This window comes from Rhizobium sp. NLR22b, assembly GCF_019685295.1.
Taxonomy (GTDB): domain Bacteria; phylum Pseudomonadota; class Alphaproteobacteria; order Rhizobiales; family Rhizobiaceae; genus Rhizobium.
The window spans coordinates 113,501-225,438 of record NZ_JABDWM010000006.1 but is presented as its reverse complement, the minus strand read 5'-3'; the positions used below and the strand labels follow the sequence as shown (position 1 = coordinate 225,438).

The 111,938-nt window shown below is 61.3% G+C and carries 114 protein-coding genes, 1 tRNA gene and 4 pseudogenes (2 of these 119 running past the window's edge); 64 read left to right on the top strand and 55 right to left on the bottom strand.

The genetic code is table 11. The features are described from left to right. The 5 genes from HJC00_RS12480 to HJC00_RS12460 all read left to right on the top strand — a co-directional run. A protein-coding gene (locus HJC00_RS12480; protein WP_210632113.1) for an ABC transporter substrate-binding protein crosses the window boundary here: on the top strand, positions 1–580 show its 3' portion. The gene continues 437 nt to the left of window position 1, outside the view; only the last 580 of its 1,017 coding nucleotides appear in the window; its start codon lies beyond the left edge, outside the window; the stop codon is at positions 578–580. Between the two features lie 69 nt (positions 581–649). After that, complete coding sequence (locus tag HJC00_RS12475) at positions 650–2,101, top strand: sugar ABC transporter ATP-binding protein (protein ID WP_210632112.1); 1,452 nt, start codon at positions 650–652, stop codon at positions 2,099–2,101. Next, entirely contained in the window at positions 2,098–3,048 is a 951-nt protein-coding gene (locus HJC00_RS12470) for an ABC transporter permease (RefSeq protein ID WP_210632111.1), read from the top strand. Before HJC00_RS12475 ends, HJC00_RS12470 begins: the two co-directional genes overlap by 4 nt. Beyond that, entirely contained in the window at positions 3,045–3,995 is a 951-nt protein-coding gene (locus HJC00_RS12465; protein WP_210632110.1) for an ABC transporter permease, read from the top strand. Before HJC00_RS12470 ends, HJC00_RS12465 begins: the two co-directional genes overlap by 4 nt. Positions 3,996–4,009: 14 nt before the next feature. Beyond that, positions 4,010–4,924 carry an SMP-30/gluconolactonase/LRE family protein gene (locus HJC00_RS12460; RefSeq protein WP_210632109.1) on the top strand — a complete coding sequence of 305 codons (915 nt, stop codon included), beginning with the start codon at positions 4,010–4,012 and terminating at the stop codon, positions 4,922–4,924. On the opposite strand, the gene HJC00_RS12455 is transcribed toward HJC00_RS12460, so the two are convergent. The 11 genes from HJC00_RS12455 to HJC00_RS12405 form a co-directional block, all read right to left on the bottom strand. Continuing rightward, positions 4,877–5,095: a HAMP domain-containing protein gene (locus tag HJC00_RS12455; RefSeq protein WP_210632108.1), complete on the bottom strand. Its 219-nt coding sequence runs from the start codon at positions 5,093–5,095 to the stop codon at positions 4,877–4,879. The genes HJC00_RS12460 and HJC00_RS12455 overlap by 48 nt on opposite strands. Positions 5,096–5,422: 327 nt before the next feature. Next, positions 5,423–8,449 carry a glycoside hydrolase family 38 C-terminal domain-containing protein gene (locus HJC00_RS12450; RefSeq protein WP_221164097.1) on the bottom strand — a complete coding sequence of 1,009 codons (3,027 nt, stop codon included), beginning with the start codon at positions 8,447–8,449 and terminating at the stop codon, positions 5,423–5,425. Between the two features lie 460 nt (positions 8,450–8,909). Next, the gene (locus tag HJC00_RS12445) at positions 8,910–9,293 is read right to left on the bottom strand and encodes a DUF3307 domain-containing protein (protein ID WP_247241778.1); all 384 of its coding nucleotides are present in this window, start codon (positions 9,291–9,293) and stop codon (positions 8,910–8,912) included. Between the two features lie 12 nt (positions 9,294–9,305). Further along, positions 9,306–11,168, bottom strand: a complete 1,863-nt coding sequence (locus HJC00_RS12440) for an adenylate/guanylate cyclase domain-containing protein (RefSeq protein ID WP_221147106.1) — start codon at positions 11,166–11,168, stop codon at positions 9,306–9,308. Then, entirely contained in the window at positions 11,158–12,435 is a 1,278-nt protein-coding gene (locus tag HJC00_RS12435; RefSeq protein WP_210632188.1) for an NAD(P)/FAD-dependent oxidoreductase, read from the bottom strand. The genes HJC00_RS12440 and HJC00_RS12435 overlap by 11 nt, the downstream gene beginning before the upstream one ends. Before the next feature lie 45 nt (positions 12,436–12,480). After that, positions 12,481–12,954 (bottom strand): DoxX family protein, encoded by a 474-nt coding sequence (locus HJC00_RS12430; protein ID WP_221123546.1) that lies wholly within the window; start codon positions 12,952–12,954, stop codon positions 12,481–12,483. A 14-nt stretch (positions 12,955–12,968) separates the two neighbouring features. Beyond that, positions 12,969–13,751, bottom strand: a complete 783-nt coding sequence (locus HJC00_RS12425) for a putative DNA-binding domain-containing protein (protein WP_210632103.1) — start codon at positions 13,749–13,751, stop codon at positions 12,969–12,971. Beyond that, positions 13,741–14,766: a DUF692 family multinuclear iron-containing protein gene (locus tag HJC00_RS12420; RefSeq protein WP_221147105.1), complete on the bottom strand. Its 1,026-nt coding sequence runs from the start codon at positions 14,764–14,766 to the stop codon at positions 13,741–13,743. Before HJC00_RS12420 ends, HJC00_RS12425 begins: the two co-directional genes overlap by 11 nt. A 32-nt stretch (positions 14,767–14,798) precedes the next feature. Continuing rightward, complete coding sequence (locus HJC00_RS12415) at positions 14,799–15,068, bottom strand: DUF2282 domain-containing protein (protein ID WP_210632101.1); 270 nt, start codon at positions 15,066–15,068, stop codon at positions 14,799–14,801. Positions 15,069–15,292: 224 nt separating this feature from the next. Continuing rightward, the gene (locus tag HJC00_RS12410) at positions 15,293–16,366 is read right to left on the bottom strand and encodes a patatin-like phospholipase family protein (protein ID WP_247241777.1); all 1,074 of its coding nucleotides are present in this window, start codon (positions 16,364–16,366) and stop codon (positions 15,293–15,295) included. 30 nt (positions 16,367–16,396) lie between these two features. Then, positions 16,397–17,227: a 3-hydroxybutyrate dehydrogenase gene (locus HJC00_RS12405; protein WP_210632100.1), complete on the bottom strand. Its 831-nt coding sequence runs from the start codon at positions 17,225–17,227 to the stop codon at positions 16,397–16,399. 181 nt (positions 17,228–17,408) lie between these two features. On the opposite strand from HJC00_RS12405, the gene HJC00_RS12400 reads away from it, so the two are divergent. The 4 genes from HJC00_RS12400 (at position 17,409) to HJC00_RS12385 (ending at position 20,871) form a co-directional block, all read left to right on the top strand. Next, positions 17,409–18,305 carry a LysR family transcriptional regulator gene (locus HJC00_RS12400; protein WP_210632099.1) on the top strand — a complete coding sequence of 299 codons (897 nt, stop codon included), beginning with the start codon at positions 17,409–17,411 and terminating at the stop codon, positions 18,303–18,305. A 193-nt stretch (positions 18,306–18,498) separates the two neighbouring features. After that, positions 18,499–18,999 (top strand): cupin domain-containing protein, encoded by a 501-nt coding sequence (locus HJC00_RS12395; protein WP_210632098.1) that lies wholly within the window; start codon positions 18,499–18,501, stop codon positions 18,997–18,999. Between the two features lie 88 nt (positions 19,000–19,087). Further along, positions 19,088–20,293, top strand: a complete 1,206-nt coding sequence (locus HJC00_RS12390; protein WP_221164096.1) for an MFS transporter — start codon at positions 19,088–19,090, stop codon at positions 20,291–20,293. A gap of 98 nt (positions 20,294–20,391) precedes the next feature. Then, positions 20,392–20,871 (top strand): DUF302 domain-containing protein, encoded by a 480-nt coding sequence (locus HJC00_RS12385; RefSeq protein WP_183705088.1) that lies wholly within the window; start codon positions 20,392–20,394, stop codon positions 20,869–20,871. Positions 20,872–21,175: 304 nt separating this feature from the next. Here the strand turns inward: HJC00_RS12385 and HJC00_RS12380 are convergent, their stop codons facing one another. Further along, on the bottom strand, positions 21,176–21,859 hold the full coding sequence (locus HJC00_RS12380; RefSeq protein ID WP_183705030.1) for a peroxiredoxin-like family protein: 684 nt from the start codon (positions 21,857–21,859) through the stop codon (positions 21,176–21,178). A 547-nt stretch (positions 21,860–22,406) separates the two neighbouring features. Here HJC00_RS12380 and HJC00_RS32480 point away from each other — a divergent pair. Together HJC00_RS32480 and HJC00_RS12370 are read left to right on the top strand one after the other, a co-directional pair. Further along, positions 22,407–22,595 (top strand): hypothetical protein, encoded by a 189-nt coding sequence (locus HJC00_RS32480; protein WP_097601245.1) that lies wholly within the window; start codon positions 22,407–22,409, stop codon positions 22,593–22,595. Between the two features lie 133 nt (positions 22,596–22,728). Beyond that, the gene (locus HJC00_RS12370) at positions 22,729–23,868 is read left to right on the top strand and encodes an ROK family transcriptional regulator (RefSeq protein ID WP_210632096.1); all 1,140 of its coding nucleotides are present in this window, start codon (positions 22,729–22,731) and stop codon (positions 23,866–23,868) included. Between the two features lie 28 nt (positions 23,869–23,896). Here the strand turns inward: HJC00_RS12370 and HJC00_RS12365 are convergent, their stop codons facing one another. Continuing rightward, a complete protein-coding gene (locus tag HJC00_RS12365; protein ID WP_210632095.1) occupies positions 23,897–24,943 on the bottom strand; it encodes a Gfo/Idh/MocA family protein in 1,047 nt (348 codons plus the stop codon). Between the two features lie 342 nt (positions 24,944–25,285). Between HJC00_RS12365 and HJC00_RS12360 the strand changes: the two genes are divergently transcribed. From HJC00_RS12360 to repC, 9 genes are all read left to right on the top strand, one after another. After that, the gene (locus HJC00_RS12360; protein WP_210632094.1) at positions 25,286–26,584 is read left to right on the top strand and encodes an extracellular solute-binding protein; all 1,299 of its coding nucleotides are present in this window, start codon (positions 25,286–25,288) and stop codon (positions 26,582–26,584) included. An 84-nt stretch (positions 26,585–26,668) separates the two neighbouring features. Beyond that, on the top strand, positions 26,669–27,598 hold the full coding sequence (locus tag HJC00_RS12355) for a carbohydrate ABC transporter permease (RefSeq protein WP_221123515.1): 930 nt from the start codon (positions 26,669–26,671) through the stop codon (positions 27,596–27,598). Next, a complete protein-coding gene (locus tag HJC00_RS12350) occupies positions 27,595–28,437 on the top strand; it encodes a carbohydrate ABC transporter permease (protein ID WP_085782016.1) in 843 nt (280 codons plus the stop codon). The genes HJC00_RS12355 and HJC00_RS12350 overlap by 4 nt, the downstream gene beginning before the upstream one ends. Positions 28,438–28,480: 43 nt before the next feature. Next, positions 28,481–29,719 carry an ROK family transcriptional regulator gene (locus HJC00_RS12345; protein ID WP_221164095.1) on the top strand — a complete coding sequence of 413 codons (1,239 nt, stop codon included), beginning with the start codon at positions 28,481–28,483 and terminating at the stop codon, positions 29,717–29,719. Between the two features lie 44 nt (positions 29,720–29,763). Next, positions 29,764–30,618, top strand: a complete 855-nt coding sequence (locus HJC00_RS12340; protein WP_210632186.1) for a sugar phosphate isomerase/epimerase — start codon at positions 29,764–29,766, stop codon at positions 30,616–30,618. Between the two features lie 22 nt (positions 30,619–30,640). Then, positions 30,641–31,702 carry an ABC transporter ATP-binding protein gene (locus tag HJC00_RS12335; RefSeq protein ID WP_085782018.1) on the top strand — a complete coding sequence of 354 codons (1,062 nt, stop codon included), beginning with the start codon at positions 30,641–30,643 and terminating at the stop codon, positions 31,700–31,702. A gap of 240 nt (positions 31,703–31,942) precedes the next feature. Beyond that, complete coding sequence (gene repA, locus HJC00_RS12330) at positions 31,943–33,151, top strand: plasmid partitioning protein RepA (protein ID WP_221123513.1); 1,209 nt, start codon at positions 31,943–31,945, stop codon at positions 33,149–33,151. Positions 33,152–33,220: 69 nt separating this feature from the next. Beyond that, positions 33,221–34,195 carry a plasmid partitioning protein RepB gene (gene repB / locus HJC00_RS12325; protein WP_221123512.1) on the top strand — a complete coding sequence of 325 codons (975 nt, stop codon included), beginning with the start codon at positions 33,221–33,223 and terminating at the stop codon, positions 34,193–34,195. A gap of 210 nt (positions 34,196–34,405) precedes the next feature. After that, positions 34,406–35,695 carry a plasmid replication protein RepC gene (gene repC / locus HJC00_RS12320; RefSeq protein WP_221164094.1) on the top strand — a complete coding sequence of 430 codons (1,290 nt, stop codon included), beginning with the start codon at positions 34,406–34,408 and terminating at the stop codon, positions 35,693–35,695. Between the two features lie 11 nt (positions 35,696–35,706). On the opposite strand, the gene HJC00_RS12315 is transcribed toward repC, so the two are convergent. The 4 genes and pseudogenes from HJC00_RS12315 to HJC00_RS12305 all read right to left on the bottom strand — a co-directional run bounded on the left by HJC00_RS12315 (position 35,707) and on the right by HJC00_RS12305 (position 39,563). Continuing rightward, positions 35,707–37,512 (bottom strand): methyl-accepting chemotaxis protein, encoded by a 1,806-nt coding sequence (locus HJC00_RS12315; protein WP_221124301.1) that lies wholly within the window; start codon positions 37,510–37,512, stop codon positions 35,707–35,709. A gap of 10 nt (positions 37,513–37,522) precedes the next feature. After that, on the bottom strand, positions 37,523–38,506 hold the full coding sequence (locus HJC00_RS12310) for a cytochrome-c peroxidase (RefSeq protein ID WP_221158158.1): 984 nt from the start codon (positions 38,504–38,506) through the stop codon (positions 37,523–37,525). A 178-nt stretch (positions 38,507–38,684) separates the two neighbouring features. Next, a pseudogene (locus tag HJC00_RS32475) lies at positions 38,685–38,941 on the bottom strand (MFS transporter); the annotation flags it as partial. 145 nt (positions 38,942–39,086) lie between these two features. Beyond that, positions 39,087–39,563, bottom strand: a complete 477-nt coding sequence (locus tag HJC00_RS12305) for a ProQ/FINO family protein (RefSeq protein WP_210632086.1) — start codon at positions 39,561–39,563, stop codon at positions 39,087–39,089. 244 nt (positions 39,564–39,807) lie between these two features. On the opposite strand from HJC00_RS12305, the gene panC reads away from it, so the two are divergent. Next, the gene (panC, locus tag HJC00_RS12300; protein ID WP_221164093.1) at positions 39,808–40,734 is read left to right on the top strand and encodes a pantoate--beta-alanine ligase; all 927 of its coding nucleotides are present in this window, start codon (positions 39,808–39,810) and stop codon (positions 40,732–40,734) included. Beyond that, positions 40,731–41,552, top strand: coding sequence for a 3-methyl-2-oxobutanoate hydroxymethyltransferase (gene panB, locus HJC00_RS12295; RefSeq protein WP_210632084.1), 822 nt, complete (start codon positions 40,731–40,733; stop codon positions 41,550–41,552). Before panC ends, panB begins: the two co-directional genes overlap by 4 nt. Positions 41,553–41,597: 45 nt before the next feature. On the opposite strand, the gene HJC00_RS12290 is transcribed toward panB, so the two are convergent. Then, a complete protein-coding gene (locus HJC00_RS12290) occupies positions 41,598–42,512 on the bottom strand; it encodes a hydrogen peroxide-inducible genes activator (RefSeq protein ID WP_221124297.1) in 915 nt (304 codons plus the stop codon). A 144-nt stretch (positions 42,513–42,656) separates the two neighbouring features. Between HJC00_RS12290 and katG the strand changes: the two genes are divergently transcribed. Then, positions 42,657–44,840 (top strand): catalase/peroxidase HPI, encoded by a 2,184-nt coding sequence (gene katG / locus HJC00_RS12285; protein WP_221164092.1) that lies wholly within the window; start codon positions 42,657–42,659, stop codon positions 44,838–44,840. Positions 44,841–44,953: 113 nt separating this feature from the next. On the opposite strand, the gene HJC00_RS12280 is transcribed toward katG, so the two are convergent. The 5 genes from HJC00_RS12280 to HJC00_RS12260 all read right to left on the bottom strand — a co-directional run bounded on the left by HJC00_RS12280 (position 44,954) and on the right by HJC00_RS12260 (position 47,824). Further along, on the bottom strand, positions 44,954–45,364 hold the full coding sequence (locus HJC00_RS12280; RefSeq protein WP_221147092.1) for a type II toxin-antitoxin system VapC family toxin: 411 nt from the start codon (positions 45,362–45,364) through the stop codon (positions 44,954–44,956). Further along, a complete protein-coding gene (locus HJC00_RS12275; RefSeq protein WP_210632185.1) occupies positions 45,361–45,621 on the bottom strand; it encodes an antitoxin in 261 nt (86 codons plus the stop codon). Before HJC00_RS12275 ends, HJC00_RS12280 begins: the two co-directional genes overlap by 4 nt. A gap of 75 nt (positions 45,622–45,696) precedes the next feature. Then, positions 45,697–46,254, bottom strand: a complete 558-nt coding sequence (locus tag HJC00_RS12270) for a DUF3299 domain-containing protein (protein ID WP_221147091.1) — start codon at positions 46,252–46,254, stop codon at positions 45,697–45,699. 276 nt (positions 46,255–46,530) lie between these two features. Beyond that, the gene (locus tag HJC00_RS12265; protein ID WP_210632079.1) at positions 46,531–47,106 is read right to left on the bottom strand and encodes a pyridoxamine 5'-phosphate oxidase family protein; all 576 of its coding nucleotides are present in this window, start codon (positions 47,104–47,106) and stop codon (positions 46,531–46,533) included. A 13-nt stretch (positions 47,107–47,119) separates the two neighbouring features. After that, positions 47,120–47,824: an SDR family oxidoreductase gene (locus tag HJC00_RS12260; RefSeq protein ID WP_210632078.1), complete on the bottom strand. Its 705-nt coding sequence runs from the start codon at positions 47,822–47,824 to the stop codon at positions 47,120–47,122. A 105-nt stretch (positions 47,825–47,929) separates the two neighbouring features. On the opposite strand from HJC00_RS12260, the gene HJC00_RS12255 reads away from it, so the two are divergent. Then, a complete protein-coding gene (locus HJC00_RS12255; protein ID WP_221155256.1) occupies positions 47,930–48,820 on the top strand; it encodes a LysR substrate-binding domain-containing protein in 891 nt (296 codons plus the stop codon). Here HJC00_RS12255 and HJC00_RS12250 read toward each other — a convergent pair. The 3 genes from HJC00_RS12250 to HJC00_RS12240 form a co-directional block, all read right to left on the bottom strand. Then, positions 48,817–49,068, bottom strand: coding sequence for a nuclear transport factor 2 family protein (locus tag HJC00_RS12250; RefSeq protein ID WP_311044175.1), 252 nt, complete (start codon positions 49,066–49,068; stop codon positions 48,817–48,819). The two genes, HJC00_RS12255 and HJC00_RS12250, sit on opposite strands and share 4 nt — an antisense overlap. 3 nt (positions 49,069–49,071) lie before the next feature. Beyond that, positions 49,072–49,179, bottom strand: a tRNA-OTHER gene (locus tag HJC00_RS12245). A 273-nt stretch (positions 49,180–49,452) separates the two neighbouring features. After that, a complete protein-coding gene (locus HJC00_RS12240; protein ID WP_210632076.1) occupies positions 49,453–49,695 on the bottom strand; it encodes a BON domain-containing protein in 243 nt (80 codons plus the stop codon). 679 nt (positions 49,696–50,374) lie between these two features. On the opposite strand from HJC00_RS12240, the gene HJC00_RS32470 reads away from it, so the two are divergent. From HJC00_RS32470 to HJC00_RS32465, 3 genes and pseudogenes are all read left to right on the top strand, one after another. Beyond that, on the top strand, positions 50,375–50,503 hold the full coding sequence (locus tag HJC00_RS32470) for a hypothetical protein (RefSeq protein ID WP_259665272.1): 129 nt from the start codon (positions 50,375–50,377) through the stop codon (positions 50,501–50,503). Continuing rightward, positions 50,500–50,871 (top strand): annotated as a pseudogene (locus tag HJC00_RS12235) (LysR substrate-binding domain-containing protein); the annotation flags it as partial. The gene HJC00_RS32470 and the pseudogene HJC00_RS12235, both read left to right, overlap by 4 nt. Positions 50,872–50,894: 23 nt before the next feature. Then, positions 50,895–51,166, top strand: a pseudogene (locus HJC00_RS32465) (nuclear transport factor 2 family protein); the annotation flags it as partial. A 147-nt stretch (positions 51,167–51,313) separates the two neighbouring features. On the opposite strand, the gene HJC00_RS12225 reads toward HJC00_RS32465, so the two are convergent. After that, positions 51,314–52,282, bottom strand: a complete 969-nt coding sequence (locus HJC00_RS12225) for a zinc-dependent alcohol dehydrogenase family protein (protein WP_221155255.1) — start codon at positions 52,280–52,282, stop codon at positions 51,314–51,316. Between the two features lie 53 nt (positions 52,283–52,335). Between HJC00_RS12225 and HJC00_RS12220 the strand changes: the two genes are divergently transcribed. Genes HJC00_RS12220 through HJC00_RS12210 form a run of 3 tightly spaced genes read left to right on the top strand, consistent with a single transcriptional unit; the run spans position 52,336 to position 55,449 of the window. Further along, the gene (locus tag HJC00_RS12220) at positions 52,336–52,752 is read left to right on the top strand and encodes a thioesterase family protein (RefSeq protein WP_221123504.1); all 417 of its coding nucleotides are present in this window, start codon (positions 52,336–52,338) and stop codon (positions 52,750–52,752) included. 2 nt (positions 52,753–52,754) lie between these two features. Further along, a complete protein-coding gene (locus HJC00_RS12215) occupies positions 52,755–54,272 on the top strand; it encodes a class I adenylate-forming enzyme family protein (protein ID WP_221164091.1) in 1,518 nt (505 codons plus the stop codon). Next, entirely contained in the window at positions 54,250–55,449 is a 1,200-nt protein-coding gene (locus HJC00_RS12210) for a thiolase family protein (RefSeq protein ID WP_221164090.1), read from the top strand. Before HJC00_RS12215 ends, HJC00_RS12210 begins: the two co-directional genes overlap by 23 nt. A gap of 59 nt (positions 55,450–55,508) precedes the next feature. Here the strand turns inward: HJC00_RS12210 and HJC00_RS12205 are convergent, their stop codons facing one another. Next, positions 55,509–56,456: a LysR family transcriptional regulator gene (locus HJC00_RS12205; RefSeq protein WP_221147082.1), complete on the bottom strand. Its 948-nt coding sequence runs from the start codon at positions 56,454–56,456 to the stop codon at positions 55,509–55,511. A 110-nt stretch (positions 56,457–56,566) separates the two neighbouring features. Between HJC00_RS12205 and HJC00_RS12200 the strand changes: the two genes are divergently transcribed. The 3 genes from HJC00_RS12200 to HJC00_RS12190 all read left to right on the top strand — a co-directional run bounded on the left by HJC00_RS12200 (position 56,567) and on the right by HJC00_RS12190 (position 58,699). Further along, positions 56,567–57,028 carry a cupin domain-containing protein gene (locus tag HJC00_RS12200; protein WP_221164089.1) on the top strand — a complete coding sequence of 154 codons (462 nt, stop codon included), beginning with the start codon at positions 56,567–56,569 and terminating at the stop codon, positions 57,026–57,028. A gap of 442 nt (positions 57,029–57,470) precedes the next feature. Then, positions 57,471–58,235 (top strand): SDR family oxidoreductase, encoded by a 765-nt coding sequence (locus tag HJC00_RS12195; RefSeq protein WP_210632069.1) that lies wholly within the window; start codon positions 57,471–57,473, stop codon positions 58,233–58,235. A 50-nt stretch (positions 58,236–58,285) separates the two neighbouring features. Then, the gene (locus HJC00_RS12190) at positions 58,286–58,699 is read left to right on the top strand and encodes a cupin domain-containing protein (RefSeq protein WP_221164088.1); all 414 of its coding nucleotides are present in this window, start codon (positions 58,286–58,288) and stop codon (positions 58,697–58,699) included. 47 nt (positions 58,700–58,746) lie between these two features. Here HJC00_RS12190 and HJC00_RS12185 read toward each other — a convergent pair whose 3' ends face one another. From HJC00_RS12185 to HJC00_RS32460, 3 genes are all read right to left on the bottom strand, one after another. Beyond that, a complete protein-coding gene (locus tag HJC00_RS12185; RefSeq protein WP_221147080.1) occupies positions 58,747–60,030 on the bottom strand; it encodes a cystathionine gamma-synthase family protein in 1,284 nt (427 codons plus the stop codon). Between the two features lie 133 nt (positions 60,031–60,163). Then, positions 60,164–61,243, bottom strand: a complete 1,080-nt coding sequence (locus HJC00_RS12180) for a YihY/virulence factor BrkB family protein (RefSeq protein WP_210632066.1) — start codon at positions 61,241–61,243, stop codon at positions 60,164–60,166. Between the two features lie 434 nt (positions 61,244–61,677). Further along, positions 61,678–62,340, bottom strand: coding sequence for a hypothetical protein (locus HJC00_RS32460; RefSeq protein ID WP_259672240.1), 663 nt, complete (start codon positions 62,338–62,340; stop codon positions 61,678–61,680). Positions 62,341–62,947: 607 nt separating this feature from the next. Here HJC00_RS32460 and HJC00_RS12170 point away from each other — a divergent pair. The 3 genes and pseudogenes from HJC00_RS12170 to HJC00_RS12160 all read left to right on the top strand — a co-directional run bounded on the left by HJC00_RS12170 (position 62,948) and on the right by HJC00_RS12160 (position 65,367). Further along, positions 62,948–63,286 (top strand): hypothetical protein, encoded by a 339-nt coding sequence (locus HJC00_RS12170; protein WP_221164087.1) that lies wholly within the window; start codon positions 62,948–62,950, stop codon positions 63,284–63,286. Between the two features lie 668 nt (positions 63,287–63,954). Beyond that, positions 63,955–64,386 carry a GFA family protein gene (locus HJC00_RS12165; protein ID WP_210632064.1) on the top strand — a complete coding sequence of 144 codons (432 nt, stop codon included), beginning with the start codon at positions 63,955–63,957 and terminating at the stop codon, positions 64,384–64,386. A 406-nt stretch (positions 64,387–64,792) separates the two neighbouring features. Further along, a pseudogene (locus tag HJC00_RS12160) lies at positions 64,793–65,367 on the top strand (AAA family ATPase). 79 nt (positions 65,368–65,446) lie between these two features. Here the strand turns inward: HJC00_RS12160 and HJC00_RS12155 are convergent. Both HJC00_RS12155 and HJC00_RS12150 read right to left on the bottom strand, forming a co-directional pair. Further along, positions 65,447–66,385, bottom strand: coding sequence for a sugar kinase (locus HJC00_RS12155; RefSeq protein WP_221147075.1), 939 nt, complete (start codon positions 66,383–66,385; stop codon positions 65,447–65,449). After that, positions 66,372–67,406 (bottom strand): SPFH domain-containing protein, encoded by a 1,035-nt coding sequence (locus tag HJC00_RS12150; RefSeq protein WP_210632061.1) that lies wholly within the window; start codon positions 67,404–67,406, stop codon positions 66,372–66,374. Before HJC00_RS12150 ends, HJC00_RS12155 begins: the two co-directional genes overlap by 14 nt. 128 nt (positions 67,407–67,534) lie before the next feature. Here HJC00_RS12150 and HJC00_RS12145 point away from each other — a divergent pair, with 128 nt between their 5' ends. Then, a complete protein-coding gene (locus HJC00_RS12145) occupies positions 67,535–68,230 on the top strand; it encodes an NrtR DNA-binding winged helix domain-containing protein (protein ID WP_210632060.1) in 696 nt (231 codons plus the stop codon). A gap of 554 nt (positions 68,231–68,784) precedes the next feature. Next, entirely contained in the window at positions 68,785–69,513 is a 729-nt protein-coding gene (locus HJC00_RS32455; protein ID WP_259672239.1) for an MFS transporter, read from the top strand. A gap of 169 nt (positions 69,514–69,682) precedes the next feature. Here HJC00_RS32455 and HJC00_RS12135 read toward each other — a convergent pair whose 3' ends face one another. Further along, the gene (locus HJC00_RS12135) at positions 69,683–70,591 is read right to left on the bottom strand and encodes a universal stress protein (RefSeq protein WP_405048785.1); all 909 of its coding nucleotides are present in this window, start codon (positions 70,589–70,591) and stop codon (positions 69,683–69,685) included. Positions 70,592–70,839: 248 nt separating this feature from the next. Between HJC00_RS12135 and HJC00_RS12130 the strand changes: the two genes are divergently transcribed. The 7 genes from HJC00_RS12130 (at position 70,840) to HJC00_RS12100 (ending at position 79,500) form a co-directional block, all read left to right on the top strand. After that, on the top strand, positions 70,840–71,160 hold the full coding sequence (locus HJC00_RS12130) for a hypothetical protein (protein WP_210632058.1): 321 nt from the start codon (positions 70,840–70,842) through the stop codon (positions 71,158–71,160). 433 nt (positions 71,161–71,593) lie between these two features. After that, entirely contained in the window at positions 71,594–73,447 is a 1,854-nt protein-coding gene (locus tag HJC00_RS12125; protein WP_210632057.1) for an ABC transporter ATP-binding protein, read from the top strand. 82 nt (positions 73,448–73,529) lie between these two features. Beyond that, a complete protein-coding gene (locus HJC00_RS12120; protein ID WP_221164086.1) occupies positions 73,530–74,534 on the top strand; it encodes a LacI family DNA-binding transcriptional regulator in 1,005 nt (334 codons plus the stop codon). A gap of 36 nt (positions 74,535–74,570) precedes the next feature. After that, positions 74,571–75,863: a sugar ABC transporter substrate-binding protein gene (locus HJC00_RS12115; protein WP_221164085.1), complete on the top strand. Its 1,293-nt coding sequence runs from the start codon at positions 74,571–74,573 to the stop codon at positions 75,861–75,863. A gap of 92 nt (positions 75,864–75,955) precedes the next feature. Continuing rightward, positions 75,956–76,897 carry a carbohydrate ABC transporter permease gene (locus tag HJC00_RS12110; protein WP_210632054.1) on the top strand — a complete coding sequence of 314 codons (942 nt, stop codon included), beginning with the start codon at positions 75,956–75,958 and terminating at the stop codon, positions 76,895–76,897. Beyond that, a complete protein-coding gene (locus tag HJC00_RS12105; RefSeq protein ID WP_221164084.1) occupies positions 76,890–77,783 on the top strand; it encodes a carbohydrate ABC transporter permease in 894 nt (297 codons plus the stop codon). Before HJC00_RS12110 ends, HJC00_RS12105 begins: the two co-directional genes overlap by 8 nt. A 4-nt stretch (positions 77,784–77,787) precedes the next feature. Beyond that, positions 77,788–79,500: a glycoside hydrolase family 32 protein gene (locus tag HJC00_RS12100; protein ID WP_221164083.1), complete on the top strand. Its 1,713-nt coding sequence runs from the start codon at positions 77,788–77,790 to the stop codon at positions 79,498–79,500. A 75-nt stretch (positions 79,501–79,575) separates the two neighbouring features. Here HJC00_RS12100 and HJC00_RS12095 read toward each other — a convergent pair whose 3' ends face one another. Continuing rightward, complete coding sequence (locus tag HJC00_RS12095; protein WP_221164082.1) at positions 79,576–80,079, bottom strand: ferritin-like domain-containing protein; 504 nt, start codon at positions 80,077–80,079, stop codon at positions 79,576–79,578. A 286-nt stretch (positions 80,080–80,365) separates the two neighbouring features. On the opposite strand from HJC00_RS12095, the gene HJC00_RS12090 reads away from it, so the two are divergent. Next, the gene (locus HJC00_RS12090) at positions 80,366–80,893 is read left to right on the top strand and encodes a sigma-70 family RNA polymerase sigma factor (protein ID WP_183704965.1); all 528 of its coding nucleotides are present in this window, start codon (positions 80,366–80,368) and stop codon (positions 80,891–80,893) included. 125 nt (positions 80,894–81,018) lie between these two features. Further along, a complete protein-coding gene (locus HJC00_RS12085) occupies positions 81,019–82,341 on the top strand; it encodes a cytochrome P450 (RefSeq protein ID WP_221164081.1) in 1,323 nt (440 codons plus the stop codon). A gap of 42 nt (positions 82,342–82,383) precedes the next feature. Here HJC00_RS12085 and HJC00_RS12080 read toward each other — a convergent pair whose 3' ends face one another. The 5 genes from HJC00_RS12080 to HJC00_RS12060 all read right to left on the bottom strand — a co-directional run bounded on the left by HJC00_RS12080 (position 82,384) and on the right by HJC00_RS12060 (position 84,960). Further along, on the bottom strand, positions 82,384–82,557 hold the full coding sequence (locus HJC00_RS12080; RefSeq protein WP_221147062.1) for a hypothetical protein: 174 nt from the start codon (positions 82,555–82,557) through the stop codon (positions 82,384–82,386). Further along, the gene (locus HJC00_RS12075; protein WP_210632049.1) at positions 82,554–82,706 is read right to left on the bottom strand and encodes a hypothetical protein; all 153 of its coding nucleotides are present in this window, start codon (positions 82,704–82,706) and stop codon (positions 82,554–82,556) included. The genes HJC00_RS12080 and HJC00_RS12075 overlap by 4 nt, the downstream gene beginning before the upstream one ends. Positions 82,707–82,772: 66 nt before the next feature. Continuing rightward, on the bottom strand, positions 82,773–83,417 hold the full coding sequence (locus tag HJC00_RS12070) for an NrsF family protein (RefSeq protein ID WP_221128175.1): 645 nt from the start codon (positions 83,415–83,417) through the stop codon (positions 82,773–82,775). Further along, complete coding sequence (locus HJC00_RS12065; protein WP_221113673.1) at positions 83,414–83,962, bottom strand: sigma-70 family RNA polymerase sigma factor; 549 nt, start codon at positions 83,960–83,962, stop codon at positions 83,414–83,416. Before HJC00_RS12065 ends, HJC00_RS12070 begins: the two co-directional genes overlap by 4 nt. Positions 83,963–84,204: 242 nt before the next feature. Further along, the gene (locus HJC00_RS12060) at positions 84,205–84,960 is read right to left on the bottom strand and encodes a Crp/Fnr family transcriptional regulator (protein ID WP_221164126.1); all 756 of its coding nucleotides are present in this window, start codon (positions 84,958–84,960) and stop codon (positions 84,205–84,207) included. Between the two features lie 391 nt (positions 84,961–85,351). Between HJC00_RS12060 and HJC00_RS12055 the strand changes: the two genes are divergently transcribed. Both HJC00_RS12055 and HJC00_RS12050 read left to right on the top strand, forming a co-directional pair. After that, complete coding sequence (locus HJC00_RS12055) at positions 85,352–86,332, top strand: alpha/beta hydrolase (protein ID WP_221164080.1); 981 nt, start codon at positions 85,352–85,354, stop codon at positions 86,330–86,332. A 114-nt stretch (positions 86,333–86,446) separates the two neighbouring features. Next, positions 86,447–87,166, top strand: coding sequence for a Crp/Fnr family transcriptional regulator (locus HJC00_RS12050; protein ID WP_221139250.1), 720 nt, complete (start codon positions 86,447–86,449; stop codon positions 87,164–87,166). Between the two features lie 24 nt (positions 87,167–87,190). Here HJC00_RS12050 and HJC00_RS12045 read toward each other — a convergent pair whose 3' ends face one another. From HJC00_RS12045 to HJC00_RS12030, 4 genes are all read right to left on the bottom strand, one after another. After that, on the bottom strand, positions 87,191–87,616 hold the full coding sequence (locus HJC00_RS12045; protein WP_221147059.1) for a DUF983 domain-containing protein: 426 nt from the start codon (positions 87,614–87,616) through the stop codon (positions 87,191–87,193). 68 nt (positions 87,617–87,684) lie between these two features. Continuing rightward, positions 87,685–87,867 (bottom strand): hypothetical protein, encoded by a 183-nt coding sequence (locus tag HJC00_RS12040; protein ID WP_183704946.1) that lies wholly within the window; start codon positions 87,865–87,867, stop codon positions 87,685–87,687. Between the two features lie 13 nt (positions 87,868–87,880). After that, positions 87,881–88,165 (bottom strand): hypothetical protein, encoded by a 285-nt coding sequence (locus HJC00_RS12035; protein WP_183704944.1) that lies wholly within the window; start codon positions 88,163–88,165, stop codon positions 87,881–87,883. 134 nt (positions 88,166–88,299) lie between these two features. Further along, positions 88,300–88,671 carry a hypothetical protein gene (locus tag HJC00_RS12030; protein WP_210632043.1) on the bottom strand — a complete coding sequence of 124 codons (372 nt, stop codon included), beginning with the start codon at positions 88,669–88,671 and terminating at the stop codon, positions 88,300–88,302. 273 nt (positions 88,672–88,944) lie between these two features. On the opposite strand from HJC00_RS12030, the gene HJC00_RS12025 reads away from it, so the two are divergent. The 3 genes from HJC00_RS12025 to HJC00_RS12015 are packed head-to-tail and all read left to right on the top strand — an operon-like array spanning position 88,945 to position 89,889. Beyond that, positions 88,945–89,244, top strand: a complete 300-nt coding sequence (locus HJC00_RS12025; protein WP_097601689.1) for a hypothetical protein — start codon at positions 88,945–88,947, stop codon at positions 89,242–89,244. Continuing rightward, positions 89,237–89,533, top strand: coding sequence for a hypothetical protein (locus HJC00_RS12020; protein WP_221147057.1), 297 nt, complete (start codon positions 89,237–89,239; stop codon positions 89,531–89,533). The genes HJC00_RS12025 and HJC00_RS12020 overlap by 8 nt, the downstream gene beginning before the upstream one ends. A 29-nt stretch (positions 89,534–89,562) precedes the next feature. Then, positions 89,563–89,889 (top strand): DUF6894 family protein, encoded by a 327-nt coding sequence (locus tag HJC00_RS12015; RefSeq protein ID WP_311044173.1) that lies wholly within the window; start codon positions 89,563–89,565, stop codon positions 89,887–89,889. Here HJC00_RS12015 and HJC00_RS12010 read toward each other — a convergent pair. Continuing rightward, on the bottom strand, positions 89,873–90,613 hold the full coding sequence (locus HJC00_RS12010; RefSeq protein WP_221147056.1) for a Crp/Fnr family transcriptional regulator: 741 nt from the start codon (positions 90,611–90,613) through the stop codon (positions 89,873–89,875). The genes HJC00_RS12015 and HJC00_RS12010 overlap by 17 nt on opposite strands. A 187-nt stretch (positions 90,614–90,800) precedes the next feature. Beyond that, positions 90,801–92,174: a sensor histidine kinase gene (locus HJC00_RS12005; protein ID WP_221147055.1), complete on the bottom strand. Its 1,374-nt coding sequence runs from the start codon at positions 92,172–92,174 to the stop codon at positions 90,801–90,803. A 132-nt stretch (positions 92,175–92,306) separates the two neighbouring features. Here HJC00_RS12005 and HJC00_RS12000 point away from each other — a divergent pair, with 132 nt between their 5' ends. Next, the gene (locus tag HJC00_RS12000; protein ID WP_259672238.1) at positions 92,307–93,101 is read left to right on the top strand and encodes a Crp/Fnr family transcriptional regulator; all 795 of its coding nucleotides are present in this window, start codon (positions 92,307–92,309) and stop codon (positions 93,099–93,101) included. A gap of 75 nt (positions 93,102–93,176) precedes the next feature. Here the strand turns inward: HJC00_RS12000 and HJC00_RS11995 are convergent, their stop codons facing one another. Continuing rightward, entirely contained in the window at positions 93,177–93,536 is a 360-nt protein-coding gene (locus HJC00_RS11995) for a hypothetical protein (protein WP_245421409.1), read from the bottom strand. An 89-nt stretch (positions 93,537–93,625) separates the two neighbouring features. On the opposite strand from HJC00_RS11995, the gene HJC00_RS11990 reads away from it, so the two are divergent. The 6 genes from HJC00_RS11990 (at position 93,626) to HJC00_RS11965 (ending at position 101,153) form a co-directional block, all read left to right on the top strand. After that, positions 93,626–94,384: a FadR/GntR family transcriptional regulator gene (locus HJC00_RS11990; RefSeq protein WP_221155234.1), complete on the top strand. Its 759-nt coding sequence runs from the start codon at positions 93,626–93,628 to the stop codon at positions 94,382–94,384. Between the two features lie 24 nt (positions 94,385–94,408). After that, the gene (locus HJC00_RS11985; protein ID WP_221147051.1) at positions 94,409–95,383 is read left to right on the top strand and encodes a sialic acid TRAP transporter substrate-binding protein SiaP; all 975 of its coding nucleotides are present in this window, start codon (positions 94,409–94,411) and stop codon (positions 95,381–95,383) included. A 261-nt stretch (positions 95,384–95,644) separates the two neighbouring features. Beyond that, complete coding sequence (locus tag HJC00_RS11980) at positions 95,645–96,217, top strand: TRAP transporter small permease (protein WP_097601694.1); 573 nt, start codon at positions 95,645–95,647, stop codon at positions 96,215–96,217. A gap of 4 nt (positions 96,218–96,221) precedes the next feature. Beyond that, positions 96,222–97,628: a TRAP transporter large permease gene (locus tag HJC00_RS11975; RefSeq protein ID WP_221139243.1), complete on the top strand. Its 1,407-nt coding sequence runs from the start codon at positions 96,222–96,224 to the stop codon at positions 97,626–97,628. A 9-nt stretch (positions 97,629–97,637) separates the two neighbouring features. After that, positions 97,638–98,672 (top strand): L-idonate 5-dehydrogenase, encoded by a 1,035-nt coding sequence (locus tag HJC00_RS11970; protein ID WP_221139242.1) that lies wholly within the window; start codon positions 97,638–97,640, stop codon positions 98,670–98,672. Between the two features lie 318 nt (positions 98,673–98,990). Further along, a complete protein-coding gene (locus HJC00_RS11965; RefSeq protein ID WP_221164079.1) occupies positions 98,991–101,153 on the top strand; it encodes an adenylate/guanylate cyclase domain-containing protein in 2,163 nt (720 codons plus the stop codon). Between the two features lie 15 nt (positions 101,154–101,168). Here HJC00_RS11965 and HJC00_RS11960 read toward each other — a convergent pair whose 3' ends face one another. The 7 genes from HJC00_RS11960 to HJC00_RS11930 form a co-directional block, all read right to left on the bottom strand. Then, positions 101,169–101,672: a YHS domain-containing (seleno)protein gene (locus HJC00_RS11960; protein ID WP_097600140.1), complete on the bottom strand. Its 504-nt coding sequence runs from the start codon at positions 101,670–101,672 to the stop codon at positions 101,169–101,171. A gap of 12 nt (positions 101,673–101,684) precedes the next feature. Next, complete coding sequence (locus HJC00_RS11955) at positions 101,685–102,278, bottom strand: ankyrin repeat domain-containing protein (protein WP_221164078.1); 594 nt, start codon at positions 102,276–102,278, stop codon at positions 101,685–101,687. Positions 102,279–102,551: 273 nt separating this feature from the next. Further along, on the bottom strand, positions 102,552–102,965 hold the full coding sequence (locus HJC00_RS11950; RefSeq protein WP_176536326.1) for a curlin: 414 nt from the start codon (positions 102,963–102,965) through the stop codon (positions 102,552–102,554). Between the two features lie 168 nt (positions 102,966–103,133). Then, the gene (csgH, locus tag HJC00_RS11945) at positions 103,134–103,532 is read right to left on the bottom strand and encodes a curli-like amyloid fiber formation chaperone CsgH (RefSeq protein WP_221164077.1); all 399 of its coding nucleotides are present in this window, start codon (positions 103,530–103,532) and stop codon (positions 103,134–103,136) included. Positions 103,533–103,594: 62 nt separating this feature from the next. Further along, positions 103,595–104,032, bottom strand: coding sequence for a curlin (locus HJC00_RS11940; RefSeq protein ID WP_210632029.1), 438 nt, complete (start codon positions 104,030–104,032; stop codon positions 103,595–103,597). Between the two features lie 331 nt (positions 104,033–104,363). Next, complete coding sequence (locus HJC00_RS11935; protein WP_221147046.1) at positions 104,364–105,461, bottom strand: PHB depolymerase family esterase; 1,098 nt, start codon at positions 105,459–105,461, stop codon at positions 104,364–104,366. A 121-nt stretch (positions 105,462–105,582) separates the two neighbouring features. Continuing rightward, positions 105,583–106,476, bottom strand: coding sequence for an alpha/beta fold hydrolase (locus HJC00_RS11930; RefSeq protein ID WP_221164076.1), 894 nt, complete (start codon positions 106,474–106,476; stop codon positions 105,583–105,585). 297 nt (positions 106,477–106,773) lie between these two features. Here HJC00_RS11930 and HJC00_RS11925 point away from each other — a divergent pair, with 297 nt between their 5' ends. The 3 genes from HJC00_RS11925 (at position 106,774) to HJC00_RS11915 (ending at position 109,612) form a co-directional block, all read left to right on the top strand. Continuing rightward, on the top strand, positions 106,774–107,178 hold the full coding sequence (locus HJC00_RS11925; RefSeq protein ID WP_210632026.1) for a hypothetical protein: 405 nt from the start codon (positions 106,774–106,776) through the stop codon (positions 107,176–107,178). 692 nt (positions 107,179–107,870) lie between these two features. Beyond that, positions 107,871–108,707 carry an alpha/beta hydrolase gene (locus tag HJC00_RS11920; protein ID WP_311044172.1) on the top strand — a complete coding sequence of 279 codons (837 nt, stop codon included), beginning with the start codon at positions 107,871–107,873 and terminating at the stop codon, positions 108,705–108,707. 176 nt (positions 108,708–108,883) lie between these two features. Continuing rightward, positions 108,884–109,612 carry a gamma-glutamylcyclotransferase gene (locus tag HJC00_RS11915; RefSeq protein WP_221147163.1) on the top strand — a complete coding sequence of 243 codons (729 nt, stop codon included), beginning with the start codon at positions 108,884–108,886 and terminating at the stop codon, positions 109,610–109,612. Positions 109,613–109,661: 49 nt separating this feature from the next. Here HJC00_RS11915 and HJC00_RS11910 read toward each other — a convergent pair whose 3' ends face one another. Then, positions 109,662–110,561 (bottom strand): LysR family transcriptional regulator, encoded by a 900-nt coding sequence (locus tag HJC00_RS11910; RefSeq protein WP_221164074.1) that lies wholly within the window; start codon positions 110,559–110,561, stop codon positions 109,662–109,664. A 113-nt stretch (positions 110,562–110,674) separates the two neighbouring features. On the opposite strand from HJC00_RS11910, the gene HJC00_RS11905 reads away from it, so the two are divergent. After that, positions 110,675–111,607, top strand: coding sequence for a VOC family protein (locus HJC00_RS11905; RefSeq protein ID WP_210632024.1), 933 nt, complete (start codon positions 110,675–110,677; stop codon positions 111,605–111,607). Between the two features lie 318 nt (positions 111,608–111,925). Continuing rightward, positions 111,926–111,938, top strand: partial view of a hydrolase gene (locus HJC00_RS11900; RefSeq protein WP_221164073.1) — the 5' end (the start) only. Its footprint extends 677 nt past the window's final position; the window shows 13 of its 690 coding nt (coding positions 1–13); it begins with the start codon at positions 111,926–111,928; its stop codon lies off the right edge, out of view.

Below are 111,938 nucleotides of genomic sequence, written 5' to 3'. Positions count from 1 at the left end.
GTATCTGTCGAAGAAACTTCCCCAGGGCGGCAATCTGCTCGAGATCCGCGGCCTTGCCGGCGTCTTCGTTGACGACGAGATTTCGGCCGGGATCCACGAAGGCGTCAAGCAGTACCCGCAGTTCAAGGTCGTCGGCTCGGTTCACGGCGACTGGGCGCAGGACGTGGCGCAGAAGGCCGTTGCCGGCATCCTACCGAGCCTTCCCGATATCGTCGGCGTGGTGACGCAGGGCGGCGACGGTTATGGCGCCGCGCAGGCGATTGCCGCGACCGACCGGAAGATGCCGATCATCATCATGGGCAACCGCGAAGACGAGCTGAAGTGGTGGAAGGAACAGAAGGACGCCAAGGGCTACGAGACGATGTCCGTATCCATCGCGCCCGGCGTCTCCACGCTGGCCTTCTGGGTCGCCCAGCAGATACTCGACGGCAAGCAGGTCAAGAAGGATCTCGTCGTGCCTTTCTTGCGCATCGACCAGGACAATCTGGAGGCCAACCTCGCCAATACCCAGGCTGGCGGCGTCGCCAACGTCGAATACACGCAGGCTGATGCAATCAAGGTCATCGAGTCGGCAAAATAACTCTCCCGACTGCCGCGCGGCCGTAAATGGCCGCGCGGCATTCTTTGCGAGCAGGCATGGCGGGGCAGCATGGATGAGGTTTTGAAGGCGGTGATCGCCGTCGATGGCGCCAAGGTGAGTTTCGGCGCGGTCAAGGCGCTCGACGGCGTCACGCTCCGCGTCATGCCGGGCGAATGCGTCGGGCTCGTCGGGCACAATGGCGCCGGCAAGTCCACCATCGTCAGCGTCATCAATGGCGGCCTGACGCCGCATGAAGGAAGTGTGGCGAGCGACGGCGAGCGGCTGGAGCGTTACGGCATCAATGCGGCGCGCGCCCGCGGCGTTCGCTGCGTCTTCCAGGAGCTATCGCTCTGCCCCAATCTCTCCATCGTCGAGAACACCCGCGTCATGCATCGCCATCTCGGCGGTTTCGGCTGGCGCAGGCGTGCCGCCAACATCATCGAGAAGAGCCTCGACACGGTCTTTCCGGGCCATGGCATCGACAGCGGCCGGGCCGTCGGCGATCTCTCGATCGCCGAGCGGCAGATGGTCGAGATTTCAATGGCCTTTTCCGATGCCGGCACGCCGCCGCGGCTGGTCATCCTCGACGAACCCACTTCGTCGCTCGATGCGAGCCTTGCCCGCCAGATGCTCGACCATGTCCGCCGCTTCACCGCCACCGGCGGGGCCGTCATCTTCATCTCGCATATCTTGCACGAGATCCTCGAAACCTCCGACCGCATCGTCGTGATGAAGGACGGCCGCGTCGTCGCCGAACGGCCGGCGCAGGGCTTCGACCATCACGGCCTCGTCGAAGCGATGGGCACCGTTGCGAAGGAGGAGAGCGGGCAGCGGGCGGCGCGCGAACAATCCACCGCGCCCGTCATTCTGTCGCATCAGGCGAGAGGCCTGCCCTTCGCGGCACGCAAGGGCGAGATCGTCGGACTGGCAGGGTTAGCCGGCCACGGGCAGACCGAGCTGCTACTTGCTCTGCACGCCGCCCAATCCGGCAATTGGCTGCCCGAGCGCGATCCGCTCGTTACCTTCGTCGCCGGCGACCGCCGCCTCAACGGCGTTTTCGAACTTTGGAGCATCTTGCACAACTTTTCCGTCGCCTCGCTCGGTGACCTGTCGCGGCGCGGCCTCATTCTGGCTGACAAAGAGGAGAGCAAAGGCACGGACTGGAAGCGGCGGATCGATATCCGCACGCCCGATATGGAAAACCCTATCCTGTCGCTTTCCGGCGGCAACCAGCAGAAGGTGCTGTTCGCCCGCGCCCTTGCAACGCGCGCGCCTGTCGTGCTGATGGACGATCCGATGCGCGGCGTCGACGTCGGCACCAAGCAGGAGGTCTACGCGATCATCCGCGAGGAGGCGGCGCATGGCCGCACCTTTATCTGGTACTCGACCGAAATGGACGAGGTGCGGCTCTGCGACCGCGTCTACGTCTTCCGCGAAGGCCGCATCATCGCCGAACTCGCCGGCGATGCCGTCAACGAGACGAATATCATCGCTGCCTCCTTCGAAGGGGTGGCTGCATGACGTTCCGGCTGTCGTCCGACGCCTTGCGTCTTGCCATTCCCGCCTTGTCGCTGACGCTGCTGCTTGCCGCCGTCTTCTGGCTGCAGCCGCGCGCCATGAGCTATGTCGGGCTCAATCTGCTGTTCAACCTGGCGGTGCCCATCGCGCTTGCGACGATCGCTCAGATGCTTGTCATGGCGGTCAACGATCTCGATCTGTCGATGGGCACCTTCGTCAGCTTCGTAGCTTGCGTTACCGCGACCTTTCTGCGGGATGACCCGGTGACCGGCGTCCTGATCCTTGCGGGAGCGATCGCGGCCTATGCGGGCCTCGGTGTCATCATCTACCTGCGCGATCTGCCGTCCATTGTCGTCACTCTCGGCATGAGCTTCGTCTGGGGCGGCCTTGCCGTGCTGCTGCTGCCGGCGCCCGGCGGCCAGGCGCCGGACTGGGTGCGCTCTCTGATGACCGTCAAGCCGCCGCTGGCGCCGATGGCGATCGTCGCCAGCATCATCATCGCCGCCGTCGCTCATCTTCTCGTCATGCGCTCATCGCTCGGCGTGCTGATCCGCGGCATCGGCGGCAACCAGCGCTCGGTCGAGCGCGCCGGCTGGTCGATCGTCGCCGCCCGCGCCGCCGCCTATGGCCTGGCGGGCTTCTTCGCGGTGCTCGCAGGTATCGCTCTCGTCGGCCTGACGACGTCGGCAGACGCCAATATCGCGCTGCGTTACACGCTGCTGTCGATTGCCGGCGTGATCCTCGGCGGCGGCGAGTTCATTGGCGGGCGTGTCTCCCCCGTCGGGGCCGTCATCGGCGCGCTGACGCTGACCCTCGCCGGCTCGTTCCTGTCCTTCCTGCGCATCTCGCCGGACTGGCAGATCGGAGCCCAGGGCGCGATCCTGATCATCGTGCTCGCGCTTCGCCTGATGCTGAACCGCCTGGAGAAACGGGAGAAACGCCGCCGATGACTCCCCTCCTCAGCCTTTTCGGCAAACCCTGGATCTGGTCATGGTTTGCCGCTTTCATCGTCTGGTTCCTGACGATCATGGTGACCCTCGGCGCCAGTACGCTCGGCCTGTCGCAGGCAGCCCTCACTTTCGCCGCCTTCTCGGTGATCGTCGGCATCGGCCAAATGTTCGTCATCACGCTCGGTCCCGGCAATATCGATCTGTCGGTCCCCGCCACCATGACACTAGCCGGCACGGTGGCTCTGAAGCTGATGAACGTGCAAAACGGCTTGATCCTGCCCGGCTTTCTTGTCGCCCTCCTCATTGGCCTCGTCGTCGGCCTCGGCAACTACGCGCTGATCAAGGCGCTCCGCATTCCGCCGATCATCGCCACGCTTTCCATGAGCTTTATCGTGCAATCGGCGGCAATCTGGACAAACCGCGGCTTGCGCATCAAACCTCCGAGCATGCTTGCGGAATTCACTACCACGAACACGCTCGGCGTACCGAACGTCGCGATCGTCGCGCTCCTCATCTCGCTGCTCGCCTGGTTCCTGCTCGAGAAGACGATCTACGGGCGCTGGATCTCGGCGATCGGCCAGAGCATGCCCGCCTCACGCATGGCCGGCATTCCGGTCGACGGCACGCGCTTCGTCACCTACCTCTTCTGCGCCGTACTTGCATCCGTCGCGGGCTACCTGCTCGCCTGCTTCTCGGGCGGCGCAGCACTCAACATGGGCTCGGAATATCTGCTGACCTCGATCGCCGTCGTCGTGATCGGCGGCACGGCGGTGGCCGGCGGCGATTCCAACGTACCGGGCATCTGGGGCGCGTCGCTCTTCATGTTCCTGGTCGTTTCCATGCTCAACACCTATGGGTTCGGCGCGGGCATCCGCCTCATGATGACCGGCCTCATCATCATCAGCGTGATCATGCTCGCCGGCGGCCGCCGGGCCGGCATGCGATAAACAGGAAAACTGCCATGGCCGAGGCCAGCATCTACGAAATCCACGACCCGCGCTTCCGGCAGTTGATCGTCACCAGCGCCGGCCTCGACGAACTCTATTCCGGCTGCCGCTGGGCGGAGGGTCCTGTCTGGTTCAACGATGCGAACCAGCTTCTGTGGAGCGACATTCCCAACCAGCGTATGCTGCGATGGGCGCCCGAAGGCGGCGTCTCCATCTACCGGCAACCATCCAACTTCACCAACGGCAACACGCGCGACCGCCAGGGCCGACTCATCTCCTGCGAACATGGCGGGCGCCGCGTCACGCGCACCGAGATCGACGGTTCGATCACCGTGCTCGCCGACCATTTCGAAGGCGCGCGGCTCAATTCGCCGAACGACGTGGTGGTGAAATCGGACGGCACGATCTGGTTCACCGATCCAACCTACGGCATCATGTCGAATTATGAAGGCTATCAGGCCGAGCCCGAGCAGGCGACGCGCAACGTCTACCGGCTTGATCCGGCCACCGGCAAACTTGCGGCCGTCGTCACGGATTTCATCCAGCCGAACGGCCTCGCTTTCTCACCTGACGAGACGATCCTCTACGTCGCGGATTCGGCGGCAAGCCACGACGAAAGCCTGCCACGTCAGATCCGCGCCTTCGACGTAGTCGACGGCAGCAGGCTTGTGAACGGCCGCGTCTTCTGCCTCATCGACAACGGCATCCCGGACGGTATCCGCACTGACGTGAAGGGGAACCTTTGGTCCAGTGCCGGTGATGGCGTGCACTGCTTCGATCCGACAGGCAAGCTGATCGGCAAGATCCGTGTCCCTCAGACCGTCGCCAACCTCACCTTCGGCGGCCCCGGACGCAACCGTCTGTTCATCGCCGCAACACGTTCACTCTATTCCGTCTACGTTGCCGCGACGGGCGCCCAACGACCGTAAGCCGGTGAAAGCCACGCGGCCGATCTCGTCAGGCCGGTCGGTGAAGGGAATGTCGGCGTCGAGATTGCCCTCTGCCAGATCGCTCATGCTTGCAGCGATCCGGCCGATCAGCGTGATTATGGTCAGCCGGCCGATGTCGAGATTGAGGGAGAGAACGAGAGTTGGCAGCATTCGCCTCCTCCTGGGCCTTCGTCGCCATGGTCTTGGCCGAGTCCACCCCTTCCTCGAAGCAGCCTGGCTGGCCCCATCAGCAATCACCAGCAATTTCGACTATGTCTGGCGGTCGCACTCCCCCGTCTTGTCAATCAGACTAGCTGGCTCTTGGGGCCGATAGCCCGCTTCGAAGCAAGACGCCTCTCTTCACCGGTTGGACATCGCTCCCCTTTATGACTGTGACCTGCATGGCAATGGCCAAATTGTCCAGTATTGCCCCTCGGGCGAGTAGATGGGTCGCCCCGCCTAATGGAAGCGGCGGAGCGTTATTTGCAGCAGGCGGCGTCAGGCCTTCTGCAGCCTCCAGGTCCTGATTTCGAAGGGCATGATTTCGGCGGGGCCTTTGCGCTCCATCGGCTCTTCGAGGATGTTGAGCGGCTGCGACGCCCGCCATCCGGAAGGCAGGCCGAGGGAGAGGCGGCCGCGCCGGCCGGCCGGTTCGTAGAGGCGCAGGATGAGACCTTCGCCCTCCTCCGCAGGCTTCAGGCCCGAGAAGGCGACAGGCGTGCCCGCGACATCAATCGGCGCGAAACGGCCGGCGGAGAGGCCTTTGGCCTCGGCCGTCACCAGCGGCTGGTTGAGGTCGAGTGCTTCGTCAAGCACACCGCCTTCATGCCAGGCGCCCTCATGCGGCATCAGTGCATAGGTGAAGCTCTGCTCGCCTTCATCGGCCAGCGGATCCGGATAGATCGGACCGCGCACCAGGCTCATGCCGATCACATTGCCGCGGGCGCTGTGGCCGTATTTGGCATTATTGAGAAGCGCCACGCCGAAGCCCGGCTCACTGACATCGACAAAGCGATGGGCGGCGGCCTCGAACATCGCCTGCTCCCAGGAGGTATTCGTATGCGTCGCCCGCTCAACCACGCCGAAGGCGCATTCGAAGGTCGCCTTACGGGCCTTGACGTCGACCGGGTTCAGGGTACGCAGCAGGGTGCGGCGGTCGTGCCAGTCGATGGTCGTTTCGATATCGAGCCGCTTCGAATTGGCCGTCAAAACATAGGTCTGCATGACACTCGAATGCCGATAGCGGTGAACGACGCGGATTGCCGCACGGTGCGGACCGCTTTCGACGAGGCTGATGCTTTCGGGCGCATCGAGCCGGACGGATTTATCGGCATAGTCGGCATCGACGTCCCAGGCGTCCCAGTTGCGCGGCTTGTCGGCCGGATAGACCCAGAGCTGGTTGGCGGAGCCATCGACCGCTTCGCGGCCGCTCGCCTTGTGGATTAGGCTGGTAACGGCTCCATCCTTGCCGATGACGATCGAGAGATGATCGTTTTCCAGCCGGTCGACGCCGGCCTTCAGCCCGCCCGCCGGCTTCAGCGTCTGCCTGTCAAAGACGGCGACCGACAAGGGAGCGACGATCTCAGCGGCCGAAAGCGTCGTGCCGTCGGCAAGTGTCGCGCTCACCGGTCGTGGCGCAAGCGAGGGATTGACGACGATGAGCGCGTCAGTGACCCCGCCCTTCGGCAGATTGACTGACAGCGCCTGCAAGGCCTTGGCCTGCTCGGCCTTGGCATGGTCGATGACGCCGCCGAGCTCCTGCTCCGCATCCTGATAGACTTCGCGGATGCTCGAACCCGGCAGGATGTCGTGGAACTCGTTCTTCAGCACCACGCGCCAATCCGCCTCCAGGCTTTTCGGCTTTTCGGCGCCGAGCATATGGGCGAGCGACGCGAGGGTCTCGGCGGTGATCAGCGCCCGCTCGGCCTGGCGATGCTTGCGCTTGACGCCGCTTTGGGTCGTCAGCGTCGCGCGGTGCAGTTCGAGATAGATTTCGCCGTCCCAGACGGGAAGCTTCTTCTCCGAAGCGGTTTTGTGCGCCCGCTCGTAGAAGCTTTTCACGGTGCCCCAGCGGGCCTGCGGAATGGCGGGAAAATCGCGCAGCTGCACTTCGCGCTCCACCATCTCGGGCGTCACGCCGCCGCCGCCGTCGCCGTAACCGACGGCAAGAAGCGAGGCGTGATGCTGCGTCTTGCCCCGGAAATTCTTCCAGGTCGGCAGGTAGCAATCGGGCTGCACGAAGCCGTTATAACCCTGCATCGGATTGTCGAAGGTGTGGGTCAGCACCTGGCTGCCGTCGAGGCCCTTCCACCAGAAGAGATCGGAGGGGATGTGGTTGGTCTCGCTCCAATTGACCTTGATGGTGAAGAAACTGTCGATGCCGCCCTGTCTCAGGATCTGCGGCAGCGCGCCGGAAAAGCCGAAGCAATCCGGCAGCCAGCAGACCGTGTGGCGCGCGCCAAAGGTCTTTTCGAAATAACGCTGGCCGTAGAGCACCTGGCGGGCGAGGCTTTCGCCGGTCGGCATATTGGTATCAGGCTCCACCCACATGCCGCCGACGGTTTCCCACTTTCCTTCCGCGACCTTCTCCTTGATGCGTTCGAGAAGCTCCGGATCTTCCTCCTCCATCTGCGCGTAATAATGGGCGGTCGACTGGTTGAAGCGGAAATCGGCGGAGCGCTCCATCAGCGACAGCGCCGTGTTGAAGGTGCGCCGCATCTTCCGCCGCGTCTCGCGATAGGGCCAGAGCCAGGCGAGATCGATATGAGCATGGCCGGTCAGCACCAGCTCGCCGTTTGGGGGAAAGCGCTTCTGCAGTTCCTTCAGCCGCGCCGTGAGGACCTCGAAGGCGGAGGCCGCCGAAGCGCTCTGCTCGTCGGAGAGACCTGCCGGATCGGATACAAGCTCCGGCAGCTCCCAGATCTTCTGCTGCATGACGGCGCCCGACGTGCGGGAGATGTAGGCCGCCGTATCCGATGGCCAGTCGAGGCTGCGCAAGGCCTGCTCCGCGGCATCGACCAGATGCGGCACGACCTCATGCTCGCCGAGCGCGCCAATCGCCTCGGCGATCTGCTTCAGGAGAAGATGCAGGCTGTGAACGGGACCGTCGAGCCAGATCAGCCGGGCCTTGTTGAGCCTCGGCGCGCGGTTGGGCTCGCCGAAAGGAAAGCGGGCAACACTTTCCGTCGCAATCGAGAAGCGGCGGCCCTTCAGCGGGAATTCCTGGTGATAGGGATCGAGGCCGAATGTTTCGCTCTGGCCATCGGGATAGCTGAGCGTGATCAGGCTCTCGCCGCCGAGATCGAGCTGCAGGCGAATATCTTCGAGCGGCCAGTTCGCCGGCGCTTCGGCGCTCGCGGCAAAATGCACCACGCCCTCACGATGCGGCCAGTCCTGGTGATGGGCGATCGGCTCCCCCTCGAAGGTCCAGCCATCGATCGGGCTGCTATGCTGGTCCCGCCAATGCGCGAGCTCGGCGATACGGACCTTCAGACTGTCGAGGCGTTGGGCGATGGTGAGCGGCATGGCTTATCCTGTTGAAAATCGGCGACGCGCGATCGGGAATCATGGCTTTGGGAGATAAAGGATAGTGCGATGGGATCGCGAATGCCGACCCCTCCTCCCAGCGGTTCGGCTGACGCTTAGATTAAGTAACTTTGATTTGGCGTCAAGCCCGCAAGAGATCGCCTTTTCCTGGTTTTTTTGCTCTGCCGTGCATGGGAGCTGAACCGTAGAGGCATCTAACTGCGAGTCATGAAGGATGCGAAGGACACGACTGCTGTTGCCCGCCTCCTGATTGAAAAACCAGCTTCAATTCTCTCTAAGCTAGTGCGAGAAAAAGGAATTTTCCGCATAACCTGATCTCATCTGCCGAGATGATCATTCGAGGATTTGCTCCCTCGTTTTAATGCAATTGATTTCTCGGGATCGAACGAGAGCGATCATGAAAGTCGTCATCGTGCTCTTCGCCTGCGCCCTCGCATTGTCAAGCAATAAAGTCAGCATCCCAGGCCACGATCGCCAATATTGCCGAATAGGTCAGATGATGAGCGAGCTGGTCGGCGCCGTGAAGTATCCAGAATGAACGTGTATTGACCGGGTGCGGCTGACGTCGACCGTGGATGGCCTTCAAGTGGTCGATAAGGAAATGGATCAGAAACTCGCTGCAGACAACGGCGAAAATCCACGTCGGATTCGTGATTGCAACCAAGAGAATTGGCGCGGTGGCGACGGCGTGGATGCCTGCATGGACATAAGCGCCCGGCTTCTTGAAGTTGCCTTTGCCGGCAATCATCCATTCGGGCTGCAGGACATAGTCAGCCATGAAGTGCTTGGTTTGCAACCAAATCAGCGTTGTGAGCAGCAGCATCGTCATGCTCCCTCAGTCCGCCATATCAGCCGGATCGATCGTGTGCACACGGACCGGCGCGATCCTTCCCCGTATGCCGACGCAGCCAAGCGGCCTTGTCTGAATAAGGTCTCGGGTCTTTCGAAGCGTTTCGTCGCTTAATGCAATTTCCACGCCTTTGTCCTTGGCCACGCCAACGAGCCGGCTCGCGAGATTGACGACGTCGCCGATCGCCGTATAGCTGAGGCGTTCAGTCGAGCCAATATTGCCGACAAGGGCCACGCCGGTGTTGATGCCGATACGCACCCGAATCTCATCATGCTTGGGCGCAATCGGCGCCATGGCATGCATCGCATCGCGAATTGCCGCTGCGGCGCGGCACGCGCGCAATGCGTGATCCGGCACATTGCCGGGGGCATTCCAGATCGCCATCACCGCATCGCCGATGAATTTGTCGACTGTGCCGCCTTCGGCATGAATAGCGACGATCGACAGGGTCAGAAACCGCGTCAAGCTTGGTTCAACGCCAGCGCCGAACTCTTCCGTGAGTTCCGTAAAGCCTGGCAAATCCGCAAACAACACCGTTATGTCCCTGAGTTCGCCGCCGGGACGAGGCTTAAGACCGCCATCGACAAGGGGACGAACGACCTCGACGGGCATGAAGCGCGCGAACGCGGCAAGGCCGCTCGACATGCGCTTCAGGGCGGAGGAGAAATGATCGAGTTCAGTCAACAGCGCCGGGCGATGTTCCACGGCGTCGAGTTCGAACCTCTCGATCATATGCAGCTGCTCGGCAAGGCGCGACAGTGGCCGAGCGAAGAGAATTCTGGCAAACAGGATCGCCGTCACAGCGGCCAGCACAGCAATGCCCCCGATGATGAAGATCAGTCGCTCGGTATTGGCATCGATGTCACGGGCAAAAGTCGCCCGCGGTATGGCGGTGACCAGACGCCAGTCTTCGAACGGCAACTTGCCAGATGACACGAAGATTGGGCCGAGCGCCTTGCTTGCCACCAGCGTCCGGGAACCGTCGGGCTTTTCGGGGCTGGCAGCCATGGCGACTGCCGCGGCCAGGGCGTCGGACGCGGCAAAATCCTTGAGATGAGCAGCGATCATACCGTCTGACGGCTCGGATGTCGCCAGTACCGCATTATCCCGCGTTAGCACAAAGGCCTTGCTGCCTTCCGGCATCTTGAGCCCTCCAAGGATGGCCGACAGCCGATGCAGGCTGACCGCCACCATCACCACACCTTCGAAATGGCCGAACACCTCGACTTTCTTCGAGACGACGATCGCCGGTTCAAAGCCGTTCGGAAGAATATTGACGAGGCTCCAGGCCGGTTCTGCACTGGTCCGGCCACGTCTAAACCATGGCGAGCCCTCCGGAACGTAGACACTCTCGGCCCTCAGCCGATTTTCGAAAAAGATATCGCCAGGGATTGGCTTATAGAGATCGCGGCGTAGCGGACGCGGCTTGCCGAGAGGTGCGTGGCCGATCTCCACCATTTCGATCTCGCCATCCGGCAGCGCGTGCGCCCCAAAGAAGCGGCCGTCCGGGAAGCCGAAACCGATCCAGGCAATCGCCGGCTGTTCACGCAGCAACGACAGGAATAGGAATTCACGCTTCACCTCGTCGTCCGGCCTGATCGCTCCCTGGAAAAAGACCGATCTGACGATCTCCGCGCTGCTCGAAACCAGCGCCAGATTAGAAGAAAGCTCGTTGCGAACCGCAGCGGTGCTCTGAGCATCAAGGCTCGCAACAATCGTTTCAATGTTCCGGCTTGCGGTACGATACCAGACCAGGTGCACGAGCGCCGCCGTTGACAACACTGCAAGCAGCAGCAGTGCAGTGACCGCACGCCCCATCTTTATGCGTGGGAATGTTCTAGCGTTCATGGCGGTCGGTAATCAGACGGGCGGCGCGGTCATACCGGACATAAGCCAGCGCCCAGTCCGCAAACACCACGATGCGATTGCGGAAGCCCACGAGAAACCAGAGATGGGCGATGTTCCAGACCAGCCAGGCGGAAAATCCTGAAAGACGGATGCGGCGAAAGTCGGCGACCGCCGCATTGCGTCCGATGGTTGCCAGATTTCCGAAATCGCGATAGCCGAACAGACCAGCGGTCCGACCATCGAGACCGGCGAGAATGGCGCGGGCCGCGTATTCGCCCATCTGCTTGGCGGCCGGCGCGACTCCGGGAACCGTTCTGCCGTTCTTGTCCGTGAGCGCCGCGGTGTCGCCGATCACGAAGATCTCGTCATTGCCCGGCGGGTTGAGGTTCCGGTCGACATGAACGCGGCCGGCGCGGTCCGCGGGCACGCCGAGCCATTTGGCCGCCCTGGAGGCCATGACACCGGCCGCCCACAGCACGCAGGACGATCGGATTTGCCGGCCGCCGGCAAGCGCTACTCCTTCAGAGTCGCAGCGCGTTACCGCTTCCCCGAGGGACACCTCGACGCCGAGCATCTCCAGGTGTCGCCGGGCTTCTCCCGACAATTTCGCCGGCATGGTCGGCAGAACGATATTGCCGGCTTCGACCAGCACCACGCGAGCCGAGGACGGATCAATGCGCCTGAAGTCACGGACGATGACCTTTCTTGCCAGCTCGGCGATTGCTCCAGCCAGTTCAACGCCTGTCGGGCCGCCGCCAACAACGACGAAGGTGAGAAACCGCCGTCGCTCGGCTTCGTCCTCGGCTGCCTCGGCACGTTCGAAGGCCGACAGGATCCGGGCACGGATTTCGGTCGCATCGGCGATTGTTTTCAACCCGGGCGCGGTCTCCGCCCATTCATCCTTTCCGAAATATGCGTGCCTTGCACCGGTGGCGACGACCAGATAGTCGTAGGCGATGCGACTATTTGTGGTCTGAACGAACCGGTTCTTCTTGTCGATCCCCTCGACACGCTCCATCAGCACAGTGACGTTGGATTGCCGAGAGAGAATGCGGCGGATCGGCATGGCGATCTGGGCTGGCGAAAGCGCGGCCGTCGCGACCTGATAAAGCAGCGGCTGAAAAAGATGATAGTTGCGCCGATCGACGACCGTCACATCCACGTCCGCATGCCGAAGACCCTTGGCGGCGGCAAGGCCGCCAAATCCGGCTCCGAGGATGACGACCCTAGGACGGCGGCCCGCCGCCTGACTTGCCGCTGGATCCATGAGTGGCGAGTCGCCGCTTGTTTCTTCGATGCCGGCGCGCATGGCTCAGCGCCCCCTCGGGAACAGGCGTGCTCCCAGATAGTCGAGTGAAACCGCACCGGCCCCGCGCGTCAGGATCAACAGCAACGGTGCCGTCCAGAGCAAATGGTCCGGCCAGTTCTGCGGGTAGACGAGGAGCTGGATTGTCAAGATGACGCAAAGCAGCAAAAGGGCAGCGGGCCGAGAGAACAGGCCTAGAAAAATCAAGATCGAGCCAGTGACTTCGGCCGTCGTCGCAAGCACGGCGGCCACGCCGGGATCGATGACGGGCAGCTGGTATTCGAGCGTAAACAGCTGAACTGTCGCCGGCCAGGAGGCAAGCTTGCTCTGCGACGACTGCCAGAAGACGTGGGCGACCGCCAGACGGGCAACGAGCTGGACGAGCGACAACGGCAGGCTGTTGAGGCTCTCGATAGCGGCGACATAGAGACCGATAATACCGCCTCTGTGTCGCGTCGAAGAAGGGGACATCATAGTCATGACTTCCATCCTGTTCACTTGGTTGCGGGCTTGATGTGGCGAATGCGAGCGACGAGGCCAAAGGCGAAAAGGCCGCCAAAGGCACCCTCGAGATCGAAGCCGGGAGTGCGGGCAAGCACACGGCTGACCGCAGCCTCCAGGCTGGCGCGCCTTTTCAGGGCATGAAGGAAGGCGAAATGACTGGCATCGAGGCGCAGAAATCGCATGCTATCTTGGCCGCGCCAGAGCGCGATCCGCTCCGGTCGGCGGCCCAGCCTCGCCAATGCTTCGATGTTTCCGCCGGCTTGATGCGCTTCCCATATGTCCAGCGCCGGCCAACGACAAACCAGCAGGCGTAGCGAGGGCTGAAGAACGATCTCGGGTGAGGTGTCGTCTTCACCGTCCGCCAACTGCTCCAAGCGACAGCCGGGCAGCGCCAGCGCGTCCAGCGCCTCGGCAATCATCCATTCCAGCCGCGCCGTTTCGGCAATGAAGGGCATGGCGCGGATGCCATCAAAGTCCGCCAGGAAGCGCGGGAAACTGCCGCCATAGCGAACAAGCTGCGCTTCCTGCGGCGGATTATTCCGGATGAAGGCGCCGGCGACATGACGAAAGTAGTTTTCGCCGAGAAGCTGGACCGTGATCGGAAAAACCGCGATCAAAGTCGCTGTCAGCGAGGCGAAGGTGTTGTTGCGATAGATGTTGAACCGACGCAGCGGGTCGAAAGCACCTTTCGCCAGCACCGGCGCAAGATCGCAGCCATCTTCACGGAGGATGGCTTGGGCGACCCGCGATTGCAGTGCGCAACTAGAGAGCATGGCCCACCCTCCTTGCGCCGGGACGATTGGCGAACATCGACGGCTTGATTGTCGCAAACGCGGCGAGCGCCGGCATTGGGCCCGTTCGGCTGTCGGCCCGCAATGGCAGGATCATCCCCTCGAACCGGGTCGACTGTGGTGTCGGCCGTTCCACCAGCATGCGATCTTCGAAGGCGATCGATTGCGCCAGCATGTCGGCCCACATGGCTTCACCGAGTAGCACGTCGAGAGCGGGCACATCCGTATCCCATTCGATGAGCGTCGGACGCGGTCCAATCTTGCGGATCGCGTAAGCATAGAGCGACCAGACGGCCGGCGGAACGCGCGAACCGTGGTCGTCGATCAGCACGATATCACCTTCGACCTCGTTGATCGCGTGCCCGGCAAGATGGATCTCACCGATGGCGCACGGGGGAAGCTGGTCGATGAAGGCTTTGGAATCGAAGCCGAGATTGCAGGCCGAGACGTGAACATTATTGATATCGAGAAGCAGGCCGCAGCCGGTAAGGCCCACGAGCTCTACCAGGAATTCCGCCTCGGTCATTGTCGACCCCTCGAAGGCGACATAGGCAGAGAGGTTTTCGATATAGACACGCCGCTGGAGGGTGTCCTGCAGCCTCGAGACATTGGCGGTCACGATGGCGAGGGCCTCTGCGTCGTAACGCAGCGGCAGGAGATCATTCAGATAGGCGCCGTCGGCGGCGCTCCAGGCGAGATGCTCGGACACCAGGCTTGGCTGGAAGCGCAGGCAGAGCTTGCGCATGCGCTCCAGATGGTCGCGGTCGAGACCGGAACTGCTCCCGAGTGAAAGGCCGACGCCATGGACGGACAGGGGATAGCTTTCCCGCAGCCGCTCCAGCGCGTCGACGGCCGCCGAGCCACCCATGTAATTCTCCGCATGGACTTCAAGCCATCCCGCCGAGGGGCGGCGAGACAGCATTTCACCGATATGCTGGGAGCGAAGACCGATGCCCGCGGCGGTTGGCACCGGATTGCTCGGAAATATCTTGGACATCGATTACTCCTTTGGTTGAAGTGGTGGAAAGGTCAGGCCTTGGGTTCGTTGCTTCCGCCGGTGATTTTGGTGCAGGTGCCGGCCGGCACGTAGATCCAGGAATCCTTGGCGTTGTCGGCGGTGGACGTGCCGGCACAGGAGTGGCTGGCCGTCTGGCAGTCGTTCAGGCCAGCCTTGACGACGCCGAAGCACTTTTCGAACGAGAAATCCGGCTTGGCAGCCGGGCCGGCAAAGGCGCTGCCGGCAGCCACGGAGGCTGCGGCGGCGAGGGCCGAACTGATGAGAAGACGAGTGGTATTCATGAGAAATCTCCTGGGTTGCGTGAGGTCAAACCGCCATCGGCTTGCCTGTCTTCACATTCCCAGAAGTCAGCCGTCATCTGAAATGCTGTCTCTGCATGATTTCGATACGCCGTCTCTATGTGTCGATGGGCAATCTCTTTCAGACAAAAAAAGCCCCCGCCGGAGTGGTGGACGGGGGCTTAAGTTTCGGCCGGCGGGAGGCGGACTGCCGAAATGGCTGAGGATCAAAGATAACGTTCGCGGACGTCTACGGTCGATCGTTTGCCGATTTCCTGGTAATTGGCCTGCAGCCAGAGGTTGGCGCATTGGCGGCCGCGATCCCTCAGGTCCATGAGCGCCCCCCAGTCGGCGTTCATCTTGCTCGCTACGCTGAGGTTTTTCATCGCTTCGTCGTCTGAGATACCGTGCACGAAAATGCGCTTGAGATTGGAAGGCGGCGTCGCTGCCGTGTCGATCAGCTGTGTGACGAAGGCCACCGCCCGCATCTCCCTCAGCAGCGACGAATTGAAACTGATCTCATTGATGCGGTTGAGAATTTCTCCAGCCGTGCGCGGCAGTTCCGTTCGTTCTATCGGATTTATGTGAACCACGAGCACATCGGGCGTGTCGCAGCCATAAATCAGCGGGAAGATTGCGGGGTTGCCCATATAGCCACCGTCCCAATAGGCTTCCCCTCCGATTTCCACGGCTTGGAACAGGAAGGGCAGGCAGGCAGACGCCATGATGGCATCGACCGAGAGCTCGTCGTTGCCGAACACCTTCACCTTGCCAGTCCGCACGTTGGTGGCGCAGATGTTGAGCTTGACAGGGCAGCGTGCCATCCGGATTGCCTCCAGGTCGATCGATTGTTCCAGCACCTGGCGCAGGGGATTGAAATTGAAGGGGTTGAACTGGTACGGCGACATCAGCCGTGTCACCAGGTCGAACATGATGAACGCCGGCGAGAATTCCAGCGATTTCGAGCCTGTAAGGCGGTCGAGCAAGGTTGGCTGCAAAGGTCCGGATGCAGCTGCGTGGCTGACACGGCGCCAGAAATTGGCCAGCGCCGTCTGTGCTCCGCTCCGCCCGCCCTCAGCCAGGCCATAGGCTGCGACCGCAGCATTCATCGCGCCTGCGCTGGTTGCCACAATGCCTTCGAATGACAGGCTTGGCTCGTCCAGCAACCGATCGAGCACTCCCCACGTGAAGGCGCCATGTGCGCCGCCGCCCTGCAGCGCAAGATTGATCGTCCGCGGCTCGCGCTCGGCGAGCGAAGAGTCGGGCTGCATTTTGAGCTTTGCACCCACATGTTTGTTCACGATCGCAACCTCCGTGTCTCAAATAAAGATTCAGTGCGCAGTCCATCCGCCGTCGACAGGGATCGCCGTGCCTGTGATCGATCCAGCAAGATCGCTGCAGAGAAAGACGGCAAGCGCGCCCATTTCCTCGACGGTGGCAAAGCGCCTCGTCGGCTGGTCCTTCAGGAAGACGTCTCGGATCACCGCGTCGCGTGGGATGTTATGCGACTTCGCCTGATCCTCGATCTGGTGTTCGACAAGCGGCGTCCAGACGTAGCCGGGGCAGATCGCGTTGGATGTCACCCCGAATTCGGCGCCTTCGAGCGCGATCGTCTTGGTGAACCCGACAATGCCGTGTTTGGCCGCCACATAGGCGGATTTGAAGGGGGACGCGACCAATCCATGGGCGGAGGCGACATTGACGATCCGGCCATAGCGGTTGGCGCACATGCTGTCGAACGTCGCCTGAACGAGATGGAAGGCTGAGGAAAGATTGATAGCAAGTATGGCGTCCCACTTTTCAGGCGGAAACTTTCCGAGTGGCGAAACATGCTGGATACCGGCATTGTTGACGACGATGTCCACCTGTCCGAAACGCGCGAACGCCCTCTCGACCATCATATGGATCGCTTCCGGCTTCGACATGTCGGCGGCGTCGTAGGCAACGTCGACATCGTTATCCGTGGCAATGCCGTCGCGCAGCATCTCGATCTCGGCAGGGTCGCCGAAGCCGTTCAACATCACGGCGGCCCCTGCCCTTGCAAGCGCATGTGCAATGCCAAGGCCGATGCCGCTGGTCGAACCAGTGACAATGGCGCTACGCCCTTCCAAGGGCCTGCGGCCGACGAGAGTATCAGTTACGGGATCAAAGGCGTTCAGCATATGTGCTCTCCACTACGATCGACTACGCCGTCTGGCGTCTTGCAATCAGAATGGCCGACGGGGCTTCGCTTTAGAAATGCCAGTCTGGTATGGAATTGATAAATCCATGGCATTGGTGGAGAATGCCGCCCGCGGAGAATATTGAGGGTATTGCAAATAGAATTCATGCCGGGGGGCGGCGATGGATATCCACCATATAAGGTATTTCCTGGCGGTGTGTGAAACTCGAAACTTCACGCGCGCGGCCGAAAAGTGCAATGTTACTCAGCCAGCGCTCAGTCGCGCCATCCAGCAGCTGGAGGATGAGGTGGGCGGCCTGATGTTCCGCCGGGAGCGCAATCTCACCCACATAACAGATCTCGGCAACCTTCTTCGCCCGCGATTCCAGCAGATCCAGGACGAGTTGATGGGCGTGCGTACGGAGGCGTCGCGATTTCTCTGTCTTAGTGAAGCACCGCTCAAGGTCGGCATTATGTGCACGATCGGACCGCGCCGGTTTACTGGCCTGCTCACCGACTTCAACATGCGCCACAAGGGAATCCAGCTGCAACTGATCGAGGGCGTGCCCGCCCGATTGTCCGATCTGCTGGAGACTGGCGAAATCGATGTGGCTTTGATGTCGACGGCAACAAGCTTTCCGGAACGCTTCGACGTGACCTCGCTCTTTCGCGAGAGGTTCATGCTCGCTTTCCCCGCCGGCCACCGCCTCGGTCAATACGATGCCATTCCCATCGCGGCGATCGACGGTGAGATCTACCTGCGGCGTGTCAACTGCGAATACTGGGATTACCTCACGGATCTCTGCGATGCACAAGGCGTGAAGACCCTCGTCTCCTATTCCAGCGAGCGCGAGGACTGGATTCAGAACCTGGTCGCCGGTGGCCTTGGTATCTGTTTCATTCCCGAATACAGCGCCGTTATCCCAGGATTGCAGGTGCGACCTGTCGCGGACCCGGAAGTCTCGCGCGAGGTCTGCCTTGTGACGGTGGCGGGCCGACGCTTCTCCCCGGCGGTTTCAGTCTTTGTCGGCGCCGTGAAATCATACGGCTGGGCGAAAGCGTCGGGCCGTTCGCATTAAGGGCAGTATCGTAACAATCACGGGAGCACAGCCTGGCAAGCTGCCGGGCATTCGGTGTTTCCCCTGCGGCTGACAATAGCTTGCGGCTATCGAAATCAAAAGCATCTGGCATTTCTCTTTCGATCGGCGCTCCGCCAGTCTTCGAACATGCTCGGCACCGTCCTCGCCGGGCTCCAACAAGGAGAAACCGCTGATGAAGCCCGTATTGAAAACCGACCGCATGTCCCTCGCCGCTCTCGCATTTGCTGCAGTGGTCCTGGGCGCCGCCCTGCCCGCCGCGTCCGCCATGGCGGGCGAATGCCCGGCTGATCAGGTCACTGAAGATGGCATGAAGCCTGGCCCGATGATGCCGAAGGGCGTCTCCGACAGCGTCGTCAAATCAATCGATCTCTCGTCCAAGGGCGAGGCATGGAAGGGAAGCATGCTGCGCATGCGCAAGCTCGTCGTGCAGCCGGGAGGCATCGTTCCCTGGCATTCGCACGAGATGCGCCCGGCCAATATCCTGATCATCTCCGGCTCGATTACGGAATACAGCAGCACCTGCAAGGTGCCGATCCTGCACAAGAAGGGCGAGGTGACGGCCGAGTTTGGACATCTCTCCCATTGGTGGAAGAACAATGGCAAGGCTTCGGCCGTGCTCTATTCCTCCGACATACTGAGCCCGGAAATGCACACCGATGACGCGGCGATGTAACGGTTGCCCTTTGATCTGAAGCAGCCCCATCGCTCGCCGGCGTTTCCCTCGCACTGGCAGGGAAACGCCGCATCCCGGAGGAACAAGCATGACCGACATCGAACAGCCGCTCACGGCATCCGTTCAAGAGCGCCGGACCATTCACGCCGACAGTTGGCGCTTTGGACTGATCGCACTCATCGCCTTTTTGACCTTGGTCGACCTCTTTGCGGCGCAAGCCGTATTGCCTTCTCTGGTCGAGAGGTTTCAGGTCAGCCGCGCCACGATGGGTTTCGCCGTCAATGCCAGCACCCTCGGTATGGCGCTCGCCGGTCTGCTCGTCGCCTTCGTCGGCAGCGGCCTGGACCGGCGCAACGGCATCTGGATCAGCCTCGCGATCCTGTCCGTGCCAACGACGCTTCTGGCATTTACCGACAACATCATCGTCTTTGCCGCGCTGCGAGTACTTCAGGGGCTTTGCATGTCGACGGCCTTCACGCTGACGGCCGCCTATCTGTCGGAGCATTTCTCCGCCGGAAAGGCCTCCACGGCCCTAGCCGCCTATGTCACCGGCAATGTTGCCAGCAACCTCTTCGGCCGCATGCTGTCCGCTGCCGTCGCAGGCATTGGCGGCCTCTCGATAAATTTTCTGGTGTTTGCCGCCCTCAACCTCCTCGGCGCCGCCCTGGTTTGGTTCACGCTCAAAAGGACGACCAGCATGATGCGGAGCGATGATCGCGGGAACCTCACCATGCGCATCTGGGGCGGACATCTTGCCGATCCAAAGCTGCGACGCGTCTTCGCTATCGGCTTCCTCATCCTCTTCGTGTTCATCGGCACCTACACCTATGTCAACTTTCGGATTGTCACGCTCGGGGTACGCCCGATGGCGCTCGGCCTTGTCTATCTCGTCTTCCTTCCGTCGATCTTCACCACGCCTTTCGCCGGCAGGCTCGCAAGCGCTGTGGGGCCGGCAACCGGAATCGTGCTGACGCTTGCGATTGCCATCGTCGGACTCGTCGCGCTTCTCAGTGCGTATTTGCCGGTCATCCTGATCGGTTTGACACTGGTGGCAGTCGGCACCTTCCTCGCACAGGCAATGGCAACCGGCGTCGTCGGTCAACATGCCAGGAGCGACAAGGCTGGAGCGAGCGGCATCTACCTCGCATCCTACTATACCGGAGGCATGGCCGGCAGTGTGGTTCTCGGTCAGGTCTACGATCACGTCGGCTGGAACACATCCGTCTACGTGCTTATCGCAGCTCTGGCGGTAGCAATGCTGCTCGCGGGTTCGCTAAGCGCCCCGCACCGATAGATCCCAACTTTCCGTGGTAGCCGGAATAGGGGTCGCCCCTTCCATGCGGAAGCCGGCGACGAGTTTGAATACAGACACAACCGAAAGGAGTAAATGACATGCAAAGAATGATCAGACTATTGTTCATGGCCGCGCTTTCATTGGCAGGAATTCTGTCGGCATCAGCCACTATCGTCCAGGCAGGTGCCCGGGACGGTGTCGTTGTTCTGAAGAGTCGCTATTCGGTCGACGAGACTGTCACAAAGATCAAAGGCAGCGTCGCAGAGAAGGGCATAATGCTGTTCGATGATATCGATCAAGCAAGGCTCGGCAACGCGGCTGGCAACAAGGTCCGTCCATCGCGGCTGATCCTGTTCGGCAATCCGGCGCTCGGAACGACGTTCATCACCGCCAATCCAGTGGCCGGGCTCGATTGGCCCGTCAGAGTTCTCGTTTACGAAGCGAAGGATGGAACGGTCCGTGTCGCCTACACCGATTTTAACTGGATCGCGCGACGCCATGGCATCACCAGCCGCGAGAAGGAGTTCAAGATGGCGTCCGAGGTCATCAAAGCGGTGACGGATCCGGTCCATCAATGAGGTCACGGCGATGCGGTGATGAATGGGGAGGGAGCGACTTCCTCCTCATTGCGGATGTTGCAGAGAGGTTACCATCCGAGGCTGCCCTGACCTTGATGGTTGGTTGAGAACCTTCCAGGCGCGATGCTGACTTTGGTCCAGATTCTACTGGTTCTGATGACCGTTGCTCGCCACGGACTTCGCAATGCCCACGGTCCGCTGGTGGCCCCAGACCTGCTGATCATCGTATACAACGGGAAGCTCTGCGCGTTCGCTGATTGGTATAAGGCTGCCAACCATCTCGTGGGACGAGTTGTTCAGCAGCTTACTGAAGTGCGACTTGGGACGCTGCTGACATCAATTCTTCGGGACTCGGCGCCCGGCATAGATTTTGGCCCCCCTCTTCGGCTTCTGTGAAACTCCAGCGCACAGTGCCGTCCCGATCGAGCAGGAACTCGCCGATAAGCGGCATGTGACCGGCGATGATAATCTGCTGGTCGGCCGCCGTCATTTCATACGGGTCCTTTTTCTCCAGAAAGTCGCCCGCCGCAGCCGGGTTCATCGGCACGGGCAACTCCCGCGGTAAATCGATCCGCATTGTCCTGACCGCGTCCATTCCGAGCTTGTGCGGCCATTCGGTTTCATTCTCCGTGAGCTCGAGGATGGGTAAACCGAAGGCGCGATGCGAAGCCCCCTCCGGGTCGGATGCGCTGATAAGGTTGGGTAGTGGATGGTAACGAAAGTAGAGCCGCGCCCGTTCGACGGGCGTCTTGACGACAGCGAGACACTCGATGCCTTTCTCCTTCAGGGCAGGGTTGAGCTGCGCCATCGCCGAGACATGACGCCGACAGAATGGACAGTGTAGGCCTCGAAATAGACCGATCAGTAGCGGGCTACGGCCTCGAAAGTCATCGAGCGCGATCTTGCCTTCGCGCGAGATCGCATCGAGTACAACATTCGGTGCCCGGTCGCCCGGCTGCAGCGGGCGGTCGACACTATCCGTGGACATGAACAACCTCCTCCCGATCGATCAAAAAGGCAGCACACCCAGCGCTTCGGGGGGCGAGCCCTGCTGGGCGCAAACTCCCTTCGCCGGGGCAAAGTAGCGTTCGGCCTCTGCCATATTCCAGACGTCGAACTTGAGCTTTGCAGGCCCATCATAGCATGGAAAAGACATCCGCGGGCGAACATTCAGGCTGGTCAGCAATCCGCGGCGTGCTATGTCCTCCGAGAGATTTTGGATCGAGCCGCCTGCCTTCATCCGACGCACGTTCTGATCGTCCAAGACAAGTTTATCGAAAGCGATATCACATCCAACACTGAGCGTGATCTTCTCAACGCCCGTGCCATGTCGTTTCTCCTTAACGAGCCGGCCGGAGCTCTCTCCAGCCTCCGAGCCCTTCGAAAAAACTCCCTTTCTAAGTAGGCGACCATCAGCCGCAAGGATAACGCAATCTTGATCGATGATGACAGTTTCCTGATCGCAGCATCGACCTATCTGCTTTGGCAACCACACTGAAGACGCTGCCTGTTGGCGGCGAAGGGAGGGTTGAGGGATGCTCCGGATGTGGAAATTGCCGGCAGCGATGGCAGCGCTCATCGCCGTTGCCATGTCGGCGTCGTCCTGCACGACGACCTCTACCGACCCGGCGCAGACCGGATCGGTTGGATACTCCAGCGCTGACTTCGCACTCAGGCCGGCTTGTCGCGACGGTTTCGGCAACGATCGTCCTTGCAGCTATTAACGTATAGAAGACGCAGCGAGGATGATCGGCACGCCGTTGCGGTTCTCGAAAGCCGGAGCACTTCGTTGGAAAATCGTTACGAACACCGATAAGCGTGATACACACCGTCGAAGTGCTCTCAAGAAAGACGGTCATGCGGTATCTTCGGTCGGGGCCGCGTCGGCTTCACACTCAAGAGTTGGGCGCTCCCCGCGCCAAAACGGTGGGCTTGAGATCGGGTGAGATCGCCGATCGGAATATCCGCGTCATCCTAGAAGCAATCCGCCGGCACGGGCCACTGACGCGCACCGAGCTTGGGCGGCATAGCGGGCTGACCGGGCCTGGCATCACCAATATATTGCGGCGGCTTGCCGACGAGAAGCTCGTGACATCGAACCGGCGCACCGGGCTCGGCGGCGTGGCGACGGCCACGGAATTCGCGCTGCGGCCGGAGGGCGCGTTTTCGATCGGCGTCAAGCTTCGACGGACGCGCGGCGAGATCGTGCTGATCGATTTGAGCGGCCAAGTGCATGACCGGGTCTATTTCGACGTGGAGCCGGAAGACGGGGTTGGCGCGGTACACGCGGCGGTCCGGGACATGGCCGATCGGCATGCGACATTGCCGATCGTCGGGCTCGGGATCGCCGCCAACGATTGGAACGATGCCCGCAGCGAGCAGCTTGCCGCGATGTCGACGATCGCACGCACCTACGTCGAAAACGAATGCACGGCGAGCCTGCTTGCCGAGCGCACGATCGGCAGCGCCATGCCGGAGGGCGGGCTCGCGATGATCATCATCGACGATGACGTTCAGGCGGGTTTCCTCATCCGAGGCATACCCTATTCCGGCGTGCATGGGCGGGCGGGCAGCATCGGCGAAATGCTGACCGGGCCCGACAATGTCCAGCTCAATACCGTCGTCGGTTTCGATTCCCTGCGCTCGCGCATCGGAGACGAGGACTTCGCGCGCCTGCTCAGGGGCGAGGAGTTCTCCTCGTCGTCGCTGTCGCAATGGATACGCGAGGCCGCCGGCCATCTGCTCGACCCGATCATCGCCATGGCCGGCTTCATCGCCCCGAGCGTCGTCATGATCGGCGGCGACCTACCGCAGGGGGTGATCGAGGCGCTGATCCATCAGCTTTCCGTCGAGCGGCGCGACACCTCGACCAGGCCGCTGCTGACGCCATGGATTTCGCCGATGCGGCCGGCAAGCTTCAGCGGTGGCGGCGTGGCACTCGGTGCAGCCCTCCTGCCCTTCCTCAACACGCTTCTGCTGCCGCCAGCTTCGGCCTAAGCCGACCGTGCAACATAATTCGGCGGGCTCAGCCGAGCGCCTCATCGGTATGGCTGAGATCGGAGGCGAGCGCCGTGTCGAGCACCTTCTGGATGTTGGCGGCGCGCCGGAAGGAGGGTTCCTGGGTCTTGCCCGCCCGCACGGCCTGGACGAAACGTTGGTAGTTCGTCTCCACAGGATCGAAAGGCACATCGCGCCACGTCGCGGTATGCACATCTTCGCCAAGGCAGGCGCGCAGCGTCGATTTACCGGTGTCGTAGATCATCTCGACCGAGCCGGTTTCACCATAGACCCTAAGGCGCAGCTGATCCATCTGGCCGGCTGCCGTGCGTGTCGCCTGGATCGTGCCGATCGCGCCATTGGTGAAATCGACATTCATCGTGAAGCTGTCATTGGCGTCGAGATCGTATTCGCCGATCCTGTGATCCGGCGCCTTGTCGAAAGTCTTCAGCCGCGCAAAGACGTGGGCGACGTCGAGGCCGGAGCCATAAGAGGCGAAATCGACGATGTGAATGCCGATATCGCCAAGCGCGCCGTTCGAGCCGTGTTTCTTGCTCAGCCGCCAGAGCCATTTGCTTTCGCTCTTCCAATCGCCCCAGTGGCGGCCGACCAGCCAGCTTTGCAGATGCGACGCCTCGACATGGCGCACGGCGCCGATCTCGCCGGCAAGCACCATCTGCCGGCCCTTCTGCAGCGCCGGCGAATTGCGATAAGTGAGGTTGACCATGCCGACCTTGCCGGCCCGCTCGATCGCCTCGGTCATTTCCATCGCCTTGACGGCATCGGTGGCGAGCGGCTTTTCGCAGAAGACATGTTTGCCGGCGGCGATCGCCTGAAGCGTCGTCGGGTGGTGGATACGATCGGGCGTGACGTTCGCCACCGCATCGAACTCGCCCCACGCGAGCGCATCCTCCAGCGAGATGAAATGATTGGCGATGCCATGTTCGGTGCAAAAGGCCGCGAGCCGCTCCGGGACGACATCGACGCCGCCAACGACGCTGACGCCTTCGATCGCCTTGAAACGCGCGGCGTGCTGGTTGGCCATGCCGCCGGTTCCGAGAATGAGTAAACGCATCTTCTCCTCCATGGACTTCAGTTTCCGGCTGCCGCTGCGGCCCGGAGCACGAACTGACACCATCGCGGCCATCCGCGATCGATCGGCCTTTTCCTCAGGAAAATTGCGGGTTGGATGCGCCTGATTTCCCTAAGGCGCTGTCGGCAACTTATTTTGGCGTGCATCCCTTCCGAAAACCGCAGCGTGCGCTAGCTGCTGTTGAATGTCGCCAGCATCTCATCCTCCCAAGCTCTGGCTTGACATCAAATCAAAGTAACTTAATCTAATTAATGCAGCACGGAATTGAGGAGAGGTCAACCGACCGCCAGGCTGTATTCGTTCAAAATGGGGAGGAGACCCATCATGAAGAGCGCGACCGTCAGCGCATTGGCGCTGAGCACTGTCTTATTTTCAGCATCCACCATTTTTGCCCAGGAACTTGCCACCAAAGACCGGATCGGCCTTGCCGATGCGCCGAAAACGCTCGTCGTCCGCCTGACGAACGACAGCCCGAACAATTCCGATCCCGCCATTGCCGAGGGCTATCAGAAGCTCTTCGTCGATTTCATCAAGAAGCATCCGGACTGGAAATTGCAGATGCAATTCATGTCCTCCGACATCGGCACTGAACAGGCCAAGATGCTGGAGCAGGCCAAGGCCGGCAACGCGCCGGATTGTGCGGCCGTCGACTCCTTCGTGCTCTCGCAGTTCATGGTCAATCACGTGCTGGCCGATTTCACACCCTATTTCTCCAAGGAAGAAGTGGACGATCTCTTCCCCTTCATCCGCAGCGGCATCACCGACAAGGACAAGACCATCCGTGCCTGGTGGTGGGATACGGACCTGCGCGTTCTCTACCGCAACAAGTCTGTGGTCGCAGATGCGCCGAAGACCTGGGACGAACTGAAGAAGGCCGCCCTTGCCTCCACCAAGGAGGGCATGGAAGGCGTGCTCTTCAACGGCGGGCGCTGGGAAGGCACGACCTTCGACTGGCTCGCCAATTACTGGGCGCTCGGCGGCAAACTCGTCGACGACTCGGGCAAGCCAATCTTCGGCGAAGGCGAGAACAAGGAGAAATTCCTGAAGGCGCTGAACTACTTCAAGGATCTCGTCGATTCCGGTGCGGCGCCGAAGCGCGTTACGACGATCGCCAATTACGACGATATGAACGCTGCGGCGGCTGCCGCGACGACGGCGCTCTTCATCGGCGGCAACTGGCAATATGCACAGCTGAAGACGACGCTCGACGAAGAGGAATTCAAGAACTGGACCTTCTCGCCGATCCCGGGCCCCACGGCCGACCAGAAGTCGACGGGCACCGGCGGCTGGACGGTCGCCTCCTTCAGCAAGGACAAGGAGAAGATCGAAATGTGCGCCAACCTGGCGCGCGACGTCTATATGGGTCCTGCAAACGCGCTGCAGCAGCAGCTGCCGACGCGCAAGTCGCTCTTCGACAAGTATGAGGTCTTCTCGACGGAAGCCAACAAGACCTTCGCCAATGCGCTGGTCGATGGCCAAGCCCGGCCCGGCGTGCCGATCTATCCCGAGATCTCCAACCAGATCCAGATCATGATGGGAGACGTGCTGTCGGGGACGAAGAAACCGGAAGAGGCCCTGGATGCCGCATTTAGCGCGGCGATGGAGGCTTACAAGCGTCTCTGATCCCGGGCGTTTCCACGCTTCCGACCGCGACGGCGCCTGGACTTGAGGCGCCGTCGACAGTGCCAAACCCGGACAGAGAAGCCAATGAGCCCAATTGCCATCGAGGCTGACAGCCCGCCTCAAAGCAGAACGTTCATGCGCCGGTTCGCCGGTGCGCCCCTGCCCTGGATCATGCCCGTGATCATCGTCATCGGCATATTCTACCTCTATCCCGTCATCGACGTTTTCCGGCTTTCCTTCACCAATGCGACGCTGATCGGCGAGAACCAGCAATATACGTTTGGGTCGATCACCAGTGCGCTGAGCTCGCCGCAACTGCCCGACATTCTCTGGGCGACGCTGATCTTCGTCGGCGGCAGCGTCATCGGCCAGCAGATCCTCGGGCTTGCGGTCGCCGTCACCGTCATTCGCGGCGAAAAGCGCGGCCTGTTCGGCACCACGATCCTGAGGACCACGGCGCTTGTCGCCTGGGTCGTGCCGGGCATTGCCGGCGGCATCATCTGGCAGATGTTGTTTTCCGAAGCGCCTTACGGCGCGCTCAACAGCATTTTGAGGCTGATGCACATGCCGACCGTCGCCTGGCTCTCGGACCCGGCAATGGCGCCGTGGTCGACTCTGATCTCGAACATCTGGCGCGGCACCGCCTTTTCGATGGTCGTCATGTATGCGGCGCTGAAATCGATCGATCCCTCGCTCTACGAGGCGGCGGAGGTCGACGGCGCCAGCGCCTCGCAGCAGTTCTTCTTCGTCACGCTGCCGCAGCTGCGCGCTGCCATCCTCGTCAACATGATCCTGATCACCATCCAGACGGTGAACACCTTCGATGCGATCATCACACTGACAGGCGGCGGACCCGGGCGCGCGACCGAAGTGATCTCGCTCTACGTCTTCAATATCGTCTTCCGAAACTATGACCTCTCCGGCGGCAGCGTGCTCTCCGTGCTGATGCTGATCATCAGCCTCGGGCTCGCCTTCGTCTATGCGTCGTTCCTGCCGAAGGAGGAAGAGCAATGAGCGGACGCACCGGAAGCCGGTTAGGCGATGCCATGAGCTATCTCTTCATGTTGGTGATGTTCGTCTTCTTCGCCGGCCCCCTCACCTATCTGCTGTCGATGGCGCTACGCGACAAGCGCGAGGTCTATCGCGGCGCGGCGCGCTACATTCCCGACAACCCTACCATTCAGAACTTCATCACCGTTCTCAACAACAGCTATTTCCCGATCTATCTCTGGAACGGCCTGAAGCTTGCGGCTCTGAGCGGGCTCGGCGTGCTGATCGTTGCCTTGCCCGCCGCTTACGCTTTCTCCCGCTTCCAGTTCCGTGGCAAGGGCCTCTCGATGATGGGGCTGCTGCTCTTCCAGATGATCTCGCCGCTCGTCATCATGGTGCCGCTCTATCGCTACATGAACCGCCTCGGCCTGCTGGACACGCATTTCGCCGTCGTCATGGTCTATATCGCGCTCGGTGTTCCCCTGGCGACCTGGCTGTTGAAAAGTACGGTCGACGGCATTCCGCGCAGCCTCGACGAGGCGGCGATGATCGATGGCTGCAATCGCTTCTCGGTTTTCTGGCGCATCATCGTGCCCCTGTCGGCGCCGGGCATCGCCTCGGTTTTCATCATCACTGTGATTGCCGGCTGGTCGCAATTCCTGGTGCCTTTCCTGCTGCTCACCAAAAATGACCTGATGCCGATCGGCGTCGGAATCTTTAACTTCCGCGGCATGCAGACCGACTCGTCCATCCAGCTGCTTGCAGCCGCCTGCCTGATTGCGGTCGTTCCGGCGATCGTGGCCTTCCTGTCGCTCCAGAGGCTGATCCTCGGCGCGATGACCAGCGGCGCGGTGAAGGGATGAGAGGGTCTGCTTCACTCTCCACGCGCGCGGAAGGATTGAACGCATGAACCAGACACTCGGCGCTAGGCTCTCCCCCGATCTGACGGGCGCCAATGTCGAAGACGCGGGCGAGCACAACAGGGCCGTCGTCCTGCGCTGCATCCACCGCCAGGCGCCGATTTCGCGCGCCGAGATCGCCAGGCAGACGGGCTTCACCAAACCAGCGATCGCCCGCATCGTCGACCGCCTGCTGGACGAGGGCCTGATCATGGAGGCCCGCCGCCGGCATGGGCTCAGAGGCCAGCCGGCAATCGAACTCGAAATCAATCCCGATGCCTATTACGCCATCGGCATCAACATCGACCGCGACCATCTGACGATCCTGGCGGTCGACGCCGTCGGCAATGTGCGCGCCCGCGTACACCACGAGAAGCGCTTCATCCTGCCGGCGGAATTCATGCAACTGACATCAGATGCGATCTCGCATTTCCAGCGCAGCCGACTGATCGACGATGCGCGCCTTGCCGGCATCGGCCTTGCCATGCCGGATTGGCTCGGCGAAATCTCGCTGCTCGGCAAGCCCGACGCCTATCAGGAATGGACTGATTTCGACGTGCGCGCCGCACTGGAGAGCCTGACGCCGCATCCCGTCTTCACAGAAAACGAGGCTAATGCCGCTGCCCTTGCCGAGCTCAACTACGGCCTCGGCGCGGAAAGCAGCAGCTTCTTCTATATTGCCGTCAATGCCTGCCCGGGCGGCGGCCTCGTTCTCGACGGCAACGGCCATCGCGGCGCCATGGGCCTCAGCGGCGAGATCGGCTGGCTTCCGATTGCCGACGGCCGCGACGGCGAGGCGCAGAAGGTCCAGCTTCTCGGGGAGATCTTCTCGCTGTTCTTCCTCTATGATTTCCTCGCCCGGCATGGGATCGAGGTGAGCGTGCCGCAGGATCTGCTGACCCTCGACGCGCGCGGCAAGCGCCTCGTTTCACAATGGCTGAAGGAAATGAGCGCGCATCTCGCCGTCGCGGTCAAACATATCGCCATGATCGTCGATCCCGATGCCGTGCTCGTCGGCGGCCGGCTGCCGATCCGCATCGTCGATGAATTGCTGCGTTACGTCCACGAGCATCTCGACGCCGAGGACACGAACCTGCCCTCGCTGCATCGCGCCTCGATCGGCGATGACGCCTCGGCCATGGGTGCGGCGGCCATGCCGATGGCGGCGGCCCTGATGCTCGCATCGGCCGATGTGGCGCAGCGCACGCGCTCGCCGCTGAAATTCATGGATCGGCTGAACAGTTGAAACGACCGCAAGGCCCCGGATTTTGATGAGGATCGGAGGATATGGTGAAAATCGGCTTCTATACCTCGACATTCAATGACCGCCCGCTGGAGGAAGTGGTAGATTTCGCCGCGTCGTCGGGGTTCGAAGCGATCGAGATCGATGTCGGCGGCCACATCAAGACGCCCGACCGGGTGGAAGATGCCGTTACGCTGGCAAGAAGCCGCGGCCTCTTCGTCTCCTCGATCACTTTTTTCGGCAATCAGCTTGATGCCGATCGCGACAAGCGCCGGGAACTCCGGGCAAGGACCTCAGAATTTGCCGAAGCGATCGGCGGCGCCGGCGTTCCGATCTTCGTGATCTTTCCCGGTCGTAACGATACGGCAAGCGACGAGGCCAATTATGACGACTTCGCCGACTTCGCGATTGGGCTGATCGCGCAAACGCAGGCAAGCGGCCTCACCTTCGCGATCGAGAACTGGCCCGGACCTAGAGACAATTTCATCGGAACGACGCCTAGGGGATGGCAGGAACTTTTCCGCCGCATCGAGGACCCCCGCTTCGGCCTCGAATTCGACCCCTCGCACCTCATCCGCATCGGCGTCGATCCCTATCGGGCGCTGGAGGCGGTCAAGGACCGCATCGCCATTCTGCACGCCAAGGATACGGCGATCGACGCCGAGGCCCTGCAGGCACTCGGCTATCACGGCAAGGGCTGGTGGCAATACAAGTTGCCGGGGCTCGGTCTGCTCGACTGGCCGCGTTTCCTCAGGCAGGCCCGCGGCTACGGTTTTGATGGCACGCTGTCGATCGAGCACGAGGATGCCGCTTACGGCTGGCCGGGCAAGAACTTGGCCGCGCGCAAGGAGGGTGAGCGCCTCGGCCTCGATTTTCTCAAAAGTGTCTTGAACGGACTTTGACGGCGAATTCGGGAGGAGTTTCATGGCCCATGTTTCGGTCAGCAATGCGCGCAAGGACTACGGCGCGTTCAAAGCCATCAAAGGCGTGTCCGTCGATATCGGCGACGGCGAATTCGTCGTCCTGGTCGGCCCCTCCGGCTGCGGAAAATCGACGCTGCTCAGAATGATCGCCGGCCTGGAGGGCATCACCTCGGGCAAGATCCAGATCGGCAAGCACATCGTCAACGAGCTTGCGCCCAAAGACCGCGACATCGCCATGGTGTTCCAAAACTACGCGCTCTATCCGCATATGACGGTGGCGAAGAACATGGGCTTCTCGCTGCGTATGAAGCGCATGCCGAGATCGGAGATCGATCAGCGCGTCGGCAATGCGGCAAAAATCCTCGGCCTGGAAAACCTGCTGGAGCGTTATCCGAAGCAGCTTTCGGGCGGCCAGCGTCAGCGCGTCGCCATGGGCCGGGCGATCGTACGCGATCCGGCCGTCTTCCTGTTCGACGAGCCTTTGTCGAACCTCGATGCCAAGCTTCGGGTGCAGATGCGCTCGGAGATCAAGGAACTGCATCAGCGGCTGCAGACGACGACAATCTACGTGACCCACGACCAGATCGAAGCCATGACCATGGCCGACAAGATCGTCGTCATGAAGGATGGGCTGATCGAGCAATCGGGCTCGCCGCTCGAACTCTACGACCGCCCGAACAATCTGTTCGTCGCCGGTTTCATCGGCTCGCCGGCGATGAATTTCATCAAGGGCAGCATGAGCGAAGACGGGTTCAGGACCGTGGACGGGCTGCTGCTGCCGAGCGAACGCCGGCCGAAGGATGCCGTGACCTACGGCATTCGCCCCGAACATATCATGCTCGACCCCAACGGCATCGAAGTGACGACCGTCGTCGTCGAGCCCACAGGCTCGGAAACACTCGTGCTCGTGCGGCTCGGAGGGCAGACGCTGACCTGCGTCTTCCGCGAGCGGATCCGGGCCGCCCCCGGCGACGTGTTGAGGATCGCCCCCGGCCACGACACCGTTCACCTCTTCGGCGCCGACGAGCAGCGCATCACTACAGGCGAAGCGCCATTGAGTTAAGCCCGCCGAATGCCCCCTCCCCTTCGGCCGGGCGCCGCCGGGGGCGCTTTGTCAGCGCCCCCGGCCCAAAATCCCCGGTCGTCCGGACATCACGCAGAGATCCGGCAAGCGCTTGAACGAGCATCGAAAAGGTTAATATGCGTTAACCTTAAATTTCTTGGCCGGTATCGGAGAATCGCGGATAATAACGGTTACAGGGGCTTTTGATCCCGAAAACCGTTATCCGAAAGATTGCTGCCGATGAACGCTAATTCGAACGCCGTGAAGGCCGCGCCGCTCTATTTCGAGGATCAGATTCTCGAGCACGGCGACGTGATTTCGAAGAAGCTGCATCTCCTGAGCGTGCAGCGCTTTCCGCCGAACGCGAAGAAGACGCTGCGCAACTTCTCTCTCGCCGAGGTCGCCAATTATGTCGGGGCCTCGCAGAGCACGTTGAAGAAACTGCATCTCGAAGGCAAAGGCCCCTGCCCGCAGACTTCGCCTTCCGGGCGGCGCTCCTACAGCGCCGAGCAGATGCTGGAGCTCAGGCGCTATCTCGATGCGCATGGCCGCTCCGAGAGCCGCATGTATGTGCCCCATCGCCGCGGCCATGAGAAGCTGCAGGTGATCGCCGTCGTCAACTTCAAGGGCGGCTCGGGCAAGACGACGACATCAGCCCATCTCGCCCAGCACCTGGCGCTGACCGGCCACCGCGTCCTTGCCGTCGATCTCGATCCGCAGGCATCGCTCTCCTCGCTGCACGGCTTCCAGCCGGAGTTCGACCAGGCCTCGTCGCTCTATGAGGCGATCCGCTATGACGGCGAAAAGAAGCCGCTCTCCGAGATCATCCACAAGACCAATTTTCCCGGCCTCGATATCGTGCCGGCCAATCTCGACCTGCAGGAATATGAATACGATACGCCGCTCGCCATGACCGACAAGTCGAGCAATGACGGCAAGACCTTCTTCACCCGCATCTCCCGCGCGCTCGCTGAAGTCGACGACCGCTACGACGTCGTCGTCATTGATTGCCCGCCGCAGCTTGGCTACCTCACCCTGACGGCGCTGACGGCGGCGACCAGTGTCTTGATCACCATCCATCCGCAGATGCTCGACGTCATGTCGATGGGCCAGTTCCTGCTCATGCTCGGCGGCATCCTGAAGCCGATCCGCGCCGCCGGCGCCGAGGTGAACCTCTCCTGGTATCGCTATCTGATCACCCGCTACGAGCCGACCGACGTGCCGCAGGCGCAGATGGTCGGCTTCATGTCGACGATGTTCCACGAGTTCATGCTGAAGAACCAGATGGTCAAATCGACGGCAATCTCGGATGCCGGGATCACCAAACAGACACTTTATGAGGTCGAGCGTTCCTCGATGAACCGGGGAACCTATGATCGCGCGATGGAGGCGATGGACGCCGTCAACGCAGAGATCGCCGGGCTTATTCACCAGGCATGGGGAAGGTGAATTTGTCGGCTGACAAATTCACGCTTTCCGTGAAGCAAATCAATGGAATGACCGCAACCGGAGGAAGCGATGGCACGGAAAAATCTGCTGGAAGGACTGGCCGATATGCCGGACGAAAACGCGGGCGCGCCTAACTATCCGATGCGCGGCGCAGGCCGGTCGCTCGTCCGCTCGCTGGATGAGCTGGCCAAGCAGGCGGAAAAATTCCTCGAAGGCGAGGCGGTGGTCGATCTTGACCCGGATCTCGTCGAAGCCTCCTTCGTCAAGGACCGGCTGTCCGAGGATGACGAGGACTTCCAAATGCTGGTCGAAGCGATCCGGGCGCGCGGGCAGGATACGCCGATCCTGGTACGTCCCCACACCAGGATCGACGGACGTTATCAGGTGGTCTTCGGCCACCGGCGGCTGCGCGCCGCCCGCGCGCTCGGCCGCAATGTCCGCGCCGTCGTCAAGGCGATCGACGACCGGACCCATGTGATCGCCCAGGGGCAGGAGAATTCCGCCCGCGCCGACCTCACCTTCATCGAGCGCGCGCTCTTTGCGAGGCGGCTTGAGGAACTCGGCTATGACAGGGAGGTTATCTCGACGGCGCTCGCCGCCAATGCGGCTTCAGTCTCGAAGATGCTGTCGGTCATGGATCGTATCTCGCCGGAGGTCGTCCAGGCGATCGGCGCCGCACCCGGCGTCGGCCGCGAGCGCTGGGTGGAGCTGTCGCTGCTCGCCGGCAAATCGGCCAATGCGGCAAATGTCGCCAAAGTCCTGCAAGACGACAACTTTCATCAGCTACCTTCCGACAAACGTTTCGAGGCACTCCATGCGGCGCTGAACAAAAGCGCGCGGCCGGTGAAGAAAACCGTCGCCGCGAGGAAGATGACATGGCAGCCGCTTGATAAGGCGGTCCAGGCGGAAATGAAGAATGACGGTAAGGCGTTCTCGCTCTCGATGAAGGCGAGAAATGCCGGTCGCTTCGGAGAATTTCTCTCCGGCAGGCTGGATGCGCTCTATGAGCAATTCCTCGCCGAGGAGGGCAAACAAGGAGACTGAAACCGCAAAAGAAAAAGGCCCCCAAACGAACGAGTCGTGGAAGCCCTTCTCATATCCTTAGCAAGACAGAGAATCGCATTTTCACGAATCCCCGTCAAGAGTCCTGCAGCGCCTGCGCGTCTTTTCAGACGCGTAAATGATGCTGCAGCACCTTTTCCCTCGCATCGTTTCGGTGAGCGGATTTCTTTTGCCCGATGAGAGGTGAAGGAAATGGAGAGTGACTATGTGACGACGCCCTTCGGGCGGCGGCCGATGACGCTCGCCATGCTGCTGAAACAGCGGCGAGGCGAAGCGATTGCGGCCGAGACGACGCGCAGCAAATGGAAACTGTTCCGCTCCGTCTGCGAGGCGCGGGCAGGGCTCGACGTCTCCGACAGAGCGCTGACGGTGCTCGATGCGCTGCTGAGTTTTTATCCTGAGGACGAACTGTCCAGCGAAAAAGGACTGGTGGTCTTCCCCTCGAACGCGCAGCTTTCGCTCAGAGCCCGCGGCATGGCCGCCGCCACTTTGCGCCGGCATCTCGCCGTACTCATCGAGGCCGGCCTGATCTCCCGCAAGGACAGCCCGAACGGCAAACGTTATGCCCGCCGCGGCCGGGGGGGCGGAATCGACGAGGCCTATGGCTTCAGCCTCGCCCCGCTCCTCGCCCGGGCCGGCGAGATCGAGGTGATGGCGGCACGGATCGCCGCTGACCGGCAGATGCTGCGCGCCATGAAGGAGCGGCTGACGATCTACCGGCGCGACACCGCCAAGCTGATTTCCGCAGCCGTCGAGGAAGCGGTTGCGGGAGATTGCGAGCGCGTGTCCTCAATGTTCCATTCTATCCTGGATCGGATTCCGCGAGCCGCGACGATCGAAACCCTCACGCCCGTCCTCGAAGACCTCGAGACACTCCGCACAGATATCGTCAACCTGTTGGAGCTGCACGCGAAAATGCAGATGGCGAGCACCAGTGAATCCCGGATTGAGCGCCACATACAGAATTCTCACACCGAATCCCTTTCTGAATCTGAACCGCGCTTGGAAACGGGGGCGGGGCAGGCCGGCCGGGATCCGCAACCGGGGACGAAGCCGCACGATGACGGGCCGAAAGCGCAAACACGCGGCCGGGAGGGATCGCGCCTCGCCGTTTGGCCGAGAGTATGCGAACTGAAATCCTTCCCGCTCGCCACTGTTCTCCAGGCTTGCCCCGACATCATGGACTACGGCCCTGGCGGCAAGGTCGACAGCTGGCGGGATCTGATGACAGCGGCCATCGTCGTGCGCTCGATGCTCGCCGTCAGTCCGTCGGCCTATGAGGCGGCGTCACGCGTGATGGGGCCGGAAAGCGCCGCCACCGTCATGGCCTGCATCCTGCAAAGGGGAGAGTGCATCAACTCCGCCGGAGGCTATCTCAGGGACCTGACGCGGCGCGCCGAACGCAGTGAATTTGCACTCGGCCCGATGCTGATCGCCCTGCTGCGTGCAAAAAGCCCGGCTGTCAGCCGGGCCGGGACCTAATCGTGCTTACCTCACGCTGCGTCGCGATAGCTCCGCGTGCCGGAGTCTGCCCCACCCAGTTCGAACTGAGTGACCAGTTCGCGCAGCCGTTCGGCTTCGCTGGCCAGTGTGACGCTGGCGGCGGTCGTTTCCTCCACCATGGCGGCGTTCTGCTGGGTTACCTGGTCGAGCTGACTCATGGCCGAATTGACTTCCGAGAGGCTGGTCGCCTGGTCGCGCGCCGAGGCGGCGAGCGTTTCCATGCGCTGGTTGATATCGACGATGAAGCGGCCGATGTCGCCAAGTGCCGCGCCGGTGTGGTTGACCAGTTCGACGCCGCTCGCGACCTTGGCGGATGCTCGCCCGATCAGCTCCTTGATCTCCCGGGCGGCCTGGGCCGAGCGTTGGGCGAGCTCTCGCACTTCCTGGGCGACGACGGCAAAACCCTTGCCGGCCTCGCCGGCGCGTGCGGCTTCGACCCCTGCGTTGAGCGCCAGCAGATTGGTCTGGAAGGCGATCTGGTCGATGACGCCGATGATATTGTTGATCTGCTTGGAGGATTCCTCGATCTGACTCATGGCGTCGACGGTCTGGGCCACCACCTTGCCGGATGCGATCGCGCTGCGATTGGCGTTGTCGGCAACGCTGCGCGCCTCTTCGGCGATATTGAAGGCTTCGGTCACCTTGGCCGTGACGACGTCGAGCGCAGCGGCGGTCTCCTCGAGCGTTGCCGCCTGCCGCTCGGTGCGGCCGGAAAGCTCGCTGGAGCCGTTGTTGATCTCGCGGGTACCCGTATTGATGATCGACACGCTTTTTGAAACCGAAAGCAGGGTGCGCCCGAGCTGCTCCACCGACGCGTTGAAATCATGCCGCAGCGGCTCGAATTCAGGCGCGAACCGATCCAAGAGCTGGAAGGCGAGATCGCCCTCCGCAAGCCGTTTCAGGCCGGCGGCGAGGCCCGAGGTCGCAGTCTTCAGCCGTGCTGCAGCGCTGCGCTCCGCCTGCTCCTGGTCGGCCAGCCGGTTTGCTTCGGCCAGACGCCGGTTTTCCTCCGCCTGGCTTTCCAGTTGGATGCGCGCAATGGCGTTCTGGCGGAAGACTTCGACGGAGCCCGCCATCAGGCCGATCTCGTCGCCACGCCCGGCATAGGGGATCGCATTGTCAGTCTCGCCGGAGGCAAGTTCCTGCATGGATCGGGTGATGCGCTGGATCGGACGCGACACATGCCGGGCGATGGCAATGAGAATGCCGAGGCCGACGATGGCGGCAAGGCCCGCGAGCGCCAGTTCAGTTTCGATCTTCGTTTCCAGGGCCTTGCCGGCCTCGGCGACGCTTTCGGTCGCGATCCTGTCGACGATACCGTTGACGGCGGTGATGCCTTCCATGATCGCCTGCTGCGAGCGCGCCAGCTTCTCGGCCGTCGGCACTTGGTCGGCCTGCTGCAGGCCGAGGCTCACCTTGACGTCCTTTTCCCAGGCGCCGTGCGCCTCGCGAAGCGAGCGCACCCCCTCGGTCAGCGACATGGCGAGATCAACGCGCCCAAGCTCATCGAGCGACTGCGAAAGCGCGCCATTGCTTTCCTCGAACGCTGCCTTGACCTCGGCTGCCGGCACGAAATTCGTCATCGAAAGCACCCGGTCGACCACCGATGTCGCCTGCCGGAACTGCTGCTCGATATGGGCCGAGCTCAGCTTGGCGTTCACCGCCTCCTGCACCACAGCGGCAACCCGAGCCTGGCCGGTGATAGCCTGGTTGCCGATCAGGAGGGCGCTGCCGAATCCGACGACGATCGTCGCCACCATGGGGACGAGGATCTGCATGCGTATGGAGAGTTTCATGGTATGCACCTCAGTTCGGCAACGTCGGCAGGGGAATGTCCTGCTTTTCGGCGGTCAGAGTTCCCAAAAAGGCGATCAGATCATCGCGCTCCTGGTCAGTCAGCAAGAAGGGCATCATGGCGGGATCTTGCGAGGGGCGGCCGACGCCACCGCTTTCGTAGTGGGCGATCACCTCGTCCATGCTCTTCAGGCTGCCGTCGTGCATATAGGGGCCGCGATAGAGCGTGTTGCGCAGGCCCGGCGTCTTGAAAGCATGCTGATTGTTCGGGCTGCTCGGATCAATCTTGAAGCGGCCTATATCCTCATCCGGCAGGCCGATGTCATGAAACTTGTTGTCAGTGAAATTCCAGCCTGAGTGGCAGGCGGAGCAGCCGGCGCTGCTGGTGAAGACCTCGAAGCCGCGCTTGGCGCTGTCGGAAACCGCCTTCTCGTCGCCGTCCACCCACCGGTCGAAGGGCGACCAGTTGGAAACCACTGTCCGCTCATAGGTGGCGATCGCCGTCAGAATCGTCTCCCTTGTGATCCCTTTATCGGGGAAGACTTCGCCGAACCACGCCTTGTAATCGGGAATGTTCTGCATTTCGGTGACAGCAGTTTCGAGCTTGCCGTTCATCTCGGCGGCTGCGGTGATGGGGCCTGCCGCCTGATCCTCCAGGTTCTTCGCGCGGCCGTCCCAGAAGAAGGGTGAGACCCACGCGACGTTCAGGACTGTCGGCGCCTGGCGGGCGAGCGCGGTATTGGCCGCGCCGATCGGTGTCTTCACCGGCGTCTCGAAGCCGAAGGAAGGATTATGACAGCTGGCGCAGGTCATGTTCTTGTTGCCGGAAAGCCGGGGATCGAAGAACAGCATCTTGCCGAGCGTCGCGAGTTGCGGCGAATAGGGCGTCACTTTCTCGAAAGGCACCGTCAGCGGCCTTTTGTAGGCGGAAAGATCGGCCGCCGCGGACTGGGCTGCGGCCATTGCAAAAAGGGAAGCTGCAACCAGAAAACGCATCGTTTTAGAACGTCCAGCGAGATTTAATAGCTGGTGCTTAAATTAGAATAATAGCGTTAAAGCTCTGTAAAGCGTGAAATACATGAAGTTATAACTACCTGACGTTGCGCAGAAAATAGTTTGGTGTGAGAATACACCAGCAGGTTATTCTTCCATTGCATGTCGAGCGCAATATTCTTCAAGACTTCTGCGTCATGGGTGCTTTCACGACGAGGAGGGCCGCGCCCGCGAGCGCCGCGAAGGCGGCGCCGGCGGTGAAGGTGATGGCGGCCCCGCCGCTTCCCACAGGGCGCCCGCCACCACACTGGCGAGCAGAATTGCAACCCCCGAGACGAGGTTGAAAAACCTAAACCCCGTGCCGCGCAGATCAGCAGGTGCCGCGTCGGCGACGAGCGCCGCGAAAACGCCTTGTGTGAAGCCCATGTGCGGGCCCCAGAAGAACCCGGCCCTTCGTGATGATATCAGCCATCTGCGGATCCTCCGGGCGGGGCATTTTTCTGGCGCAACCGTCAACCCGCCCTGTGCCATGGAAATGCTCAGGGCTTCACCGAAGGAGGAGCAAGGCTGACGTCGTTTCACCCTATTGGGCGGCGTTCCTTTTGCCGAGAAGGGCGGCGCGGATCTGCTCGTTCTTACTGATGACAGGAGGAGGAACCACCACAGGCGCTGGCTCAGGCTCCTCGGCCTTCGCGGCGCTCTGCTTGAGGCTCAGGAACCGCTTCTGCCCGACCAATCGGTCTTCCTCCGACAGCGGCTCGACCGGTTCGCCGTCGATGTTATGGCGCATGGAATCGGGCTGGGCGCTGGCGAAATAATAGCGCCGGCAATGGACATAGGCAGCGGTCGCGCGCCGAAGCGTCGTCACGCCGGCATCGGGCTTCAGGAGCGGGCGCAGCTCGTTGAAGAGGCCGACGGCGAAGGGAAGGACGGGATCGCCAGGCTTTGTCGGAAGCACGCCGACCGGCCGGACCAACAGCGAGTTGATCGCGTTTGCCTTCTCCACGTCGAGCTCCGTCGCCGCAATCGGCCCACGGCTGATTTTCCAGGGTTTGTCCATGCATCCTCCATAACGGCCGACTGTGATGGTATCTTGACGGAGAGGGTAGATAGAGGCGCAGGTCGCACATTGCTAGCCCTACGGCAAGCCGGATGCGAGAGACGATTTTCCCGGCGGATATGAGTGGGGTTTATCGGCCTGCCATGCATCTAATCGTTTTTTGTCGCGGAAGTGCATTGACCTCCCGCTTCGATTACACTTCTTATCCGCGCCCAAGATGAGTGACCGGCCGCGGGGAGGATGTATGCGGGTTTTCTCGAATATTGAAGAGCTGCGCCACACGCTCGATGCGCTGAAGCGGCAGGGGCGCACCGTCGGCCTCGTTCCGACCATGGGCTATCTCCACGCCGGACATCTCAAGCTCGTCACCCGCGCCCGGGCAGAGAACAACCTCGTCGTCGTCTCGATTTTCGTCAATCCGCTGCAGTTCGGCCCGGCCGAAGACCTCGGCAAATATCCGCGCGATCTCGAGCGCGATGGCGACATGCTCAAGCAGGCCGGTGTGAATTTCCTCTTCGCGCCGGGCGTCGAGGACATGTATCCCCGCCCGATGATGACGGTGGTCGACGTTCCCGATCTCGGCCGCGAACTCGAAGGCGCGGTCAGGCCCGGCCATTTTGCCGGAGTGGCCACCGTCGTCACCAAGCTTTTCAACATCGTCCAGCCGCAGACTGCCTATTTCGGCGAGAAGGACTACCAGCAGGTCGTCATCATCAAGCGCATGGTGGAAGATCTCGCCGTGCCGGTGCGGGTGATCTCGGTGCCGACGGTGCGCGACAGCGACGGCCTCGCCTTGTCCTCGCGCAATGTCTATCTCAGCCCCGATGAGCGGCGCGCGGCAGTGATCGTTCCGCAGGCGCTCGACGAGGCCGAGCGGCTCATCGCCGAAGGCCTGACGGATGCGAAAGAACTTGAGGCGAAACTCACCGCCTTCATCGGCCGCGAGCCTCTGGCAAGGGTCGAAGTCGTCGCCGTCAGGGATGCGGTAACGCTGGCACCGGTCGCTTCGCTCGAAGACCCCATCGTCGTGGCGCTCTTCGTGCGAATCGGCACGACGCGGCTTCTCGACAACAGAGTTGTCGGAGACAACAGCAGCCCGGCAAGCGGGAACAGCAAAATGATCCGGGACAACCGAGTGAGCGGCCAGCCGGGGAAGGGAGTGACGAAATGAGCGCCACCGGATCTCAGAAGCGCCTGACGCCGACGCGGATCGCAGCCATGAAGGGCGGTAAGCCGATCGTCTGCCTCACCGCCTATACGACGCCGATGGCGCGCCTTCTCGACGAGCATTGCGACCTGCTGCTGGTCGGAGACTCGCTCGGCATGGTGCTCTACGGCATGGAGACTACGATCGGCGTGACGCTCGACATGATGATCGCCCATGGCAAGGCGGTGATGCGGGGCGTCGCCAATGCCTGCGTCGTCGTCGACATGCCGTTCGGCAGCTATCAGGAATCCAAGGAGGTCGCCTTCCGCAATGCCGTGCGCATCATGCAGGAAACCGGCTGCGACGCCGTCAAGCTCGAAGGCGGCGAGGAGATGGCCGAAACAATCGCCTTCCTGACCAAGCGAGGCATTCCCGTGCTCGGCCACATCGGCCTGATGCCGCAGCTCGTTCACACTGCAGGCGGCTATCGCTCCGTTGGCCATTCCGAACACGAGACCTCCAAGATCCGCCGCGACGCGCATGCGATCGGCGGCTCCGGCGCGTTCGCCGTTGTTGTCGAAGGCACGGTGGAGCCGCTCGCCCGCGAGATGACGACCTCGATCCACATACCGACCATCGGCATCGGCGCCTCGTCCGCCTGCGATGGCCAGATCCTGGTCTCCGACGATATTCTCGGCCTCTTCAATGACTTCAGGCCGCGTTTCGTCAAGCGCTACGATGAACTCGGCAAGAGGGTCGCTGACGCCGCCGCCTCTTATGCCGAGGAGGTGCGCGCGCGCAAATTTCCGGCAGCCGAACATACGTTCAAGCGCCGCAGCTGAGGCGAGGGCAGGGGTCTTTGGCACTCAACTGGCAGCCATCGTCCGTCACCCGCCCATATGCTGCTCCCGCATCGTCTCGGCTGAGCGGCGCACCGCGTCGGCGACCTCCTGCAACTGCTTGGCCATCGGTGTCGAATTGCGCCAGACCATGCCGATCGTTCGCGAGGGCTGTGGCGAGGGGAAGCGGGAGATCGAGACATGGGCCGAGCGTGTTTCGACGGGAACGGCCATCTCCGGGATCAGTGTCACGCCGATGCCGGCGCCGACCATCTGGACGAGAGTGGAGAGCGAGCTGCCTTCCATGATCTCCCGAGGACGGGCAGGGCCCACCTTGCAGAAGGACAGCGCTTGATCGCGGAAGCAGTGGCCCTCTTCGAGCAGCAGCAGCCGCATTTCGCGCAGCGCCTCGCGCTCGGGCACCGGCTTGTCTCCGTCCTCCTGCCGCCTGACCAGCACGAACTCCTCCCTGAAAAGCTCGAGTTCGGTGAGCGAGGGTTCCGACACCGGCAGCGCCACGATCGCCATATCGAGCTGGCCCTGCGCCAGTTCATGAACCAGCTTGCCTGTCTGCGTCTCGCGCACCTCGATCTGAATTCCGGCGAAGGTTTCGTTGAGATCGTTTATAATTGCCGGCAGCAGATAGGGCGCGATCGTCGGGATGATGCCGATGCGAAGACGCGTGAGGAAGGATTCGCGCGAAGCGCGGGCGAATTCCCCTAGCTCATCGACGGCGCGCAGGATGTCGCGGACCCTTAGGGCAAAGCTCTGGCCGAATGGGGTAAGCTTGACCTCGCGCGCGCTTCGCTCGAAGAGTTCGCCGCCCAATTCCTGCTCGAGTTCTTTGATCTGCATGGAGAGCGCCGGCTGAGAGATGGCGCAGGCGTCGGCGGCGCGGCGGAAGCGGCCATCCCGCGCCAGGGCTTCAAAATAACGCAGCTGTTTCAGGGTAAGTTTCTTCATAACCTCAGCTTATCGCGGCAATCAGTAAATCCAACTTAAAATTATTGAACGCTTCCGATATGAAGACTGCAAGGGAGAGAGTGGGGCGTCAGCTCGGCTCATCTTTTTGAACCGCAGACAGATCAAGCAATGAAGGAGACGATCATGGACAACCCCACTGACAGCACAGGCAAATGCCCTGTGGCCCATGGCAATACGCCCCGCGGCCGCGCCAACCGTGACTGGTGGCCGAACCAGCTGAACGTGCAGATTCTTCATCACAATTCCGGCCGCGCCGACCCTATGGGCAAGGAGTTCGATTATGCCGAGGAGTTCAAGAAGCTCGATCTCGACGCGCTGAAGCAGGATCTTCACGCGCTGATGACGGATTCGCAGGACTGGTGGCCGGCCGACTTCGGCCATTATGGCGGCCTCTTCATCCGCATGGCCTGGCACAGCGCCGGCACCTACCGCATCACCGACGGCCGCGGCGGCGCCGGCCAGGGCCAGCAGCGTTTCGCACCGCTGAATTCCTGGCCTGACAACGCCAACCTCGACAAGGCTCGCCGCCTGCTGTGGCCGATCAAGCAGAAATACGGCAACCGCATCTCCTGGGCCGACCTCCTGATCCTGACCGGCAACGTCGCGCTCGAATCCATGGGCTTCAAGACCTTCGGCTTCGCCGGCGGCCGCGCCGACGTCTGGGAACCGGAAGAGCTCTACTGGGGTCCTGAGGGCACCTGGCTCGGCGACGAGCGCTACAGCGGCGAACGCCAGCTGGCGGAACCGCTCGGCGCCGTTCAGATGGGCCTCATCTATGTCAACCCGGAAGGCCCGAACGGCAATCCCGATCCGGTCGCGGCGGCCCGGGACATCCGTGAAACCTTCGCCCGCATGGCAATGAACGACGAAGAAACCGTGGCGTTGATCGCCGGCGGCCACACTTTCGGCAAGACCCATGGCGCGGGCGACCCGTCCTTCATCGGCGCCGAGCCGGAAGGCGGCGCGATCGAGGACCAGGGCCTCGGCTGGAAGAGCTCGTTCGGCACCGGCGTCGGCAAAGACGCGATCACCGCCGGCCTCGAAGTCACCTGGTCGCAGACGCCGACCAGGTGGAGCAACTATTTCTTCGAAAACCTCTTCGCCCACGAGTGGGAGCTGACGAAGAGCCCTGCCGGCGCCCATCAGTGGCGGGCCAAGAACGCCGAAGCCTCCATTCCGGATGCTTATGAGCCGGGCAAGAAGCATGTTCCGACCATGCTGACCACCGATCTCTCGCTGCGTTTCGACCCGATCTATGAGAAGATCTCGCGCCGGTTCCTCGAAAATCCCGGTGAGTTCGCCGACGCTTTCGCCCGCGCCTGGTTCAAGCTGACCCACCGCGACATGGGGCCGAAGGTGCGCTACCTCGGCCCGGAGGTTCCGGCCGAAGACTTGATCTGGCAGGACGTGATCCCGGCCGTCGACCATCCCCTCGTCGACGGCAAGGACATTGCCGAACTCAAGGCAAAGGTTCTCGCCACAGGCCTTTCCGTACAGGAACTGGTCTCGACCGCCTGGGCCTCGGCTTCGACCTTCCGCGGCTCCGACAAGCGCGGCGGCGCCAATGGCGCGCGCATCCGCCTTGCTCCGCAGAAGGACTGGGAAGCCAACCAGCCGGCCCAGCTCGCCAAGGTGCTCGGCGTTCTCGAAGGCATCCAGAAAGACTTCAACGCCGCCCAGACGGGCGGTAAGAAGATCTCGCTCGCCGACCTGATCGTGCTCGCCGGTGCGGCCGGCGTCGAGAAGGCGGCAGCTGCCGGCGGCAACACCATCAGCGTGCCCTTCACGCCGGGCCGCATGGATGCGTCCGACGCTCAGACCGACGCACATTCCTTCGCCGCACTCGAGCCGCGCATCGACGGCTTCCGCAACTATGTGAACGGCAAGCGTCTGCAGTTCATGAAGCCGGAAGAAGCGCTTGTCGACCGCGCTCAGCTCTTGACGCTGACCGGGCCCGAGATGACGGTCCTCGTCGGCGGCCTGCGCGTGCTGAGGGCCGGCAACCCCGAGCACGGCGTCTTCACGTCGCGGCCCGAGACGCTGACGAACGACTTCTTCGTCAACCTGCTCGACATGGCGACGCAATGGGTTCCCGCCGGCGAGGACGGCATTTATGAAGGGCGCGACCGCAAGACGGGTGCCGCCAAGTGGACCGGCACCCGCGTCGACCTGATCTTCGGCTCGCACTCGCAGCTGCGCGCCTTCGCCGAAGTCTACGGCCAGGCCGACGCCAAAGAAAAGTTCGTCAAGGACTTCGTCGCCGCCTGGAACAAGGTCATGAACGCCGATCGCTTCGATCTCGTCTGATCGGCAGGCATGCCCAAGGCGTGCCGTGTGGCACGCCTTGTCCACATCATCCAGAACAGGCGCGAGGCGGAGTCTCGAAGAACACGCCGAAACGCCGCTGAAGCTCTCTTGGACTACCGCCCGACCGTCCAATCCTCGACGCACAAGCCTTCGACGCGCTGGAATTCCCCGACATTGTTGGTGACGAGAGCCAGATCGCGGCTCCTGGCTTGCGCGGCAATCAGCACATCGTAGGGACCGATCGGCTTTCCCTTGGCCGCCAATGCGGCGCGGATCTCCCCGGCTGCCAGCGCATCCTCGCGCTCGAAACCGACGGCTGGGAAATCCGCCATGAACAGGCGCAGGGTTTCGAGATTGTAGGAAATTTTAGCGCTCTTGTAGGCGCCGTAATAGAGTTCGTGCATGACCACGGTGGAGAGGCCGATCGATCCCTCGTCGCTCTCCATCACGCGGGAGAGCAGCATGTCGGACTTGCGACCGATCAAGGCAATCACGGCATTGGTGTCGATCAGATGCGTAATCACTTGAACAGGCCCTGAAGACCAGGCCTCTCCTGATCCTCCGGCTGTTCTCGCCCTTGTGCCATGAAATCGTCGCTGAGCCCGCGTTCAAGAGCGTTTCGCAACGACGCCCACTGCACGCGGCTATCGACCCGCGGCCGGAGAATGACGGCATCGCCTTCCCGCGTCACTTCCACTTGTTCCACATCGAAACGGAACTCCTTCGGCAGCCGCACGGCCTGCGAATTGCCGGATTGAAACACGCGTGCATATTGCGGCATAGAGAACTCTCCACAGTCTGTATATATAAACATGTATATACGAGGCACGCGCCGTTTCTGCAAGAAGCCTTTCCATTAACGAGGCAGAATGCCGAACGGCGAGAGCGTCAGCAGATCGGGATCATCAGTCGCCGTCGCTTTCCCCACCTCGGCATGGCTGATGCTGTAGCCGTAGGCAAGGATGCGGACGCCGTCGATCATGAAGAACTGCGCCTGATCCAGGCCAGGCCGCAGGCTGCCCGTCACGGTCACGGTCTCGTACATTCTTTCGAGATGCAGAGGTTCCTGCGGAACGACGCGCACCAACTGGTTGGGCGGCGGGGAGGGCATGTGGCTGCAGGCTCCAGCCCAGGGCACCAGCATGAATTCGTAGACAAGGTCGCCGTCCTGGTCGATCGGCAGGACGAAGCCCGTCAAGTCGACCGGATGCTCCTCATCATGCCAGGCTAGCGTTTCGCCCTGCGGACCGCTGACCGCCTTGCCCGACAGCGGCACTGTCGCCTTGGCCTGATCGGCCGGCCGCAAAGCACTCCAGAAAATGGGCTGCGCTGCAGCGAAGGTGTCGGAAACCGGCCATGCCAAGCCGAATGCCAGCATCGCGAACGTCAGGAAAAAAGGTCTAAGCTTCATCATCGCATTTCCCCGGGCCGGTCGCTTGACCGCCTGCCACTGCCGCACGGATGCTACTCCCGATCCCGCTCGCGGGTCCATCAGCCGAGCTCCCTATGCGTATTGGCCGTCCGCGAATGCTGGCCGAGCAGCTCGGCGGCGATCGGCAGCAGCGAGGCGACCTCCGCAAGCCCGGCGGGACACGCACGCACAGCCGCTGCAATATTTCGTGTATCCGAGAATAGGCTGCCATCCTATTCATGTCATGCACTTGACGAGGATTCGCACCGTAATTTAGGCTCAAGGATTGACCCATCGCCTATGGGTGAGCGCGCCGGTTTCGTCATAGCTGAACAGGGCTCTTCGGTTGTCCTGCTGACGCAATTGAAACCAGTCCAGCATCCGCGCGCGAAAACTCAGGACGCCAAAGCGAGCCTTCCCCTCCACTTCGCCGCGAGGCTCCGGCAATTCGGCCACGGTTTCGAAGGCTCGTTCATCTCCCGGCGGCCCACCGATATAAGTCATCCGCGTCCGGTTGGGCAGGTTTTCCCAAGCCGCGTCGGCGCGTTCGCTTCCGGGGCCGTGGCGTTCGACGGTGCCTTGGAGCCGTAACTGCAGCCGGGCCTGCGGGCAGAAGCCGAGCACCGTAACGTCGGGATTTGCCGAAAGCTCCAGCCATTTCGGGCTTCGCGTATCGGTGTGGAATTCAAGGCTGCGCCTCGCTCTATCGGCCGCCCGCAGCACCACCATGCGCGCCTGCGGTCTGCCCTCGGCGCCCACGGAGCAGAGGTTCACATAGCGGAAACCCGACTGCGGACCCGCCGCAGCCGTTTCGAGCTCCGCCCATGCCGAGGCATCGATGTCTATGAGATCCACCGCCAGGCCTCGCTCAGACGGAACGGGCGATGCCGCCGTCGACGCGAATGTTCTGGCCGGTGATGTAGCCGGCCCCATCCGACAGGAGGAAGGCGATCGTCGCCGCAATTTCCTCGCTCGTGCCGTAGCGGCCCATCGGAACGCTGTCGCGTCTCTCGTCGGTGGCCGGCAGGCTGTCGATCCAGCCCGGCAGGACGTTGTTCATGCGGATGTTCTTGGCCGCATAGGTGTCCGCGAAGATCTTAGTGAAGCTCGCCAGGCCCGCCCGCGCGACCGCCGAGGTGGGGAACATCGCAGAGGGTTCGAAGGCCCATGCCGTGGAGATATTCACGATCGCGCCGCCGCCCTGCGCTTCCATGATCGGCGTCACCAGCCGGATCGGCCGCACGGCGCTAAGGAAATAGACCTCGATGCCCTTGTGCCAGTCCTCGTCGGAGATTTCGAGGATCGGCGCACGTGGGCCGTGGCCGGCGGAATTGACCAGCGCGTCGATACGGTCCCACCGCTCCATCGCCAGATCCACGAGCCGCTTCACATCGTCGTTCGACTGGTTCGAGCCGGTGACACCGACGCCGCCGAGTTCCTTTGCCAGCGCCTCTCCCTTGCCGGAGGAGGAGAGCACGGCGACGCGATAGCCGTCCGCGGCGAGCCTCCGGGCAGCCGCAGCCCCCATGCCGGACCCGCCTGCAGTGATGAGAGCGACTTTTCCTTCAGACATTGAGACCTCCGATAGCTGATATTGCGAGCATTATGGCAGATGCCGACGGGACTTTCGCGCGAGAAAGAAAGGTGCCAGACTGTAGAAAATCTCCTGGATATGCCGATGACCCAATCCCGCCGCACGCTGCCGCCTCTGAATGCCCTGCGCGCCTTCGAGGCCTCGGGCCGCCGACTGAATTTCCGCGCCGCCGCCGAGGAGCTCGGTGTCACGCAAGGGGCGGTCGCGCAGCAGGTTCGCGCGCTGGAAGAGCAGCTCGGCCTCAGGTTGTTTCTACGCCTTGCCCGCGGCCTTGCGCTCACTGCCTATGGCACGGCCTATCTGGCGGATGTGACCCGCGCCTTCGATACGCTCGCGGAGGCAACCGGGCGGCTTCTCGACCGGCCGGAAATGGTGACGATCAGCGCCACCCCCACGGTCGCCACCAGGCTGTTGATCCCGCGGCTCGCCGAGCTCTACGCGGCCCTTCCCGACATCGATCTGAGGACGGTCGCCACCGAGGCGCTGTCGGATTTCGACCGCGACCAGGTAGATATCGCAGTACGCCTCACCCGCCCGCCTTTTCCGGCGAACCTGCAGGCACAGTTGCTGTTCCGCCAGGAACTTGTGGCGGTCGCAAGCCCGCATCTGGTCGAAGGCCTGATCTTACCCTTGAGCGGCGAAGAGCTTCGCAAACTGCCGCTTCTGCATGACTCGCACGATCAATGGCCGGCATTCCTGCACTCGCGTGAGAAGCTGCCCGGTGCAGCATTCAACCATACGACACTGGCGCTGGATGCCGCACTCGCCGGCCAGGGCGTCGTGCTGGTTTGCCGGGCGTTCGTCGCAACCGATCTCGAAACAGGGCGGCTGGTGCAGGTGACCGATGCGACGGCAACCATGGGACCCGATTACTACCTGGTGCGCAAACGCTCCTCATCGCCGAGAAAGGCCGTGGACGCCGTCTGGGACTGGTGTGCAACGCGGCTGTCGCCGCCCCTGATCGACGCGGCTTAGAACATGGTGTTCTTGTTGGCCGACTCGCTCGGAACGGGCTGGATCACATTCCCATGCTCGACGATCTTGCCGTCCCTGACGCGGAAGATATCGACGATCGCCTGGCCGCGATCGGCCGCGCCGTTCGTCGCATGCACATGCGGCCAGGCGAGATCGCCATCGGCAGCGCTGCGGACGATCTTAGCCTTCGACTGGGCGTTGAAGGAGCCGACGAGAAATCGCAGACTTTGTTCGATTGTATCGAATATGGTTGTCGGGGCAGGGATTCGAACCCCGCGTCACAGCTCGAAAGCTGGAAGCAACCTCGCATACCCGAGGGATGGGGAGAGCGCCGCGCTCCAATTACCCTTACGCCCGACTAAGCATTAACTACCTCGCCTTGCGATTGTTCCTAAAGGGATATTCTGCTGCCAAGATGGTGTGGGCTTTCTGCCCATATCACCCCCGGCTATCGAACCACGCCAACATACAATTCAACCTCCGTAAAGAACGGCGGCACGCCGATAGTGATCATGGGCCGTGCAGTTCGAGGCAAACTTTAAGAGCGCTGCCTTCAGTGTGCGCGCTCTTCGCATTCAGAAACAACCTTGAAGACTTCATTATGGTTGGGTAAGCTCGCCCCTGTTGCGGTGTTATCCATTTATCTCTTCACGGTCCTGCATCCTGTCGTGCACGTTCTCCGGGCCCGCGATCAAGGCGGCGATCGCCGTCACCTTCTCCCGATCACCATAACCGGCCACATAGCCCTCCAACAGGACGCTTCTGCCCACCATGCTTACAGAGATGGACGAGCTTTCTAGTTCTGGCTCCGCGGATACCGCGGCCTGCACGCTCGCAAGCTGATCGTAGGCTAGGCTTTCCGGCTCAAAGGTCATGGCAGTCCTCCTTGGTGATACGAAGGAAACAGCGCGAGGCCAATTTGGTTCGGAGCCGGGACTTAGGTCCCAGAAGCCATGACCGGAAGTCTTATCGGTCCTGTGGTCTCGGCCTTCGGGGACCTGACTGGAGCGACCGGCTCGCGGCGATCATGGGCGACAATATGGCTGGCTGCTCACGAGAGCTTGATGGCCATAAGCCTGTCTGTTCTAGCGAAACTCTTCATTGTTCCAAGTTCATTTGCTCGAGCTAAACGGCCGAAGAGGCTTGAATTCCACCGCCTGCACAGCGCCCGGAAAGGTTGTCATCTTTGCCCGCTCTTTAGAGAGCTCCGCCCACCACTTCGAGGTGGTCCTGATCCGATCAATGCCATCAAGTATACAAAGCATATGTCGGGCTTCCGTGGCCTCCATTCTTACGAGGGGTATGCCGTCCAATCGGGCCGGTGCACCAGTCGCTTCGTCGATTACGGCCCAAGTGGTATCATTCGCTTGCAAACGGTAATTGCTTGCCATTTCGTCCCTCCCGGTCACAAGGGAAGATTGATGTAAAAATTCCAGTGCGCACATCCTGCAAAAGGGATTGGCTTCACCACCAAAAGGTGAATGCGGCCGTTTGAACATACCTCAGCGCTGCTGTTTCAATCGATTAGGGATCACCTCAAGCGAGGCGTATGACATGACGCCCAACGTGGCCGATGCAGGCCAAAAGCAGTGCATCAATTCGGACGGTATTCCTTTGAAAGACGACTACTGGCCCGGCTGGAGTGCGGTCGAAAGCTTTGACACGGTGGAATTCACTCTTTGACCGGCGAAGAGCTTCGCAAGCTGCCGCTTCTGCACGACTCGCACGATCATTGGCCGGCATTCCTGCGCTCGCGTGAAAAGCTGCCCCGTGCAGCATTCAACCATACGACACTGGCGCTGGATGCCGCTCTCGCCGGCCAGGGTGTCGTGCTGGTTTGCCGGGCGTTCGTCGCTGCCGATCTCGCAACAGGGCGGCTGGTGCAGGTGACGGATGCGACGGCAACCATGGGACCCGATTACTATCTGTTGCGCAAACGCTCATCATCGCCGCGCAAGGCTGTCGACGCGGTCTGGGCCTGGTGTACGATGCAGTTGTCGCTGCCGTCGGTTGCGTCGCAGGAAGTCCGGGGAGAGGACCGTGGACGCTGAAATCGAAAAGTTGAAACGCATTTACCGACGACGTCGCATGGGCCAACGGCATGGAGGGCGGCCACGTTCATGGGCGCGAGGCCGTTCGCGCCTACTGGACCCGCCAATGGGCGATGATTGATCCCACGTGGAACCTGCAAGCTTTCACAGGACTTCTGACGGCGCCATCGTTGCAGATGTCCGCCAGTTGGTGCGGGATCTCCAGGGCGCACTTCTGCAGGACAAGATGGTTGGACATGTCTTCCACCTCAGGGACGGCAAGATCATTCGCTTCGACATCCAGGAAGTCTCCTGACGGACGGGTATGACGCACTCAAAAGGAATCGCGGCCCTGGAAAGTCGCATTCGCCGGAACGCCGCGGTCCTCGAGGGCCAACGGGGCATGCCTGCATCTCCGGAGCGGCATCAGTTTCAACCGGTGCGGTGAGAGCGCAGCTTGCCATCACGCCAGCAGCACCTTCCCGCCCGTGCGGAAGGGCAGGGCGGTACGCAGCGCCTCGCCGATCTTTTCCAGTGGAAACACCTGTCGCACTTCGGTGGCGATGACCTTGGCCGTGATCTGCGCGGCCACTTCGGCATATGCGCGCTGGACGTCTTCCATCGCTTCGGAATGGACCCATTCGCGCAGGTGGCAGAAGGAAAAGGCGATATCGAGATGGGGGGCCCAGAAGGAGGGTGGGATGCTCTCCCCCGACAGCAGGCCGTAATGCAGGAAATGCCCGCCGGGCCGCAGCGCATCGGCGAGGATTAAGGCGCGTGCGCCACCGACGCAGTCGAGCACCGCATCGAGCCCGTGCCGGCCCGCGAGGCCGGCGGCGAGATCACCGTCCGACCGGTCGACAATAACTGCCTCCAGCCGGCCGCTGAGGCGCGAGAGGGACTCTTCGCTGCGGACGATTGCGATCGGCTCGACGCCAACCGCGTTTGCCATGCCGATCAGGATGGACCCGATCGAAGACGCCGCGGCATTGATGGCGATGCGCATGCCGGGTCTCAGTCCGATTTTCTTGTGCAGCATCAGCCAGGCCGTCATCGGGTTGACGTAGCTCGTCGCCGCCTCGAGATCGGAAATCGCGTCGGGAACGCGAAGGCACCAGCTTGGGTCGGTGTCCTTGAATTCCTGCCAGCCGCCGGCAGTGCGCACCGGCAGGACGCGCGTCCCCGGCACAAGTCCGTGCACCTCTGCGCCGCATTCTTCCACCACGCCAAAGGCTTCAAAACCCGGAATGAAGGGCAGTGTTGTTCGGCCGGCATAGGCGCCCGAGATGGTGATGATATCTGAGGGATTGATCGATCGTGCCAGCAGGCGCAGCCTCACCTGGTCACGCGAGAGCGGCGCCAGTTCGGCGCGTTCGATCCCGACGACCTCCTCGGCCGGCCCGAATTTTCGCACGACCGCCTGATATTGCATTTGCATCCCCCACACAGTCGGTTAGAACACGCCGTCGAAATTTCGGTGATCGAATGAGCGTTGACGACAGGCCTTTAGCATCGTTCCGGGTCTCGATGCGAGACATCGACATTTATGGTCATGTCCACAACTCGGTTTATCTCGACTATTGCGAGGATGCGGTCGTCGAATTCCTGCGCCACCGCGAGATCCTCACCCACTTCCGCCACACCACCTCGGGCGTGGCCTATCACGTCAAGAAGGCGGAGATCACCTTTCACAATCCGATCGATGTCGACGACGTCGTCGAGGCGAAGGTCAGGGTCGAGAAGATCGGGCGGTCGAGCCTCTCCTTTACGATCGAGCTCTATCGCCAGCGCGATGGCGCCCATTGCGCCTCGGGCGGACTCGTCTGGGTCTGCGTCGGCCTTTCCGACAGCCGCCCGACGCCGATCCCCGAGGCCACCAGGGCCGCCTTGTCGCAGGGCTGACCATGCCGATCCATAGAGCGCTTATTCGACACGCCACGGAGAAACCGGAGAAGGCGGCGGTCGTGATCGACGGCCGCGCCTTGAGCTATGGCGAACTCTATGGCCGCGCCGGCGCGATCTACCGGTTCCTCCAAGCGCTTCCGCGCTCGAACGGCCGTTCATTCGATCTGCCCGGCGTCGAGAAGCTTGTAGCGGTCAGCCTCGGCAATCACATCGGCTTTGCCGAGTATTTCGTCGCCTCCACCGCGCTGGCGAATGCCTGCGCCGTCATCGATCCGGTGATGCCGGAAGACAGAATCGAGCGTATCGTCGAGCGCCTGGCGCCCGACGTGCTCGTCGTCGACGACGCTGCGAGCCCGAGCGCCGAGATCGGCCGCAGGCTCGGCATTCCCGTCATCGTCGCCGGAGCCGAGCCCTTCGATCTCACATCGACGGGAGACGACCTTCCAGCCGATGCCGACGGCATCTTCCTGATCGGTTTTACCTCGGGTACGACAGCCGAGCCGAAGGCCTATTACCGCTCGCGCGAACAGTGGCGCCGGAGCCTCGACCGGGGACGGATCGTTTTCGAACTCCAGGACGCGCCCTCGACCCTGTGCCCGGGAGCTCTCGCGCACGGGCTCGCGCTTTATGCCCTGGTCGAGGCGCTCGATGCCGGAGCGACCTTCCATTCGGTGGGGAAATGGGATGCCGGAGCGGTCGCGAAGATTCTGTCTTCCGGGATCGAACGTCTGGTCGCCGTGCCCACCCATATAGCGGGCATCGCCCGGGCATGGGCGGGTGAGCCGATGGCGTCCTTGCGTGACGTGCTGACGGCCGGCGCCAAGCTCAATCTCAGCGAGGTCGAATCCATGCGCCGCCTCTTTCCGAAGGCGCGCATCCGGGAATATTACGGCGCATCCGAAATCGGCTTCATGACGGTCTCGACACTTGTCGGCGGCGTACCCGATTTTCCGATCGACCGGGTCGGACGAGCCTATCCCGGCGTCGAAATTTCCATCCGCGACTCTGGGGAAAACGATGTCGGCGCCGATGTGCCCGGCACCATCTTCGTCAACAGCGACCTGATCGCCGACGGCTATCTCTGGGGCGACGACGGCCAGGCGTTCCGGGTCACGCCGGCGGGTGCTACCGTCGGCGATCTCGGCGAGATCGATGAAAACGGCATGCTGCGGGTGATCGGCCGGGCGGGCGGCATGATGATATCGGGCGGCAACAACGTCTATCCCGCCGAAGTCGAGAGCGCGCTCAAAACCTGCCCCGGCGTCGAAGATGCCGTCGTCTTCGGGTTGCCGGATGCCTATTACGGCCAAAGGATCGTCGCCATCGTCTCGGGCGAGGCGACGGATGCGAAAATGCTTGCCGAGCATTGCGCAGGCAGGCTTGCAAGGTTCAAGGTCCCCAAGCAGTTCTACCATATCGGCTCTTGGCCGATGACGAGCAGCGGCAAGATCGCGCGCGGGCAGGTAGAGGCATCGGTGATTTCGGGAGATGGTCTTGTCCTACGCCTATCAGCCTGACGAGGATTGGCAGCCGGTCGTGGTCGCCGCCTACCGCACGCCGATCGGCCGGGCCTTCGGCTCGCTTTCGACGGTTGCAGCCGAAGACTTGGCTGCGCCCATCATCCGCCGCATCCTTGCAGAAACGGGCGTTGCGCCCGACGCCATCGACGACGTGCTGGTCGGCAATGCCACCGGCGGCGGCGGCAATATCGGCCGACTGGCGGCGCTCAACGCAGGCCTGCCCATGGAGGTTCCCGGTGTCGCCATCGACCGGCAATGTGGTTCCGGTCTGGAAGCGATCATCCTGGCCGCCCGGCTGATCCAGGCGAAGGCCGGTTCGTGTTTCCTTGCCGGGGGCGTCGAAAGCGTCAGCACCGCGCCATGGCGCGTCGAAAGACCGAAAGCCAATGGCGCCCTGCCGCGCTTTTACGGCCGCGCACGCTTCTCCCCCGAGGCGATCGGTGATCCCGAAATGGGCATTGCCGCCGAAAACGTCGCGTGCCAATTCGGCATATCGCGCCAGCGGCAGGATGAATTCGCCCTTCGCAGCCACAGGCTCGCCGTCGCAGCCGCCGAAGCGGGCCGCTTCCGGCCCGAGATCGTAGAGATCGCCACCGGCCACGGACTGGTGGAACGGGACGAATGCCCGCGACCCACGACGTCGATTGAAGCACTGGCAAAACTCCGGCCCGTCTTCCTGGCCGACGGTTCGGTGACGGCAGGCAATGCCTGCCCGCTGAATGACGGCGCCTGCCTGGTGCTCGTCATGAACCGCGGCATGGCGAAAAGCATGGGCATCGAAAAAGGCCTCGCCTTCATCGACAGCGCCGCCGCCGGCGTCGACCCTAACCTGCTCGGCATCGGCCCGGTCGCCTCGACGGATAAGCTTCTGCAGCGCCAGCCCGGCTTCTCGCTTTCCACGATCGATGCGATCGAATTCAACGAGGCTTTCGCCGCGCAGGTCCTGGCTTCACTCGATCAGCTGGATATATCAGCCGACGCGGTCAACAAGGATGGCGGCGCCCTGGCGCTCGGCCATCCGTTCGGAGCCTCTGGCGCGATTCTTGTTAGCCGGCTATATAGTCAGCTGGTGCGCGGGAATGACTGGTCGCTCGGCGCGACCGGTCTCGCCATGATCGGCATCGGCGGCGGCATAGGACTGACGGCGCTGTTCGAGGCGGTCAGGCTATTCTGAGAAGACAGCCATTCAGGCAGGTGCGCTGCCGGCTTCGATCCTCTTCTGATCTGGCTCGGTCATATCGGAAACCAAGGCGGCGCCGGCGCGGCGAGGGCCTGCGCGATCTGATCCCGGAGCCACACACTGCCGGGATCGCGATCGAAACGACGAAGCCAATACATGGTCACGTCCATTTTCGGCGAATCCACCGGAGGCATGAACACATCAAGCATCAGCCGGCCGGTCAACATGCGAGCGAAATGAACCGGAATGCTCCCCAGCATTTCGCTCGCTTCGACGGTAAGAGCGACCGCCTGGAAATGCGGTACCGTGACCATGACACGCCTGGCAAGGCCCAGGCGTGCAAGGGCGGGATCAATCGTCCCCGTCTTGCTGCCATCGGCGGAGCGCAGAACGTGGGGAACAGCGCAGAATACGTCCGCCGGTATGACTTCTCCTGGACAAATGCCATGATTGGCAAGGAGCGGATGTCCTCGCTTCGCAATGCATACCAACCATGATTGGAACATCTTGCGGCTGACAACCCATTCAGGCGGTTCGAGCGATCGATCAATAACAATGTCAGCTCGGCCGTCACGCAACATCTCGAAGACTTCGGATGAAGCATGATCGATCATCTGCAGGGTGGTGGACGGCGCCGCTTTGGCGACGCGCGCAGCGAGGGGCGGCATCAACAGCGAGGAAAAATAGTCCGATCCGATCAACATGAAGGATCGGGTAGACGTGGCAGGGTCGAATGCAGCATTCGTCGCCAACGCCTCTTCCATGCCGGCCAATGCTTGTCTTATCGGTTCACGCAGCTCAAGCGCCCGCGCTGTCGGCATCATCTGATTGCCTTCCCGGACGAACAATTCGTCGTCCAAGAGGGCGCGCAGTCTGCCCAACGCCGAACTCACGGCCGGCTGGGACAAGCCGACACGCTCGCCAGCTCGCACCGTCGAGAGCTCCGCCATCATGGCGTCGAATACACGCAATAGATTGAGATCGAGGGCTGAGAAATTCACGGGCTCAATATCCCTTATACGATCATTCAATTTCCGCGCTGCCGCTTCCGGCGATAGTTTTGGACAGCAGTATAAAACTCTATTCCATTCAACCTTGGAAGGAAATTGCGATGAACGTCGCTGGGCGCATCAGTCGGACCATAACCTGGCTGGGCACCGCCTACACCATCAATGTGGGAAGGATTGAGAGCGGCGGAATTGTCGGAGTTTTCGAAAGCACCGTGCCGGCGGGCGGGGGGCCGCCCGTCCACATGCATCACAATGAGGATGAGGTGATCCACGTCATCGAGGGCGCCTATGAATTCTGGCTGAACGGCGCGATCATCCCGGTTGCCGCGAGCAGATCAATCTTCCTGCCACGAGGCGTGCCGCATACTTTTCGGGTGGCGAGCGCGTCTCCGGGACGCAACCTCACCGTCCTGACACCGGGCGGGCTGGAAGAATTCTTCATCGAGGCCGCTGTGCAGGCTCCGCGCCTACCGGAACACATGGATCGGTTGCTGCAGCTTGCGGGACGCTACGGTATCGAATTTCGCGGGCCGCCGGACTGGGACACCGCCCGGGCGTCCTGACGACGGCGCCCTTCATCAACGATTGCAAAGTGCCTCTCCGACCCCTGGTACGAACCCAGCGCTTGAGCGCCTTCGTCTCCGTCGCGACGGAATCGAAGGCGGCTTGCGCGATCGTGATGACATTCCTCAGTTTCGGTTATCTGCACCGACGGCACGTCCGGCCGATACCGGATGAAACCAGCCTTGTCTGTTCCGACGGGACACCTCGACCACAGGTGAGGTGCGCTACTGCCTTGGCATAGGACGGCAGCGACCGAGAGAGAATGGTTCGAGCCCCCGATCCGGCGCATTCTCCTGCCGTCGGCTGTGGTCGGCCGCGCCGGGAATCCGCTCGGCGATTGTTCTCATGCCGATCAAGTCGCCTGCCCTACTGAAGAGGCAGTTTGCAGCTCATCTTAAAATCAACAGAGGACATTCCTCGTAAAGGACCAGGGAGATTACCATGAAAATCGTCGTTATCGGCGGCACTGGCCTCATCGGCTCGAAGACCGTGGAAAGATTGCGCAAGAAAGGACATGACGTTTTGGCGGCCTCGCCGAATTCGGGCGTCGACACGATCACCGGCAAGGGCGTCGCCGAAGCGCTTGCCGGGGCGCAGGTGGTGCTCGATCTCGCCAACTCGCCTTCCTTCGAAGACAAGGCCGTGCTCGAATTCTTCCAGACCTCGGGCCGTAACCTGCTGAAGGCGGGGGCTGCGGCCGGCGTGAAGCATCACATCGCGCTGTCGATCGTCGGCATGGAGCGGCTGCAGGGCAGCGGTTACATGCGCGCCAAGATGGCCCAGGAGCAGCTGATCAAGGGCTCCGGCATTCCCTACACCATCGTCCACTCCACCCAGTTTCATGAGTTCATGGCCGGCATCGCCCAGTCGAACACGGTCGGCCAGACCGTGCATCTGTCGCCGGCCTATCTGCAGCCGATCGCCTCGGACGATGTCGCCGACGTCATGGCGGAGGTGGCGCTCGCTGCACCGGTCAACGGCACGATCGAGATCGGCGGGCCCGAGAAGATCCGCCTGACCGATATCGTGACGCGTCTCTTCAAGGCGACGCACGATCCGCGGCAGGTGATGACGGATCCGCACGCCCGCTATTTCGGCGTCGAACTCGACGACACTTCGCTCGTCACCGGTCCGAATGCCCGGCTCGGCAAGATCCGCTTCGACGACTGGCTGAGCCAACAGTTGCTTCAGAAGAAGAGCGCCTGACGGCGAAGCGTCACCTGTCGAGCTATTCCCATCATCGGAGGAGACCAGACATGCTCAGGAAAATCATCTCGGCCGCGGCCATTGCGCTTGTCCTTGCCGCCGGCACTCAGGCTGACGCCGCTGGCGGCAAAGCCAAGGTGACCGTCGTCTTTGAGCAGAAGCTGCCCAATGTTCCCGGCAAGAGCATGAAGGCCGTGCTGGTGGAATATGAGCCGGGGGGCCAGTCGCCCGGCCATACGCACCCGAAGTCGGCCTTCATATACGCCACCGTTCTCGAAGGGGCGATCACCAGCAAGGTGAATGACGGGCCGGAGAAGACCTACAAGGCCGGCGAGAGCTTTCCCGAATTTCCCGGCGATCACCACGCCGTCAGCAAGAACGCCAGCAAGACAAAGCCGGCGCGCCTGATTGCGGTGTTCGTGCTCAACACCGACGAGACGGAACTGACGACCGACGACAAATAACGCGCAACCGATGCCCGGCGCCGCCGGGCATCGGTTGCGCCGCCGTGTCAAACAGCCTGCAGCGCCAATTCCAGATCGGCGATCAGATCGTCCGGATGCTCGATGCCGATCGACAGCCGGATTGTCGATTCCAGCACGCCGATGCGCTCCCTGACATCGGCGGGCACGCCGGAATGCGTCATGGCGGCGGGGTGGCTCGCGAGCGACTCGGTGCCGCCGAGGCTGACGGCGAGCTTGAAGACCTGCAGCGCGTTCAGGAATTTGAAAGAGGCCGGCTGGCCGCCGCGGATATCGAAGGAGAAGGTCGAGCCGGCGCCGGTGCACTGGGCGGCGAAGGTGCGGCCCGCAGGCGAGTCTGTATCGTGGTAGGGGAGATAGTGGACCTTCTCGACCTTCGGGTGATCACGCAGGAAATCGGCGACGGCGCGCGCATTGCTGTTCGCCCGCTCCATGCGCAGTTGCAGCGTTTCCAGCGATCGGCCGAGCATCCAGCAGGAATGCGGATCGAGCTGCGTGCCGATCGCCCCGCGCAGCGCCTTGACCTGCTTGATGACAGCCTTCCGCCCGAGGACGGCGCCGGCAATCAGATCAGAATGGCCGCCGACATATTTGGTCAGCGAATAGAGAGAGATATCGGCGCCATGCTCGATCGGCCGCTGGAAGACCGGCCCGAGCAGCGTGTTGTCGCAGACGACGACCGGCACATGCCCCTGCCTTGCGCCGATCGCATCAGCCACGCGCCGGATCATCGCGACGTCGACGAGGCTGTTTGTCGGATTGGCCGGCGTCTCGATCAGGATCACGGACACGCGGCCCTTGCCGACCGCCTCATCCGCCGCCTTCTGCACCGAGGCCTCGCTGACGCCATCGGCAAAGCCAACCGCGGCGACCCCGAAATTGAGGAAGGTCTTCGCCAGCAAGGTTTCCGTGCCGCCATAGAGCGGCTGCGAATGCAGGATCGCATCGCCCGGCCGGACGAAGGCGAAGAGCGTGGTGGCGATCGCCGCCATGCCCGAGGAAAATAGCGCGCCGCTTTCCGTCCGCTCATAAACGGCGAGCCTGTCTTCGACGATCTCGCTGTTGGGATGATTGAAGCGCGAATAGACGAGGCCGGCGCCCTTGCCTGCCGGCGGCTCGCGACGGCCGGAGACATAGTCGAAGAAATCCTTGCCATCTTCGGCGGAGTTGAAGACGAAGGTCGAGGTCAGGAACACCGGCGGCTTGACTGCCCCTTCCGAAAGCTCGGGATCGTAGCCGTAGTTCAGCATCTGCGTTTCGGGATGCAGCGCATGATTGCCGATATGGGTTTTGGAAGGATGCGGGGCGGTCATGATCGTCTCCTCTGTCGAACCTGCCGAAGGACAGGATACATCAATTCGAGGAGCAGTCATCGAGACTGCTCTATTAACAGGGGAGCATGATGTCCGAAAAACCGCTCACGCTTTTCGCCTCATGCTCAGACGCTCAGCTCACGATCTCGCCCAGGGTATCGGCGACATAGGCGCCGCGCGCGCCCATCGGCAACGGGTGGCCCGTCGTCGTGTCCCGCGCCGTCTGATGCTCCAGCTCGGCATTGAGCTCCGCGCCGACGATGAGAATGACGACGGAAAGCCAGATCCAGATGAGGAACCCGATCAGTGCGCCGAGGGTGCCGTAGGTCGCGTTGTAATTGGCGAAATGCTCGAGATAGAAGGAGAAGCCGAGCGACATGGCGGCCCAGGCCGCGGCGGTCAAGGCTGCGCCCCAGGTCATCCACCGTATTCTCGCCGGTTCGCGGCTCGGACCGAAGCGATAGACCAGTGTCACGGCCACGGCGACGACGGAGAGAAGCAGCGGCCATCTCAGGAGAAGCGCCATCTGCTCCTTGAACTGATCGAGCCAGAGATAGGAGAGCACGACCGGCATTACACCGACGAGCACCACCATGATGACGGCGAAGAGCATCGCGCATAGCGTGAAGCAGAGGCCGATCAGGTTCAGCCGCACGAGGCTGCGTTTCTCCCTCTCCTCATAGGCGACGTTCATCGCGTCGAAGATCGCCAGCGTGCCACTATGGGTGCTCCAGAGCGCAATACCGAGACCGACGAAAAAGGTTATGCCGAGCGTGCTCTCGCGGTTTTCGACCAGCGCCTTGATCTGATCGGCAAGCAGATCGAAGGCGCCGGGCGGCAGGAGGACAGCCAGTTCGCGCAGATGTTCGGAGATGGTGACGGGATCGGCGATCAGGCCGTACAGCGAGACCAAGGCCGCCAGAGCAGGAAACAGGGCCAGGAGCAGATAGAAGGTGACGCCCGCGGCAATGAGGGTGACCCGGTCGTCAAGGACCTCATGGAAGAGGCGCCAGAACACATCGCGAAGACCGCTCATCGGAATAGCCTCCGGCGTCGCCGCGCTGCGCCCATGATCATCACCCGACCAGCCGGCGGCCGCAGGCGGGGTGAGCGAACCGCGCTGCCTTGTCTGAACCAGCACGAACGCCCCGACCGCAGCCACCATCATCGCCGCAGCGAGCGGATATCTCTTGAGGTGGAGCCCATCAGCCATTACCCTATCCTCCGATTTGCTTCGGGGATAACGCCGGGTGCCGCTAAAGGATGCAAGCTGATGCTTTCCTGCGGAAACCCGGGGCGGGGGAGGGGGATCGCGGCGGCCAATGGCGCGCTTGAGCGAAGATCCGGCGCCAGCCTCGCGACCTACAAGCCACTGATCTTATTGGAACCGCGCTCCACTACGGAAGCGAATCGCGAGTTTAGTTTCGTTAGTGCGGTACGGATGATTTCGCGCGCGCCCAGTAGCGGCGATTTTAAGACCTTGGGGACGGCGAATTGACACGCCGCAGACCTGAATTCCGCCTGCCACCGTTTAAATCCGGCGCCTGCCAGGCAGCTGCGACCGGCAATCCGCAGCGTAGAGACGCTGCACGACAATGCCCCATAAACAATAGCGCCAGCGGCAACCGGCAGCAATAGCCGCGACCTCTATCGCGGGAAAAGATTGGCTTCACAGCGCTTGCTTTGGACGCCAGTCATTGAAGCATCCGCAATTTCCCCGGCGTCCCCTTGGCCGCCTCCAATGCGTATCGCCCGGAAATGTGCAGCCGTTCCGAGATAACGACATGAGGGAAGCAAGGCGCCAAGGCCGCCAACGACGTCTCTGCCGCCCAACGGACGGTCGGCGGCTTGGCGATCGATGCGCGAGCTACCCCGCATTGGCCGCCGTCGGCCTCCTGCGCGCTGGACAACATGTCCGGTTTTGCTGTCGTACCGGTCATCGGGAAATTCGATATTCCAGACGAGACGACGCAACGGCTCCGGGGCGATGTTTCGATACCCAAGCTCCTCCAAACGAAGCAGAAGCAGCAGATGATCGCTCTCGACGACCAGCCCGGCATAGGCGACGAGCTGATACAGCGCCGGATGCATGGCGGCATAGGATTTGAACCCGAACGATGCGGCGATCGCCTCATCGAGGTGCGACGACTTGATGTGAGGATACTGGCTCCGCAGAGCCTTCTTCAGAGCGGCGATATTCGCAGGCGAGAACCTGATGGATGGGTTCAGCATATGGCGATCCAATGTCCCTGGCCGAAGTCTGCCAATTACGCTTCGACCTTGGTGAACATGGTCGTCGAGAAACTCCACTCGCCCTTCAACCCGGCAGCAGGTTCGAATGGGCTTCCAGGTTGAGACCTTAACCTGCGGACGCTTCTTGCTCAGGATATTGGATCGACAGTGAGGCAAGTCACCCACGCCAACTGCCCATTGCCTCACCAATTGGGATAGTCGCCCAGTCGGCCGTTGTCCGCGGACAACGGAGCAATCGCTTCGAGATCAGCTGGATCGTGCCGAGTCATGCCGATGGCGAGCAAAGGCTCTGTTTCAGATAAAGGACACACTTGCCATCAAGCCGGCATTCCGGCAGTTTCGCTGCATGGATCTTGCTGCCCTCGTCTCTCGCATACGCGCTCAATTTCGCAACTTCACTCAAAAACACCTGGCGAACTGTGTTCAGGGAGTAACCGAGATAAAGTTGCAGCTGCGCGAGGAGAGCAAGCCATGTCCTTTGACGCCGTCAGAGCCACATTCGGCAATTCGTCTTTCCTGATCGAGCACTTGATGGGGGACGGTGTCTTGATCCGGCATAACCTTGAACAACTGCCGTATGACGATCTCTCCAGATGGTTTCGATTGTGGTTGAGGGGATGAACGGCATGCCCCGGCCGCGGACGTATCCGCCGCGATCCATTCGATGCTGCTTCAGCCAGACTGCACCAACATCGATTTTGGCACCGCTCCTCCCAACGCCTTTTGGGAGATCCTGCAATTCTCGAAGCCGCCGGAGCGACGCAAATTGAAATCAGCAGCTCGCGAGCCGAAGCGGATAGGCTCGTTTAATCGGCTGATGAACCCAGGCCACATGGCGAGCCTCGTTCGTGCGGTGCTATTGAATCTAGGCAGGCACCTCGGCACGTTGTCCGCGGACAACGCCGTGCCCAAGCCCGACACGGCGCCGTGCCTGCAACATCATCTGTACGATATTGACGCAGCCCTTGGCTTGAATTCGCCGCATTGCGGCACTACCTCGTGACGAGCCGAAGCGCTGCCCCTCCTAGCTGCTTCGGCCCGATAGACAGCACTCCTCCTCCCATGCTGTCGGTCACTATCGAAGCCCGGCGCCCTCTCTCCCGCGCCGGGCTTCTTTCACTTTGACACCGAACACTCGCCGCGTCCTTTGAGGCCCTCGGGCGCGTTTTTCCAACACTCTCGTCGGCTGCGGCGCTCGCCAACGGACATTCCAGCCATGCCGATACCTCCAAGCCGCGACATCCTCCACCGCCCTTGTACGTTGCCGTTGCTGTATAGTGGGGTCGTGCGACGGGGTGCGCATTTCGGGATGAGAGTGGATGGGCATGCCGTGGGGCACCCCTCTGGCCTGCCGGCCATCTCCCCAAATGGTGGAGATCGGCTGGGCGTGACGGCTTCCCCAAACAACTAAAGTAGTGTGATGGTCGCTGCCGCCTGAGAGGGAGCGACGTTCAGACCACCTGCCAATCTCCACCCTTGTGGGGGAGCTGACCGGCAGGACAGAGGGGATGCCACACGGCACGCCGCCCCCAAGAGAGCCTCATCCTTGTCGTTACCCGGCGCAAGGTGCACCCATGCTCTTCAGACGCATCTCGAGTGCCGGTGCGATATCTTCCAACTCTTCTCACCAGAAACACCGAACGAGATCAACAGGAACAACCGAGGTGACAGATGAATAGACTTGCGCAATGCCATTGCGGGTCACTCCGCGCAAAGACATCAGGCGATCCGCTCATGGTGAGCGTCTGCCACTGTCGCGATTGCCAGCGCAGAACCGGCGCCGTGGCGAGCAGCGGTGCGATCTTCACGAAGACAGAGGTAACGGTCGAAGGAGAGCGGAAGGTCTTCGAGCGTGACGCCGCGCAGGGGCGCAAGGTTCGATTTCATTTCTGCCCGAACTGCGGCACGTCTCTCTACTGGGAAGGCGATTTCAACCCGGAACTCTGCGTCGTCGCCGTCGGTGCCTTCGCAGACCCGGCATTTCCGCCGCCCCTGGTTTCCGTCTACGAGGAATCGAGACATGATTGGTTTCAACTGCCGGATGGGATGAAGCATGCGCAACGCGGACTGGCTTCGCTAGCGGCCGCGGCCGGTAACGAATAGTCCGGCAGGTGAGCAAATCAACCCGGAGACGCGGTCGAGGCGCTTCCCAGGACAGAGCGGAAGAAGCACCCACGCGGAGTCGCGTCAGCTATGGGCGCCACGCTAGCTGATGGCGAAAGGAACAATTCAAGCATCATCTTCGCACTTGTAACGGGCAATCCAGCATCGCTCATTATCGACACCCACGATAAGTGACGGAAGCGAATGGCGATATTGTTTCCGCAACCGAATCCATCCAAACGAAATCAATACCTTATTTCTATCGACAAGGCACTGGGGCCGCCATCAGCGCCTTGATGCTATCGGCATCAGGGGCGCAAATGTTGCGCCGATGGTTCGTAAAACCGCGCGGGCTGAATATTGTCTCACTATGCCGGGCTCGAGAGTTAGTGGAGCTAACGTCGCTATGAGCGTATTCATTCTCCTCTTGGGCTTTCCTGGCGTCGGAAAGCTGACGATTGCGAGAGAGTTAAGCCCGCTCCTGGATGCAAAGGTCATTGATAATCATTGGTTCAACAACCCGATACTGCGGCTGCTCGATGACGATGGAGCGACGCCCCTCCCGAATGGAATATGGGAATATACCGGAAGGGTCCGGCAAGCCGTCCTGGATGCGATCGTCGCCTATGGCCTCCCACGGCGAATTTCATTTTCACACATGTCGGCATAGAAGGTGATGAGCGTAGCAATCGCACCTTTCAGCAGATTGCCGGCGCGGCGCAACAACGCGAAGCGCTGCTGGTGCCTGTGAGATTGCTCTGCGACGAGGAAGAGTTGGCGCGGCGCGTTGCCACACCGGCGCGTCGCGAGCGGTTGAAGTCGATTGACGTGCAGGTTGCCAGAGAGAGAAGCAGACGAGCCCAGGTCCTCGACCCTCAGCACCCGTTCACGCTGACTTTGGATGTCACCTCAAAGACGGCGGAAGCGAGCGCAGCAGCCATTCACAATCATGTCTTGAGTATCGCGCAGACGACGGGTTAGAACCCAGCCTCCGACAAAATATCTGCATATGCCAGATAGCTCGCCCCCCCCCGGATCGTTCGGAGCGCAAGCCCGTCCCTCATACCACCAGCATCCCCTGTCGCTCGGCCAGCGTCACCTCCGCCCGCGTTCCGGCGTTGAACTCCAGAAAATCCGCCTCGATGCCGTCGCTGAAAATCACTCCGTGTTCCGGCATTTCGGAGACGATGGTGAGCGGCTGGTCCTTAGAGACGAGACCGGCGACGATGGTGGTGCCGGTGGTGCGGCTCGGGAAGGGTTCGCGCACGAAGTAGCGCAGATAGTCCGCATCCCAGGCGAAGGACATGTCGATCTCTTGGTCGGCGGGTTCGAGGCCGAGTGCGCTCGCGGCTCCGAGCCAGCCGGAATAGAGGCTCTTCAGCCAGCCGGTCGAGCCCATGCCGGTCGAGACAATGATGCCGCTCGAGGACTGGCGTTCTTCGCGCTCTTCGGCCTGCAGGATATAGCGCGCCGAGACATGGCTTTTCGGGCCGATGAAGAGGTCGTTGACCGCGTGGACGACGGCGCCGGTGTTGAGCGTAGCCTTGGCCATGCTGACATGTTTGATCGGCCGCTTGTCTTTCAGCGCCTCGCCGATCACTTTCGGAAGGCTCTTCGGGTTGAAGGGCAGCAGCAGACCGTCCCAGCGCTTGGGATCGGGGTTGACGCCGAGGACCGGCTGGCCCTCGAGATATTTGAGCGTGTTGGCGACGAGGCCGTCCTGGCCGAGCACGACGACGACATCGTCGGGGCCGAAGACGAAGCTCGCGAGGTAGCGGCGGTCGAGACGCTGGACGCGGGCGACGGCGCGCAGGCTTGCTTCCACCTCTGATATAGCAGTTTCGTAGCGCTTCTTCTCGGCGAGATAGTCGCTGAAGTCGGCGCCGAGATGTTCGACATAGAACTGCGCCTGCTGCACCGTGTTGTAGCGGGCGATGAGTTCGTCGAGCCGGGTCGGCCTGACGACCAGGATGATCTTGCGTTCGTCAGAGGCCGGCACGGTCCTTGCCCTCCTGCGGCTGCAAGATCTCCCTGAGAAGATCGGGCGAGACATTCAGCTGGCCGATCTTCGTCGCATTGTCGGCAAGGTCGCGGAAGGCGAGCGCCATGAGCTGGCCCGGCTGCATGCGGACCGAGGCGAGCGCCTGCAGCACTTTCGGATCAGCTTGCTCGAAGGATTTCATCATCGCCGTCAGCGCATAGGCCTGGGCGTCGGCCTCGGCCCGCGCATTGGTCGCGGCCAGCGTCACCAGGTCGCGGTTCTGCTCTTCGAGCGCGATCTTGCCGGCCATTTCTTCCCGGCGGATCTGCAGCTGCCGCTCCTGCACGGCGCGTTCGGCCTCCATCTGGGCCTCGCGCACTTGGCGCCTCTTGTTCTCCAGGGTGATCTCGGTGGCGATCTCGTTTTCCTTGATCGTCCGCTCCTGCTCGATCGCGGCGTTGCGCCTGCTATAGATGGCTTCGTCGGCCTGGCGCAGCAGCGCTTCGCGGGCATGCGCTTCCAGCGCCTTGGCGGTTTCAGGCTTCGGCATGACGGCGAGCAGCGACAGGCCGAGGATTTCGAGGCCGAGCGCTTCGACCGTCGGATGCACCTTGAGCGCATCCGCCACGCCGGCGACGAGCGCCTCGCCCGAAGCAAGAACCTCCTTCAGCGACAGCGTCTGAACCTCGGCTCGCATCGCCACCTGGACGCGGTCGATCACGCGGGTCGAAAGCTTCTGCGGATCTTCCGAAACATAGTGGCCCTTGCGGTCGAGCGTGAAATTCAAAAGTGCCGCCGTACGCCGCGGCTCGGCAATACGGTAGGTGATCTGGCCCTGCACCGTCACTTCCTGGAAGTCCGATGTCACCAGGGGAAAAATGAAAGGATCGTTGACGCTCGCCGTCGGCACCAGCACGAGGGAACTCGAAGGCGAAAAATGCCAGAAGGCAAGGCCGGCACCCTCGCGCACGGCTTTGCCGTTCTGATATTGAATGACGTATTGTGTGGGTTCCGTCTTGATGAAGCGCAGTCCGAACATGTCCGTTTCCCTGTTACCGGCGCGAGCCCCGCGCTCGTGTCGAAAAGGAGAAAACACGGCTTAGTGATAAATGTCAACTAACTTAGTTGAAGATTTACACTAAGGCGTAGGCGTGCTATCTTCCCACCATGACCACACACGACAACGACGCCTTCAAACCGATCGCGACCGTCGATCTCGCGATCTTTTCGCTGTCGTCGGAAGGGCTCGCCGTGCTTCTCGTCCGGCGGGCGGCCGCGCCCTTTTCCGGCGAATGGGCCTTGCCCGGCGGCTGGATCCATATTGACGAGGATGCGGATCTGGAGGCTGCGGCGCGGCGGGTGCTGAAGGAAAAGACCGGCGTCGAAACACCCTATCTCGAACAGTTGCAAACGACTGGCAGCGCCGGCAGGGACCCGAGAGGCTGGAGCATCAGCATCGTCTATATCGCGCTGCTTTCGGCCGATGATGTCGCGGAACGGCGGAACGCCATGGCCGAGGAGGCAGAATGGCGGCCGGTCGAGGGCGAGGGCGTCGGTTTTCCCATTGCTTTCGACCACGCGTCCCTGCTCAAGGAGGCGCTCGGCCGTATCCGGAGCAAGGTCGAATATACAAACCTGCCCGGCCATCTGCTGCCGGCCCATTTCACATTGAGCGAACTGCAATCGGTCTATGAGAGCCTTCTCGGCCGCAAGCTCGACAAATCGGCTTTTCGAAAGCGCATGGCGGAAGCCGATTTCCTGGAGCCGGTCGAAGGCGAGATGCGCCGGGCAAGCAATCGGCCCGCCCAGGTGTTCCGCTTGAAGGACATCCGGTCGCTGGTGCTCTTCGACCGCAGAATTTGATCTCTGCATCCTGAGGGATCAGGCGTTGAGACGCTGCTGCGTCTGCCGGTCGAAGAGGCGAGCAACGTCCGCGTAATAGATGCGGTAGAAGGAGTCGCATATGAGAGGGCTCGATAGTGGCGGTTCGTCCGCCCTCCGCTTCGTGCTGATCATGGGAGTCGTCAATCTTTTCGGCGACCTCACCTATGAAGGTGGCGCGGCGATCAACGGCCAGTTCCTTGCAATGCTGGGGGCGAGTGCCGCTGCGATCAGCGTCATTGCCGGCATAGGGGAATTCCTTGGATATGCGCTGCGGCCCGTCGCCGGCTGGATCGCCGACCGGAGCCGCGCCTATTGGGCGATTACCTTTGCCGGCTACGCGATCAATCTCTGCGCCGTGCCCGCAATGTCACTGGCGGGGAGTTGGGAGCTTGCGGGGGCCCTGATCATTGCCGAACGGGTTGGCCGTGCCATGCGCAAGCCGACGGTCGAGACAATGATCTCCTATACCACCGGCGAACTCGGGCGAGGCTGGGCCTTCGGCCTCAATACCGCCCTCGACGAGGCGGGGGCCATTGATTGCCGCTCTCATTTTGTTCCTGCGTGGCGACTATCGAACCGCCTACGCCCTGCTAACCATTTCTGTTGTGCTTGCAATCATGGCACTCATCGCTGCGCGGCTGACGTTCCCCGTTCCCGAGCGATTGGAGCAGGGCCGCACTGCCACGGCGAAAACGCTAGGCCTGCCTTACTGGCTCTACATGGGCGCCGGCGCGCTCTTTGCCGCCGGGTTGCTCAGTTATGAGCTCGGAGCATACCATCTGGAGCGCACTCGGACCGTCCCATCTGAATGGATCCCGGTGTTGCTTGCCTTCTCCACCGGATCAGGGGTGGCGGCCAACCTGATCCTCGGCAGGCTCTACGACTGGTCGGATAAGGTGGCGCTCACTGTGGGGATCGTGCTGTCTGCTTGCTTCGCGCCGCTTCTACTCCAGGGCGGCTTCGCGATGGCTGTCATCGCAATGCCATTGTGGGGCATCGGTTACGCGGTGCAGGACACGCTGATGAAGGCAATCATCGCCGGGCTGCTCCCGGAAGGGCGTCGGGGTCTGGGGTTCGGCATGTTCTATTCGGCCTATGGTGGAGGTTGGCTGCTGGGCAGCGTCGCAACGGGATTGCTCTATGATCGCTCGACGCCTGCGCTTGCCGCGTTCGTCGCAACGGCGCAGCTTGCATCCCTTCCGATCTTTTTCCTGGCTCGAAGGGAAGCGCGTCGGGAGACGCAGTCAAACCGGTCGGAATAGCCCCATGCGAGATTCTGAACCTGCGCAGCTTCGCGACCGTAGCTAAGCATAAGCACTTCGCGGCCCTGAATCATCGGGGCACAGAGCAGAGGGGGAGTGTTCGCTGCGGTTCCTTGGAAAGGCACGCGCGAAAATCGCCATCGACGGCGGGAACGAAAATCGCACCTCTCTAATGCTTCATCATCAAGGGAAGTCTCGCGTGCGACAGCAGGTAGCGAGTGACGCGGCCGAGAAGCAGTTCGAGGAAATAGCTATGCTTGAAAGCGCCGATCAGCAGGCAGGTTGCGCCAACGGAACCCGCGAAATCTAGAATGGCCTCGGCAACCGGACGACCCTCCGAGCGGATCGCGACGATGTCGCCTTTCAAGCCGAGCTGCGCAATCAGTTCCCTGGCGGTAAACTGATAGCTGCCGTCGGGCTTGTCGTTGACGCACAAAACGGTGACGTGCTCCGCCACCGCCAGCCAGCGCCTTGCGGCAACGACGGCCGCTCGTGCATGATCGTGCGGTTTCCAACCGATCACGACACGCTGGAGGAGATGGCCGGAATAGCAGCCTGCAGGCGGCACGAGCACGAGCTTGCGTTCGTTGAAAAGCAGGTCGTGGAATGCATCGCGGGCATCCATGTTGCCGTGGTACGGCGTGACCACCAGTGCACTCTCGTGGCATTCGGATGTGACGCAGCGGCCGAGATCACCGCGACAATCATCAAGCAGCAGGTCGCTTCGGCCCGGATTGACTTTCTTCCAGCTCTCGAAGACGCTTATCACCCGCTCAAGGCGTTGTTGTGGCGAACCCTCGTCCATGTCGCGCAGCATCTGCAAGTCGATTTCTTCGGGTGCGGCGATCATCTGTTCCGGATCTGCACCGACATGGGCGGCCGCCATGCTGCCATTGATGGCTCGAGCGGCGTCTTCCGCGATATCGAGGCAGATGCGAGCAGTCGCCGGGTCGGGCAGCAAGGCGATGACATCCGCGTGGGCGGTCAACTCGTGGACCCGCCGGGCCGAGATCACCGCGGGTGGCAATGTTTTTGCGTCGCGGCCGTTTGAAGGTGACGTATTCATCAGGACCTCCATGCGCGAGCATCCCGCATCGCTCCTGGTCCAATCCTCAAGTCATGATACGCCCGCGCCTGGTGGCCCGCAACACGCCAGGGGCTTGAACAGATCGGAGGGCTAATGCCGGCGATGAAAAGCCATCATGGCGGGTGTTGATGGAGCGTCGGGGGGTGCGGCGCAATTTGTCATCAGCAGCTGCGGAACAATGACGTCCTGGCGAGGTTGTGGATGGGCCAATCACGCAACATCCCAAGGAGGATATCAGGATGCGTATGAAACTCGTAGCAGCCTCGCTTCTCGCACTCGGCATGGCCACATCAGCCTTCGCCCAGTCCAATCCGGCTCCGGCCGGGGCCACGATCGACAAGAACCAGGCCGATCAGGGCGGTGGCGCAAGCGGCGACATGAAAGCCAAGAAGCCGATGTCCACTGATACCACCACGACCGGCTCAACGACCAGCGGCACGATGAAAATGGACAAGACCAAGTGCCCGAACCCGGTCAACAACTCCGCCAATCTCCAGACGCAGGGCGGCACGAGCAACGCCACTCCGATGGACGAAGCTTGCGCGGCGCATAACAACTGACCGGCCTGCCACGCACCAAGAACCCCGCTTCGGCGGGGTTCGGCATTCAAGAGAGCCTCATACTGAGGTGTCCCGAGGGGCCTCGACAGACGAGGCGGGTGCGCCGACTTCAGATGAATGCAAGGAGCAGCGTTGGAAGGCGTCCTTCGAGGCTCCTTCCCCTCCGGCCTGCGCGCGTCACGATGGGGAAGCCGGAGGGCGCCCGCGCCATCCAGGCAGAGACGCCGCATCCGAGAAGGGCGTTGAGAATGATATAAGAAGCTAACCTATTTCCGCGCGATCCGCGCACCCTCCAGCCCTATTTTTCGTTAGCCTCCCGCCCGCGAACAATCACCAAAATTCTAGTTGAGATTGCAGCCGCAAGGTGATCCTATCCTCCGGCTGCGTAGCATTGAGTCCCTCGCCCTTATTTCAACATTCGACCGAGCGGCCCATGTCGATTTCAGATGCGATCTATCGTCCCTTCGAAACCCTGATCCGGCCGCTCGACATTCCCTACCGACCGCTGCCGTCGAAGGGGCCGGTCACCGTGCTCCTGCATTTCATCTCGATGTTCCGCGGTGTGCTGATTGCGCTGGCGCTTTGCTCCATGGTGTTCGAGGTGATCAACCTGACGATCGTCTGGGGGCTCTCGGTCATCGTTGACGGCGTGACTGAGCAGGGCGCTGCCGTCTTCCTGCGCAGCGAATGGCTGCTACTGACCGTTCTCGGTTTTCTGATCTTTCCGGTGATGCCGATCGTGTCTTTCGTGCTCAATACGCTGAACTCGCATACATTGGGCATCGCCATGCCGGCCGCCATCCAGTGGCAGGGTCATAAGGCCGTCGAGCGGCAGGATCTTGCCTTCTTCCATGATCTCTATGCCGGCCAGGTTTCCTCGCGGCTGCAGCAGGTCTCCTCCGCCGTCCAGCAGCAGATCCTCGCCGGCTTCCAATCCATTCCGCGCTTCCTGATGCAGCTGGTGGGCTCAGTGATTTTGCTGAGCGCGCTCGCCTGGCAGCTTGCTTTGCCCGTCGTCGTGTGGATCACGCTCAACGTCGCCTTCGCCGCGAGGATCGTGCCGATCTTCGTCGAGCGCTCGCGCCGCACCGCCAAGCAGCGCAGCCTGGTCGCCGGCGCCATCACTGATCTCTACACCAACATGCAGATGATCAAGCAGTTTGCAGCCGAAGACAGCGAGGCGGGCGCAATCCGCCGCATCATCGGAAAGGCCGTGCAGACGCAGCACGCCGAGCAGCGCATCTACCGCTCGTCGGAAGTGACCGTCGTCATCCTCAATACGCTCTTGTGGCTGACCATGCTGGCGATCGGATTTTCCGGTCTCGTCAAAGGCTTTCTCACGGTCGGCGAGTTCGTCGGCGCGGTCTATATCCTCAACCGGCTGTCCTCGCAGATCTTCGTCTTCATGCAGATGGGCCAGCAGATCTTCCAGGCGATCGGCACGATCAAGGACGCCATGCCCGTCATGACGACGCCGCCCGCCATCACCGACCGGACGGATGCGGCCGATCTCACGGTGCAGCAGGGGGAGATCCGTTTCGAGAAAGTGCGTTTCGCCTATAAGTCCGGCAAACCCGTGATCGACAACCTCTCGCTAACGGTCCGGCCCGGCGAGAAGGTCGGTCTGGTCGGCCTCTCCGGCGCCGGCAAGACGACGCTCGCAAACCTGCTCCTGCGCTTTTACGACATCAAGGGCGGCGCGATCCTGATCGACGGGCAGGATATCCGCGCGGTGACGCAGGCAAGCCTTCGCCGCGCGATCGGCGTCATCGCCCAGGATGTTGCGCTGCTGCACCGTTCCGTCGGCGACAATATCCGCTACGGTCGGCCGGGGGCGACGCAGGAAGAGATCGAAAGGGTGACGGAGATGGCAAGCGCCGATGCCTTCATCGCCGATCTCACAGACAGCGAAGGTCGCAAGGGTTATGACGCCTACGTCGGCGATCGCGGCATCAAATTGTCCGGCGGCCAGCGCCAACGCGTCGCCATCGCTCGCGTGCTGTTGAAGGACGCGCCGATCCTGGTTCTCGACGAGGCGACGTCGGCGCTCGACAGCGAATCCGAAGCTGCCATCCAGGAAAGGCTGAACCTCGTCATGGAGGGAAAGACGGTGATCGCCATCGCCCACCGCCTCTCGACGATCGCCAGGATGCACCGCATCGTCGTCCTTGATCACGGACGCATCGTCGAAGAAGGCCGGCCGGAAGAGCTGGTCGAACGGGACGGGTTGTTCGCCCGGCTGTGGAAACGCCAGACCGGCGGCTTCATCCCTGAGGAGATCGATTGAGAGGGGCAGGGAGTTGTCATCGCTTGACTCATCGGAAAGGGATTGGTACCGATATGGGTAATCGATAACCCAAAGAGGTCTCGTGTCTGCTTCGCTCAACGACATAGCCGCCCGCGCAGGCGTTTCCGTCAAGACCGTGTCAGGCGCCCTGCATGGCGGCACGGCGCGCATGTCGGAGGAAACGCGCCGGCGGATCAAGGATATCGCCGAGGAACTCGGCTATGTCACCAACTTCGCCGCTCGCAGCATGCGGCAGGGCTGGATGCCGCTTGTCGGCCTCGTCGCCGATGACCTGATCACCTCGCCTTTCGCGACGGAGATTATCAGGGGGCTCGACGGCGCCGTGCGTGCTTCCGACATGGCCGTCTTCGCCATGACGCTCGGCGGCCATCGCAGCGTGGGATCGATCCTCGATGAGATGCGGCGCTTTCGCCCGCGGGCGATTGCCTATGCCGCCATGTATCACAAGAGCGTCGACCTGCCGCCCGAATTTGCCGACACGGTCGGGGTCATGATCAACTGCCGCGACGCCAACAACCGGGTGACGTCGCTGGTGCCGGATGAAACGGGAGCGGCGGCCGAGATTACGGCCCATCTCATCGAGGCGGGCCGTCGCAATATCGCCTTCATCAATCTGCCGGGGATTCTCGCCGGGGAACTGCGCGAACTCGGTTTTCGCCAGGCGCTCGATCACGCCGGCATCGGTGGGGCAGGGGCCATCGTGTTGCCCGCCGTCAGCAAGGCCATCTACAGCGACCGGGCACACAGCCTTGTTCCTCAGCATGTGCATGATCTCATGACGGGTCCGCGACGTCCCGACGCCATCCTGTGCGGCAATGATCGCGTGGCGATGGAGGTCTATGCCGCCCTGCGCCGTTCGGGCGCGACCATTCCCGATGATGTCGCCGTCGCGAGCTTCGACAATCAGGTCGAGATCGCCTCGCGTCTCGATCCGCCGCTGACCACCATGGCGCTTCCCCACCGCGCCATGGGCCGCCAGGCCGCGCACATCCTGCTTGCCGAACACCGGCCCCCGGCCGGGGTGCAGAAACTGCCGTTCCAGTTGGTGGAGCGGGCATCCGTGTAAATTGAGGAAGGCCCATTCAATTGAGGAGGATTTCTAATGGGTAAACGTTTACTTCAGTCCCTGATCCTGTCGTCGGCACTGGCCGCCACATGGGCTGTCGCAGCCGAGAAGACGGCGATCCAGATCATGCATCAGGGCGATCCCGGCTTTGTCGCGGCCTATGGCAAGGTCGCCGAGCGCTTCGAGGCCGCCAATCCCGATGTCGATGTCCAGTTCATCTATGCGCCGCACGATGCCTATAACGAGAAGTTCAGCGCGGCCGTCATGGCCAAACAGCTGCCCGACATCATGGAACTCGATGCGCCGTTCCTCGCCAATTATGTCTGGTCGGGTTATCTGCAGCCGATCAAGCCGCTGATCGACAAGGATCTGCTCGACGACATGACGGAGTCCAACATCGCTCAGGGCACATACCCGATCGACAAGGATCTTTATGCGATCGGACTGACGGACTCTTCCGTCGTTCTTTACGGCAACAGGAAATATCTCGAAGCGATCGGCGCCCGCATCCCGAAATCCGTCGACGACGCCTGGACGCGGGAGGAGTTCGAAAGCTACCTCGAAAAGCTTTCGAAGCTCGATGGCGTGAAATGGCCGATCGACACCTTCCGCGGCTACGGCATCAAGACCGAATGGATCACCTATGCCTATGGGCCGATCCTGCAATCGGCCGGCTGCGACCTTATCGACCGCAAAGCTTGGAAATCCGAGGGAACGCTGGACAGCGACGCCTGCGTCGATGCGCTTGCGATGATGCAGAAATGGGTCAAGAACGGCTGGGTCGTGCCGCAGTCGGCCGGCACCAACCAGTTCTACGCCGAAGGCAATCCCGCGGCCCTGGCGCTCGGTGGACATTGGGTTTATGCGGAGGCCGCAGCGACCATGAAGGACAATATCGTCGTGCTACCGCTGCCCAAATTCGGCGCCAAGGGCGTGAGCCCTGACGGCACCTGGATCTGGGCGATTACCAAGACTTCAAAACATCCCGACATCGCAGCCAAGTTCATCAGTTTCCTGCTGAAGGACAAGGAATATCGGGCCTATGTAGCAAGCCAGTCCGGCTACCCCGGATTGAAGAGCTTCGCCGCCGAATCTCCGCTCTATGCCAATGGCGGCCCGATGGCCATCGCCTTCGAACAGGCGTCGAAGACGGCTGTCGCGCGCCCGCCGCACCCCGCCTATCCCACAATCACCTCTGCCTTCATGCAGGCTGTCGACGAGGTGTTCAATGGCGGCGATCCCAAGGAGGCGCTCACATCAGCCGCCAAGAAGATCGACGAGGATATCGAGGACAACGACGGATATCCGCCGTTCGGTGATCAGGAATAACAGCCAACGGTGCCGGTCCATCGAAGCCTTGCGACGTGTCCACCACGTTGCAAGGCGGGACCGGCACTCGAGGCCTGGAGAGGAGGAATGCCATGGTCATGCAACAATCGACACCGTCGTCGACAACAGTGCGAAAGACTCCGGCGCGCCGGCATGACACGGGACGGCTGATGCAGGAAGCGGCGATGCTCGCGCCGGCGGTCATCCTGCTGACCCTCTTTCTGATCGTGCCGTTCCTGCTGTCCTTCTGGACGGCGATGACCAACCAGCCTCTCGTGCCGCGGCCGACGCCCGTCCGGTTCGTCTGGTTCAACAATTTCATCCGCATCTTCCAGGACGATCTTTTCTGGACCGCCCTCTGGAACGTCTCGCGCTTCACCTTCTGGATCATTCCGGTGCAATGCGGCCTGGCTTTTGCAACGGCCCTGCTGCTCCATCAGAAGCTGCCGTTCCGCAATCTGCTGCGCGGCATGTTCTTCCTGCCGGCGATCACGTCGATGGTCGTAGTCTGCGTCATCTGGGGAACCCTATTCCAATATCCCACGGGACCGTTCAACCAGATCCTCGGCTTTCTCTCCGGGGGCGCGATCCAGCCGATCGATTGGCTCGGCGATCCCGAATGGGCGATGTTCTCGCTCGTTCTGCTCTCGGCCTGGCAGGCCTATGGTTTCCAGATGATCGTCTACCTTGCCGGGCTTCAGGGAATCCCGGACGAACTCTACGATGCCGCAAAGATCGACGGCGCCAACGCCTTCCGACGCTTCTGGCATGTCACCATGCCCGGCCTGCGGCCCACCCATGTCTTCGTCCTCGTGATCACCACCATCCAGGCGTTCAAGCTCTATACCCAAGTCGCCATCCTCACGCAGGGCGGGCCGAAGAGCAGCACCGAGACGGTGGTGCATTACATGGTCCGCGCCGGCTTCGAAGAGCAGAAGATGGGCTATGCCTCGGCCGTCTCGGTCATCCTGTTCGTCATCGTTCTCATCATCGCGCTGATCCAGCGCCAGCTCCTGAGGCGCTTCGATGTCTGATATCGCTCTCTCGATCCCACAGGCCCGCGCGGCGCGGCCGCGCTCCGCCGCAAGGGTTCTGCGCACCATCCAGACGGTCTCTATCTTCATCATCGCCCTGGTGATCGTCTCCCCGTTGCTGCTCCTCGTCGTGGCGAGCCTGAAGGATGACCGGTTCCAGATCCTGGCCGATATGGGCAGTTTCCGCGCCTTCTGGGTTTCGAAACCGACGCTCTCCAACTATGCGGAGGTCGGCCACCTCTCAGGCGAACTCGCCTTCGGCCGTTACCTCATCAACTCGCTGATCATTCTGATCACAACGGTTTGTTCCGGCCTGATCGTCAATTCGATGGCCGGCTTCGTTCTGGCCTGGGGATCGCTCAAGGGCCGCGCCGTCATCCTGTCGATCGTGATTGCGCTTTATGTGATCCCGCAGGAAAGCATCATCATGCCCCTGGTGATGATGGTTTCGCGCGCCGGAATGGCCGATACCTTCGCAGTCCAGATCGTGCCCTGGGTCGCGAGCCCTCTCTACATCTTCTTGTTCTATCAGTTCTTCTCGCAATTGCCGAAGGAACTGCTTGAGGCCGCCGAGATCGACGGCGCGTCCTTCTTCCGGGCCTATCGTTCGATTTTCCTGCCCCTCAGCCTGCCCGCACTGGCCACCGTCTCGATCCTGATGGGCATCGAGACCTGGAACCAGTATCTCTGGCCGATCCTCGTGACGCAGACCGATTATGCCCGCCCGATCGCGGTCGCCATCGCGACATTCTTCGGTCAGGACAGCATCTACTGGGATCGCGCGATGGCCGCCTCCGTTTTGATGATGATCCCGATCCTGGGGCTCTACCTCGTTTTCCAGCGCTGGTTCGTGAGTTCCTTCATCGGCTCCGCCGTGAAAGGTTGAATTGATGACAAGCCAAGCGATGACTCCGTCCCATGAACGCGGGCCGGAGACGATCAGCGCCGTCCTGCCCGCGGGAGCGACGATCCACGCGTGGATCAAGGCCCGGCATGGCGGCGCCGTGGGTAGATTGACCGCCCATGTCGATGGCGATCCCGCCATCACTGTGGAAACGTCAAATCGCCATGAATTCGAGTTTCGGGTGCTGACGCTGGAAAGCGGTGGGGAAACCGACTTCTCCTACGATCCGGTGACGACGCAGGTCTCGGTTCTCTACGCCTTCCTTCAGCCCGGCGTTCTCGAAAAAGGCATCCGGATGCTGCATGTCGGGTCTTCCAACGTCGCACCCGAAATCTCCGGCGGCTATCACTTCCGCCCACCCTTCGGTTGGATGAACGATCCCAACGGTTTTGGTAGATTCGGCGGCAGGCTGCACCTGTTCTATCAGCACTATCCCCACAGTCTGCGGTGGAACAACATGCATTGGGGTCACGCTGTCTCGGACGATTTTCTTCATTGGACGCATCTTCCGGTCTTTCTTCCGCCTTCGGACGAACTCGCCGCACGGGCCGATGGACGCGGCGGCGCATTTTCCGGCTCCGCCATCGCGCTCGATGGCGCGGGAATCCGTATCTTCTTCACTGAGCATATGAAGGGCCGGGAGCCGGAGGAGCAGGTTCAGTTCACAGCCATCAGCCACGATCTTGTCAACGTCGAGCCGGCGAGCCTCATCCTGCCCGCCCGACCGGCCGGGCTCGGTCTGACGACCGACTTCCGTGACCCCTATGTCTTCCTAGGCCAGGACGACAAATGGAAGATGCTGCTCGGGACGCGAGACCGCGAGGGCGGCGTCATCCTGCTCTATGAAACCGATGATCCGGCCGCGGCGACGGGATGGACTTTCCTCGGGGTGCTTCATCGCGAGAACCGCTTCGGAATGACGGCCGCGGAGTGCCCCTGCCTGGTGCCTCTCGACGGTCCCGCGAACGACCCGTCAACGCGCTGGGCCCTGATTTTCGGTCTTCTCACAAGCCGCGACCCGGCAACGGGCCGGCGCAATATGACGATTGCGACCGTCGGCCATTTCGATGGCCGCAGCTTCTCCGTGGAATTCGAACAGGAACTGGATTTCGGCACCGACGCCTATGCCTTCCAGGCCTTCGTCGATGATAGCGGCCCCGTCGGCATCGCATGGCTCGCGAACTGGACCGATGTCTCCAAAGACATCGATATGGCGACGGCGATGACGCTGCCGCGCCGGCTGGCATTGCACGAGGGGGCTCTGATCACGCCGCCGGTCGCAGGTGTGGAAAGCCTGCGGCAGCGGCGGCTGGATCCTCAAGGCCTTGTGGACGGCCAGGCGGTCGACCTCGCCAACGGCGCCGTCGAAATCCTGCTCACCCTCAAGGAGCCGGGCAAGGCGTTCCGCCTGACGTTCGAACATCCGCAGGCGGCGCTCGAGGTCCTGTTGAACGACGATGGGCTGAGCATTCCCTTTTCGGTGGCGAATGCCAAGGTGTCGCCACGCTACATCGCCGCCGGCGCGCGCCCGTCGACCATCCGGATATTCCTCGATGCAGGTTCGATCGAGGTCTTCGCCGACGATGGCCGCTGGACCGGAACCAAGCGGCTGCCCGGCTTCAGCGGGGTAAGCTCGGTGCGTCTCATCGCGCCCCAAGGGAATCTGCTTACCGCCGAAATCTGGCAACTCAGTCTTTGATCTGCGAGGCAGCCCCGGGAAAAGCACGGCCGCCGAGGCGGCGGCCGTTGCGAATGGACACCGCGGTCGAGCGGCTCAGGCTGCCTTGCCTTTGCCCTTGACGTTGGCCGAGGACTCGGCGAGCTGCGTGAGCTTCTTGTCAGTCGCCTCTTCTTCGGCAAGCGTAGCCTGCAGCAGTGGCACTGCATCCTTGAGGCCGAGCTGCTTTGCCCAGGCGATCAGCGTGCCGTAGCGGGCGATTTCATAATGCTCGACGGCCTGTGCGGACGAAATCAGACCAGCATCGAGAGCGACCGTGCCCTTATATTCGTCCATGATCTCCTCGGCTTCGGCGATGATGCCCTGAATGGCCTCGCAGGTCTTGCCGCGCGCCGGTTTGCCGACCATCTCGAAAACCTGTTCGAGGCGCTCAACCTGCGCCTGGGTCTCGTCGCGATGCTGCAGAAACCCGGCCTTGCCCTCTTCCGATTGCGCGGCGCGGGCCATCTTCGGCAGGGCCTTCAGGATCTGCTTTTCGGCGTAATAGATGTCCTTGAGAGTATCGAGAAACAGATCGTTCAGAGTCTTCTCGGTTGCCATTTAATCCTCCTGTGGCGTGTCGTGACGACAATCAACTCTCGCATCGGTCGGATGTTCCGATCGGAAATATGACGCCCCCTTGGGCGGGGGCGTCATCTCTGTCCGGCCAAGGAAGAGACCGCCCGATCGAGAGTACCGGGACGGCGATGACCGAACGATTGCGGGAGGCCGTTGTTCCCGTCCTCGAGCCGGCGAGCAGTCGCCGGCCAAGCCGGGACTTTTGTCCGGTATCGTACGGCAACGAATAGGGAGCCAGCGACTTTCCTTCTCATCCCAGGAGAGAAAAATGGCTTCCTCGTCTTCAGTACGCCCCGCATCGCATTGCAAAGAAAAATCCGCGATCGAGCGGGAGATCGTCGAGCTGACACCAGCATTGCGCGCCTTTGCCCGAAGGTTCCTGCGCAGCGATGATGACATCGACGACCTTGTTCAGGAAACCCTGCTGAAGGCGCTGAACTCGCTTCACCTCTACCAGCCCGGCACCTCGCTCAAATCCTGGCTTTTCACCATTCTGCGAAACACCTTTTGCACCAATTATCGCCGGAAGAAGCGCGAGCCGGCCGGAATGGACGCGGCGATGGAACAGGTGGCGATCGCCCCGACCCAGGAGTGGGTACTGCGGGAACATGAATTGCAGCGGGCGTTGACGCGTCTTTCCGACGACAGGCGCCGGGCTCTGACATTGGTGGCTGCCGGAACGAGCTATGAAGACGCCGCCAAAATGTGCGGGTGCCGGATCGGCACGTTGAAAAGCCGGGTGAGCCGCGCCCGCGAGTGCCTGATTGCGATGCTCGGAAACCATCTCGTCGATTGAGCGGCTTGCGCCGGTCCGCTTCGCCTTGAGCGGAACAAACGGTCGTGGTCCTGGGTCCAAACCAAATCGATAGGATCGGCAGATCGAATCGATATGGGCCAACCGCCGGGCCAGGCTGAAGAGTCATGAACGCGCGAAGCCACGCCATCTTTCTCAGAGTTAATCGCGCCGGGTGGCTCGATACGCTCCGCGTATTGACGGCGGTCGTGGCCCCAACGGTTGCCAAGGGCATCATCATTCGCCGCCCGACAATGGAGCGTCTGGCGGAGCGGCAAGGCTTCGACAGAACCACCGTGGAACAGATGCAGCGGCTGAGAAACAAATACGGGCCGGCTCCTCTTCTGCTGCCCATCCCATTGCGACCACAGCTGCTGATCCTCGATCCGGCCGATGTCGCCACGGTGCTTCAATCCTCGCCCGAACCGTTTGCCGCGGCGACGGCGGAAAAGCATGCCGCCCTTGTTCACTTCGAGCCGAAAAACGTCCTTATCTCATCGGACTCTCGGCGCGCCGAGCTTCGGCCTGCCCATGAGCACGCTTTGGCAGCGGCAGACCGGCTGCATCCATATGCGATGCATTTCAAAAATATCGTCGACGAAGAATTCCTGCAGGTCCTGAACTTACCCCGTGAGCTCGATTGGCCGGCCTTTTCTCAGGCCTGGTTCAGGATCGTCCGGCGAATTGTCCTCGGCGAGCGAGCGCGCAACGACGTCACATTGACCGAGACCTTGAACGAACTTCGAGGCCGGGCGAACTGGGCATTTGCCGCCCCGGTCGATCAGCGCAAGCTTGCTCGGTTTCACGACCAGGTCGGCCGCTATCTTCGAGAGCCGGAGAAGCACAGTCTTGTCAATCGGTTTCCCAGAGGCGATGAGCTTGCTCCGGAAAACCAGGTGGCCCAGTGGCTGTTCGCCTTTGATGCAGCCGGAATTGCCGTTTTGAGGACGCTCGCCTTGCTGGCCTGCCATGTGAGCTACTGGGGCAAAGCCGTGGAAGAGGCCATGAGCGGCGATCTCGATCGCCCCTTCACGCGCAGTTGTCTGCTGGAAGCCTTGCGCCTCTGGCCGACGACCCCCGCCATCCTCAGGCAACTGACCAGGGATCTCAAGTCAGGCGACAAGGTCATCGCTCGCGGCACTGGCGTCATCATCTTCGTCCCCTTTTTCCATCGAGATCCTGCGCTCCTCTATGCCAATCGGATGGAACCGAGCATCTGGGGACAGAACGATGCGTTGCCGGCCGCAGGGCTCGTGCCTTTCAGCGCCGGTCCTGTCATATGCCCGGCACATAATCTCGTGCCGACGATTGCAAGCCTTGCCGTGGGCACATTCTTGTCGGCCGCCGAGATTGTGCTGCTGCATCCCTCTTTAGACGTCGCCAATCTTCCCGGCACTCTCAATCACTATGGCATCCGGCTGAAGCTGATTGCGCGGCGCAGGGAGAAATAGATGCTGCCTCAATGTCCTCGGCACATTTCAGTTCGCGCCGGTTCACAGCCTTTGCATGACCCCGTAAACGAGGATCAAGACGTAGAGCAGAAAGGCGATAGCGACCAAGGTCGCGATCACGGCAATGACCAGCCACAGGCTTTTCAGCGCATCCCGCTGCCCTTCGTCGCTCGGCCGGTCCAAGCGGATCGGGTTGTCTTTCGGCCACTTCGTCAAGGATTGGCTTCCGTTGAAGATTGCGTGGGCTGACCGCTTATGCTGATCGAGTTCCACGAGAGCGTAGCGCCGAACACGATCACGAGCCCGACCAAGAGAATGGCTCCCAAATAGATCATGAAAGCGCGACGGTCCGATTCCTGGCTCATCTTCTCTCCTTCGGTCCTCGAACCAAGGGAAACCCGGAATGTTCCAGATCGAGAAATCGAGAAGGGTCACCAGCGTAGCAGGCGGGGTCCGGTCACGGCGCCGACAGCGCCGATGAGCAGGATGCCGAGCGTGTACCAGATCAACACGAAAGGCATGCCATTTTCGGTGCAGAACCAGGAATAGACCCAGGCGCCGGCTGCTCCCGCGGCAATGCCGGCGACGAAGCCGGTCAGCCGCAGATCCACCGGCGCTGCACGGCGCAGTGCCCAGACCGTACCGGCATAGACCGGGATCGCAAAGCCTGCGATGAGCGGCGGGCAATGCAGCGCCGAGGAGCCGAGGATCAGCAATCGATAGCTCTCGCTCGGTGCCATCAGAAGCTGAATGGCCGCGACGGCCGTCATGGCAGCGAAAATCACGGCAAGCAGACCGAAAAAGCGTCCCTCCGAGCCATCGGGGCGGGAAAGCCGAAAAACGGCTGCAAAGGCGGCCGCCGCAATCAGCGCGTTATAGGCCGACTTGATCCAGAAGACCGGCAGCATCAGCACGTCTGAGATATCGACCCGGGGGCCGAGAATGATCAGCATCAGCAGCAGGGAAAGTCCGAGGGCCGGCACTATGCCGAGCGCAAAGCGGCGCCCTAGCGCGTTGCGCGGCACCGGCTCCAGGTCGCTTGCCAATCGTTCGATGATATCGTCCGTCTTTGTCACGATGTGCCTCGCAATCTCTCTCCGAGCGCCTTGAGCGCCCGATGGATGCTGACTTTCACCGCCGATTCGGACTGGCCGGTGCGGTTTGCGGCGTCGGCGACCGAGCCGCCCTCGAGCTTCACCTGGCGGATCAGTTCCTGCTGTCTCGGCGGCAAGCCGTCGAGCAACCGCTCGACATCCATGCGGGCAGACAGCCTATCCTCGCTGAAGTCGCTTTCGATCTCGTCATCAAGCTCGGTCTCCGCCAGCCTGCGTCCGCCGCGGCCGCGATGATGGTCGATCAGCTTGTAGCGGGCGATCGAGAAAAACCAGGCGGTAAAAGGTCTCGTCCGGTCATAGGTGGATCGCCGGGAATGCAGTGCCAGCAACGTCTCCTGGACCAGATCTTCCATGTCCGCCCTCGTTGCCGCAGCCATCCTGCGGCTGTAATAGCCGACAAGCAGCACGCGCAAAACCGTCAACAAACGCCGATAGGCAGCCTCGTCCCCGTCGAGGGACAGAAGCATCAATGCTTTCAGGGCTTCTTCCGAATGGGCGGTCGTCATGCTGTCAAAGAGCTCATTCGTAAAAGCAGACAATCGGTTACAGTTAAAACCAAGGATTTTTGCAATACAGCTCTATAGCACATGCACGTGAAGCTGTAACGCATTGAGACGCGCAGCTGAAAGCATCGTGCGAGTGGGTCGAGCCGATCCCCATTGGGCGGTCGCGGGTCTCATGGAGGCGGCAAGGGCGAATTTCCGGGGTCGTGGAGAAGAACGGTGTACCGGATTTGGCTGGCGCTGTTTCAACCAGCGTGCGATGACCCTACAAAAGTCTGTCGCTTCGATTTTCTGAGAGGTCCAATCAACCGCTCATATTCCTCCTCCGCCCTGCCGTAGGCGTCGGCGGCAAATTCCTCCAAGCCAACGCGATCTCTGACAATGACCAGGCCGCGGACCGAGCGGATGAAATGGTTGCCCTCGAGCAGATGGAGCGCCGTGGTGACGCTCGGCCGCCTGACTGCCAGCATCAGAGCGATGAACTCATGGGTGAGCGCGAGCTTGTCGCCGTCAATGCGGTCGTGGCACATCAAGATCCAGCGAGCCAGCCGCTCATCGATCCCGTGGATCGCATTAGAAAGCGCTGTGAACCCGGCCTGGGTCGCAAGGATGTGCGTGCTCTTGTGCAGCAGGCTGGTAAACACCGGCTGCGTTTTCATCAGATCCACAAGCTTGTCCTGCCGCAGCCGGTAGGCAAAACCCGGCACCTGGACGGCGACCTCGGTGACGCTGATTCCTCCGTCTATCGCTGCCGCCGTGGGTGCAAACCCGTCACGGCCGAACAATCCGGCCTCGACGCGGTTTCCCTCCGGCGAAACATTGATGATCGAACCTACGCCCGAGCACGGGAAATAAGCATAGTCGATCGTTGCGCCTGCTTTAGCCATGAGAAAGCCGCGAGGGATGTCGCAGGGTTCCAGATCAGCAACGACAGCTGAAAGCTCCTCCTGAGGCAAGAGGGCGAATAACCGGTTTTCCCTGGTCGGTGTCGTTGCTGCCAATGCTCGCCCTCCGGAAGTGTGGGTTGGGCGCAGTCTGATGGTTTCAGGTGCGAAATACTGACTCGCTAGGCGGCTCTCCCACACAACTCACCAGCCCGCCCTTGGTTCCGGATTTGCGCGGAATGGACGAAAGGATTGTTGCCGGCCTTGCGGCCGGCCTCGATCTCCGGAAAGTTGTCGATCCGCTTCAACTTCCCCTCCGCGCGTATGCAGCTCAATCTGTCCTCGTTTCGGGAACCGACTCTCGGTCCGGTCGTTCGGACGCAATCGCCTGCTTCAACCGAATAAACACGGAGAACGATGATGCGGCTGATGCTCAACCTTTCCCTTCTCTTCATGGCCGCGACGCCTGCCTTTGCTGCCGATGAAGTCTGACAGCGAAGTGAAGGACATGACCTCTCGAACAGTATCGGGCCTGCGGCCGGCGCCGTTCACTTCCCGCGAGATCGGCGCCGCCCGCAGGCTCAATGCCCTGCTGCGCTTCCTTCCCAGCTATCATACCGATCGGCGCTGGAACGCCAAAATCGTGCAAGCCTCAATTCGCGTCGCGCAACTGCTGGCTCCAGACAGGCTGCTGCGCCGCAGGCACGTTGTCACCCGCATTGTCACAGCCGACGGCAGACGGATCGGCTTGAGGTTGATGCTTCCGAACGGAGCCCCGCGCGGCCTCTACGTCCATTTCCACGGCGGCGCCTGGGTGATGGGCAACGCCCGCTTTGACGACGGCATCACCTGCCCGATCGCAAGAGACTGTCGGATGGTAGCGGCCGGCGTCGATTTTCACAATGCCGCCGACGACCGGCTGGACCTCGCTCTTCTGGACAGCAAAGCGTCGATCGAATGGCTGGCCGACCATCTTGCCGAGTTTGCGGTCGAGCGGATGATCCTCGGCGGCGAGTCCTCGGGTGCACATCTCGCCGCGGAAGCACTTCTTCATCTTCGAGCGCGCAGTAAGGCGGAGGCCGTTGCCGGCTTCGTTTCCATGTGCGGCGCATTCGATCTCGGCGGGTCGCAAAGCCTGTGCCGCTCCACCGGCAGAAGCCTGGTGATCGACGGGCCATCGGCGTTGCGCAATCTGCAGCGACTGACGCCAAGCCTTTCCGGGCGTGAGGCGAAGGGTCCGTTGTTTGCCGATCTCTCTGGCCTGCCCCCCGCCCTGCTGGTCGCCGGAGCGCTCGATCCGATCCTCGACGACACCATCTCGATGCATGAGCGATGGCAGAGCCAAAGCGGCAATTCCGACTGCGTCATCTTCCCCGAGGCCCCGCACGGCTTCAACCGATTGCCGACTAGGCTGGCGGCCCGAGCGAACAGGTTTGTCAGAGCCTGGATTTCGCAGAGGCTTGATCGCCCTGGCGCGAATAGTGGCTGATCCTGCGCAGACCTTCGATTCTGTACGCTATTGCACAATGTATTGCTCAATGATTCTAGATGGTTAGGTTCGCCCGCAGCAAGGGCCGCATTTATCACTGATGCGCGGACGGACATGGATGACCAACAATTGATTTTTCGGAATGAACTTTTGCGCGTCATGGGCCCGCAGGAGCAGCAACTCCTGCTGCCGCATCTGGAGCCCGTGGACCTTGAGGTGCCCACGATCCTCGAAATGGAGAATAGCCCGGTCAGCGACGTCTATATTCTCGAATCAGGGCTCGCCTCGATCGTGGCGAGATTTCCAGGCGGGCGCGACATCGAAGTGGGCATCGTCGGCCGCGAGGGCATGACGGGTGCGGCTGTCATTCTCGGCGGCAATCAATCCGCTAACCGGACGTTCATGCAAGTTTCCGGCCATGGCTTCAAATTGCCGGCATCGACCCTTTCCGCGGCGATGGAGGAAAGCCGTCCCTTACGCAGCCTCCTTCTCGCCTATGTCCAGGCGCTGCTCGCGCAGACGACGTCGACGGTGCTCGCCAACGGCCATGCCAAGCTCGAGGAGCGGCTGGCGCGCTGGCTGCTGATGGTCCATGACAGGACCGACGGCGCGACCATCTGGCTGACGCATGAGTTTCTGGCGGTGATGCTGGGCGTGCGCCGCGCCGGCGTTACGGTCGCGCTGCACCTGCTGGAAGGCAAAGGGCTGATCCGGTCCACCCGACGGCAGATCGTCATCCTCAACCGGCGGGGATTGATCGAAGAGGCGCACGGATCTTACGGCGCTGCCGAAGAAGAATATCGGCGGCTGATCGGCAAGGATCTCGCCCGCTGAAAAGCATGCCGCCGCGTGAGCGCCTCAGGACCGCTCCCTCCGCTCCTTCTCGGAGGCATGCCAGGCTCTGTCGATACTGCCTTCCTCCGCCTTGTGAAAGAATTGCGAGCAGACGAGCCAGCCTTTCAGCGGCCTCAGAATGAGAATGCAGGCGATGACGCTGAGGGGCAGGCTGACGATGAGATGCACCCAGATCGCCGGCTCGAACGTGAATTGGAACCAGAGGGCAAAGGCGAGCGCCGGAACGGCGACGATCGACATCGCGAAGAAGGCCGGCCCATCCGCCGGATCGGCGAATGAATAATCCAGGCCGCAGACTTCGCAGCCTCGGGCGAGCGTAAGATATCCGGAAAACAGATGACCCCGCTGGCACCGCGGGCAGCGTCCCAAAAGTCCCGTGAGGGCAGGGTTCGTCGTTACCTGATAATTGGTGGGAACTTCATTTTCCATACCCCTCAAACCGCGCCCGAAGGAGCAGGTTCCGCAGCCGACGGTGTTTTCGGCGGACCGGCGGTGGATCAGCCTGATCCTGGCGTGATGCTCTGGTCGTCCTTCTCGGACAGCGCGCCGGCGCCGGGCGTTTTGCTTTCGTCTATGAGATGATCTTTGGCGTGAGGACCGGCGGGCGGGCTTTTCCTCGCATCGGCGGTTTCCTTTTCGGTTCCTTCGACGTCGGTTCGCGCTTTTTCACCGTCATTCATGAGCTGCTCCTCGTCAGATTGAGATGACCGAGCGGCCGTTTCGATCTCCGCCCCCCGTGATCGCAGCAGTTCGGGAGAGCCCCTTTTTTACCGAGGCCAGACGGCCGACCGACAGCAGCTTGACCTCGTCAGTCAAACCGTGGCGATAAAGGCGAATGAGCAGAGCGGCGACCTCCTGCATTTCAGGCGAACGCACGGCTTTGCCCGCCTCGCGGCAGATCACATCCAAAACGATTTGCAGACGCTGAAGATCGGCTGAATCGAGCGCTTTCAAATGGATGGACTGAGAATCGAGCATGACCCTGGTCCCTAAGCTTTTCACCGTGCGTTTTTGAATAATGGGACTCTATTGCAGCCGAAACAACTCCTCGTCCTCCATTGTACGGAAGCGAACATCCACCGCATCGCGCGCCCGAAGGGACGCGAGGCGCTTTAGTGATAATAGGACGAGTCCCCTCCGAACAGAGCGGCGATCATCGCGTCCACGTCGGAAGGACGCCCACTGACAACAAAGCCGCCCGGCGGTGTTTCGGATCGCTCGTCATAGGCAAAGATGAAAGGAATCCGCCGTGTCTCCAACCAATCATTTATCCAGAGCATGGCTTCGTCGGAAATCGTCACATCGATGATCACCGCATCGAACAGGAGGCCCTCGCTCAAGCATTCCATGGCGCTGGAGATGACAACGGGGCCGGCGAGCACCGCCTGGCGCGCGATCAACGCCTTTCTTGCACCGTCCGAAAGGAAGCCGGCTTCACCAATGATAAGGATCGTCTTGCCGGCGACCGGACTGAGCGACTTCATGGCGGACGCCTACTGTAATCCAGGTTTTAGGGTGATCATGCTGTTCAATGGCGGTTAGAAACATAGGCGGGTCCGCGCCTGTATCGTGCCTACCATATTCGAGCCTGTCATGCGACGTTCATTTTGCCCTGACCGCCGAACCCTTGCCGGGCCGCCTTGTTCCCCGGCGGTTGGGATCGGGGCGCCGGCCGTGCGATCCGTACGTTTTCGCACCAGCTGTTGAAATCGATGACCCTAAGTTTAGGATCGTCGCATATAAGGGGAGGAACGCGGATGATGCAGCACGCGGGAATCACGAAGCCGCCGTTACAGCCCGACGACGTGGCAATGCTGACCGCGGTCCTTGAAGACTGGTGCCAGGAAAAATCATGCGGGATCGCCAGCCCGGCAGCCGAACATATTGCCAGAGAACTCGTATCCTGGTTCGAATGCGGCATTCGAGACAAGCATAGGCTCGCAGGCCTGATGCGGCATGTGTATCTGGATCCAGAGGACCTGCTCGTCACCCCGGATGCACCGGCCTGCGCACATGTGCGCGAGAATGCCGGGCGGGCCGATGGGCACGATGGATAGAACCCGGCAAAGTGCTCCTGTCGCGGCAGGTCATTCCGAACTCGGTTTTGTCGATCGGCAGATCGCTCTGCGACAGATCGTTGCCGATCTTAGAAACCTGCGCGATGGAGTGCCGGACAACTTCGGTCGAGCTCCGGCTCTCGACCGTCTGCTTCGCATGATCGACGCTTCGGTCATATCGATTGCTGAAGCGGATGACGAGGAATGGGAGATCATTCTTATGGAGCTCCTCGATCTTCGCGCGACGATGACGCGTCTTGCCACTGGCGGCGCCGAAACGTCCCACTGATTTCGACAGCAGCATTTGAAACGAGGATATTGCGCCGTTTTAAAGGGCGCCCTGGTTCTTTTCCACGGAACCTTAAGACAGGCTATGGCATTGATTCTGCAACGATCGGGCGGCTGATGCCAAGATTTTATTTTAATGTCGTTTCAGACACCGGCACGGTCGTTGATCCCGATGGTTCGGAACTGGCCACCACTGAAGACGCCAGGCGCGAAGCCGTTCAGGATGCAAGAGCCCTCATGAGTCAGGCAATTCTTTCGGGAAAAGACATTTCAGCGAGAAAGATTTACATCTGCGACGAACAGGGGAGCCTGCTTCTGATCGTGCCTTTTGCCGATACGATCAGGAGTGCCGATTAGTGGGGCGCCGGATCGGCAGACCGATCAAACGTTGATATTCGCGCTCCGGAACGCCGTAGCAGCCGGCTGCGATTTCTTCCAGCCGGTCCCTGTCGAGGATCCTGACATTGGCGCGCGTCGACCTGATCGCTCGAAGACCTTCGATGACGTGCAATTCGTTGGTGACGCCTGCGCGGCGCACGCCGAGCATGATGGCCAGCAGTTCATGCGTCAGCGGCAGGTCGCTGCCATTCAGCCGGTCGTGGCACATCAGCAGCCAGCGGGCGAGCCGCTCGTGCATGTTGTAGCGCCCGTTCGCAAGCGCTGACTGGGCCAGCTGAATGTCGCAGCAATGCATGTATTTGAGGAACAGTTCGTTGGCGACCGGAAATTCCGCCAGCACCTGCTTGAAGCTTTTCACCGACACCTGCACGCCGGAGCCGGCGACCTGAACGAAGGTGCGGTTGGGTGTCGTATCCGTTCTCAGCAGGACATGGAGGCCGGACATGCCGTCATGTCCGATGTGACCGACCTCAACGGCTTCGTCATCGCCATTGGCGGCCACCATTGAGGCAAGACCTCGTTCGATGAAACAGACATACTCGTTCGGCTGATCGGCTTCGACCAGAACATCTCTGGCCGGAAGTTCGATCAGACTGCCATCGCCGGTGAGCTTTTGGAATGCCTCGGCCGGCAGGGCCTTCAACAGCAGATTCCGAATATCGCTTTGGTCCGGTACGCGCATGCGCTTCTCCTGGCGGGAGACAGCCCGTGCTCATACCGACGCCTCTTTGGCGGTAATGAGAGCTATATGGGTCACGCGCGCAATGATGACCATCTTCATATAAGTTTTGTACGGTTCTGACAAACGCCGAGCCATAGTCCCAGGCGCACCGCTTCTGGGATAATTTCCTGCCCGACACGGAACGCTCTCAAACCTCCCTCGGCAGCCTGATCACGAACCCCGTGCCGGGCTCCCGGTTTTCGATGTGAAGCTCGGCCCTCAGTTGCTGCACCAACGCCCGCACGATCTTCATTCCGAGGCTTTTTCCGCCGTTCTCGCCGGACAGCACTTCCGGCGGCAGTCCTCGTCCGTCGTCGGCGATCTCCAGGCGGATCTCGTCGGCAATGCTCCGGGCGCTGACCGTGACGGCGCCTGCTACCTCGGCATAAGCGTGTTTGAAAGCATTGGTCACCAGTTCGTTGACGAGGAGGGCGATCTGGATCGCACGGTCGGCATCGATCATGCATGGATCGGCGACGACCGACACCGTGTGGCCGGAGGTCGATTGCTGCAGGCGTTGGCAAAGGCTGGACAGGAAATCGGCCAGATCCACCGTTTCAATATCAGGCTGGCGCCACAATTGGTCGTGCACCTGGGCAATGGTTCCGACTCGCGCTTCAGCATCCCGAAGCGCCTGTCCGACCTCCTCCTGTTTGGTCGAACGGGCCTGCATGGCGAGCATGGCCGCAACCAGAGCCAGGCTGTTCTTGACGCGATGGCTCATCTCCCGCAGCATGATCTGCTGATGCTCGTCGGCGAAATGCCGCTCGGTATCGTCCCGGAGCACTTTGAGAAAACCGGCGCGCTGGGCGCGCAGCGGCATGGTCAAGCCGCTGCCCCAGAATGTCGAGCCGTCCTTACGCAAGTGAAACCGCTCGTTCTCGGCGCGACCGCGCTCGGCCGCCGCCTCCATCTCGCGCTCCAGCGCGCCCTCTTCGCGGTCCTCGGGAACGAACAGGATGCGGGCGTGGCGACCGAGGATCTCGCTCTCCTCGTAGCCGAAGATGCGGCAGGCGCCGGTGTTCCAGCTGATGATCCGCCCATCGCGGCCGAAGGCGAAGATCGCATAGTCGATCGCGCTTTTGAGAATAAGCTGGAGGCGCTCTTCGCTGGCGCGCCGAGCTTCGTCCTCATGCAGCATCTGCGTTCGGTCGCGGACGATTTTCAGAAGGCCATAGGTCTCACCGGTATCGTTGCGAAGCGGCATCATCAGTCCCGAAGCCCAGAACGAACTGCCGTCCTTTCTCACATGCCAGCGATTGTCGTCGGCGCGGCCGGTGGTCAAGGCAAGCCTGATCTCCTTAAGCATTGCCCCGGCAAGCTGATCTTCGAACGTAAAGATCACGGCACCGCTCTGTCCGATGATTTCGGATCCCGAATAGCCGAAGATTTTTTCGGCACCCGCGCTCCACGTCATGACAGTGCCATTGCGATCCATTGCAAAAATTGCATAATCCCGGGCGCTCTCAACGATGTGCCGATAGATTTCAGTCTCGTTGCTCGGGAGGGGATATTGATCCATGCCAGCGCGCGCCCCGCTATTGCCGTCGACTACATTAGCACTTGCTACAGGAAATTTCTCGGGCGCGTGCGGTTGCGTACAAAACTCCTCCACGAAGCCTTCTGCCGATCATGAGAGATAAGCCTCAGCGCCTTGCAATCGGCCATTCCGGCGTTCATAATTTTGCGTAGGGCTGAGCGCATCTGTGGTGCTGACGGCCGAGAGACAGTGTCCTCTTGCCAAACAAAGGGCAGAGTGATGCGAGCGTTCGAAAGCGAAAATCTCATTCTGTCGCAGTTGGCGGATCCGGAGCTTATGGCTCTGGAGCGCATGCTGGAACCGCTTCTTCTTCCGCGCGACTTCGAGCTCGTGCATTTGGGCATGCCGGTCAGCCATTATTATTTCCTCGAAACCGGCATTGCTTCCATGGTGGCGACGAGCCCCGAGGGCAGGAAGGCCGAGATCGGCGTGCTCGGCAGGGACGGGATGTCGCCGCCGCCCCTGACGGTGGACGCGGAACAGTTTTCATTCGACGTCATGATGCAAGTTGGCGGTCACGGGCGCCGTGTGGAAGCCGGCGCCCGGGCATGCTTCCTCGCCGACCGGCCCACCGTCCGCCGGCTGCTTTTGCGTTTTCTCCATAGTTTTTTCGCGCAGGTCGCCAACACCGCGCTGTCCAACGCCGTTCACAAGATCGACGTTCGTCTGGCGAGATGGCTTCTGCTGTGCCATGACCGCCTCGATGGCGAAGAGATTGAAATCACGCATGAATATATGGCCACGATGCTGGGAGTCCGCCGCTCCAGCGTCACTGATGCCTTACACATCCTGGAGGGCGAGCATCTCATTTATTCCACCCGCGGCCTGGTAATCATCCGCAACCGCGCATCCCTCGAAGCCTTCGCTGCAGACGCCTACGATGTCCCTGGCATCACAGGACGCAGCTAGCCGGGCCCGGCTGAGGCGCTGAGGCGCTGAAGCGCTGAAGCGCGTCTCGCACCGGAATCGACGATCTCTCAAGCGTCACTTTCCCGGCAGATCCTTTTCGGTCGTCGCAGCCGCCGGAAGGTTGTTCTGCGACCCCTCTCTATCGGACGCGCGCAAAGGAGCCGTGGGCGCCTTCTGAACATAGATGCCGAGTCCGAGCGCGCCGATGGCCACCACAAAAGCGCCAGCGATGGCTGCAACCGATCGTCGCCCATCCTGCTTGATCATTCCGAAAGCAAGAGCAATTCCGAGAAGGGCAGCCCCTCCCGATACCGCAAAAAGCCAGAGAAAATTCATCATCATGCTCCCATGTCGGGCCCGAACCCGTGACGGGGTTGAAGGTTCCCACGGTCGTTGGCGCGGGAACGATGCCAGTTGGAATTTCATGCGGCGCATTGACGCACAACTCCCACGGTGCTACCTCTGAAATTGGTCAGGCCAGTTGACCAGCTGCGCGCTTGAGGAGAAGCCGCCGGGGAGGCCAGATGTTTTTGCCCGTTGAATCGCGCCGCCTCTACAGGCAGGTAGCGGATCAAATTCGTTCGATGATTGCCGGAGGCGAGCTTGTCGTCGGTCAGAAGCTGCCGGCCGAGCGCGATCTCGCGGAGCAACTGTCGGTCTCACGCCCGACCGTGCGCGAAGCCCTGATCGTCCTGGAGGTCGAGGGCCTCGTCAACATCCGCATGGGCTCAGGCATCTATGTGGTGCGCCGTCAGGGCGTCAGCATGGCGACAAGCGAAAGCGAGCCGGTGGAGGGGCCTTTCGAACTGCTGCAGGCACGCGCCATCATCGAATGCGCCATAACCGAAGAGGCGGCAACCCGGGCCAGGCCTGAAGACATTGCCGTGCTTGACGAGGCGCTGATGCGCATGAGCGGCGGCGTCAACGATGCGGCGACGGTGCTCGCCGCCGACCGCGCCTTTCACACTGGCATTGCCGCCATTGTCGGCAATTCGACGTTGACCCGCGTGACGGGCGAGATGTTCGACATGCGCATGACTCCCTATTTCGCGAAGCTGGCCAGCCATTTCGAGGGGCCGACGACATGGCGCAGCGCCGTCGATGAGCACCGGGCCATCCGCGATGCAATCGCCGCCGGCGATGCCGCCGGCGCGAAGGCTGCAATGCGCAGCCATCTCACCCTATCGCAGAAGAGATTTTCCGAGAGCTTTGGGGAGGAGTTCTCGGGAGAGGAGGAGCGCGGCCGCGACAAGGCGCCCGCGAAAGGAACCACCAAGACTTAAACCCGAGCACGGGAGGAGAGCGCAATGAAGAGCAGACTAGCAACGATACTGTGCACCGCAGCCGCGATCATGGCGACGACGGCGGTCGCGCATGCCCAGACGGTATTGAAATGGGCGCATGTCTATGAAACCTCGGAGCCCTTCCACACGGATTCCGTCTGGGCCGCGGAAGAAATCGCCAAACGCACCGACGGGCGCTACAAGATCGAGGTCTATCCAGCCTCGCAGCTCGGCAAGGAAGCCGACATCAACCAGGGCCTCAAGCTCGGCACGGTCGATATCATCATCTCGGGATCGAGTTTTGCCGCACGCGACTACAAGCCGATCGGCGTCACCTACTTCCCCTATATCTTCCGTAATCCCGATCATCTGATCGCCTATACCAAGAGCGATGTCTTCAAGCGTCTCGCCAAGGGTTACGAGGACAAGACTGGCAACCATATCGCCGCCGTCAGCTATTACGGAACGCGCCATACGACCTCGAACAAGCCTATCGCCAAATGCGCCGACATGCAGGGCCTGAAGATCCGCGTGCCCGATGTTCCGGCCTATCTTGCCATGCCGCGCGCCTGCGGCGCCAACACGACACCGATCGCCTTCGCCGAAGTCTATCTGGCTCTGCAGAACGGCACGGTCGAGGCGCAGGAAAACCCGCTGACGACGATCGAGGCGAAGAAGTTCTACGAGGTCCAGAAGAACATCATCCTCACCGGCCATATCGTCGATCACCTGAACACCGTGATCTCGAAGCAGCTGTGGGCGAAGCTCTCCGACGAGGACAAGAAGATCTTCGGCGAAGTGATGCAGCAGGCGGCCGAGCGCACGACCAAGACGATCGCCGGCAAGGAAAACAGCCTTGTTGCGACCTTCAAGGAAAAAGGCCTCAACGTCACCGAGGTCGATAAAGCAGACTTCGAAAAGACCGTGATGGAAAAGGTCAAGTTCGAGGACTTCGGCTATGAAAAGGCCGATTGGGAAGCGATTCGGGCGATTCAGTAGGAGCCTGAGAGCGCGGCCAGCCCCTCATCCGGCTGCCGCCACCTTCTCCCCGCGCGCGGGGAGAAGGGACAAGCCGCACCCTTCCGCTTCCCCCTTACGCCTCGCAGGGCAAGTCCCCTCTCCCCGCCGGCGGGAAGAGGGTTAGGGTGAGGGGCAGCCTTCGGCACGAACAGGGCAGCAGCGGCACAAGGCTTGCCAACAATATGAAGGTCGCGCCGCCACACGCCGCGCCCATCTTCTCCAACCGGAACAAGGCCGATCATGTCGCAAGAAATTCATACGCCAATCACGGCCGAGGAAATCGGCCACGAATTCGAAGGGCACGCGCCGACCGCACATGTCGCAGACTATGCTGTCGAGGACTGGATCACGTTGATCGTCTTCTGGCTGATGGCGGGCTGCGTCTTCCTGCAGTTCTTCACGCGTTATGTGCTGAATGACAGCTATGCCTGGACCGAGGAAATCGCCATCAACTGCCTGATCGGCGTCGTCTTTCTCGGCGCGGTCATGTGCGTGCGCACCTCGCGGCATATTCAGGTGGATGTGTTCTATCACTATATGCCGGCAGGGCTGGCGCGCGTGCTCGCAACCTTCGTCGATATCGTCCGCATCGGTTTCTTCGCCTATGGCTGCTATTTGATGTGGCGTTACGTCGACATCGTCGCCGACGAACAGATGGTCACCATCGACCTGCCGCGCAACATCGTCTTTTACTCCGTTCTCGTCGCCTTCGTGCTGATGCTGATCCGCGCCGTGATCGTCTTCATCGCCAATCTGCGCCGTGGCTACTCCGTCCTGGAGCGCCCGGAAGAATTTCAATCCGTCGAAGGATGACCCGATGCTGCTGCTTCTTGGCTCGTTTCTGCTGCTGATGCTGGTCGGCGTGCCCGTCGCCATCTCGATGGCCGTCGCCTCCGTGCTTTACATCGTCCTTTACGGCGTGGCGCCAGACATCATCGTCGCCCAGCGCATGATCGCCGGCGTCGAGAGTTTTCCGCTGCTCGCCGTGCCCTTCTTCATCCTGGCCGGCAATCTGATGAATTCCGCCGGCGTTACCGGCCGTATCTATTCCTTCGCGGTCGCTCTCGTCGGCTGGATGAAGGGCGGGCTGGCGCAGGTCAACATCATCGGCTCCGTCATCTTCTCCGGCATGTCCGGCACCGCGCTTGCCGATGCGGCCGGCATCGGCACGATCGAAATCAAGGCGATGAAGGACCATGGCTATCCCGTCGAGGCCGCTGTCGGTGTCACGGCGGCCTCGGCGACACTCGGGCCGATCTTCCCACCGTCGCTGCCCTTCGTCATCTACGGCATGATGGCGAACGTCTCGATTGGCGCCCTCTTCATGGCCGGCATCCTGCCCGGCGTCGTCATGACGCTGCTGATGATGGTCACCGTCGCCGCCTTCGCCTATCGCAAGCGCTGGGGATCGGACGCGCCGTTCAATGTGCGCGAGCTCCTGTCGGCCGGCATGGAAATCCTGGTGGTGCTGATGGTGCCTGTGGCGATCTATCTGATGATGCGCGCCGGTCTCTCGATGAATGCCGCGGCGGGTATAGCCCTTCTGGTGCTCCTGGCGCTCGACTGGTATTTCGGCTTCTCCGCCGTCATGGCGCTGATGACGCCGGTCATCCTGATCGGCGGCATGACGATGGGCTGGTTCACGCCGACGGAGGCCGCTGTCGCCGCCGTGCTCTGGTCGCTGTTCCTCGGCCTCGTACGCTACCGCACGATGACGCTCTCGACGCTTGCCAAAGCCAGCTTCGATACGATCGAAACGACGGCGTCGGTGCTCTTCATCGTCACGGCCGCTTCGGTTTTCGCGTGGCTCTTGACGGTCAGCCAGGCCGCGCAGCTGCTTTCCGATGCGATCCTGTCGATCACCGACAATAAATGGGTTTTCCTGATCCTGGTGAACCTGCTGATGCTCTTCGTCGGCTGCTTCCTCGATACGATCGCCGCAATCACCATCCTCGTGCCGATCCTTCTGCCGATTGTCGCGAAGTTCGGCATCGATCCCGTTCAGTTCGGCCTGATCATGACGCTGAACCTGATGATCGGCTTGCTTCACCCGCCGCTCGGCATGGTGTTGTTCGTGCTGTCGCGGGTCGCGAAGCTTTCAGTCGAACGCACGACGATGGCGATCGTGCCGTGGCTGGTGCCGCTGTTCCTGGCGCTGATCCTGATCACCTTCATTCCTGCCGTATCGCTCTGGCTGCCGCAGCAGCTCGGACTGTTGAGATAGGAGGATAGGATGCAGACGCGTCTGGCGCGGCTTTACCAGAAGGGCGATCTCAGGGTCGAAATGGACACGGTTCCAGCTCCCGGTCCAGGCGAGGTGCTTCTCAAAATGGCGGCCGCGGGCATCTGCGGCTCCGACCTGCATTATTATCAGGACGGCGGCTTCGGGCCGGTCAGGGTGCGCGAGCCGATCATCCCCGGCCACGAGGCCTCGGGGAGGGTGAACCAAGCGGGCGAGGGGGTCGATCTCAAAGCCGGCACGCTGGTCGCAGTCAATCCAAGCCAGCCTTGCGGCCATTGCAAATACTGCGTGACGGGGCTGCCGATCCATTGCCTCGACATGCGCTTCATGGGCAGCGCGATGCGCCTGCCGCATGAGCAGGGCATGTTCCGGGAGTGGCTGGTGGTGCCGGCCCGGAAATGCTTCGAAATGGGAGCCGAGACGACGGCCGCGGAAGCGGCCTGCACCGAGCCGCTTGCCGTCTGCCTGCATGCCGCATCGCGCGCCGGCGAGATATCGGGCAAACGCGCCCTCGTCACCGGCGCCGGCCCGATCGGCTGTCTGATGGTTGCCGCCGCGCGGCATCACGGTGCGGCCGAGATCGTCGTGACCGATCTCGCCGATGCGGCGCTGGAGCGGGCGAAAGCGATGGGCGCCAACCGCACGATCAATGTTTCCGGGGATGCGGCAGCGCTTGGCAAATTCGAGGCGGGCAAGGGCTATTTCGATCTCGTCTTCGAATGCTCGGCCGCCGCACCCGCGATCCGAAGCGCAATCGCCGCCATCCGACCGCGCGGCACCCTCGTGCAGGTCGGCGTCACGGGCGAGATCCCGGTCCCGCTCAACGCCATTGTCAGCAAGGAGCTGCATATCCACGGCACGCAGAGGTTCCACGAGGAATTCGCCACAGCCGCGAGGCTGATCGCAAGCCGCAAGATCGATGTCCGGTCGATCATCAGCCACAGTCTACCCTTGGAAGAAGCCGCCGCCGCCTTCACCCTTGCCGGCGACCGTACGGCCGCTTGTAAGGTACAGCTTACGTTTTAGCCGCGTGATACTCGCCGAAGATTGTCACCGTGTTTCAACCATTCCTTCTCGGCAGTCGCTTGCGCGGTCATATCCCAATCAAAAGAAGATACAAATCCTGTCCTGTCGCAAACATGTCCCATAACAGATGATGTTTTAATCAACCGAAATGGTGAGGCGTCGGTTCGAATCGGCTCAACTGCAAAAGCTATCTCGCGATTCGTCAGGGCGCATCACGAACGCGGGCCAAATTAGCGAAAAGACCGGACTCCTGTGCCAGCGCCTCCTCGGTCGTGGTAAGATGCTCAGCTCCCTGTATCGAAAAGGTGGGGCAGAGAAATGGATAGGCGTCTCGCCGCGATACTCTCCGCTGACGTGGTAGGCTATAGTCGTCTCATGGGAGTGGATGAGAGCGGCACGTTCGAGCGGTTGAAGGCCTGCCGTCGGGAGCTGGTCGATTCCGCCATCGAAGAGCACCATGGCCGGATCATCAAACTCATGGGTGATGGCGCGCTCGTCGAGTTTGCCAGCGTTGTGGATGCGGTTCAATGTGCGACCGAAATCCAGCGGAAAATGCCCAGCAGAGACCAGGGAGTTTCCGAGGAGCAGCGCATTCGATTTCGCATCGGGATTAATCTCGGCGACATTATCGTTGAAGGCGACGACATATATGGCGACGGCGTCAACATAGCAGCCCGTCTGCAGGGAATTGCCGAGCCTGGCGGAATTTTCATATCTGGGACCGCATTCGACCACGTTGCGCACAAGGTTGACGTCGGCTTCTCGGCACTCGGCGAGCATCGGCTGAAAAACATAGCGGATCCGGTTCGCGTCTATCGCGTTCTGCTTGGCCCGGGGCACACTGGCACGGTCGTCATTTCCAGTCGGGCAAGGTCACGAGGCGTGGCGCTGTTGGCGCTCGCAGGACTGTTGATCGTTGCCAGTGCGGCTGTCGTCGCTTGGCAATGGCCCCATAAACAACGCGCATCGATCGCAGTGCTACCCTTCGCCAACTTGAGTGACCAAACCCAGGATTACTTCGCCGATGGCATTACCGACAACCTGATTACCGATCTCACCAGGTTGTCGAAACTTGATGTCATTTCCCAGAATTCCATCTTCGCCTACAAGGATAAGCCCCACTTGCTGGCAGACATTCGTCGCGATCTCGGCGTGCGCTTTGTCGTGGAGGGCAGTGTGCAGCGAATGGGCGACCTGATGCGTGTCAACGCGCAACTGGTTGACACTGTAAGCGGCGATCATCTGTGGGCCAATCGGTTTGATCGCAGCGGGGCGGACGTGTTTGCTGTCCAGGATTCGATGAGCCGCCAGATCGCCGATGCGCTCGGTCTGGAACTCACCCCCTCCGAGGCAGAGCGAATTGCCCGTCCGCCGACCGCCAATCTCGAAGCTTATGATTATTATCTGCGTGCCGAGCAGGCGGCCCGTACCGGACGTCGTTCTCGGATGCTGGAGGCATTGGCGCTTTATGACAAGGCCGAGGAACTCGACAACGGCTTTGCTGAAGCATTCGCATCCGATGCGCATGCGACGGCCTTTGTCTGGCGAAGCGCATATGACGACGTCCTCCAGAGTGCCCTGGCGCGAAAAAGAGCCTACGATAAGGCAAGTCGAGCACTCGCCCTCGATCCTGAACTACCGTCGCCATATGCAGTCCTCGCTATCATGCAGGTCGTGGACCGACGTTATGACCAGGCGATCGCCTCGGCACAGAAGGCCGTGTCACTTGGGCCCGCCGACGCCGAGGCCCATATGGCGGCCGCATATGTTCAATCGGTAACGGGCAACCACGCCGACGCTACTGCGGCGGTCGATAAGGCGCTCAGGTTCGATCCGAACCCGTCCGCTGTCGACCGGTATACGGCGGGTATAGTTTTTTATCTGCAACGAGACTACGAGAGGGCGATAGACAGTTTCAAACGCGCAGGCTATGGCTCCCAGGGGAACGGCGAGTTCGTTACCCCTCTCGCCATGGCCTATGTCCGCGTCGGTCGCATTGATGAGGCTCGAGCGACTGTCGCCGAGGCCCAACGTCTTATGGGGGGGCGTGACTGCCTCGCGTCATGGCGGCTCGGCAATGCCCATTTCAGGGACCAGGATTTGGCATTTATGCTGGACGCGCTACGCGAGGCGGGGCTGCCGGAATGGCCGTTTGGCTTCCAGGGGGACGAGCAAAATCGGTTGCAGGGTGCCGAGATCGCCGCCACCGTCATGGGCAAGCTTCTGCAGGGAAAGACCGAGCCGTCCGAAAGCCCTGCGCTGATGCAAGTCCAACTGGACGGAAAGGCCGCATTCCGCTCGGCGTCCCAGATGATGACCGAGAAAATTTCTGTCAAAGGTAACCTGCTTTGCGAGCAAAGTGAAAACGCATTTGGTCGAGCCGATTGCGGTCCGGTCTATAGACACGTAAACCTTGCCGGCGAAACCAGCTATGCTTACGTAAATTCGACCAAGGTCTTTTATTTTTCACCTGCCCAATAGGCGCTTGCCAGTCCGTCAGTGATACTGATCCCGTTCGAGATCGGCCGCGACCTTCGGCCATTTGGCGTCGGCCCGGGCCACAGTGTCCGCCGGATGCGCGGCAAAGTCCTCCGCATCAGCCTTGTCATACATCAGGTAAAGCTTGCCTTCGACAATCTTGAAGGCTTCCGGATCGATGTTGACCGTGACGGACCCGCCACTCACCTCGCCCGTGCAGTAGCCGCCGTACTGGGGCGCGTATTTAAGCGGTTCGCTCATGAACATCTCCCGATGTTTGGCATTGGCGAAATGCCATGGCGTCCCCATCCATTCGTAGGAGATTTTTTCCGAGCCTTTCGTCGCTTTGCCTTCGGTAAAGTAGGCGACGGTATCGTACCCCATGATGGCGACACCGCCGAAGTAGCCCGTATTTACCGAATCGTCGGCTATGGCCGGCGATCCACCGACAGTGCCTGCGACAGCCAGACCGATCGTTACCAAACAGCGACCAATGCAGTATTTCCCGTATCCAACGTGCATCTTCGCCTCCTGTTATTCGTGGATTTCCACGCATTTAGCGTAATTTCCCTCACCCAGGACGCTGGCCGGAGGACATGCCACGCCATGGCGCTTGAAGAGGCGCACGATATCGAAATTGCCTTTCCACATGGCCCTCGTTATCGGCGCGTAGCCGTGAACCTCGGCGTGGGTGACGTCAGCCCCCTGGTCGAGCAAAAATTCTGCGAGGAGGACGTGGTTCTCTTCGCCCGCAACCATGAGCGGCGTAACGCCCGCCTTGTTGGATGCATCGTCGAGAATTGCTCCGCGCTCCAGAAGCAGCTTGGTAATCGGTACGTTACCGGAAAATGCCGCGGCGTGAAGGGGTGTGAAGCCGCCTGAATTCCTCGCCATAACGTCGGCATTCCTGCCTATCAACAACTCGGCGACGGCAAGCTGATTTTTAAGGGCGGCGGTGATGAGCGGGGTCGCCTGGTCCCGAGTGCGGCGGTTGACATCGGCCCCCGAAGCCAGAAGCTGTTCCACGGCGGCGGTGTTGCCCGCTGAAACGGCGTCGAACAAGGGATCATCCGCGGCCGCCACTGTCGCAGACAAAAACAACGCTACCGATGTAAGGAACCGGCGCATGGCTTCACCTTGGAGATTTCCCGCAGCATAGCACGCCGTCGGCACTTCGGCTACTAGCACCTGCGGCGGCCGCCCTGACGACGCTTATCGTTGGGGCGATGAAGAAGGAAATTTCCGCCTCTTCCAGGTCAGCACTAACTAGGCGGGAAATTTCCCGATCTATAGCCAGTGCGTTCAGCAAATGGTGTCACATTGGTGCGTCAATGTGGGGGTATTCGCTTTAAAATGTGGACGCGAGCAACCGCAGAGCCACTGCCCGGCTTGTGAACTGCCTTACCAGCCATAGCTGAAGGTAGCGCCACTGCCGTTATCCCCATCTTGCACCACGTCGGTTTCAGTATTTCGCCCATACTGGAAAATGCCATAGGCATTGTTGTTGCCGTTCTGCCGCAACGTCGCGGAATGACCATTGCCCCGTTGCCTGACAAAGCCGAGGTTGCCGCGGCCAGCCTGAGCGATACCAGCCGCGTTACCCCGACCCAGCTGCCTGATGTCAGCGTCTTTCAGACCGCGGTAGAGCGAATAGACGCGCAACCCGGTTGAAAAAAGTCCGGCATCCCGCGCATTGTCCGGTGCGAGGTTGAATGAGATCCGGCCGCCGGCATAGGCTGGCGCAGACAAGGCTACTTGGCCGAGGTTCCCAGCAAGAAGGGTGACGGCAAGGATCTTAAACAGGTTGCGGGTCATTCTGATCTCCATTTGCGGCTGCCTCAGCCGATGATCAACTTTCACATCTTGCAGCTGAACCCAGTCGGAATCGCCCGTTCAGTTGTCGTTCAGTCGCTTCGGCCCGGTAGAAGCAAAAGGACGCCGGAAACGGCGCCCTTTAGGAAAACTGGAGAATGTGGAGGCCGATTAGTTGCCGCCGATCTGCTTCACGCAGCTGAAACTCTCATCCCCGACGACGACGTCCAGCGTGGCTTTGTATTTGGCTCCTTTCGAGTCGAGCGAGACCGAACCAAGGATTGCCGCATGTCCCTCGACTGCATCAAAATCGCCACTCTGGTTGATCGTGGAGCTTCCGCCGCCTCCCACTTTTTCGACATGGAAGGTGTAAGTCCCGCCGACATGCTTGTCGGCGTGGACGAGCGCGTCCAGTCTCACCATACCTGCCCCCGGGGTTGCTTTGATTTCGCAAAGCTGCACCCGGTCAGATTGGTTGGCTTTCGTCATGGCGGAAACCGCGCCGACGGGAAGCAGGACCAGCGCGAGAATCGTCATCGCGCGGCGCGGATGTTGGATGCTATTTGGCATGGTCGTTTCCTCTGATGGTCTGCTGTTGCGATCTTGACCTGTTTCACCGCATTTGCAGCCGCCTACGGGCAGGCCTGGACGAAGGCCGCGACATTGCCGTTGCCGCCCTGGCTGACATTGGCGCTGCAACCGTGGCCGACCTGGACGCCGGCCGCGATGTTGCCATTACCGTCCTGGGTAAGGATGGTCGTATGGCTGGAGCCGAATTGGCCAATTCCCGCTACGTTGCGGTTGCCACGCTGATAGGTGGCGCCATAGTTGTCGTTGCCTTCCTGACCGACAGCTGAAAGATTTCGATGACCATATTGACGGCCGAGAATCCGGTTGTAGCCACCGTTCTGGTAGGTTCTGATCCGGTTTTCGTATCCTTCCTGTGCCCCGCCGGCAGAGTTAGACCAGCCATATTGTTCGATACGAACATCATTGGCCATGGCGGGGCCGGCGGCGGTAATGCCGACGAGAGCGACGAGTGCGGTTGCAATGATAGACGTGCGGATCATGAATATGTCTCCTCAGGCGGATAAGACCGCGGTTGAACGTCTTTCTTCTAGACGCTCCCTTCGGAACGAAAGCTGAAGGCACCATTCAGTCGGGGTTCATTCGCGGAGATCGGCGCCCTCCTCCAGATGACCTTGTTCAAATCGATACCCCTCGTGGTTTTCCGATGGCCATTTTTTGCGCGCCCGAGCAAATGCGCTTAGTCTAGCACTTCAAGGCTCCGACCGACGCCGTGGCCGAAGAGAGCTGGTGCGCCCTATCCGTTTTGTTGATCACCACACACTCGGTGCGGTTGGTTCCCTCCCCTCAGACCGGGACGGGATCCTCGTAAAGTCATCGAACAAGACCCGCGGCTCTGAGTGCATTGTAAATGGTGCGCGCTATCGAACTTGAGTTTGGCTGGCTTTCGGGGCCTTCTTTGCCGGAAGGAGACCTTACCTCGACGACTGCCCCTGGCAGGATGATTTCCCCATCGAAGCCGCCGCCGCTATTGTGAACCCGGAGCGACTCGACCTCATCTCTGCCGTCATGTTGCAGAATCTGCCAGAAACGGGCGATTTCCCTTGTTGACGATATGCCGGTCTCGAGCATGAACGGCCCTTCGACGCCGAGGCCACGTTCACCACGCGTCGCGAGCGGCACGCCATGCGCCATGCCGGCGATCTCGAATTGCTCGAGCACCTCGCGACCTGCCGAATCCACCCATATCTTGCGCTTGTTACCGTTGACATTCTTTATGGCCGGCGCCTTCTGAAGTGCATGGATCCGTCGCCACTGCTCGACGATCTGATCGCCGTTGCGCGGCTTGACAGTGTGATCATGAGTGCCGTGCCAGACCGACAAAGTGGGCCAAGGGCCGTCGTGTTCGGATGCGTTTCGAACAACTCGCTTCAGCTCATCGGGCGGCGATACCCTCTTTCCCTGCATCTGTTCGAAGGCGGCGGTCACCGTCGCTGCGCAGCCGTAGGGCAATCCGCCGATGACGGCGCCACCGGCAAAGATCTCGGGATAGGTCGCCAGCATGACGGCACTCATCGCACCGCCGGCGGACAGCCCGGTGACAAATATCTTGGCGGGGTCGATTTGACCTGCGGCGACCATTGCGATGATCATCTGGTAAATCGACAGAGCCTCCCCAGTACCTCGCCGGGTGTCTTCAGGCTGGAACCAGTTGAAGCAAAGGTTCTGGTTGTTTGCGCGTTGCTGCTCGGGATAAAGCAGCAGAAAACCTTCTTCGTCGGCAAGCCGAGACCAGCCGGAGCCCCTGTCGTACCCATCGGCATTTTGCGTGCAGCCATGAAGGACGACGACCAACGGTGCAAGGGGAAGGGGATTGCGCGGTTGGTATGTGAAAGCTTTGAGATTGCCGGGGTTGTTTCCGAAGTTGCGAAGTTCGTTCAGACGGCGAGATTGTGAACGCTGGATTTTCATGTCGTTTCCTTCGCGTTTCAGGCACGAAGCTCGACTCTAACCAACGTGATGGCGAAAAGTTGCTGCGATGCAAAATAATTTCGCGGCGCAGCAAACCGTAGGCGATCATTCAAGGGCCCACTCACGGGACACCAGCCAAATGCTGCCGCTTAGAAGATTGCCGTACTCGCTCCCTCGCAAAGTCGCTCAGCATCTGTCGGGCTACGGCTGGCACAACATGATGCGGAAGGTGGCCGACGCCCTCGATCACCCTGATCGTCGGCCCCGGATGCTTCTGCCGAAGGCCATCGATATGCCAGGCCGGCTGAACTATGCGATCCTCCGAACCGAACAGGACGTGCAATGGAAGATTGCCGGGCAGCTGCGGCAGAAGTTCCATGTCTTTGTTGAAGGCCCGCAGCTCGTTAGCCATTGTTTCAATTGCGCCCGGATTGACCATATGAGCGGCCGGCAACACCGATAGCTGGGGAGGTAACGTGTTTGGACAGGATGACGACCGCAGACCACGCTCGAGAAAAAACGCTGCCCATCGGCTGATTACGTGCTGACGGATCAGGGATCCCACCATCGGGGCAACGGCCGCCCGGAGGATGAGCAGCGGTTTTGGTGGGACGGGCCTGCAGCACGGCGAAATCAGCAGCAATCCGTTCACCAGTTCCGGCCGGCGCGCGGCCAGATGAAGTGCCGGTGCGCTGCCGATGGAGTGGGCTACGATCGAGACGCAATGCAGGTCCATTGCATCGATCAGGCGCTCAAGCCAAAAGGATTGGCCTACCGGTCCTCGTTCAGCGAGAGGAAGAGGGCTGCTGAAACCGTAGCCCGGACGATCGGGGGCCACCATTCGGAACGGGCTCTGAGCGAACGGAAGCAGAACCTCTTCACCCAGGCTCCCGCAGCCATGGAGGACAAGGACCGGTCTTGCGTTCATGTCGCCGCTCTCCAGAACATGCACCTGCTGCTTGTCAATCTGGTAAATCGTGCCGATCCGGGGGCGAAATGCCTGCTGCTTCAACATGATCCAACAAACGCCCGCGGTTGGTTCTCGGTTCCGCGACGCTTGTGGCTTAGTTCAACCAACCTGTTCCAGCCGGAGCGTGCCTGCGGGCAAGCCGCCGTAACAAGTTCCACTGACAGCTGTCATCCGGGGTTAACCCGCTTCACCCGCCGGCAATGTCGTCCAATGTCGCCTCGCTTCCCGGCATTATTTCTACTGTAACTCGGCAACGGGCTGGCGCTCCAAAGATCTCTAATGCGCTCGTTCTCAGAAGCTTGAAAACATGCTAGGTTTCGTCGGCTACAGAGGGGAAAAACAATGCCACGCATCGCAAATCTTTACTTCAAGACCGCCATCATTTTTCTGATCGCTGGCATCTCGATCGGCCTTCACATGTCGATCTCAGGTAATCACGCACCGACCGGGGCCCATGCCCACGCCAACCTGCTCGGCTGGGTCACCATGGCGCTCTTCGGCGTTTACCACGCGCTCAACCCACACAAGGCCGAGAAGCGCCTGGCGATGATCCAGTACGTCGTCTACACCTTCGGTGTCGCGGTGCTGATCCCGTCCCTTTATCTGATGCTTTCCGGAAACACGGCGGTGGAACCGATTGTCGCCATTTCCTCGCTCATCGCCTTCGCCGGCGTGCTGATGTTCGCCGTCATCATCTTCTCGGGCAGCGAGGTTTCGAGGCCGGCCGGCGTCTCCCGGGCGAGCTGATCCAATCGGGATGAGCGACTATCTCGGTTGCCAGTTGCATGTTCGAATTTTCCTCGCGCGTCTCCTGCTTTTGCATTGAGAATGACCGGGAGCTTCGAGCCTGGCTTGGCAACCGTTGCTCGACGCGGCCAAATGCGGATCGTGCCAGGCTGCGACGTCTTGGATTCAGCCGATCGCTGTCACATCGGCTCCGCGAGGGCGGAGATCTCCTAGAATGCTCTGAGGCCCGTTTAGCAATCCGATCGCCAGGATATGAACGCGTTCGCGTCTGCTGGCAGGCTGCGATCCGTTCGATCGGAAGTGAGCCACGGTGACGCTTTTGGCACCGGGCTCATCTTGTATGCCGTCCGCCGCCTGCTTCAGGAAAAACAGATGGCCTCACGACAGGAGCACGTCAGGCCCGGGCCAGAACTCCCATTATTTCACGCGACGCAATAAACTCGCAATTATTCCCGCAATTGTGGATGTGAGGATGTGACGGCAATATTACCCCCGTCAGACGAACACAAGTTAGCTGAAGTTTTCAATAACGAAATCGCAGGACGAAGATGACCCAACCTCGCCATTCCATGACCCGCCGCGACGCGCTGTTGTCCATTGGCGCCGCTGCAGCAGCCATGGCAATTTCACCCTCTCTCAGTTTCGCAGCCAATGCGGCGCCTACCATCAACCCAATCGAAGGATCCAAGAACATGCCATATGTAACCACCAAAGACGGCGTCGAAATCTTCTACAAGGATTGGGGCTCTAAGGATGCCCAGCCGATCATGTTCCACCATGGATGGCCGCTGTCGTCCGATGACTGGGATGCGCAGATGCTGTTTTTCCTGTCGAAAGGTTTTCGCGTCGTCGCCCATGACCGGCGTGGCCATGGCCGATCCGCCCAGGTGGCCGACGGTCACGATATGGACCATTACGCAGCCGATGCCTTTGCCGTCGTCGAGGCGCTCGGCTTGAAGAATGTCGTCCATATCGGTCATTCCACCGGTGGCGGCGAGGTCGCCCGTTATGTGGCCAGGCACGGCGAACCTGCCGGCCGCGTCGCCAAGGCGGTTCTCGTTTCGGCCGTGCCGCCGCTGATGCTCAAGACAGAGGCCAATCCCGAAGGCCTGCCGATGGAAGTGTTCGACGGTTTCCGCTCGGCACTTGCCGCCAACCGCGCGCAGTTCTTTCGCGACGTTCCGGCCGGGCCGTTCTACGGCTTCAACCGCGAAGGCGCCAAGGTGCAGGAAGGCGTGATCCAGAACTGGTGGCGTCAGGGCATGATGGGCGGCGCCAAGGCCCATTACGATGGTATCAAGGCCTTCTCCGAAACCGACCAGACGGGGGACCTGAAGGCAATCACCGTTCCGACGCTCGTCTTGCATGGGGAAGACGACCAAATCGTTCCGATTGCGGACTCGGCGCTGAAGTCGAGGAAGCTTCTGAAGAAAGGTTCGCTGAAGACCTACCCGGGTTTCTCGCATGGCATGCTGACCGTGAATGCCGACGTGCTGAACGCCGACCTGCTGGCCTTCGTCCAGGCCTGATCGGTCCTGGCGACGGGTGCGGCCTCCCACGCACCCGTCGCCTCACAAAGATCCACAGGCGCTCGGCGCGCTACCCTCTTCGATAGAGACAGTCCCCGTTAATTGATCAGACGACAGCCAAGAACTGCCGGATGCGATGGTCCTTCGGCGTTTATCTCGTTGAAATAATTGCCACCATGCGAAAAACAACCACCGCCAAGACACCGGTACCTGTTGCCATGCAACTGACCCCGGACCTCGTAGCCAAAACCGTCAAGCCGGTCGAGGACGAGGGCCCAGAGCCTAGATGGACTCCAATCTCGGGTCAGCGACTCGATGAACTCGTCAGCAGAGTGGAGCGGGAGGCTGGTGACGAGGAGATATGGGTGTTCGCTTATGGGTCTTTGATGTGGAACCCGGGCTTCGAAGTAGCGACAAGTGAAGAAGCCATTGCCTACGGGTGGCATCGTGCGTTCTCGTTGAGGATAGAACGCCTAAGGGCCACCTCCGATGCGCCGGGTCTGATGCTGGCGCTTCGGCCGGGAGGGAGTTGCTCTGGCCTCGTCCTGAAGCTCCCCTGCGCCACGAAAAGGCAGGATCTGCGTACGCTTCTGGCGCGCGAAATCCGATATGCCGAGGTGTGCGACATGGTGCGATGGGTTTCGGTCGAGACACCGACGGGTAGACGCCGCGCGCTCACATTTTGGGCGAGCACGAAGCGATCACGGCTCACGGAGAAGATACCGCTCGATGACGCCGCAGTGTTGATCGCTCAGGCATGCGGACCGGCGGGATCCTGCGCGGAATACCTGCATCGGACGGTCTTGGATCTGGCGGACCGGAACATCTTCGATCGAAACCTGTGGCAGCTACAGCAAATCGTCGCCGCGAGACTAAGGGCGCTTTCACAGGGCGGCTCGATCTGAGGAAGGTGTAAGTCTCCTGAGGATCCGTGATGATGCGCGGCGGTGTACGTCAATCCAGCATGACCATCTGCGCCGCGACTTGCTCTTCGAAGAATTTCGAGAATGAAGCGATGCGTGGTGGAAGCGCTTGGTACGGCGGGTAAAACAGCGTCAGCCACAGGTCAGGCGGCGCCCATCCCTTGAAGACGTGGACGAGACGACCGCTCCTGATGTGATCGGCGATGTTGAATCCTGGCAGCAGTGCGACACCTGCACCGTCGGCGGCCATGTCGGCCAGTACCTCGCCACTGTTGGCGCTGAAGGCCCGACCCGCCGAGATCGTGATGCTTGAGCCACCGTCGGACAATAGCCAGTTCTCGCGCCGGCTTTCGCCACTATAGGCGAGGCAGTCGTCTGGCTTTAGTTCGTTGGGATGTTGCATATCGGCGAAACGGCTCCCCGGGGCCGCGACCAGGATACGCGGCACTACCCTGATTTTTCTCCAGATCGTGTACTTGTCCGAAGGCTGTGATGAGATGCGGATCGCCAGATCGTAATCGTCATCGACGATATTCACCAAACCGTCGGACAAGGAGATCTCAAAGCTCATCTTCGGATAGCGTTCCTTGAAACCTGACAGGATCGGCGGCAGCACGGTCTTGCCGAACCACGTCGGCGCGCTGATCCGCAGCCGCCCTTCGTCAGCCTTGTGTGCGTTCATAACTTCGCGGCGCGCTTCTTCCAGCGTCTTCACCGCTGGCTGGATCTGCGCGGCGAAGATTGCGCCGTCAGTCGTCAGCGAGACTTGCCTTGTCGTGCGCACGAAAAGCTGCACGCCAAGTTCCGCCTCGAGTGCGGCGATCGCGCGTGTGACGGCCGCCGGCGTCATGTCCAACTCGCGGGCGACCTGGGCGAAATTTCGCTTGTCGGCGGCGAGCAGGAAGGTTCTAAGGGCTTTGTAATCGTTCATGTCATTGTTTCAGGATTTGCAATTCACTCGAGAGGAATATTGCAATACCCGATGGCGATCAACGGGCGTAGTTTTCAGATGAACAATTTCAATGCCCACTGAAAGGCATCTTCATGATTAAGGACATCAAGGGATTACACCACGTGACTTCGATGGCATCGGACGCGCGGCAGAACAATCGCTTCTTCACCGATACGCTTGGTCTGCGCCGCGTGAAGCAGACGGTCAACTTCGATGACCCCAGCGTCTATCACCTCTACTACGGTGACGAGACGGGGTCGGCCGGGACAGTGATGACCTACTTCCCGTTTCCGAACATGATGCTCGGCCGCCCGGGTGTCGGCGAAGTTGGCGAAACACAGTTCTCAGTGCCGAAGGGTTCGCTGAAGTTCTGGCAGGACCGCTTCACCGCGCAGGGCGTGGACGGACTGGAACTCGACACCGTGTTTGGCGCCAACCGGCTTCGCTTCATGGGCCCGGACGGCGACGCCCTTGCTCTCATTGAATCCTCCGACGACAAGCGGGCACCCTGGGTTGCCGATGGAATTCCCGACGATGCGGCAATTCGCGGTTTCGCCGGCGCAAGATTCAGTCTGCACGACACCGCTGCGACCGAAGAACTGCTCGGCTTCATGGGCTACCAGCGCGCTGACAAAGAGGGCGACGTGACCCGCTTCAATATCCCCGACGGCAATGGGGCGGACACGATCGATCTGGCAGCGTTGCCGAAGACGCCTTTTGCGCGTCCGGGCGCAGGTTCGGTGCACCACATCGCGTTCGCCGTCGAAAACCGCGAGAAGCAGCTCGAAGTGCGCAAAGCTCTCATGGATACAGGCTATCAGGTGACGCCCGTCATCGACCGCGACTATTTCTGGGCGATCTACTTCCGCACGCCGGGCGGGATACTGTTCGAAGTCGCCACGAACGAGCCTGGCTTCAACCGGGACGAGGACACGGCGCACCTCGGGGAGGCGCTCAAGCTCCCGAGCCGATACGAGGACTACCGCGATGAGATCCAGTCCAACCTTGTGCCGCTGACGGCATGAGCAGCAATCTCCAGACAAAACCGCGATAAAGACCGCCGCGTTCCGAAAGGGCCGCGGCGCTTTCCATTTCAGCAGCACTGGCGTTCGCGATTGTTGCAGAAGTCGCAATTCAATAGCAATTCTTATTGCAATTCCTTGTGCACCATCCGCGCGGTAAGTGTCTTTCCAGCAGCCAAGACAACGAGTGAGCGGCTCCGATAAGGATCCAGCAACACTTCAAGGATTGCAGAACGAACGTCGCACGGCGGCCGATCGATTGCTGCTGCCCATTTAATAACTCCGCAACAGGCGGTCCAAACAACGGAAGAGGAAGTGACCATGTCCAAGCTCG

Bases quoted from the DNA above. Each gene is read 5' to 3' on its own strand.
- HJC00_RS12475 (WP_210632112.1), top strand. From the start codon at position 650: ATGGATGAGGTTTTGAAGGCGGTGATCGCCGTCGATGGCGCCAAGGTG.
- HJC00_RS12470 (WP_210632111.1), top strand. From the start codon at position 2,098: ATGACGTTCCGGCTGTCGTCCGACGCCTTGCGTCTTGCCATTCCCGCC.
- HJC00_RS12465 (WP_210632110.1), top strand. From the start codon at position 3,045: ATGACTCCCCTCCTCAGCCTTTTCGGCAAACCCTGGATCTGGTCATGG.
- HJC00_RS12460 (WP_210632109.1), top strand. From the start codon at position 4,010: ATGGCCGAGGCCAGCATCTACGAAATCCACGACCCGCGCTTCCGGCAG.
- HJC00_RS12455 (WP_210632108.1), bottom strand. From the start codon at position 5,095: ATGCTGCCAACTCTCGTTCTCTCCCTCAATCTCGACATCGGCCGGCTG.
- HJC00_RS12450 (WP_221164097.1), bottom strand. From the start codon at position 8,449: ATGCCGCTCACCATCGCCCAACGCCTCGACAGTCTGAAGGTCCGTATC.
- HJC00_RS12445 (WP_247241778.1), bottom strand. From the start codon at position 9,293: ATGCTGCTGCTCACAACGCTGATTTGGTTGCAAACCAAGCACTTCATG.
- HJC00_RS12440 (WP_221147106.1), bottom strand. From the start codon at position 11,168: ATGAACGCTAGAACATTCCCACGCATAAAGATGGGGCGTGCGGTCACT.
- HJC00_RS12435 (WP_210632188.1), bottom strand. From the start codon at position 12,435: ATGGATCCAGCGGCAAGTCAGGCGGCGGGCCGCCGTCCTAGGGTCGTC.
- HJC00_RS12430 (WP_221123546.1), bottom strand. From the start codon at position 12,954: ATGACTATGATGTCCCCTTCTTCGACGCGACACAGAGGCGGTATTATC.
- HJC00_RS12425 (WP_210632103.1), bottom strand. From the start codon at position 13,751: ATGCTCTCTAGTTGCGCACTGCAATCGCGGGTCGCCCAAGCCATCCTC.
- HJC00_RS12420 (WP_221147105.1), bottom strand. From the start codon at position 14,766: ATGTCCAAGATATTTCCGAGCAATCCGGTGCCAACCGCCGCGGGCATC.
- HJC00_RS12415 (WP_210632101.1), bottom strand. From the start codon at position 15,068: ATGAATACCACTCGTCTTCTCATCAGTTCGGCCCTCGCCGCCGCAGCC.
- HJC00_RS12405 (WP_210632100.1), bottom strand. From the start codon at position 17,227: ATGCTGAACGCCTTTGATCCCGTAACTGATACTCTCGTCGGCCGCAGG.
- HJC00_RS12400 (WP_210632099.1), top strand. From the start codon at position 17,409: ATGGATATCCACCATATAAGGTATTTCCTGGCGGTGTGTGAAACTCGA.
- HJC00_RS12395 (WP_210632098.1), top strand. From the start codon at position 18,499: ATGAAGCCCGTATTGAAAACCGACCGCATGTCCCTCGCCGCTCTCGCA.
- HJC00_RS12390 (WP_221164096.1), top strand. From the start codon at position 19,088: ATGACCGACATCGAACAGCCGCTCACGGCATCCGTTCAAGAGCGCCGG.
- HJC00_RS12385 (WP_183705088.1), top strand. From the start codon at position 20,392: ATGCAAAGAATGATCAGACTATTGTTCATGGCCGCGCTTTCATTGGCA.
- HJC00_RS12380 (WP_183705030.1), bottom strand. From the start codon at position 21,859: ATGTCCACGGATAGTGTCGACCGCCCGCTGCAGCCGGGCGACCGGGCA.
- HJC00_RS32480 (WP_097601245.1), top strand. From the start codon at position 22,407: ATGCTCCGGATGTGGAAATTGCCGGCAGCGATGGCAGCGCTCATCGCC.
- HJC00_RS12370 (WP_210632096.1), top strand. From the start codon at position 22,729: ATGCGGTATCTTCGGTCGGGGCCGCGTCGGCTTCACACTCAAGAGTTG.
- HJC00_RS12365 (WP_210632095.1), bottom strand. From the start codon at position 24,943: ATGCGTTTACTCATTCTCGGAACCGGCGGCATGGCCAACCAGCACGCC.
- HJC00_RS12360 (WP_210632094.1), top strand. From the start codon at position 25,286: ATGAAGAGCGCGACCGTCAGCGCATTGGCGCTGAGCACTGTCTTATTT.
- HJC00_RS12355 (WP_221123515.1), top strand. From the start codon at position 26,669: ATGAGCCCAATTGCCATCGAGGCTGACAGCCCGCCTCAAAGCAGAACG.
- HJC00_RS12350 (WP_085782016.1), top strand. From the start codon at position 27,595: ATGAGCGGACGCACCGGAAGCCGGTTAGGCGATGCCATGAGCTATCTC.
- HJC00_RS12345 (WP_221164095.1), top strand. From the start codon at position 28,481: ATGAACCAGACACTCGGCGCTAGGCTCTCCCCCGATCTGACGGGCGCC.
- HJC00_RS12335 (WP_085782018.1), top strand. From the start codon at position 30,641: ATGGCCCATGTTTCGGTCAGCAATGCGCGCAAGGACTACGGCGCGTTC.
- repA (WP_221123513.1), top strand. From the start codon at position 31,943: ATGAACGCTAATTCGAACGCCGTGAAGGCCGCGCCGCTCTATTTCGAG.
- repB (WP_221123512.1), top strand. From the start codon at position 33,221: ATGGCACGGAAAAATCTGCTGGAAGGACTGGCCGATATGCCGGACGAA.
- repC (WP_221164094.1), top strand. From the start codon at position 34,406: ATGGAGAGTGACTATGTGACGACGCCCTTCGGGCGGCGGCCGATGACG.
- HJC00_RS12315 (WP_221124301.1), bottom strand. From the start codon at position 37,512: ATGAAACTCTCCATACGCATGCAGATCCTCGTCCCCATGGTGGCGACG.
- HJC00_RS12310 (WP_221158158.1), bottom strand. From the start codon at position 38,506: ATGCGTTTTCTGGTTGCAGCTTCCCTTTTTGCAATGGCCGCAGCCCAG.
- HJC00_RS12305 (WP_210632086.1), bottom strand. From the start codon at position 39,563: ATGGACAAACCCTGGAAAATCAGCCGTGGGCCGATTGCGGCGACGGAG.
- panC (WP_221164093.1), top strand. From the start codon at position 39,808: ATGCGGGTTTTCTCGAATATTGAAGAGCTGCGCCACACGCTCGATGCG.
- panB (WP_210632084.1), top strand. From the start codon at position 40,731: ATGAGCGCCACCGGATCTCAGAAGCGCCTGACGCCGACGCGGATCGCA.
- HJC00_RS12290 (WP_221124297.1), bottom strand. From the start codon at position 42,512: ATGAAGAAACTTACCCTGAAACAGCTGCGTTATTTTGAAGCCCTGGCG.
- katG (WP_221164092.1), top strand. From the start codon at position 42,657: ATGGACAACCCCACTGACAGCACAGGCAAATGCCCTGTGGCCCATGGC.
- HJC00_RS12275 (WP_210632185.1), bottom strand. From the start codon at position 45,621: ATGCCGCAATATGCACGCGTGTTTCAATCCGGCAATTCGCAGGCCGTG.
- HJC00_RS12270 (WP_221147091.1), bottom strand. From the start codon at position 46,254: ATGATGAAGCTTAGACCTTTTTTCCTGACGTTCGCGATGCTGGCATTC.
- HJC00_RS12260 (WP_210632078.1), bottom strand. From the start codon at position 47,824: ATGTCTGAAGGAAAAGTCGCTCTCATCACTGCAGGCGGGTCCGGCATG.
- HJC00_RS12255 (WP_221155256.1), top strand. From the start codon at position 47,930: ATGACCCAATCCCGCCGCACGCTGCCGCCTCTGAATGCCCTGCGCGCC.
- HJC00_RS12240 (WP_210632076.1), bottom strand. From the start codon at position 49,695: ATGACCTTTGAGCCGGAAAGCCTAGCCTACGATCAGCTTGCGAGCGTG.
- HJC00_RS32470 (WP_259665272.1), top strand. From the start codon at position 50,375: ATGACGCCCAACGTGGCCGATGCAGGCCAAAAGCAGTGCATCAATTCG.
- HJC00_RS12225 (WP_221155255.1), bottom strand. From the start codon at position 52,282: ATGCAATATCAGGCGGTCGTGCGAAAATTCGGGCCGGCCGAGGAGGTC.
- HJC00_RS12220 (WP_221123504.1), top strand. From the start codon at position 52,336: ATGAGCGTTGACGACAGGCCTTTAGCATCGTTCCGGGTCTCGATGCGA.
- HJC00_RS12215 (WP_221164091.1), top strand. From the start codon at position 52,755: ATGCCGATCCATAGAGCGCTTATTCGACACGCCACGGAGAAACCGGAG.
- HJC00_RS12200 (WP_221164089.1), top strand. From the start codon at position 56,567: ATGAACGTCGCTGGGCGCATCAGTCGGACCATAACCTGGCTGGGCACC.
- HJC00_RS12195 (WP_210632069.1), top strand. From the start codon at position 57,471: ATGAAAATCGTCGTTATCGGCGGCACTGGCCTCATCGGCTCGAAGACC.
- HJC00_RS12190 (WP_221164088.1), top strand. From the start codon at position 58,286: ATGCTCAGGAAAATCATCTCGGCCGCGGCCATTGCGCTTGTCCTTGCC.
- HJC00_RS12185 (WP_221147080.1), bottom strand. From the start codon at position 60,030: ATGACCGCCCCGCATCCTTCCAAAACCCATATCGGCAATCATGCGCTG.
- HJC00_RS12180 (WP_210632066.1), bottom strand. From the start codon at position 61,243: ATGGCTGATGGGCTCCACCTCAAGAGATATCCGCTCGCTGCGGCGATG.
- HJC00_RS12170 (WP_221164087.1), top strand. From the start codon at position 62,948: ATGCTGCTTCAGCCAGACTGCACCAACATCGATTTTGGCACCGCTCCT.
- HJC00_RS12165 (WP_210632064.1), top strand. From the start codon at position 63,955: ATGAATAGACTTGCGCAATGCCATTGCGGGTCACTCCGCGCAAAGACA.
- HJC00_RS12150 (WP_210632061.1), bottom strand. From the start codon at position 67,406: ATGTTCGGACTGCGCTTCATCAAGACGGAACCCACACAATACGTCATT.
- HJC00_RS12145 (WP_210632060.1), top strand. From the start codon at position 67,535: ATGACCACACACGACAACGACGCCTTCAAACCGATCGCGACCGTCGAT.
- HJC00_RS12135 (WP_405048785.1), bottom strand. From the start codon at position 70,591: ATGGAGGTCCTGATGAATACGTCACCTTCAAACGGCCGCGACGCAAAA.
- HJC00_RS12130 (WP_210632058.1), top strand. From the start codon at position 70,840: ATGCGTATGAAACTCGTAGCAGCCTCGCTTCTCGCACTCGGCATGGCC.
- HJC00_RS12125 (WP_210632057.1), top strand. From the start codon at position 71,594: ATGTCGATTTCAGATGCGATCTATCGTCCCTTCGAAACCCTGATCCGG.
- HJC00_RS12115 (WP_221164085.1), top strand. From the start codon at position 74,571: ATGGGTAAACGTTTACTTCAGTCCCTGATCCTGTCGTCGGCACTGGCC.
- HJC00_RS12110 (WP_210632054.1), top strand. From the start codon at position 75,956: ATGGTCATGCAACAATCGACACCGTCGTCGACAACAGTGCGAAAGACT.
- HJC00_RS12105 (WP_221164084.1), top strand. From the start codon at position 76,890: ATGTCTGATATCGCTCTCTCGATCCCACAGGCCCGCGCGGCGCGGCCG.
- HJC00_RS12100 (WP_221164083.1), top strand. From the start codon at position 77,788: ATGACAAGCCAAGCGATGACTCCGTCCCATGAACGCGGGCCGGAGACG.
- HJC00_RS12095 (WP_221164082.1), bottom strand. From the start codon at position 80,079: ATGGCAACCGAGAAGACTCTGAACGATCTGTTTCTCGATACTCTCAAG.
- HJC00_RS12090 (WP_183704965.1), top strand. From the start codon at position 80,366: ATGGCTTCCTCGTCTTCAGTACGCCCCGCATCGCATTGCAAAGAAAAA.
- HJC00_RS12085 (WP_221164081.1), top strand. From the start codon at position 81,019: ATGAACGCGCGAAGCCACGCCATCTTTCTCAGAGTTAATCGCGCCGGG.
- HJC00_RS12075 (WP_210632049.1), bottom strand. From the start codon at position 82,706: ATGAGCCAGGAATCGGACCGTCGCGCTTTCATGATCTATTTGGGAGCC.
- HJC00_RS12065 (WP_221113673.1), bottom strand. From the start codon at position 83,962: ATGACGACCGCCCATTCGGAAGAAGCCCTGAAAGCATTGATGCTTCTG.
- HJC00_RS12055 (WP_221164080.1), top strand. From the start codon at position 85,352: ATGACCTCTCGAACAGTATCGGGCCTGCGGCCGGCGCCGTTCACTTCC.
- HJC00_RS12050 (WP_221139250.1), top strand. From the start codon at position 86,447: ATGGATGACCAACAATTGATTTTTCGGAATGAACTTTTGCGCGTCATG.
- HJC00_RS12045 (WP_221147059.1), bottom strand. From the start codon at position 87,616: ATGGAAAATGAAGTTCCCACCAATTATCAGGTAACGACGAACCCTGCC.
- HJC00_RS12040 (WP_183704946.1), bottom strand. From the start codon at position 87,867: ATGAATGACGGTGAAAAAGCGCGAACCGACGTCGAAGGAACCGAAAAG.
- HJC00_RS12035 (WP_183704944.1), bottom strand. From the start codon at position 88,165: ATGCTCGATTCTCAGTCCATCCATTTGAAAGCGCTCGATTCAGCCGAT.
- HJC00_RS12030 (WP_210632043.1), bottom strand. From the start codon at position 88,671: ATGAAGTCGCTCAGTCCGGTCGCCGGCAAGACGATCCTTATCATTGGT.
- HJC00_RS12025 (WP_097601689.1), top strand. From the start codon at position 88,945: ATGATGCAGCACGCGGGAATCACGAAGCCGCCGTTACAGCCCGACGAC.
- HJC00_RS12020 (WP_221147057.1), top strand. From the start codon at position 89,237: ATGGATAGAACCCGGCAAAGTGCTCCTGTCGCGGCAGGTCATTCCGAA.
- HJC00_RS12010 (WP_221147056.1), bottom strand. From the start codon at position 90,613: ATGCGCGTACCGGACCAAAGCGATATTCGGAATCTGCTGTTGAAGGCC.
- HJC00_RS12005 (WP_221147055.1), bottom strand. From the start codon at position 92,174: ATGGATCAATATCCCCTCCCGAGCAACGAGACTGAAATCTATCGGCAC.
- HJC00_RS11995 (WP_245421409.1), bottom strand. From the start codon at position 93,536: ATGCGCCGCATGAAATTCCAACTGGCATCGTTCCCGCGCCAACGACCG.
- HJC00_RS11990 (WP_221155234.1), top strand. From the start codon at position 93,626: ATGTTTTTGCCCGTTGAATCGCGCCGCCTCTACAGGCAGGTAGCGGAT.
- HJC00_RS11985 (WP_221147051.1), top strand. From the start codon at position 94,409: ATGAAGAGCAGACTAGCAACGATACTGTGCACCGCAGCCGCGATCATG.
- HJC00_RS11980 (WP_097601694.1), top strand. From the start codon at position 95,645: ATGTCGCAAGAAATTCATACGCCAATCACGGCCGAGGAAATCGGCCAC.
- HJC00_RS11975 (WP_221139243.1), top strand. From the start codon at position 96,222: ATGCTGCTGCTTCTTGGCTCGTTTCTGCTGCTGATGCTGGTCGGCGTG.
- HJC00_RS11970 (WP_221139242.1), top strand. From the start codon at position 97,638: ATGCAGACGCGTCTGGCGCGGCTTTACCAGAAGGGCGATCTCAGGGTC.
- HJC00_RS11965 (WP_221164079.1), top strand. From the start codon at position 98,991: ATGGATAGGCGTCTCGCCGCGATACTCTCCGCTGACGTGGTAGGCTAT.
- HJC00_RS11960 (WP_097600140.1), bottom strand. From the start codon at position 101,672: ATGCACGTTGGATACGGGAAATACTGCATTGGTCGCTGTTTGGTAACG.
- HJC00_RS11955 (WP_221164078.1), bottom strand. From the start codon at position 102,278: ATGCGCCGGTTCCTTACATCGGTAGCGTTGTTTTTGTCTGCGACAGTG.
- HJC00_RS11950 (WP_176536326.1), bottom strand. From the start codon at position 102,965: ATGACCCGCAACCTGTTTAAGATCCTTGCCGTCACCCTTCTTGCTGGG.
- csgH (WP_221164077.1), bottom strand. From the start codon at position 103,532: ATGCCAAATAGCATCCAACATCCGCGCCGCGCGATGACGATTCTCGCG.
- HJC00_RS11940 (WP_210632029.1), bottom strand. From the start codon at position 104,032: ATGATCCGCACGTCTATCATTGCAACCGCACTCGTCGCTCTCGTCGGC.
- HJC00_RS11935 (WP_221147046.1), bottom strand. From the start codon at position 105,461: ATGAAAATCCAGCGTTCACAATCTCGCCGTCTGAACGAACTTCGCAAC.
- HJC00_RS11930 (WP_221164076.1), bottom strand. From the start codon at position 106,476: ATGTTGAAGCAGCAGGCATTTCGCCCCCGGATCGGCACGATTTACCAG.
- HJC00_RS11925 (WP_210632026.1), top strand. From the start codon at position 106,774: ATGCCACGCATCGCAAATCTTTACTTCAAGACCGCCATCATTTTTCTG.
- HJC00_RS11920 (WP_311044172.1), top strand. From the start codon at position 107,871: ATGCCATATGTAACCACCAAAGACGGCGTCGAAATCTTCTACAAGGAT.
- HJC00_RS11915 (WP_221147163.1), top strand. From the start codon at position 108,884: ATGCGAAAAACAACCACCGCCAAGACACCGGTACCTGTTGCCATGCAA.
- HJC00_RS11910 (WP_221164074.1), bottom strand. From the start codon at position 110,561: ATGAACGATTACAAAGCCCTTAGAACCTTCCTGCTCGCCGCCGACAAG.
- HJC00_RS11905 (WP_210632024.1), top strand. From the start codon at position 110,675: ATGATTAAGGACATCAAGGGATTACACCACGTGACTTCGATGGCATCG.